This is a genomic window from Paenibacillus sp. GCM10027628 (assembly GCF_042676385.1).
Lineage (GTDB): Bacteria > Bacillota > Bacilli > Paenibacillales > NBRC-103111 > Paenibacillus_E.
On sequence record NZ_JBHTHA010000085.1, the window covers coordinates 1 to 108,288 of the forward strand.

Genomic DNA, 108,288 nt, shown 5'->3' on the forward strand with positions numbered 1-108,288 from the left:
TGGATAACGCGTCATTCTCTACAATAGGAGCTTTTTCCATGTCTGTCCACGAAAAAACCATTATAATATTCCTAAAATAGGAAATTATGTGATTGAAATTTTCATGTTAGGTTTGATGCATGCTTAGTGTGATATTCAGCGTTAGGGACGTAAAAGTAAATGGATACGAGTGAATAGCAATGTTTTCCATCGTTACAGACGCAAGAAAAAATGGAATCAAGCCCACAATGATGTTTTCCATCGTTACTTAGACTTCCTGTGGTTTTACCCGCTAATACATCAATTGAAGTTTCAGAGATTTTATTGCAGGGGATAATTGATGTACATTATACAGTTACATTCGAAATTGAGTATCCGGAACAAAAGGTAGAAGAAACTGCCTCAGGCAAATTTAAAGGCGTGAATACGTTAACGGTGACAACAGAGTATAAAACGGTTGCATCGGTTTAGCCTGGTCATTCTGCGGAAACGTGCAACCACGTCCATCTGGACGTGGTTGCATTTGTTGATTATGGTTGCGGGCATAATGACCCTAGATAAGGGGAAATATTATGGACGAAGCTTATAATTTTTTGGAATGGTTCCTTATTCGAAGCCGCTTAATTGTGGCTTTTTATATTTTAATGATATAAGCAAGAGCCACTTACTGGTCAAAAAACCGGATTGACAGATAATGAAATGAAGGTTAAGATAAATTTTAGATTCAGTAAATTAGTAAATTACTAATTCAGTAAATGAGTAAATGCAAAAGTAAGCAAATTATTAGATGGAGCGTGTAAAAATAATGAAAATACCAACAACTTTAAAACATAAGCCTGTCGTCGTCTCAGAAAATTATGAGCAGGTTGACGGCCGTTACGCCCGGAACACAGATGCAAAAGGTCTCTCCCTGGGATTAGCCCAGTGGAATGATAGGGGGAAGGTTGATATCTCGGCCAAAGTATGGAGATACACTGGGGAAAAATGGTCAAGACAGTCGGAGGAATTGCCTATGCACCGTGTTCTTGACCTTGCCATTTTGATTTGCAGAAGCAACTTATATTTTCAGGATGCATATCGTTTCCCGAAGATGTATGACCCTGATAACACGACGATTGACCGCATTGGGCTGCAAGGGGACGCTATGAGTGTATCCGTGTGTGCAGAAAATCCCATGATTGATCATGATATTAAGCTGTTCGCTCAGGCGCTTAGTGATGATGGCGAAATGATTGGAGAACGACTTCGTGTATTATCCCGGCTACTAAAAGAAATGGGGTATTAAAATGTTTAAAGAGGTGAAACGTGATGAACATCCAGAAAGAATACGATTTGTCCCCTACAAGGCAACTGACTGATATAGAAAAAGAACTTGTTTGGAAAAAGCCATTATCTCATAAGGTCAGCGAAGAAGAACTGCGAATTTGTAAAGAAATAAAGCGCAACTGGAATCGCGGGGAAATGAAAATCGCCAATATTTTGTTAGAGGGTGACGCCGGTTCTGGGAAAACACAACTTGCAAAAGCATTGTCGGCTAATTTAGGGCTGCCTTATACGAAAGTGACCTGTTTTGCCGATATGGACAAATCAGATATTATTGGCGCCATTTTGCCGGTTATTTCATCTGAACGATTAGAGAAGATGGAGCCCTCGGAACAAATCGTTTTGAAAGCATTATATGAAAGCGACGGATTTCAAAGCACGACTGAAATATTGATGAATGTGCTGGGAGTAACACAGGAACAGGCTGCCTTAAAGCTGAAGCAATTACTGAAAAAGGTTGAACAAAACGCCGAGGACGAAGTGGTTGAGTACAGATTTTACCCCTCGGAAATCGTCAGAGCTTATGAAAAAGGCTACCTTTTGGAAATTCAAGAACCAACCGTTATTCGGGATGCCGCGGTGCTCATGGCACTCAATTCTGCTTTAGAGCTGGATGGCAGCATAAACCTTCCTACAGAAATCATTCGCAGACACCCGGACTTCATAGCGGTCATCACAACAAACCGCAGTTATGCAGGAACGAGACCGCTAAATGAAGCACTGCGTGACAGAGTTCAGCACACGGAAAAGATGGATCTTCCGACCAAAGAAATTATGATTGAACGGGCAATGTCTAAGACCGGTTATAGGGATGAAGCGGTGTTGGATGTTTTAGCGGATATCATTATTATTTTGGACCGAACAGCTCGAGTTCATGCGATCAAAGGCGTTGCAGGTATGCGCTCATTTTTCTACTGGGCGGATGCAGTCTCCGGTGGTGCTTCAGCAAAAGAATCCCTATATCATAAAGTCATTTACAAGATAACAACTGATCCCGAAGAAATCAAACTATTGGAAGAAGCGCTGAAAAACCATGGATTGTTGGCAGAGTTAGGTAAAGTTGATACTGAATTAAAAAAAAAAGAATTTTTGATGAAGTAGAAATAAGAACATGGGGAAAAATTGACGACACTGATTTTGACCATGACCAAAAGGTAGAGGAACAGGGTATCGCATTAAAAAAATCTGCGGATAGTGACGAAAGTAATTCCGATGTTTCTGATGATTCAACCGATACGGAAAGTTCAGATATGGGAGAGGACGGTACTCCCAAATATCATCAGGCAAATCCAGACACAATGCCAGACGAAGCGAAACAAAAAGAGCGGGACTTCCGTAAAAAGCTCAATCACGACGCAAGGGAGATTGTATCCGATTCTATCCATAATAGGGTGAAGCTCATTGTTCACCGTCCGGATTACGATACTGAATCTGAGCAGGAATATAAGAGTCTAAGCAAGGAACTTATGCCTGTCGTACGAGAGATTGCCAGAAAAACACTTCCACTATTGGAACATGAAACTTCTTCTGAATTTGCAAGGAATCAATATTATGGCAGCAAATTTCAAGCGGATAGCGTTGCTTATCGGGATTTTAGATATTTTGCCAAGAAACTTCCCCCAACTGATTCTCCCACACTTGTGGTTGGTCTAAGGGTTGACGAGTCTGCGTCCATGTCAGCTTTTGGGAGATTAGCCGCTGCAAAGCGTGCAGTGACTGCCGTTTATGAATTTTGTCAAATTTGCCATATTCCCATATTGATCTACGGGGATACGGCGGATGCTTCCAAACTGGAGCAAATGTCAATTTATGCTTATTCCGATTTTGATAAACCAGATACCAATGATCGATTCAGACTTATGGGGATTCGTGCCAGAAGTAATAACCGTGATGGGATGGCTCTTAGAATTATGGCAGATCGATTAGCTGGTTCACCGCAACAGACCAAATTATTGATCAGCATCAGTGATGGGCAACCCAAAGCGATGGATGATTATACCGGAAATTATGCTATCAAAGACATGCAACAGACCATAGATGAGTATGAACGGAAAGGAATTACCTTTCTTGCAGCCGCAATAGGCCAGGACAAGGACGTGATTAATCAAATCTATGGGAATGAGAGATTTTTGGATATTACCAATCTGACGGAATTGCCCGCAAAGCTGGTTCGGATTATCGCTCGGTATTTGTGATATCAATGTCATTTACAGGATCAGAGAGGAGAGAGATACATGGACAAGAACAAGCGCAAGGAGCTTCTGGAGGAATACAAGCAGATCAAGACCTACATGGGTGCAATTAAAATTACAAACAAGGCCGACGGCAAAATTTACGTAGATAGCTATCCTAACCTGAAAAATAAATGGATGACCATACAAGCTCAACTGGACATGGGCAGGTTTGCAAATTCTCAATTACAAAAGGACTGGAAGGAACTCGGGGCTGAAACCTTCGCCTATGAGGTGTTAGAGGAGAAGGAAGCTGACGGGGTTGCCGACGTGCGTTGGGAGGTTAAGCAAATGGAAAAACGATGGCTGGAGAAATTGCAGCCTTATGGAGACAGAGGATATAATAGGGCGCCAATGACCAACGAACAATAAACCAAATAGATTTGGCAATGAAGGAAGTCTCATTCGAGCGAATTGGGACTTCTTTTTTTGTGCAGCCGAAGGGGCTAATACGAACGAAGAGAATGTAATTGATGTAAAGTAAATTTGACATGATGTATACTTAATGATATATTGTGTATAGAAAATTTTACTTATTGATAAAATAAACGGAGGAGATGTTCGGTGTCCTATCAAGAGAAGAAGAACATTGTATCGCTAATCAGCGCAATTGTGGTTTTTGGAACTTATTGTTGGAATGTCTATTTACGGTACAATGAGACGAACATGGAAGGAGCAGAGCTTTTCCATTTTTGGGGTGCCGCGTTCTTAATTCTTATTCCGGTAACGATGGTGGCGAGAATGATCATTGAGATCATATTCATTATCATCAACCGGATCGCGACAAAAGAAAAAGCGCCTTCCTTCGCCGACGAGCTCGACAAGATCATTGAATTGAAAGCCATAAGAATTTCCTATTTCGTGTTCATTTTCGGATTTTTGATTGCGATGGGGTCCTTAGTCCTTCATGCGACGCCTTCCTCAATGTTCATCATCCTGTTTCTCTCAGGATTCATAGCCGATGTAGCCGGTATCATCTGGCGGCTCTACCTCTATCGGAAAGGAGTTTAAAATGGTTAAATGTCACATCAGCAACAACATTCGAACCCTTCGATTCAACCATAATGAGATGACTCAACAACAGCTTGCAGACCTAGTAGGTGTGACACGGCAAACCATCGTTGCAATCGAGAAGGGCAAATACTCGCCTTCGCTCGAACTGGCTTTTCGCATTGCGCGCATCTTCAAGCTTCATGTGGAGGACGTATTCACTTACGAGGAAGTGCATGATTAATTACCAATTTGTAGGTCAAAAAAAGGAGGCAAACAAATGAGTGACAAAAAGAGCGCATTCATTGTGGGAGTACTGTTTATCCTTGCAGCGGTTACCGCAATAATAGGTCTTAAGTTATATGATCCGATCCTAATAGGTCCCGATTATCTGATTAAAGGTTCTGAACATGCCAACCAGGTAATACTGGGAGCGCTTATGGAGTTAATTCTTGTCGTTTCTGCGGTTGGTACTGCAACTACCATGTTTCCATTTTTAAGAAAATATAATGAAACTATAGCTCTATGGCATGTATGTTTCAGGTTTCTTGAAGCGATTATCATTACTGTTGGTGTAATCAGTGTGCTGTCCCTGTTAACCTTAAGCAGAGAATTTGTAGCAGCAGGAGCCCCGGTTACTGCAACTTTTCAAGCTTCTGGCACAGTTTTAAAAGCAATTCATGACTGGACGTTTTTGCTTGGTCCCAATTTCATGCTAGGCATCAATACGATGATGTATAGTTATATTTTTTATAAATCCAGGCTTGTACCCAGGTTTATACCCATCTTGGGTATGACAGGAGCAGCACTTATATTTCTTGCAGCTTTATTAGAAATGTTCGGTGTAATTCCACAGATTTCTGTTTGGGGTGGTATTTTGTCGCTGCCAGTAGCCGCTAATGAAATTACCCTTGCAGTGTGGCTCATAATAAAAGGATTCAATGAATCTGCACTTGCTTCCATGACTACTAAAAAGACGGCGAACGAGGTTAAGCTTTCGATCTCATAATGCTTTTCTATAACCGCGATGATATCGTTGGGATGCCCCATGACAACGAACAATAAACCCAATAGATTTGCTTTATCTATTGGGTTTAGCTACGTTGTATTCTATACGCGCCTGCCAATCGGTATAAAACAGTACCGCGGGTTAAATATTATCGGAACGGGGAACCGTGACTCCTCTGTATCCAATTTCCTTAAGTTTGAAGTTAGATTAACGTTCCGCCCGAGACCTCGATGCGTTGGGCATTGACCCAGCGATTCTCGTTCGAAAGCAGGGAGGCGATTGCCTCTCCGACGTCTTCGGGTTCGCCGACACGACCGAGAACTGTCATACCCGCGATAAGCTTCTTTAGTTCGTCATTGCTGCGAAGACCGCTGAAATCAGTAGCGATGGCTCCAGGTGCAATGGTGTTGGCAGTGATCCCGCGCGGACCAAGCTCTTTCGCCAAGTAGCGGGTAAGGACCTCAATCGCACCTTTCATGGATGCGTAGGCACCGCTTTCCGGCACTGTGAAGCGTGTAAGACCTGTGGAGATGTTCACAATCCGGCCTCCGTCATTGATAAGCGGAAGGAGTTTCTGTGTCAGAAAGAACACTCCTTTGACGTGAACTTCGTAAAGCTGATCCAGCTCTTCCTCGGTCGTCTTCTCGAATGCATTGTGATGCGAGATGCCGGCGTTGTTCACGAGGTAATCGAATCGCTCGGCCCCCAGCTCTTTGAGCGTGTCTCCCAGGCTCTGTACAAAGGAGTCAAACGTGCTGACCTTGCCGGCGTCGAGCTGCAATGCAACGGCTCTGCGCCCCGTTTCGCGTACAAGGGAGACGACTTTTTCAGCTTCTTCCCGGTTCGACTTATATGTGAAAATCGAATCAACGCCTTGGTTTGCAAGGCTTAGCACGGTGCTTCTACCAATGCCGCGGCTTCCGCCTGTAACAAGTGCAATCTTTGTATGAGGTTGTGTCATTTTTGAATTCCTTCTTTCATTAGGCTTGCCAGTCACTAACCAACTGGTTAGTTATAATATAGATCTAACTAACCGGTTTGTCAAGGAGATGAATCATGCTATATATTAGAGACAGCTTTGGAGGAAGTCTCCTCCTATGGTGTTACGAGCGCGCGTGTATGTTGGATAAGAAAGCATGAAATGCTTCCTCTTTTCGAGGCATTTTTCTGTCTGGTCATTTATTAAGGATGTACTTCAACATGAAAGAATATGCTCATAATCCAGTAGACTGATTCAGAGGGAACGGATTGAACGATGTTTTTGAAGATGGTAAACTTTTCATAATGCTGTCTCGTTAAATGTTTGCAGAAGTACAAACTACGTGCCGAAAGAACCGCCTTTTTTCTACCATTGAGCGGTTTCCGGGAGTCCTAAACGATATTTTCTTAGTCCATGTTGAAGGGATCGATAATCAGGATGTCAAGTAAACTGAATAGCCCCATCAAAGTATTAATTCCGATTCCAGACCATGATTTTGACACGACAGAGGTCGTTGTTCCTTGGGAACGTTTTAAGAGAGAGGGATATCATGTTACTTTTAGCACGCCATCCGGTCATAGAGGGAACACGGATCCATTGCTGCTTACCGGTGTTTTGTTCGGACAGTTAGGGGCCTCTAAAGAAGTTATCCAATTGTACCGTCAATTAGAGGAAACGGATGAATTCAAGCATCCGATACAATATGAGCATATAGATTGCACCGAATTTGACTGCATCATGTTGCCTGGCGGCCACGCCAAAGGGATGAAGTCGTATTTGGAAAGCGGCATCTTGCAACAGAAGATATTGGATTTCTGGAAAATGGATAAACCCATTGGAGCTATATGTCATGGAACAATCGTTTTGGCCAGAACCCATGATCCTGAAACAGGTCGAAGTGTTATCTATGGGAGAAAACTTACGGCTTTAACGAAAAAGTTGGAGAGGACTGCTTACTATCTGACGGCGTGGAGACACGGCAAATACTACCGTACATATCCGGAGTATGTTCAGGATGAAGTAGTGAGGAACTTGGAAATTCCACAGCATTTTACGGAAGGCGTTAGCATAAGAACCCCGCATGTCGTCAAAGACGGGAAACTGATTACGGCAAGATATCCGTTGGACGCAGTTGAATTTGCAGAACAGCTTGTGAGTACCATAAATATAAGGGGCTGAATGATTGTATAGGGACCGGAGTCGATACATGCTGGGAGGAAGACACTTCTATAACGGAAAAAAAATAATCCGCACAAAAAAATAAAGAGCCGTCTTCCAAATTATGAATTGGAAGGCGGTTCTTTCTATTGCATGAACTCAAAAGAGTATCGTCCAGCCTGGTTTTACTTGATCCTTCGTGTATGAAACTCCGGCGACTTTGAGGCCGCTACGGTCGAGTAGAGTAATAATATCACCCTTGTCTCTAAAGAATGCAGGTTCAGCTACTGAGATGGACATAAACTGTCCGGGTTTGATGAGACCATGAATCTTGTACTTTTGCTTGGCTTTGTTTGCGATGGCCCATCCTGTCAAGTCTATATCCCGATTAGAAGCATTCAGCAGTGTGACCGTTTCATTGCTGCCGTCTTCAGTCAGTACAATGACCCCTGCAATTTGAATGCCACTGCCTTCCTCCTGTACCGGCGTCACGTCAGTATCGGGTCCTGTTTCCTCCTCAGGGCCAGTGATTACATGTCCCGAATGATCGTCGGTGTGCCACGACTGGGACTGAAAAGCGAGGAATACGGCGATCCACCTGTCTTCCGACGGGAAGTGAATCAGCAACCCCCCGTCCTGGTAGACACCGTCGTCTTTCATAAATGTGCCGCTGTTACCTTGATTCATATGTATATCGTGAATGCCGTTACCGGGTTTGAATCCAAAAACTTTGTCCGCCTTACCATGTTCAGGACCCCATCTTTCTCCGAATGCGTACAGAACGGCGTCTTCTGTTTCCATCGCGCGTCTGATGTAGAAATCAAGCTTCTCGTTCAGATCATTGTCTCTTCCCGGTATGTTGAAGGCAAGCGGTAGCATATTGCGGCGATCGAATAGATTGCTGCGAATATAATCAAGTGCCTTTCCGTCAGGCTTGCTTGCCAGCGGCGAAAAACCAAATGGCATATCAGGCAATTCGGCCGTGATGACATGCTGAAAATGTTCAATCGTACAGTACAACAGCTCTGATGGGCTCTGCTGCGACTTGACATTGATCGCTATGCGGAAATGTTCGTTATTTGCGGTTACATGCACCTGGTAATGTGGGTTCTCGTTTGTGCCGAGACGCCGGTCAAGTGCTTTGCATTTGAGCAATCCGTAGGGATGGATGGGCATAAAGTTCCTCCTTAATCCGGACTCGAAAATGTCCGTTGTTCACTCAACAAACATTTCCACATAAGGTGTATAATTCCTCTTGCTATTCATTGTAACTTTTTGTAAACCATGTTTCACATATCAGTATTAACAGCCAGAACGAGTGGCATCATCTCGTAAGGGTTGTGGATGATAAGAATAAGTCGATCAAGCTGATTTAGACAAAGTAGAGAATAGTCTCCCGGCGGAACGTTCTCTATCAACCAAAACTCTTACCGGCGTTATTCCCCGTCTCAAGAGGACCTCGTCGGACAGTTTGTACTATATTTTTCTGTGAGTTTGTCGGCGCAAGAAAACTTGTCAGGAGTCGTATCATCAGGTTTGATAGGAGAGCTCCTACGATTAGCGTTTTCGTGCCTGAAGCAAAATCTTATAGCGATGCGGATGACTTGACACCACAGTTTACGGTTACGGACGACTTATCTGGCATCACCCCTGGCAAGAGAGTTTCAACGCTGGATGGTCAACCTATGACGCAGGAAATTGTTTAATGACTAAACAAGTGCAAGGAAATTGTGTTTTCCTACACACTTGTTTTTATTACGAGCAGTTTTCAGGAAAATAAATGAAAAAACTATTCTACCGATACGGGGGCCAACCCCGCCGCCACAACGACCAGTACGTCTCGCACCATTTCTTCCGAGGTGCGATTCTGAGGACTTCGACTCCACTGCACAGCTGACCCGAATATGCCCCAACTTATGACAAGGGCCGTGGCTCTCACAATATCTTGCGAGACAGGAGGTTTCGACTCTGCACTCAACCAGTTGAACAGGAGCTGATATAGCTCTTTTTGCATCGCGATTTCAAACAGCGGCTCATATTGGCTATTCGCTGGAGTCATTGTCATGTACTGTCGAAAACGGGCAAGAAAATCGAAAACGATTTGGATAAGGTTTCGTAAATTACTGATATTCAACATCGAAGAATCTGGTATATGTTCCTTCAATGTCTTTTGAAATTTTTCCCTCATCCAACACTCGAGCAAAGCAAATTTATCCTCGAAGTGCGCATAAAATGTGGCGCGATTTACAGTTGCTCGCTCTGTAATGTCTTTCACTGAAATGGAATATATATTCTTCTTTTGTTCAACCAGTTCCATAAAGGATTGTATTAACAACTGACGTGTGCGTTTCACGCGTGGATCGTTTGCATTCAGAGACATGATTCACCACACTCCTCAAACCAAATAGTATTGAAAGCTCAAAAGACAACAAATTTGCTTAGATGTTGTGTATGCCACGATAACGACCGTTTGCTGATTGCCCGGATCTCTCAAAAAGCTTAGCATAAGCTTAGCACATTACAGTGTAGTTTACACGAAACTGATGCATAAACAACACTGTTGAATTGCTGTCATGACCATACCGCGAGAAAGGATGATTGGTTTGAAAGCACGATTAGCAGGACCCAAAGTTATTCGCGCTATCTCTAGGAGGTGGTATAAATGATCGTCATCACCACTCCCACCGGTCAAATCGGTCGCCAGATTCTTGACATCGTACTTGACAGTGCAGAAGCAATCCGCGTGATCGCACGTGATCCCTCCCGTCTACCCCTGCACATGCGCGAGCGCGTCGAGGTCGTGCAGGGGTCGCATGATGACATTGATGTCGTCACCCAAGCGTTCGCGGGCGCTGACTCCGTGTTTTGGCTCGTGCCACCCGACCCCCGCGCTGTGAGCATCCAGAGCCACATACTGAACTTTACACTGCCGGTATGCGAGGCGGTCAACAGCCAAGGTGTCAAGCGCGTGATCGGTGTCTCAAGCCTGGGCCGTGGGATTGCCAAGAACGCTGGACAGATTTCAGCGATATTCGCAATGGACGATCTGATCGAGAGCACGGGCGTGAACTACCGCTCTCTGTGCATGCCGGGTTTCATGGAGAACATGCTCTGGCAGGTCGAGCCTATCAAACGGCAAGGCATGTTCTTCTATCCGATGTCAGAGGATCGTAAGGTCCCGACCTGTGCCACCCGCGACATCGCCGTCGTCGCAGCCAAGCTTCTGCTCGATCACACTTGGAGCGGGCAAGATAGAGTTCCTGTACTTGGCCCCGAGAACCTGTCCTTCAACGACATGGCACAGATCATGTCAGAGGTGCTCGAGAGGCAGGTTCGCTTCCAGCAGATCCCCGGCGAAGCTTACAAGGCCACGCTGATTCAACACGGGATGTCCGAGGCGTGGGCGCAGGGGCTAATCAATATGGCGAATGCGGTCGACCAAGGTTTATACAATTCCGAGTCGCGCTCCCCCGAGTCCACCACCCCCACCAGCTTCCGTCAATGGTGCGAAGAAGAGCTCAAGCCAGCCGTCCTAGCTTGAGCATCACTATGGAGGATAGAGCATTCATTCGCAAAGGGAACTAGTTCATACTCAAAACTCAAGTCAGTGTTGACTTGGGTTTTTCTTTTTTTCAAGGCATGCTAAGCTCGATTTAGGTATTGTAATCCAAAAAATAAGGGGGTGGTGCCCCATGACAACGAACAGCAAACCCAATAGATTAGCCAAGGAAAAATCGCCGTAATTGCTGCAGCATGCGTATAACCCTGTTGACTGGTTCCTTGGTCGGATGAGGCTTTTGAGAAAGCGAAAAGCGAAAATAAGCCTATCTTTTTATCTATTTGGTATTCATAGTTATTGGAAAAAATCCACTTGCCATTGGTGAGATGTTCGTGTGAATCATTAAAAGTATGTTTAATGCAGATAGAAGCTTGTTTGATGATAAAAATGATTGGTATAATCAAGGGATGTGAGAAAAATGCTGTGGACCGGAAGTTAGGGAGCTTTTCCCTGAACAATTCGTGCTGTTGGAAGAATTTAAATCACATTACGTAGACAGCAAACTTCATATATTGAAGTGCGATCAAAGCCAATGATCAGGAGACTTCCCATAGATGAATCTTGAATACGTTGATAGTCTATTGTTTTCATCTATGGCCTAATTGGATTAGATATATTGATTCCGAGGAAATTCATAATCGATTTATCCCGATTACAATTGTATTCAACAGATAAAAAGCGAATTACATAAAACAAAACAAGCCGGAGCACGGATCAAGATGCTCGCCGGCTTGTTTTGTTTTTTAAATAATTTACATGGACTGGAAGAATAAAATGAAGTCCATATAAATCTAGTACCTCAAAAAACTTAAAAACTCTGATTTGGTCATGATAACACTTTAAAGGATTCATTGAATGGTTAACATGGACTTAAACACATTGAGTAAAGCTTCTTTTAAACCTCTATTCATCTGTAGAGGTTTTTCCATTTTATCTTGGCTATGCTAAACTCGTTATATAACATGAAATTTCCATCAAATAAGGTGGTGGTGCCACATGAAAACGAACAGCAAACCCAATAGATTAACCAAGGAAAAGTCACCGTATTTGCTTCAGCATGCTTACAATCCAGTTGACTGGTTTCCTTGGTCTGACGAGGCTTTTGAAATCGCAAAACGCGATAATAAGCCCATTTTTTTATCTATTGGGTATTCTACCTGCCATTGGTGTCACGTCATGGCACATGAATCGTTCGAAGACGAGACCGTCGCTGCGATGCTGAACAAAGATTTCATCTCAATTAAAGTAGATCGGGAAGAACGTCCCGATGTTGACCACATCTATATGGCTGTCTGCCAGGCGATGACCGGTCATGGCGGATGGCCGCTAACGGTGTTTCTGACGCCGGAGAAGAAGCCATTTTTCGCCGGGACGTATTTCCCGCGCAGCCGTAAGTACAACCGTGCGGGCATCATTGAAATTATTGCGCAAATTGCCGGGAAGTGGAAGGAAGATGCCGAACGCATCCGCGAAGTCGGCAAGCAGGTGATTCAAGAGACGTCGAGCCGCATGCTTGAGCATCAAGCCGGGGGCGAGGTGTCCGAGCAGACGCTGCATGACGCGTACACGCAGTACGAACGTCAGTTTGATCCCGAATACGGCGGGTTCGGCACGAAGCCGAAATTCCCGGCATCTCATAACCTGTCGTTCCTTCTTCGCTACCATGCGAGAACTGGCAATGCCCGAGCACTTGAGATGGTGGAAAAAACGCTGGATGCCATGCATCGAGGAGGTATGTACGACCACATCGGATTTGGCTTCGCGCGTTATTCCGTTGACGAGAAATGGCTAGTTCCACATTTCGAAAAAATGCTCTACGACAACGCCCTGCTGACGATGACCTACATAGAAGCATATCAAGTGACAGGCAAAGCTAAATACGCGGAAGTCGCGGAGCAGATTATCTCTTACATACTTAGGGATATGACTGATGAGGGCGGCGCGTTCTATTCGGCTGAGGATGCCGACTCGGAAGGCGAGGAAGGCAAATTTTATGTATGGACGCCGGACGAAGTAGCGGACATTCTTGGCGAAGACGATGGCGATTTGTACGCCGAGCTGTTTGATATTACGGAGTCGGGCAATTTTGAGGGGCATAATATCCCGAATTTGATTGAGACGACGTTCGAGTCTTTTGCGAAGCGGAAGCAGATCCCGTTAGATGAGCTGAAGCAGCGCATGGAGGCTGCCCGGGCGAAGCTGTTCGAGCATCGCGAACAGCGCATACATCCGGGCAAGGACGATAAGATTCTGACCGCGTGGAACGGTCTGATGATCGTTGCCCTCTCCAAGGCCGCTCGAGCCTTGGATAAACCAGCTTACGCGGAAGCAGCCGCGAAAGCAGCGGATTTCCTCCTGCGGCATCTGCGTAGGGAGGATGGCCGTTTGCTCGCCCGCTATCGCGACGGAGAGGCGGCTTTTCTAGGTTACGTGGACGACTACGCGTTCCTCGTTTGGGGCTTGATCGAGCTGTACCAAGTTACTTTCGAGCTGCGCTATCTTCGGGAAGCCGTCCAGCTGAACGCAGAGATGCTGCGGCTGTTCTGGGATGACGAGAAGGGCGGGCTGTTCTTCTACGGCAGCGACGCCGAGCAGCTCCTTACCCGCCCGAAGGAGATCTACGACGGCGCGATGCCGTCGGGGAATGCAGCAGCCGCGATGAACTTGTTGCGGCTGTCCAGGCTTACCTACGACGCGAAGCTGTCGCAGGCAGCCGATGAACAGCTCCAGGCTTTCGCCGGAGCTGTCAGCGGGTACCCGCCGGGCCATGCGCTCATGCTGGCCGCGCTCGATTTCGCTTATGGCGAAGCAAGCGAAATTGTGATCGCCGGCGACCCGGCTTCAGCCCAGACGCAGCACATGCTTCGCACGGTGCAGCGGCAATACTTGCCGAATGCGCTGCTCATTCTTCACCCGCCTGGAGCGGCCGGAGAAGAAGTGCGGCAGCTCATCCCGCTGGCAGCCGACAAGCTTGCGCTTGGCGGGAGGGCGACGGCATATGTCTGCCAGAACTTCTCCTGCCAAGCGCCGACCCAAGATCTGGAGGAACTCGAAAATCTTCTCTCCGAACACTGATAATAATTATCATTATTGGTTACAATAGTATCAGAGGCAACAAAGAAGAGGCCCCAGGGCCTCTTCTTTGCCAATCATGAAGTGGATTGACCGCTAAATTTTCGGTTCAAATGTTTTACAGTCGGTTTCTTCGGAATTACGGGCTTGATTGCTGCCGTGGTGGCTCACGACATAAATCGAGGTAGCATTGCATTTGTTGCCGGCAGCCCAATATTTGCAGGAATTCACTTCACAAAGGACATCCTTAGCCATGTCTCATTTCACCTCCTTATCTTCAATAGGGTGGGCGAAGGAGGCATGGTTTTATACATAGTCTGGAAGGAAATGTTTTTGAATCCTGAACAGCACCTTGAAGCGGGGCATTGACATATACTTGAAGTAACGGATAGAAGCTTCAAGGAGTGTTTGCCGATGGCCGATGATGAATTGCAAACCTGCTTCCGATGCAAATATGTCGCAGATAAAGATGATAAATATTGCATTCTTTGCGGAGCGCCACTCAAAAACCGGTGTACGAAGAAAAAAACGCCGCTGCACAAAGGCTGCTCCAAAATCAATAAACCCGATGCCAAGTATTGTGCGGACTGTGGTACGGAAACGTTGTTTAACGAATGGGGACTGCTCTAATCTAGAGCAGTCCCCATATTTGCACTTCTTATTTATTCTGCAAAATCATTTGCCATAAATCCGGCTGATCATAGCCGAGTTTCCATGCCGCAACACCGGCAAGATCGTACTTTTTGGCCAGGTCCAGACGCGATTTCACGGTCGCCTCATTTTCCAGCCAGAATACATATGTAAACCCGTTTTCTTGATATTCCACACGGTACTGTTCAAACGTTTTGTCCCAGGTTTGGGTCGTTTTTTTCGATGCGATCAAGGCTGGAATATCTTTGAGCAGAACGGTCCGGTTTCCTTGCAGGTTACCGCTCGCATCAAGCTTCCATTCCCTTACATAATAAGGGATGCCGAGAATGATTTTATCCCGCGGTATGCCGTAGGAGAGAAACTCCTGCACGCCGCCGTCTGCCCAAGGAAGACCGGAAACGGAACCTGGCGAGGTGCTGCCTTTGTAAAACTGATCGTAAGCCATAATGACAATGTAATCGACTAAACCACCAAGCTTTTCATGGTCGAATGCGGTAAGATGGTTCCATTTGACGCTCCCGCGTTGAAGGTCTAAGGAAATCTTTAAATTCTTCTCTTGTGCGTAAGTCGCCAGCTTCGCCATGAAAGCCGTGAACGCATTGCGGTCTGAGCCAGAAAGGTTTTCAAAATCGACATTAATGCCAGGAACGCCCAGTTGAACGGCACGGTTCACCAGAGCTTGAACGAATTTATCTTGAGCGCCGGAATTCGACAGGAACTGTGTCGTCAAACTGGCATTAAATTGATTGCTCACCAGCGGATAGACGGTACAACCCTGCTTTTGCAGCCAGGCAACGGTGTCCGGATTGGAGCTGTCTTTGAGCGTGCCATCTGCATCCGCCAATTCAAAATAACTTGGAGAATCGACATCCAGCCCGATCGTGCCGTTCACTTGCGCTTTGATCGTATCCGCTCCAGATACCCCGTTCCAGCCCCAAACTTGCAGCTTCTTGAAATTATCCCAAAGCGTTCGATGCTCCAGTGTTTGAATGGATGCATTGCTGTACTGCACACTGTAGTTCAAAGCGTCCGGAATCGATTGAAATTCGCCGATCAACGCACTATTTTGATACACCTGATAGGAGGCATAATTGTTCCATATTTTACGGCCATCCATAAAAATGGAGCTATGTCCCCAAAGCTTAGCATAATCGGCGGCATCATCCAGTGAGACGAAATCTTGTAAAAAGGCGTCGTTCTGATATACCTTATAAGGTTTATTATTGCTGTAAACGGTGGTTTTACTGTTTTTATTGACGATTGTCGAGCCGTTCCATTTCAGCGCTTCGTTCACGGCATCTTCCAAATAGGCGAATTCCCAGTTATCGGCGGAGAAAGTGCCTTGATACACCTTATAGGTAATCGCGCCGTCGCGCAGAGTTTTCTTGTCAGCGTCCGGGATATTGTCCCATACCCAATGATTGCTGTTTAGGTCGATGATATGGGCGCCGCCCCATTTTTTGGCTTCGGCAATCGCATCATTTAATGTCGTGAATTTCCATGAATCCAGCGTGATTTCATTTTGGTAAACCTGATAGCGCGGATAATTGTTCCAAACCCAGCCTGTTGACCCCAGATCGCGAACGCTCGCGTAGCTCCATTTTTTCGCTTCGGCAATCGCTTCATCCAAGGTAGCGAACTGCCATTCCGGCAGTGTTGTATCTAATTGAAACAATTGATAGCGGGGAAAATTGTTCCAAAGCCATTTACGTGAGCCGATTTCTTCAACATGGCTGTTGGTGAAACCTTTGGCATAAGACTCGGCTTGCTTATAATTGGCAAACTCCATGAGCACTTGATTATACTGATAGACTCTGTATTTCGTCGTTCTATCCGTTCCTGCATTTGTTACTCCTGCTGCGCTGGCTGCATCTACCGTGTAGGGTATCGCCATTGAGACTAATAGCGTGCTTGTCAGCATCCACTTCCCAATTTTCATGTATCACGCCTCTTTCTATTAAACTACTTAATTGGACGCGTCAATTGGTAGATTGGTTGCGATGGAAAATGATTGCATACACAGATGTTGAATGGCGTGACACATTTCGAGTAACATGGTAGAAAGGAAGTATGATGGTGATTTACATCAAGTGAGAGGAAAGAACGAATTATGAAGCCATATCCGGAAGCGTATACGGACTATTTACTTTATTTTCATGCGGAGCGGGACTATTTTGAATGTCACGAAGTGATGGAGGCATTCTGGAAAGAGCATCCCGGCGATAAGCGAAGCAAATCTTATGTCGCCTTGATTCAAATCGCCGTCGGTTTATATCATGATCGGAGGGGCAATCGTGCCGGAGCTGTCAAAATGCTGCAAAGTGCAGCAAGAAATGCGGAGCCGGAACATCTCGCCTCATTAGGACTGGATGCGGAGAAGCTTCAGCAGCTTCTTACCCATCGATGGGCCAGTATTCAGCAAGACAATCATGTCTATGAAGATCTGAACTTGCCGATTGCAGATTCAGAATTGGAACAGTGGTGCGTGAACGAATGCAAGCGACGCGGATTGATTTGGCAAGAGCCGAGTCGGATGGACGATGATAATCTGATTCAAAAGCATACGCGTCGCGACCGTTCGGACGTGATTCTCGAAAGAGAGAGGCAACAGCAGATTCGTAAAAGAAAAGGTGGCGTCCAATGAGCTCGGAAGGCAAAGTTCTAGTTGTTGATGATGAACCGAATATTGCAGAAGTCGTCAGATTGTATTTGGAGCATTCCGATTATGAAGCGATTCTGCTGCCGCGAGGTCAAGATGTGCTTCGAACCATCCAAAGCGAGAAGCCGCATTTGGTGCTGCTTGATATCATGCTGCCGGATACTTCCGGCTATGAGTTGTGTGAAAGCATCCGGCGCATGGAACCGCCATTGGATCAAACTCCCATTATTTTCTTGACCGCCAAAGGGGAGTCGATCGATAAACTGAGAGGTTTTAATTTAGGCGTTGACGACTATATCGTCAAGCCGTTTGACCCCAATGAGCTCATCGCCAGAGTGAAGGCTGTATTGCGTCGCAGTTTGCAGGCCCGGCCAGATATGCCCGGTATATCGCAACTTCCGCCAGGCAAATGTCTTGAAGTCGGTAATCTGATTGTTGATATGGAACAGTATCGGGTTACCGTGGGGGACAAGCGGGTCGAGCTTACGCCGAAAGAAATCGAATTGCTGTACTTTCTATGCAGTCATCCGGGACGCGTATTTACCCGTGAAGATTTGCTGGGTTATGTATGGAATTTCGATTTTACCGGAGGCACCCGAACGGTAGATGCGCATGTGAAAAATTTGCGCAAAAAACTCGGACAGCACGATGCGTGGAACATCCAGACGCTATGGGGAATCGGCTATTCTTTTGAGGTAGTCCAGCATGTTTAAGAAGTGGATGGTTCTGAAGTACCGGAGCCTTTATTTGAAAATATTTTTATCCTTTTTGGCCACTTGTGTGCTTTTTTTCGCCGGTTTGTTTGTATTCTGGAACTACTATTTCACCGATCTGTTTTACAAGGATAAAATCGAGCTGCTGAATAAACGTTTTGTGGAAGTAACGCGATTGTTGAATTCAGTTCAAGACGGCTCGATCTCAACGCGAGAACTTAAATATACGATTCGGATATTAGGCCGCAGCTTTAATGGACAAGTCTGGCTTGTCGATGATAAAGGCAACATTATGAATGGCTCGACCGAGAGCGAAGGCAAAGCTTTGCCTAAGCCGATGGATGCGATATTTATCGATGGTCTGCACGGCCGTTCCGGTTACGCCATGGTTAATTTTGTGACTTCCGATCAAAGGACAGTTAATCTTTTTACCTACCACGCGCCTTACCAATTGAACGGGCAACCAATTGTAGTTATTTTACATTTCCCGGCAGATGATATTAGCGAAGCGATTTCTGCCGTCCGTGTCAATCTTTTAGTACCTTTATTGTTCTCGCTGGTGGCGGTGGGTGTCATACTGTTCATTATTTCCCGTAAGCTGGCAGGTCCGCTGCAGCAAATGAACCGGGCCGCGCTGGAACTCGCCGGGGGAGATTTTACGACTCGTGTACCAGTAACGTCTCACGATGAAGTGGGCCAGCTGGCAGCCAGTTTCAACTTTATGGTGGAGCAGCTCGAAGAGTGGGAGGGAACGAGGCAGGAATTTCTGACGAATGTGTCCCATGAGCTTCGATCACCATTAACGACACTCCGTGGATTTATCGTCGCGATGAACGATAAAGTCATTCCCGCAGATAAGTATTCGCATTATCTGCGCATTTGTGATCAAGAGGTGCAGAGGTTGCAAAGACTGGTCAGCGACCTATTAGATTTGGCGAGTATTCAAAATGGCATTGATGTATTTCGGATGAGACCAGTAGCACTTGATGAAAAGCTGGAAGAGACGTTAGATCTGTTGAAACCGCCGATTGCCGAGAAAAACATACATCTGCACGTTATTATGCCGCCTGAGGATCAGTCTGCGAGAGCGTATCTGGATCCTGACCGGTTCGCGCAAATTGTGCAAAATCTAATCTATAACGCTCTCAAGTTTACCCCTGAAGGCGGTACATTGACTGTTGCGCTTGAGGTGTCGGATGCTGAAATTGCCGTCTATGTGCGTGATACCGGAACAGGCATGACGGAGGTAGAGCTAGAGCGGATATGGGATCGGTTTTATAAAGCCGATGAGGCCAGGAGTCCGCGATCCGACGGGATCACGGGCACTGGACTTGGGCTTACGATAGTCAAGCATTTGGTTAACGGGATGCAAGGCAACGTGAAAGTTTGGAGTCGGCTGGGCGAAGGAACTGAATTCTGTGTTTCATTCCCAAGGGTGGAATGAAACGTTTACAATTTTTTTACAACTAAAGCAAAAAATATTCATGATTATCGCGTATCCTGTTGCTATTGGACAGGATTTTTTTGTTGAACGGGGGTTCCCCCAAAAGTAATGTCTAAACTTATATCGAGGTAATACATCGAAGGATGACCGCATTTTAAGGAAAGTTTAGACGCCGATCGAGTTTTGGACTCGATGCGGACGGTGTATGCTTCAAAGGTTAAGGGTCACTATTTGGGGACCTTTTTTGGAGGTGTATGAAAGTTGGGACGTTTATGGATCCTGGTTTTGGCCGTGTGTATGATGGCCATGCTGTTGAGCGGATGCAGCCATGACCTGACAACAAGCCCTCCCTCCGGAGACTCGTCGCCCCACCTTGAAGAGAGTGCGGAGTCGTCTGGGGATGTACAGAACAGCAAAGAGAGGCAGCTTGTAATGTTGTTCTCGGGATTGCTTCGGATGGATCGGCAAGCGGGGCTGAGCCTCACCAAAAAACAGGCGGAGGCAATATTGCCGTTTGTGCGCAAAAGCAAAGATGAGGGAAGCTTAAACGAGCCTGAGCCCAAACAGGTCATGGATGTGTTGTCGGCCGATCAGAGAAAGTTCTTGATGGATCAATCCAAGCAGATCAAGGATCGCAACAAGCAGAGAAACATTCATCCGGAAGACATGACTTCAGAGGAACGGGAAAAGAAAATAGAAGCATTCAAGGAAAGAAGAAGTACGGATCATCCTGAAGCGGCGGCAAGTAACGTCCCGGCAGATGGAGGGAGTCCGGTTTCAGACGGGAAAGCATTGGGGAAAAGTATCGAGCAGCAGTTAATAGAATTGCTGGAATCGAAACGTTAGTCACCGAAACGATGATTCAAAGCGATTATGTTCAAAAAAAGGGAAAGTCCCTGCCGGGTTGTGTGCTGATGAGCAACCTGACAGGGACTTATTTGACTTCCATTTAGTTTTCTGATTTACTTCAGCACTGCCTCATTCCCATCGGTAATCAGGTCGAGACGGCCTGTCTCCGGGTCCATAATGAGACCGTGTACGGGCAGATTTTTCGGCAGCAGGGGATGGTTCCGGATAATGTTAACACTTTTTTCAATACCGTCCCTGACCTGCTCGAAACCGACCAGCCAGCGGGAAAGGTCGATGCCGGAATGTCCTAGCGTTTCAATAACATCATCGGAAATACCGCGACTTTTAGCTTTGGAAATGACGCTTTCCGAGTTTAAGCCTGTCATCCCGCAGTCATAATGGCCAATGACGAACACTTCATCCGCACCCAGCTCATAGACGGCTACAATGATGCTTCGCATCACACTGCCGAACGGATGGGAGACGATCGCACCGGCGTTTTTAATGATCTTGGAGTCACCGTTGTGCAAATTCATCGCTTTCGGCAGCAGTTCGACGAGTCTTGTATCCATGCAAGTAAGAACAACCATCCGTTTATCCGGAAATTTGGTTGTCAGAAACTCTTTGTACTGTTTGGTTTCTACGAATTGCTTGTTGTGATCCAGTATATTAGTGATTAAAGACAAGGTTGTTCCTCCGTTCACGTTGATTTGCGACTTTGAGCGTTATTATCTTTTGTCTATCAGACTCATACTTGCATTATAAATCTGACTATTACTCTTCAGTATATAGGATTTATTATTTTCATGGAAGTCAATTTTCATGACATCCTCGAAATAGATTTCGTCTTTGGCTTTGTAAACCAGCTTGAACGGATCCGCTTCGGCACTTAATTCACCGTTTGAAGGGGCGTCAACGAGCCAAAGCGTCGGGACGCCATTGACGGAGCATCCGCATCCTTCCGTATCGAAAACAAGCTTGAGCAGCGCTTGTCCGTTCCCGATTGCAGGCGTCAGCCGCTGGACCGCTGCTTCTGTAAACGTTATTTTCATAGATGTCAGCTCCTTAGGGTCTAAAGATTCAATTTCTGCATTATATTGTAGCACACTTGCGCATAAATTTGATTCTGATCAGAGGACAAAGTATGATGAAATAAGAAACTTATGGAAGGAGATCTGTAAATGAGTGTGAGTGTGCAAGAGAATCAAACAAAGTTAGATTCATTCAAAGCTTATGTACGCAAAATGAAGCAATATGAGGAAGCGATCGCCCTGATTTATTGGGATATGCGCACCGGAGCTCCGAAAAAAGGGATCGAAACTCGTTCCGAAGTGGTAGGAGAGCTTTCTACAGAAGTGTTCCGTATGTCAACATCGGATGAGATGGGCGCTTATCTGGACTATTTTATTCAACCTGAGCAGCTGAACCAACTGGATGCCATCTCCAGGAAGATGGTACAGGAGTGCAAGAAGGATTACGATCGCAGCAAGAAAATACCGGCAGAGAAATATCAGGCTTATGTCGTATTGACTTCACAAGCGGAATCGATGTGGGAAGAAGCCAAGCATAAATCCGATTGGGCCATGTTCCAGCCTTACCTGGAGAAAATCGTAGCCACTACCAAAGAATTCATTGAGTTATGGGGCTATGAAGGCAATAAATACAACACGCTGCTCGATATGTACGAACCGGGTATGACAGTCGATAAGCTCGATCAAGTATTTGGCGCACTTCGCGACAAAGTTGTCCCTCTTTTGCAGCGTATTCAAGATTCGGAAACTCGGCCGGATCGCTCCTTCTTGAAACAGCAGTTTGAAATCAGCAAGCAAAAGCAATTTTCTCTTTCTATTTTGAAACAAATGCAGTATGACTTTGAAGCGGGTCGTTTAGACGAAACCGTACATCCGTTTGCAACGACGTTGAATCCGGGCGATGTTCGCATCACAACAAACTATAAGCCAAATGACATCACATTTGCTTTATTCGGCACGATTCACGAAGGTGGTCATGCGCTGTATGAACAAAATATTTCCAAAGATTTAGTCGGCACTAATCTTTGCACAGGCACATCGATGGGCATTCATGAATCACAATCCCGCTTCTGGGAAAATGTGATTGGACGCAGCCGAGAGTTCTGGAATCGCTATTATGGCGAGCTGCAAACGACATTTGCAGGTCAGTTGGACAATGTGGATGTCGATACTTTCTACCGGGCGATCAACCACATTCATCCTTCCTTAATCCGGATTGAAGCGGATGAGCTTACTTATAACTTCCACATCATGATTCGTTATGAGCTGGAAAAAGGCTTGATCAACGGCACGATTGAAGTAGCCGATCTGCCCAAAGCTTGGAACACCAAGTACGAAGAGTACTTGGGCATCGTTCCGACGAGCGATGGTGAAGGCGTGTTGCAGGACGTGCATTGGTCCGGCGGAGCGTTCGGTTATTTCCCGTCCTACTCACTGGGCAATATGTACGCTGCACAATTCACGAATACGCTTCGTAAAGAACTCCCGAACTTCGATAAGCTCATTGAAGAAGGCAATCTGGTGCCGATCAAAGAATGGCTTTCGGAAAAGATTTACCAATACGGCAAATTGCTGACGCCTAATGAAATCGTCAAGCAAGTGACCGGCGAAGAGTTGAATCCGGACTACCTGGTTCAGTATTTGGAAGAAAAGTATAAAGCGGTTTACAATATTTAATTCCGATCCGTTCCATAAACATATAGAACAGCACCCTTTGGCGGCAAAGTCGTCGCGGGGTGCTGTTTGTTTTTTGCGGGCGTAACCGTATCCACGATTAACAGTCTTCTGGGCTCCTGCATAGGATACATCACTACTACTTTATGGGAGGGACGTCTATGAATAACAGGAAACGATGGGGGCTGACTTTATCCGTTATTTTATTGCTAAGTTTGCTGGCATCGGCATGCGGCACCAAAACAGCTGAAACGACCAAAGTCCGAATCGGCGAAGTAACGCGCTCGCTATTTTATGCGCCTCAGTATGTGGCGCTTTCGCAAGGATTTTTCAAAGATGAAGGATTGGACGTAGAATTGACAACGACGCCCGGCGGCGACAAAACGATGACAGCACTGTTGTCCGGCGGCATTGATGTTGCCCTTGTCGGCTCGGAAACTTCGATTTATGTATCACAGCAAGGCTCGGATGATCCTGTCATCAACTTCGCTCAGCTCACGCAAACCGATGGCACTTTCCTGGTTTCTCGGAAAAAAGTCGACAACTTCGACTGGAATTCGCTCAAAGGCTCGGTATTCCTCGGCCAAAGAAAAGGCGGCATGCCGCAAATGGCCGGCGAATTCACACTAAAAAAACATAACATCAACCCGCAGAAGGATCTTCAACTCATTCAAAACATCGATTTCGCCAATATCACCTCCGCTTATTCCTCCGGAACCGGCGAATACGTTCAGCTGTTTGAACCTCAGGCTTCCATCATTGAAAAAGAAGGCAAAGGTTACGTGCTGGCTTCCTTCGGCGTGGAGAGCGGGCATCTGCCTTATACCGTCTTTATGACTAAACAAAGTTTTATGGATAAAAACCCGGGTACGGTTCAGAAGTTCACGAACGCCGTTCAACGGGCACAAAATTGGGTTCAAGCGAAAAGTGTAGATGAAATCGCAAACGCGGTGCTGCCTTATTTTAAAGATACCGATATTGAAATTGTGAAAAGCGTAGTCAAACGCTATAAAGATCAAGGTTCTTTTGCCACAGATCCGATTGTCGACGAACAAGAATGGAATAATCTGCTCGATGTCATGACGACCGCAGGGGAACTTAAGGAAAAAGTGGCGTGGAAGAAGCTCGTCAATAACAGCTTTGCTGAGAAAGCCAAAAGTAACGTTAAACCGTAGGCCGACTTCCGGTGGTGAGATCATCGGCAAAAGCCTGCGAAGTTAGTTTTCCTAAAGGTCAACAATAGGGAAGGAGGCACGAACATGAACGAAGCTGTGACAGTGGAAGACGTGACGCAAGTTTATGTCACCGAGCAGCAAGCGACGCTCGCCATCAGGCAGATGAATTTCGCAGTCCGGCGCGGTGAATTCGTCAGCTTAATCGGTCCAAGCGGTTGCGGGAAAACGACCATGTTGTCCATCATTGCCGGATTGATCGCGCCTACCGTTGGAACTGTAAAAGTGGCCGGAGAGCGGGTGTTGGGACCTTCATCGCGCGTTGGTTATATGCTTCAGCAGGACTATTTGTTTCCATGGCGCACGATTATGGATAATGCTTCTATGGGCCTCGAGCTTCAAAGTTCCTTAACGGAAGAGAAGAGGCTGGCCGTGGAGAAGCTTTTAGATGAAATGGGACTGCTGCGGTTTAAGGATTACTATCCTTCGCAGCTTTCGGGCGGCATGCGCCAAAGAGTTGCACTCGTGCGAACCTTGGCTACGGATCCGGAAATTTTGCTGCTGGATGAACCATTCTCCGCGCTCGATTATCAAACGAAATTACAGCTGGAGGATCTGGTTGTAGAAACTCTTCGCGCGAAACAGAAGACCGCGCTGCTTGTCACGCACGATATTTCCGAGGCGATCGCGATGAGTGATCGCGTCATCGTGCTGGCGCCGAATCCGGGACGATTCCGGAAGGAGTTTATCATCCCCGATGAAATTCGGGCTCCACTGCCTTTCGAAGCGCGTGAGAAATCAGGTTTTCACACGTTGTTCCGGGACATATGGCAAGAATTCGGAGGCGACACGGATGAATGAGAGAAAAGGGCCGGTGCCGCACCCAGCCGAACCATTTGCCGCACATGAGCTTTCGCAAAACGTGCACAGGCAGTTTGTTTCAGGCAAAAAGAGGGAGACCGGCTATGTGCGGATTGTACAGCTCGTTATTTTAGTCGTTTTCTTTGCCCTATGGGAGCTTGCCGGCCGTTTGAAATGGATCGATGTGCTGCTCTTCAGTTACCCGACTAAAGTAATCAAGTTGCTGTGGGATAAACTGCTTGACGGTTCGCTGCTTCCTCATGTTGGCGCAACCGTATTGGAGACGATTGTGGGCTTCGCCTTAGGAACGTTATTCGGAACGGCGCTTGCTGTGATCATCTGGTGGTCTCCTTTTCTGGCAAGGGTGCTTGATCCCTATATCGTCGTGCTGAACAGTATGCCCAAAGTGGCTTTAGGACCGCTTTTCATCGTCGGTCTCGGTCCGGGGTTGCTGTCGATCATTGCGACGACGCTGTCAATAACCGTAATTATTACAACACTCGTGGTCTATGGCAGTTTCAAAGAAGTAGACGCCAATTATGTGTTGGTCGTGAAGATCTTTGGCGGAAATAAGCGCAAAGTTTTCCAAAAGGTCATTCTCCCGGCATCGTTTCCCGCGATTGTTGCAACGCTGAAGGTCAACGTCGGCCTTGCGTGGGTTGGCGTTATCGTGGGCGAGTTTCTTGTCTCGCAAATCGGACTTGGGTATTTGATCATTTACGGTTTTCAAGTATTCAATTTCACGCTCGTCATTTCCACCCTGATCGTCATAGCAGTTGTAGCCACTTTCATGTACCAAGCCGTCTCTATCCTGGAGAAAAAAATAACGAAACATCGTTAAGACTTGCCACAAACTGCATATTAATGAAATAATGAGCCCATAGGTTAAACCAGTAAAGAGGTGAAATCGCGATGGGCTTTCGCGTGCTTAAAACCGCCATTGCCGTCATCATCGCCATGGTGCTCTCCCAAATATTAGGAATTAAGTCGCCGGCGTCCGCGGGGCTATTGGCAATACTTGGCGTTGAAGTCACAAAGAAAAAAGGGATTCAAAACTCGATTCACCGAATTGCAGCGTCGACGTTAGCTTTGATCATCGGCTCCGGTCTATTTTGGATGTTCGGGTTCCATGCCTGGGTAGTCGGGCTTTTTGTAATCATCGTTTTTCCGGTATTGCATCGGCTTCGCATCAGCGAGGGGACGGTCACAGGCGCGGTCGTGATGTTCCATCTGTACGCATATGAAACGATTGCACCGCTCGCGATTCTAAATGAAATCAAGCTGCTGCTGGTCGGCTTAGGAACGGCTACGCTGATCAACATTGCCTACATGCCAAAAGCGGATAAAACCATCGTTGCCCATAAACAGAGGGTGGAAGCGTTGTTTTCGGTTATTTTCGTGAAAATCGCCCAGCATCTGCGCGACAATACGCTGGTGTGGGATGGCAAAGAGCTTCTCGAAGCGGGAGAAGAAATCGAGCGCGGTGCAGCGCTTGCCAAAAAATCGATGGAAAATTCGCTTATTTTCGGCGGAGATCCTTATTGGCGGGTCTATTTCTATATGCGAGGCGAGCAACTGGAGTCCATTCAAAGGATGATAGGCCTTGTGGCGCAGGTGTACCAGACACTTCCTCAAGGGGAACTGGTTGCAGCTATTTTTGAAGAGTTAAGCCATTCGGTGAAAGAAGACTATTATACAGGCACCGCAGAGAAAGAGTTGCAAGAGCTGGATCAAAGATACAAAGAGATGCCACTGCCGGAGAGCAGGCAAGAATTTGAGGTCAGATCGGCGATTTTGCAGCTAAATCGGGAGCTGATGCAGTACTTGTCCGTAGCCAAAAAACAGAAAAAACAGCGCCCTGAAACGGGTTGACTCTCAAAATTAAAACATTTTTTAAACACTAAAAATATAATAAAATAGTTGTCACCCTAGACGAATGTCCTGCATACACTTGTAATGAATGATTGTATGGAGGAGGTTGAAAGGATGTCATTAAATAAAGATTTGCAGAGCAGAGAGATCATCACCAAAGCTGTCTGCGGTAAAGGTCGCAAATTTTCGCACGTAAGTCATACCGTGACTCCGCCCTTTTCTCCGACCAGTATATTGGGCGCTTGGATCATCAACAACCAGTTTGAGGCGATCCAATCCGGAGATGGCGTAGAAGTAGTTGGTACTTATGATATCAACATCTGGTATTCTTACGATCGCAACACCAAAACGGACGTAGCAAAAGAAACCGTTTCTTATGTAGAAATCGTACCTCTCAGTTATCTGGACAAAAAACATAAGTCGGCAACAGCCGAAGTATCCGCTGTCGCAACGCAAGAACCGAACTGTGTGGAAGCCAGTATCTCTTCTAGCGGCGACAGCGTGCTCATCCGGGTGGAACGGGAGTTCCAAGTCGAAATGGTGGCAGAAACCAAAGTCTACGTCATTGTTAGTCCTTACGGCCCCAGTGACTTCGACGACAAGCATGTGGACTTCGATGATAGCGGCGATGGAGATTTCGAGGATCTGGACGCCGAGCTTCTCGAAGATGAATTGGATTAAGGAACCTTATACTCCAGTCTATGCTGGAGTTTTTGGTTCGTCAGAGGGCAAACGCCCTCTTTTTTGTTTGTAAGGATAAATTGGGCGTGAAGGAGCCATTCTTATGGAAACTTTCTTGCTGCATGCACAGGAAAAAGAAGCGCTGGAGCTCGCAGATCTTACTCGGATCCCAAGCGGAACAGCGCTTCCGGACGGATGGAAAGGCCGAGTCGTCATCCATTGGGGGGCAGCGCACGACGAATTGCCTGGGGTGCCGGCGCTGCAGCCGCTCAAATCCATTGTAAGAGCAAAGCAACGGACTAGACGTGAAGAGCTGTTGCGTCTTCATGGTATCAAGACAGTGGATTCACACCTCAGCGACCCGAGTGTACGGCCCCAATTCACGCATAAGTTCAAAGTCGTTGTTTTCCATTTACAAACGCTGGCCGTCTATGAAAAAAATGAGCCATTGCTGGTGGCGGAGCCGTCGCTCCAGCATCAAAGACAGCGGCTTCGCGATACGGCCTATCGGGAAGTGGATCCCGAGCTGGCCAGTTTTCACGTGCGTAGAGCCAGCCGCGAAGCCGTCAAAGCGATCTATGCGCTCGGACTGGATTATGGGCTTGTGACAGTCGGCGTGATCCCGTCAGGGCATACGCTAGTACTGGATGTAGATCCCGTTCCGAAACTGAACGGGAAACTGACGCTGCTGTTCGCGCAGGCCATTGACCGCTATGATGCAGCGCTCACGAAGGAGCTCCTCCGCAAGGAGCGCCCAATGCTCGGCAGCGATCCGGAGTTCCTGCTGATCAGCCCGCAGGGCAAAGTCGTCTTCGCCGACCGCTTCCTCACGCGGGACGGCGCCGTCGGCTGCGATGCCGTCGTACTCAGCGGGCATCGCCTCATCCTGCCGCTAGCGGAGCTGCGGCCGGAGCCAAGTGCAGACCCGCGCGAGCTTGCGAGAAATCTGCATCATACGATGCAGCTCGCCGCGCGGGCAATTCCCGACGAGAGCCTCGCGTGGCTCTCGGGCGGCATGCCGGTGGGCGGCTACCCACTCGGCGGACATATCCACTTCAGCCGCTGCTGGCTGAACGGGCATCTTCTGCGCGCGCTCGATAACTACCTCGCGCTGCCTTTGATCTTGATCGAGGGCGAGACGACGCGGAACCGCCGCCCTCGGTACGGCTACCTCGGCGACTTCCGGCGCAAGTCGCACGGCGGTTTCGAATACCGCACGCTGCCGAGCTGGCTGCAGTCGCCGGACATTACACGCGGCGTCTTCGCGCTCGCCGCGCTGATTGCCGATAATTACTGGCTGCTGCCATGGCGCCCCTTGCAGGAGCCGGATATGCAGGCTGCCTATTATCGGGGGGATAAACAGGAGCTGCGGCCGATTGTCGCCAGACTCTGGCACGAGCTTGCGCAGCTGAAAGCATATGGCTTACACGCGTCCGCACTGGAGCGGCTGCGGGCGCGCATCGAGACGATGGAGCCATGGAACGAACGGGAGGATATCCGCAAAGCATGGAAAATTGCACCCTATCATCACGTAGAAGCTATTCAACCGCAAATCATGTTATAATAGAGAGAATTTATATACGCTCAAGGTCATGGGGCTCTAGTAGGTGTTCCAATTAGCGGATAATGCTTTCGGGAAGTTGGATGGGATTAAGCCTGTTTTTCAGCGTTAACCCCGTGGCGATGGCAAAAGTCGTGACGTTAACGCTGAAAAACATCGCTAAACTCCGGAATTCACGACGTCGCCGCCGGAAATAGGTGGTTTAAGCCTGTTTTTCAGCGTTAACCCCGTGGTGATGGCAAAAGTTGTGATGTTAGCGCTGAAAAACAGCATTAACGCTTCCTACATGCACATGCTAGCCCTCGAAGCCTTGACAGTCTTTTTTTACACATATGCAAGAAAGATCCATAGATCGATAGATCGATAGATTCGTAGACGAACATACGTTTTGTTGGAGGAACGAAGAGGATTATGGCCCAATATACGCCGATGATTCAGCAATACTTGGCCGTGAAGGCGCAAGTCCCGGACGCTTTTTTATTTTTTCGTCTGGGTGATTTCTATGAAATGTTTTTCGAGGATGCGATTAACGCGTCGCGAGAGTTGGAGATTACTTTAACCGGCCGTGAGGGCGGCGCGGAAGAGCGAATTCCGATGTGCGGCGTACCTTACCATTCAGCGGACAATTACATGTCGCGGCTGATTGAAAAAGGTTACAAAGTCGCGATTTGCGAGCAGGTAGAGGATCCATCCGAAGCCAAAGGCGTTGTGCGCCGTGAGATCGTCCGCATCGTGACGCCGGGCACGGTCATGGACAGTAAGCTGCTAGGTGAAACTAGCAACAACTATATTGTATCGCTCGTGAATAAGGAAGAGGGCTATGCATTCACAGCATGCGACATCTCTACCGGCGAATTGTATACGACCTTGCTGCCTGATTCCTGGGAGCTTGTCATGGATGAGCTGAATGTATACAGTCCTTCCGAGATTATTACGGACAAGCAGTTACTGGCTACAATCCGCGAGACGAGTTCCGCTTGGAGTCGCAACACGGTCATGACTGAGTGGACGCAAGCGGACGAAAAGCTGCTGGCCGAGCATTTTGCCGAGGATGAAGCGCTGCCTTCATTGTCCGGCTTAAACCGCCAAGGGGTCGCGCTCCTGCTCGCGTATTTGAAAGAAACGCAAAAAAGAGCCTTAACCCATGTCAAACATATCCGGGTGTACCAGCCCGATCAATTTATGACAATGGACCCTTTCACCCGCAGAAATTTGGAGTTGGTGGAAACGGTTCGCGAGCGCGCGAAAAAAGGTTCGCTGCTTTGGTTGCTTGATAAAACCGTAACCGCGATGGGCGCACGCATGCTGCGCCGCTGGATCGAGAAACCGCTGATGAGCGTATCCCGCATTCAAGAGCGGCAGGAAGCAGTGGAACTGCTATATAACCAGTTCATCGTCCGAGAAGATGTGAAACAGGCGCTCAAGGAAGTGTATGACCTCGAGCGGTTGGTTGCCCGCATCTCATATGGGAATGCCAATGCGCGCGATATGGTTGCGCTCAAGCATTCCTTGCAGCAAGTTCCTTTGCTCCAGGAAGTATGCGCCACATCCGGTTCGGAGACGCTCCGCAAGCTTGTTCAGGATATGGACGCCTGCGAAGACGTTATGTCGTGGATTGCAAGCGCCATTGTGGACGAGCCCCCTGTCTCGATCCGGGACGGTGGCATGATTCGTGTTGGTTACCAGCCGTATCTCGATCAGCTTCGCGAAGCGAGTACGAACGGCAAACAATGGATCGCCGAGCTGGAACGGCAGGAACGAGAAGCAACAGGCATCAAGTCGCTGAAAATCGGCTACAACAAAGTGTTCGGCTACTTTATCGAAGTGACTAAAGCGAATATGGCTTCGCTGCCTGAAGGCCGCTACGAGCGCAAACAGACTCTCGCGAACGCGGAGCGGTATGTGACGCCGGAGCTCAAAGAGAAAGAAGCGCTCATTCTCGAAGCGCAGGATAAAATGGTCGATCTGGAATATGAGCTGTTTACCGAGCTTCGCGACCGGATTTCCCAGCATATTTCCAGATTGCAAAAGCTGGCGGAAGTCATTGCCACCGCCGATGTATATCAGTCGCTGGCCGCGGTGAGCGCAGCACAGCACTACCACAAGCCGGAGATCGGCGAAAGCTTCGATCTCCTCATCGAAGAAGGCCGCCATCCGGTCGTCGAGGCGGTCATTCAAGACGGTTCATTCATCGCGAATGAAACGAGTCTGGAAGAGGAGCAAGGCCGCATTTTGCTCATTACCGGTCCGAATATGGCCGGTAAATCCACCTACATGCGGCAGGTGGCTGTGATCTGCCTAATGGCGCAGATCGGTTGTTTCGTGCCTGCCAGATCCGCGCGCATCCCGATCATCGATCGGATTTTTACGCGGATTGGCGCGGCCGACGACCTGATCGGCGGGCAGAGCACATTCATGGTCGAGATGATGGACATTCAAGTGATGACCGAGAAAGCGACAAGCAAGAGTCTCGTCATCATTGATGAATTGGGCCGCGGCACCTCGACCGGCGAAGGCATGGCAATCGCACAGGCGGTCATCGAGTTTCTTCATGACCGGATCGGCTGTAAGACGCTCGTTTCAACGCACTTTCACGAGCTTGCGCATCTGGAAGAGAGCCTCATGCATCTGCGCAACCATTGCATGGCGGTCAAAGAAAGCGGCAGGCAGGTCACTTTCCTGCGCAAGCTGATCCGCGGGGCAGCGAGTACGAGCTACGGCATCTATTGTGCCGAGATCGCCGGGCTGCCGGATTCGATCATTCAGCGCTCTTATGAGCTGCTGAATGGGTTTGAAGAGCGGGCGGCGGGCGCTGCGCAGACCGCCGCCGCCATCGAGCGGCCTGCCCTTGAACCGCGGCAGGCCGAAGCCACTGCAGTCGCCACCCCTGCGTCGGCGGCAGCGATCCAGCAGCTGTCCCTCTTCGAGGAGGACAGCGCGAACAGCCCCGCCGTCAAGAAGAAGCTGGACGGCAAATCCCAGCTGGTACTCGACCAGCTGAAGGGCATTGATTTGATCAACATGACGCCGCTTCAGGCGCTTAATCTGGTGTATGAATGGAAACAGAAGCTGCAATAAACGGCGGCTCTATAAGAAAATGCTAAGGGGAGAGACAAGCATGAAACGACCGACGAAATTGAGATCTATGAAAGTAACATTGGCACTTGCCTCCGCCCTCATGATAGTGCTGCCGGCCAGCGCGATGGCCCAGGAAGATTTGCAAACTCAACAAGTCAGAGAAATTATCGGTAAGCTTCATGTCAGCGGTGTAACCGAGGAAGCGCTCGCGAACCAATCCATCAAACAGATGGTGGAGGGACTCAAAGACCCATACACCGTCTTTTTCAGCAAAGATGAATACGGCCAATTTACTAATTCTTTGGAAAATAATTATGTTGGAATGGGCGCTCGCATAGGCCTCGACGATAAAGGAATCTATATAAGCGAAGTGTTCGCAGGTTCTGCGGCTGAAAGCGCCGGCTTACAGCGTGACGATTACATTATTGCCGTAGACGGAGCAGCAGTTGACCCTAAATCGACAGACTCAGCCAGAAACAAAATTATTGGCGAAGCCGGTTCCAAGACGAAAATTACCGTACTGCGCGGCGGCAAAGAATTGACATTTGAAATCACTCGTAAAGCCGTGAAAGTGCCTGCAGTGTATAACAAATCCTTTGTAAATGGCGTTGGTTACATCCAAATAACAGACTTTTCCAGCGATGCGGACGAAGATTTCGATAAGCAGCTTGCGGATTTGAAAGCTAAAGGACTTAAAGCGTTGATACTGGATGTGCGCAACAATCCGGGCGGTCTCGTTGACACCGCGCAAAATATTGCGAAACACTTTGTTAAAGAGGGCGTTCTGATTCATACGAAAGACCGGAACGGCATCGATGAGCCTGTTCCGATTACCGGAGGAGCGGAGCTGTCTGTTCCCGTGTATATTTTAGCCAATGAAAACAGCGCCAGCGCTTCGGAAGTATTGTCCGGGGCTCTGCAGGATTACAACGTGGCCAAAGTGATAGGCGTGCAAACTTTTGGCAAAGGCAGCGTGCAGCAGATTTATCAGCTGGACGGGGGCTCCGCGCTGAAAGTAACCATTGAAGAGTATTTGACGCCGAAGATGCGCAAAGTGAATAAAGTCGGCATTACGCCGGATGTGAAAGTTGACGGAGCAGCAGCGCAGCTGATTACAGCACTTCATTTATCCGGGATCTCCGATATCGATGTGGAAATTACAAAGCACAATATTACGTATAATGGCGTCGAGATGGGTAGTGTGCTCGGAACGTTCCATGAGAATGGACAATTGTACGCGAACACTCGCGCGTTAGCAGCGCTGGTTGGCGCTACGATTACTTGGAATGACGCTAATCATACGGTCGATATTTCCGATGCAAAAGGCACTCACGCTATTCCTGCTGAAGAGGGCAAGCTGATCATCGATAACGGAACGAGCTATGTGAATGTCAGTCTGTTCGATGACTACTTCCCACAGTTGAAAGTCAATGACCAAGGAGAGAATGTTTCCATTCGTGCTGTAAAGGGGAACTAAGCGTATGGGTAAAATTCAGCTCTTAAGCGAGCATATCGCCAACCAAATCGCAGCCGGGGAAGTGGTGGAACGCCCTTCCTCCGTTGTGAAAGAGCTTGTCGAGAACTCTGTAGATGCGGGAAGCACCCGGATTGACGTGACGATTGAAGAGGGCGGTTTACAGCTCATACGCGTGTCCGATAATGGGTCCGGGATGGAGCCTGCAGATTGCGAACTCGCTTTTCAGCGGCATGCGACGAGCAAAATATCGACAAGCAAAGATTTATTCTCGATTCGCACTTTAGGTTTTCGTGGCGAGGCACTGCCGAGTATTGCTTCCGTTTCACGTCTGGAGTGTGTGACCAGCTCGACTAGCGATGGTCTCGGCCGCAAGATTGCCATCGAAGGCGGGACCATCCGTACGGTGGAAGAAACCGCTGCTTCTCGCGGAACGGAAGTAACGGTGAGGGAGCTATTTTTCAATACACCGGCACGTCTCAAATATATGAAAACGATCCAGACGGAACTCGGTCACATTTCCGACTATTTGTACAGGCTGGCGCTTGCCCATCCGGGAATCGCGTTCTCGCTCAAACACAATGGCAACCTGCTCCTGCAGACGCTTGGCAACGGAGATTTGCTGCAAGTCATCGCCGGCATCTATGGGACAGCAGTTGGCAAGCAAATGCTGCCGATCCAGGCGGAAAGCCTGGATTATACAATTTCGGGCTTCATCGCGAAGCCGGAGATGACCCGAGCGAACCGGAGTGCGGTTTCGACCATAGTGAATGGCCGCTATGTGCGCAATTTTGCGCTCAATCAGGCGCTTCTGCAAGGGTATCATACGCTGCTGCCGATCAACCGCTTCCCGGTGGCCGTGCTGCAAATTGCAATGGACCCTTCACTGGTTGATGTGAATGTGCACCCTGCCAAGCTCGAAGTTCGCTTCAGTAAAGAGACTGAGCTAACGGCGTTGATCGAATCGGAAGTAAAGCGTATCTTGGGTAAACAGGTATTAATTCCTCAAGGAAATAAGCCTTCGACTCCAAAGGGAGCTTACATACAGGAGCAGCTGGAACTCACGCGTGCTGTGGATCCTGTCCCTACGCGAGAAGAACGGGTTTCAACTTTATCCCAGACGGCATCGTCGAAGCAAACAGGGTCCGTTGAGCTGCCACCTGCGCCATTCACAGCTCCTGCCGCCCAAGGCTCGCCAAATTCGGAACGCTTTCAGGGTTTGCAAGTTAAAGAGGCATTACCAGTTTATCCAGTAAGAGAAGATGAGCAAGCTCGTCCACGCAGCTTCGAATCTGCTTCGTATACATCAACGCGTCCAACTTCTGCGCCGCAATCGAATACTTATGCATCCGGCAACAACCGGAGCGCATCTATCCAACAACAGCGCAAAGCGAACGAAGCCTTCATGGAGCTGCTGCCTACAGGGGAGGAAAGCGATGCGCCAAAGCTTCCTTCTTTTCCAAGGTTAGATCCTATTGGTCAAATGCATGGCACCTACTTGGTCGCGCAAAATGAGACGGGATTGTATCTCATCGATCAGCATGCCGCCCACGAGCGGATCAACTATGAATATTATTATGAGCGATTTGGCAATCCTGCTGAGGCGAGCCAAGAATTGCTCGTTCCGATCACGCTGGAGTTTACACCGTCCGAAGCCGGTATTATCGAGGATAAGCTGTCTCTGTTCGAGCAAGCGGGCGTTTACCTGGAAGCATTTGGCGGCAATACCTTCATCGTCCGTGCCCATCCGCATTGGTTCCCGGGCGGGGAAGAGAAAGGGATTGTCGAAGAAATGTGCGAGTGGGTGCTCGGCGAGAAAAAGACGGTAGATATTGCCAAGCTAAGAGAGAAAGCGGCCATTATGTGTTCTTGCAAAGCTTCAATTAAAGCCAATCAGAGCCTCAGCATCCTGGAAATGGAAACGCTGATCGATCGGCTTGCAGGCTGCCGCAATCCTTACACATGTCCGCACGGGCGGCCTATTGTCGTCAGTTTTACCACCTATGAGCTTGAAAAAATGTTTAAGCGAGTGATGTAATCCCGTGTTAGTCACAACTTCTTATAACCCGTCTGCTGAATTGGTGGACAAAGCAAGTCGACTTGCTGCCCGTTACGGCGGCCGATTGGTGCCCCGGCGAAGAGATTCCTTGCAGCATGTCAGGAAAAATTATGCAGACCATTCGCTTCTGCTTGTGACGAAGGAAGAGATCAGGTACTATGAAGGAGATACCCCTGCACATTTTTTTCATCCGAGCATGGCGCTTGTGCGCATCAAACGGCTGCTAAGAGGCGAATCGGATCTGCTTCTCGAAGCATCAGGGGCAGCCAGGGGAGACGCTGTCGTCGATTGTACGGCAGGACTCGCGTCGGATGCGATCGTTTTCTCGTTTGCAGTAGGCACAGCAGGGAGTGTCACTGCGCTCGAAAGCGAGAAAATTCCCGCGATGCTGATTCAGGAAGGTTTGTCCGTCTATGAATCGGAGATCCCTGAACTGAATGAGGCCATGAGGCGAATTGTGGTCAGGCAGATCCGGCATTACGATTATTTGCAGCAGTTGGAAGCGAAAAGCGTGGACATCGTTTACTTCGATCCGATGTTCCGGAATCCGATCGAGGAATCCAGCTCGATTTCACCGCTCAGGCAAAATGCGAATGCTGAAGCCGTTAGTTTGGAGGCCATCGCTGAAGCAAGGCGTGTTGCACGCAAAAGTATTGTGCTCAAGGAGCATAGAGACAGCAAGGAGTTCGCCCGTCTAGGGTTCGAACATGTCCTTCGCGGGGCAACGAAAACAACTTATGGAGTGATTCGACTGTGTTAGAAACGCCGGCCAAGCCGAAATTACTCGTACTTCTTGGGCCTACAGCCGTTGGCAAAACAAAGCTGAGTCTGGACATCGCCCGGCATTTTCAATGTGAAATTATTTCCGGCGATTCCATGCAAGTTTATCGCGGTATGGACATTGGCACGGCCAAAGCGAGCAAGGCGGAGCAAGCGCTCGTTCCGCATCATTTGATCGATATTCACGATCCGTCTTATCCCTTCTCCGCCGCTGAGTTTCAGGAGCGCGTGCGCGATCTTATTTCAGATATTCACGCAAGGGGAAAGCTGCCTTTTATCGTTGGAGGAACAGGGCTTTACATCGAGTCGGTCTGTTACAATTACCAATTTACAGACGTCGGTATGGACGAAGCGTTCCGCAATGAACAGGAGGCTTATGCAGTTCAGCATGGGGATGAAGCGCTGCATCAGAAACTGCGTGATATCGATCGGGAAAGCGCGGACCGGCTTCATGCCAATGATCGTCGCCGCGTGATTCGGGCGCTGGAAGTGCATCATGTCTCCGGTCAAACCTTTTCAGCGCATTTGGCTGCCCAGAAAAAAGAATCGCCTTACGAACTATGTATCATCGGTTTGACGATGGACCGCGCATTGCTCTATAAGCGCATTGAAGAGCGGATCGACATCATGATGGATGAAGGGCTGATCGAAGAAGTTCAGTCGATCCTCGCTTCGGGATGCCCCAAACAGGCGATTTCCATGCAAGCCTTGGGCTACAAAGAGATCGTACGTTATTTGGATGGCGAGCTCTCTCTTCAGGAAGCTGTTACGCTTCTTAAACGCGATACACGCCGGTTTGCCAAGCGGCAGCTTTCCTGGTTCAGGCATATGAAAGACATTCATTGGGTGGATGTGACGGATTCAGCAAATTTTTCTGCGCATTTCCAAATTATTAGTGATATAATAGCAGGAAAGTTTGTACAAAAAATTGAATATAATCAACAACAATGACCATTGAAAATAGCGCCGAAGGGCGAACGTTTCATTCCATTAAGGGGGACCAACTGATGAACAAATCCATTAATATCCAAGACAATTTTCTCAATCAGCTCCGCAAAGAAAGCATTCCCGTAACGGTTTACTTGACTAATGGGTTTCAAATCAGAGGACTTATTCGCGCCTTCGATAACTTCACGATCATTATTGACAGTGAAGGCCGTCAGCAAATGGTGTATAAACACGCCATTTCCACGTTTACACCGCAAAGATCCGTGTCGCTGATGGCAGCGGCAGAAACGTCGGAATAATCCGTTTCCAGGATGTTTTTGCAACTTTTTATTTTGTAAGACCGTCTAACCGAATAGAAACGATTGGAGCAACCTTGATTATAAGGTTGTTCTTTTGTTGGTAAGACCTAGAGAATGAACAACAAGGGAGTCGGTGGATTTGGCGAAACCAACGAATACGAAGCCGCAAGGCAACAACAAAGGTTCAAAGAAGAAACGATTCAATGCTCGCAAACTTATTTTCGGATCCATTATTGCAGCGATATTAGCCGTTATTTGTGCGATGGGCGTTTACATTATCGTCATTATGAGTGGTTATAAGATACTGAATGAAAATATTGATAAAATTAATACGACGGCTGAATCAACGCTTATTTATGCTCAAGAGGATGGCAAAGATAAGAATGGCAAGGATCTTCCGCCAACCGAGATCGCCAAAGTATATAAAGGCGGCGAAAACCGCGAAAGCGTAAAAATCAAGGACGTCCCCGAACGTCTGCAACAAGCGTTTATTGCCACCGAGGATCGACGGTTCGAACAGCATTCTGGCGTAGACTTCTGGGCCATCGGACGCGCCCTTGTGAAGGATGTCATGCATATGAGCGCAGTCGAGGGCGGAAGTACGATTACGCAGCAGTTAGCCAAGAACGTATTTCTGAGCTCGGAGAAAACGGCATTCCGGAAAGGTACGGAAATGTCGATCGCGTTTGCCTTGGATCAAAAGTTTAGCAAAGATGAAATTATGGAAAAATATTTAAACCGCATTTTCTTCGGAAACAATGCTTATGGCATTAAAGCGGCCGCCAAAGTCTATTTCGGCAAATCGGATCTCAATGACTTGAAACTTTGGGAGATGGCTACCTTAGCTGCCTTGCCTAAAGCGCCTTCCAAATATTCACCGTTAAAAAATCCGGATTTGTCTAAGGAACGTAGAGGTGTAGTCCTTCGATTGATGACGGATCAGGGATATATTACGGAAGCTGAACGCGCTGAAGCGGCTGCAGTCGATTATGTTCCGCCGGCTTCGGCAGCTCAAGGAAGCAAAGATTACGCAACCTTCGTTGATTATGTGACTAATGAAGCTGAAGATATAGCTGGCATCGACGAAGACGAATTGCTCACTAAAGGCTATCGAATCTACACGACGATGAATCCGAAAGCTCAGAAGGTTATGGAGACGACCTATACGAATGCAAGCCTGTTTCAGAAGGACGCATCGGATGGTCAAAAGATCCAGAGTTCCATGGTCATTGTTGATAACAAAACCGGCGGTTTAGTGGCCATGATCGGGGGAAGGGATTATCAACCTAAAGGCTTTAGCCGCGTTTATTCCAAAAGGCAGCCGGGTTCTTCGTTTAAACCTATCGCCGCATATGGACCGGCACTCGAGAGCGGGAAGTACACGCCATATTCGATGATGGACGATACGCAGACTTCTTTCGCCAACGGGACGTATACACCCCGCAACTATGATAGAACGACACATGGTCAAGTGACAATGTTCGAAGCAGTGAAGAAATCTTACAACTTGGCTCCTGTGTGGTTGCTGGATCAAATGGGTGCGAAGACGGGCATGGATTTTGCCAAGAAGCTGGGTATCAATTTGAACCCTGACAAGGATCGCAACCTTGCTATCGCATTAGGCGGTCTTACGGATGGGGTTTCTCCGTTGGAAATGGCTACAGCTTATACAGCGTTCGCTAACCAAGGCGTGCAAAATAAAACGCACTCCATTCTGCGAATTGAAGATGCGCAAGGCAAGGAAGTTTACACCTACAAACCGGAGAAGAAGCAAGTCATTCAACCGAAAACCGCATATTATATGACATTACTGCTTCAAGGAGTCGTGGAACCTGGCGGTACGGGGACAAAAGCGAAGTTCAACCGTCCTGTAGCCGGTAAAACAGGAACGACAGGACTCGATATTAAAGGGATTGAAAAATACGACCGCGACGTCTGGTTTGTCGGTTATACGCCGGAATGGACGGCTGCCGTATGGGAAGGCTTCGATAAAGTCGATGCCAAGCATTATGTAACGATCGGTAGCGGCAGTCCATCCGCGATCTTCAAAGAAGTTATGTCCAAAGCGCTTGAAGGCAAACCGGTAACGGATTTTGTGAAGCCGGATAGTGTGCCGGATTTGACGGAACCGCCAAGCGGCATTGCGGATTTGGCTGCAACGTACTTGCCTGAAACGAAATCAGTGAAATTGACTTGGACCTCTCAAGGCGATAAAGTTGCCTATAAGCTGTTCCGCAAAAGCTCGAAGGAGACTGATGCCAAGCTGCTGATTCAAGCACCGAACGCAGAAGTTAACGATACAACCGTAAGCAGCGGTGAAGCTTACCAGTATTATGTCACCCCAATAAACCTGGAGACAAATACAGATGGTGCGCAATCGAATGTTGTGAATGTCGAGATCCCTAAGGATCAGGCGCAGATTTCTCCTTCTCCTTCGCCTTCCGGATCGCCATCACCGTCACCGGGGAATGGTAAGGACCATAATTCTCCTAAGCCATCGCAGTCACCGGGTTCGAAACCGACGACTACGCCTGCGGATGGCGGTAAAGGAAATGCGGGGACGGGGATAGGGGCGAGCCCAAGCCCTAACCCAAATTCGTCTCCGGCAAGCAACTCGGCTCAAGGCAACGCTGATAAGTCAAATCCAAACAATACGCAAGACAACAATCAAGACGGCGTAATCGTATCAATTCCGAAAACCCCATAAAGACTGTCACGCCGCCATTAGGCGGTGTGGCTTACATACCATCACACGTTTTACGGAGGATGAAAATAATAATGAACTGGAAAAATTCGAAGCTGCTCCCCATCACCCTACTTGCACTGACTTTACTTGCTTCAGCTTGCGGCAATAAGCCTTCCGAGACAGCCGGCGGAACGGCGTCTCCGAAAAGCGGAGCTGCAACTCCCGCAGCTACTGCAACTCCATCAGCTGCGGCATCGCCGAGTACGTCCAAACAATGGAGTAAGGCTCCTGACATGACGATTGACCCGAACAAATCGTATCAGGCCGAAGTAACGACATCTAAGGGAACCTTTACCATCGACCTCTTTGCGAAAGAAGCTCCAAAGACGGTGAACAACTTTGTATTCTTGTCCAAAGAAGGCTTTTACAATAATGTCACGTTTCACCGGATCATCAAAACATTCATGATTCAAACCGGGGACCCGACCGGAACGGGTATGGGCGGTCCAGGCTACAAATTTGCCGACGAGCTTAAAACGTCGCACAAATATGAACCGGGTATCGTTGCGATGGCGAATTCCGGCCCGAATACGAATGGAAGCCAATTCTTCATTTGTTCGGGTGCAGATAGCGCTTCACTAAACAAAATTCCGAACTATACGATTTTCGGCAAAGTCACGGACGAAGGCATGGCAACGATCGCGAAAATTGCGGATACACCTGTACAGATGAATCCGCAAGGCGGCGATTCGTCACCAAGCATGCCGAAAGAAAAAGTAACCATCAACTCGATTGCGATCAAAGAAAAATAGATGCGCCAATTCCACTTTGGGAGGGATGCCTGTATGAAGCAGCCTTGTTTATTGTTCCACGGTTTCACCGGCGGCCCCTTTGAGGTGGAGCCATTGGCGCAGTATTTACTGGAGCGTGGACAGCCCTGCGATCTGCCTAAACTCCCGTGGAACGGTGAAGACGTTCAAGAACTGAAGACTTCCCGCTGGGAAGATTGGGTAGTAGCTGCAGAGCAGCATGCAGAACGAATGACTAGGCAATACGGTTCGTTTGATTTAGTCGGGTTTTCCATGGGCGGTCTGCTCGCCGCCTATTTGGCCGTTCGATATCCTGTACGCAAACTGGTGCTTTTGAACACAGCTGTCATTTATATTAGTCCTGCGCGTTTGCTGAATGTCATACGGGAGGACTGGAAGCATCAAGATCAGGATTATTTGCACAAGGCCAAAACGACTCCGCTGCGAGCCACATGGCAGTTCACACAGCTGGTGCGGCATTTGAAACCGGAAATAGGGAAAGTAACCGTTCCTACACTTGTCGCGCAAGCGGAGAAAGATCAAGTTATCCATCCGCAAAGCGCAAGGTATATTTATCGGAAATTAGGAGGCCATAGAGAGTTGTATTGGTATCCAAAGTCCAAACATCTCATCTGCCATAGTGAAGATGCCGACGCTTTATTTGAACAGGTCAGTACGTTTCTGAAAGAGGAGTAAGGGAGAAGGGCAATGAAAACGCAACAACATTCGATTCAACGTCATATCTCTCGTAAACCGAAAAGCCGTACCCGTTCGGGTCGGCCAAAACGGATGTTAAGCTTTTTTAGACGGTTTTTCCAAGTGCTGCTCGTGGTTTTCCTGCTATTTGTTGGATGGATTGTGTTTATCCAGTGGAAAGTTCAGCGAGCTCCCGTCCAAGCTCTTCCTGATCGCGTAGATGTGGGCATCGTGCTGGGTGCGTCGCTGCGCAAAGACATTCCAAGTCCAGGGCTGCAGGAACGTCTCGATCTGGCAGTTAAACTATACGGGCAGGGGAAATTCCAGCATCTCATCGTTTCCGGCGGACTGGACCATAATGGTTCGAAACTGACGGAAGCCGAAGGAATGCGTAATTATTTGATTCAAAAAGGAGTTCCGCAAAACCGCATTTTGCTCGAACCCCGGGCCACGAGTACTTATGAGAATTTGCTGTATAGCAAGCAAATTATGGACGAGCAGGGGCTGGTCAGCTCGATTATCATGACGCATCAATTTCATGGCTCACGTTCCCTGGACATCGCCCAAACGATCGGTTTGAAGCAGCCGGTCGTATCTTTAACGAAGTCGGAAGTGCTCTTCTTGCCTTATCACGAAGCGCGTGAAACGCTGGCGTTTACGAAGTGGGAATGGACGAAGCTGCTGCTAAAAGCAGGCTTATAAGAGAAAAAGGCTGTACCTGAAGCGGATCAAAGAATCCCTTGCAGGTACAGCCTCTTTTTTTGTTCATATGGTTTCCCTTCGCTAACCGTTCACGATAGTGCCGCCATTTACATGCAAGATTTGGCCTGCCATGTATGACGAGTCCTCGCAAGCGAGGAAGACATAACTAGGGGCCAGTTCCTTGGGCTGTCCCGCACGTTTCATTGGCGTATCCGAGCCGAATACGGCGACCTCTTCGGCTGCGAACGTTGAAGGGATTAGCGGTGTCCAGATCGGCCCTGGAGCCACACCGTTTACGCGAATGCCCCGCGGATTCAGTTGAAGCGACAGGGAGCGAGTGAACGCAACGATAGCTCCTTTGGTTGAGGCGTAGTCTATTAACTGTTCATGACCGTGATATGCGGTGATGGAGGCCGTGTTAATAATGGCGCTCCCCTGTTTCAGATGGGGTAGCGCGGCTTTCGTTAAATAAAACAAAGAGAACAGATTCGTGCGGAACGTTCGCTCCAACTGTTGCGAAGTAATGTACTCGATGCTTGCCTGTGGATGCTGTTCAGCCGCATTGTTGACCAAAATATCCAGTTTACCGAACTGTTTAACGGCTTGATCAATGATTTGCTTGCAGAAGCTCTCATCTCCGATGTCGCCTGCCACATGGAGGCATTTACGTCCTTCGGCTTCGACCTGGCGGTGCGTTTCTTCGGCATCGCCGTGTTCGTTCAAGTACACGAGAACGACATCCGCGCCTTCTTTGGCATAAGCAATCGCAATCGCCCGACCGATGCCGCTGTCACCTCCGGTGATGAGCGCAACTTTGTCTTTCAGTTTGCCGGCGGGCTTATATTGGGCATCCTCAAAGACCGGCCGCGGATTCATTTGCGACTCAATGCCCGGCTGTTGATTCTGGTGCTGGGCCGGAAATACCGGCTTTGTTGGTGTAGCTGTTGCCATGGTGTAAAGCTCCTTTCATCCTAACCGGTTTCCTTGTTAGGATGATGCAAGGGGCTACAAATCATACTTAATCCGGTAATGGTAGCCATAAAGCGACTGGTAACCCAATTTTTCATATAAATTCACAGCGGGCTTATTGCCGGCGATAACTTGCAGATATTGCTTGGTAGCTCCTTGTTCCAAGCTCCAAGCGGTGAGCGCATGCATCAACGAATAACCAATTCCTTGTCCGCGGCTTGCTTCACTCACGACAACATTCACAAAGCCAGCCCAGCCCTCCTCAAGTATCATCGTCCCCACAGCAACCGATTCTCCGTTCTGCAGTAATCGCACAAATCCTTTGGTTGCGGGCATACGTTCAAACAATCCGGTGTAGAACGCTGCCCGATCCTGAGGGTATTGTTCCAGCTTAATAAATGCCTCGAACCAAGCTTCATCGGCTTGATGCGACCACTTGGCCTCAACGGGAATTGATGCTTTTTTAAGTAAAGCTTCCTGTGCTTTCTTACGAACTTCCTGACTGTCAGCAGTCATAAAGAGACATGGAGTATCTGCTTCATATCCGTTATCAGCAAGCTGTTTATCCAAACCCTCAGGCGATGCGCCACTAACATGAAACAAGGACGGTAAGCCGCGTTCCTTATAAAATTGTTCTGCTTTCTGCAGCCAAGCAGGATCATTCGGGTAGTCCCCGATGGCCAATATACTGTTTGCACGCTTCGTCACGCCTTGCGATTCTCGCAGCAGCCAGTTATCAATTATAGAAGTTGATTCAGCAGGCCATGTACGTGCGGCGATCTCATCCATCTCAATAAATGGCGTTCTATTTTGGTTCATGCTACGGTCCCCCCAATGATCATAAAATAATATAAATAAATATACAAAAATATGAATAATAATACAATCAATCATTTGAAGAAAGTGGCAAAAAATTGCTCTTTATTGTAAGCTATGGGTACCATAGATGCAAGTGTTGGCTGGAGGGATAAGAGCTTGGAAATTACGATACGCAAAGCAAAGGCTGAGGATTATGATGCCGTGAATGCCATCATTCGGTTCGGTCAGGAAGAGCATGCCGAAGCGCTCCCTCATCTGTTCGCACGCTTGGATCGCGTTGTCGCGATGAGCTGGTACCGCAGTTTTTCGGATCAACTTAACAAAGTCATTCTTGTTGCCGAAATCGCCGCACAACTTGTCGGGGTCGCTATGCTGGAATTGAAAAAAAGTCCGCCGTACGATGCGCTCGTCCCGCGCACTTATGCTTATATGAACGAATTGGCTGTAGCTCCCGCCTATCAAAGGCAAGGCATTGGTACGAAACTGTATGAAGCATCCTTACAATGGGCACAAGAGCACGGTGCATCATCTTTGGAATTGAACGTTTGGGAATTTTAATTCGCGCGCAATCGCTTTTTACCATTCCCTGGGCATGTCCACTTTGAACCGAACAATGACATTCCCTTTATCCTAACAATGAACGAATAAGGAGCTAATAACGATGTTATTTATAAATAATGAAAATATTACGGATCCTAGAGTGAATCTGGCCCTTGAAGAGTATGCGCTTAGACATTTGCCGGCGGATGAGAACTATCTGCTTTTCTATATCAACGAACCGTCCATCATTATCGGTAAAAACCAAAATACGATCGAGGAAATCAACCCTGAGTATGTCAAAGAGCAAGGACTGCACGTCGTTCGCCGCCTTTCCGGCGGGGGTGCGGTTTATCATGATCTAGGCAACCTGAACTTCAGTTTTATTACCAAGGATGACGGCAATTCTTTTCACAATTTTCAAAAGTTCACAGAACCCGTCGTTGCAGCACTTCGCAATTTAGGCGTTGAAGCGGCCTTATCGGGACGCAATGATATTCAGGTTGGCGAACGCAAAATATCCGGCAATGCGCAGTTCGCGACGAAAGGAAGAATGTTTAGCCATGGGACGCTGCTGTTTAATTCCGAAATTGAGAATGTTGTAAGGGCATTAAAGGTTAACCCTGATAAAATTCAGTCCAAAGGCATTAAATCCATTCGCAGCAGAGTCGCTAACATCACTGAGTTTCTTCAACATCCAATCACGATTGAACAATTCCGCAAAAAGCTGCTGGAATCCATATTTGGCACCGAAGAAGCTCGGGTTCCGCATTACAAGCTAACCGCCGAGGACTGGGGCCGTATTCATGAACTATCAACGGAACGGTACCAGAATTGGGATTGGAACTATGGTAAATCGCCTAAGAGCACCATTCAAAGCTCCAAACGTTTTGAAGGCGTTGGGACGCTGGATATACGCATGGATATTGAAGGCGGCCATATCAATAATATGAAAATTTACGGTGACTTTTTCGGAGCTTACGATGTAGCGGAAATAGAGGACTTGCTTCGCGGCGCGCGTTATGAGGAGTCTGCAATTCGTGAACGATTAGCCGGTGTTGAGCTTCGCCGCTACTTCGGGGCATCGGATCCGGAGGCATTCGTGGATTTGTTGCTGTTCACTTGAGTTACTTTTGATATGATTTGCTCCAGCAGCAGCTCCCGATTTCCCGGGAAAGCGCAGGAACTGACAAGAAATGCGGTCTATAGGAGGCATAAGAAGATGCAAAATTATCATGGAAAAGTTGCTGTTATTACGGGAGCTGCGAGCGGCATTGGTCGAACGCTTGCCATAACCTATGCGCAGCATGGTGCTGTTGTTGTGCTTATCGATAAGGATGAGGCTGGGCTACGGCAACTGCAGAAACATCTTGATGAAACCGGATCCCAATCGAAGATTTACACACTTGATCTTAGTGAATCCAGCGGCATTGAAACCGTGATGCGCGATATTCAGACTAAACTAGGAAGGATCGATCTGCTCATCAATAATGCCGGCCTCGGAATTTGGAAATCTCCTTATGAGCTCACTATCGAGGATTGGGATTATGTGCTGGGTACAAATCTGAGAGGTACGTTCCTGTGTTCGAGAGAAGCGGCCAAAATTATGAAGACGCATGGTGGAGGGTCGATCGTTAACATCTCATCCACGCGCGCTTTGATGTCCGAGCCTCATTCAGAGGCTTATGCGGCTTCCAAAGGCGGTATTTTATCGTTAACGCATGCACTGGCTGTTTCTCTGGGTCCTGATCACATTACCGTGAATGCGATATGTCCAGGCTGGATCGAAAATGGGGATTACAGCCAGCTGCGTCCGGAGGATCATAAGCAGCATCCAGCACAACGGGTCGGAAAACCAGAGGACATTGCCCGCGCCTGTTTGTACTTGACGGATCCTGCAAATGATTTTGTGACGGGTACAGAGATCACGATTGACGGCGGCATGACGAAGAAAATGATGTATATCTAATAGCGCATAGGGGGAAGGCCATGAACGCCATTAATAAAAGAATTAACGAACTTAACCTTTATGCGCCTAACATACAAAAACCCGCAGATTTATCTGATTTTTGGGAGCAAACCTTGTCGGTCGAAGATAAAGAGCCTCTCCGAATGGAGCTTTTGCCTGTAACTACAGCGATGAATCAGGTACGCGCGTTCAAATTAATCTATGAAGGGTATGCGAACACACCTATTCACAGCTGGTATCTGGTGCCGGAACTGGGGGGAAGCAAACCGCTACCCTGCATCGTAATGTTTCACGGCTATACGGGTTCCAAAGGAGAACCTGAAGATTATGCCGCTTGGCTGCTGATGGGGTACGCCGTACTTGCTATCGATATCCGTGGCCAGAGCGGAGAGACGGGTAACAAGCTCGCGCAGTCCTATGGCATGACTAAAGGTTGGGTCACTCAAGGCATTCTTGACCCGTATTCCTGCTATTACAAAGCATTGGCCATCGATGCCATCCGGGCCGTCCGTTGTGTGAAGCGGCAGCCGGAGGTCGACGCCGGCCGTATCATTGCCATGGGCGTCTCCCAAGGCGGAGGCTTGGCACTGCTCACATCTGCATTGGAGCCGAGTGTCTGTATGGTTGTAGCGGCCATTCCGAACATGTGCCATATGGACTACGGCTTGTTTCACTCAACCGGCTCATTAACTGAAATCGCACAGTTCGTCAGCCACGCTCCCGAGCGCCTGGAAAAGGTGCTGTCGACGCTGAGTTACTTTGATATCGTGAATCTGGCTGACCGCATCGAACAGCCCGTCTGGATGTCGGTAGGTCTCAAAGATACCGTTTGTTTGCCAGAGACCGTTTTTGCTGCCTACAACGAGATAGCCTCCTCAAACAAAGAGCTGCAGATCAATGCTTTTCTGGGACATGAGACCGTGCGGGGGCATAAGGCATTAGTGGATGCCTTTATGAAGAAACATTTGGGATAAGTGGAAACCCGCGTTCGGTTCATCCTAGAAATCATAAAGAGTTGCGTCTAAGCGTAAGATGGATTAATGGGTACTTCGCTGAATGATGTGTCCACCAACAAGTAAACGAGGTGATCCTCATGAGTGGTCGAAGCCTGCCATCGAGACAAATCAACATCGTGTTGCGGCAACCGGAACCTCACGCCTCGCAAACGGCGGAAGCCGAGCCACAACTGATCGGAAAGCGAACTCCGCAAGAAGGCCCGTTATCTGACATTTTCAAAGAGTTGAATCAAATGATAGGTCTCGATAATGTTAAAGAATTGGTTCATGAAATCTACGCGCTGCTGCAAATCTCACATTTTCGCGCAGAGGCGGGTTTGACCAGTAACTCTCACGTCTATCATATGATTTTCAAAGGAAGTCCGGGTACGGGGAAAACGACCGTGGCACGGCTGATGGGGCGCATGTTTCACGCAATGGGCGTGCTCAGCAAAGGGCATTTTATTGAAGTGGAGCGCGCGGATCTGGTCGGCGAGTATATTGGTCATACCGCGCTCAAGACGCGTGAGCTCATCAAGAAGGCGATGGGTGGTATTTTGTTTATTGATGAAGCCTACAGCTTGGCGCGAGGCGGTGACAAAGACTTCGGCAAGGAATCGATCGATGCGCTTGTCAAAGGGATGGAGGATAAGAAGAACGACTTTATATTAATTTTAGCCGGTTATAGTGAAGAAATGGAACAATTTTTGGCCACGAATCCCGGATTGCCTTCCCGCTTTCCGATTCAGGTTGATTTCGAAGATTATCATATTGATCAACTTATCCAGATTACGGAGCTTATGGCGAAGGAGAGGGAATATGTGCTGCTTCCGCAAACCATCGTGAAGTTAAAGCAGCATTTAACGGAAGAAAAGGCGGTGACCTGGAGAGCGTTCAGCAACGCGAGGTACGTTCGCAATATTTTGGAAAAATCGATGCGGCATCAGGCAGTCCGTTTGCTTAGTCAATACGTTAACACGCCGTCTAAGGCAGAACTGATGTCCATCCGTCCTGAAGATTTAAAAATTAAATAATCGTGTGAAGAAGCTGTTCAACCATGGGGTTGGACAGCTTTTTTTGAATATTGTTGATCAAAGGATTAGGGGAGACGATTGTTTTTAAGAAAACCAATTGACAGATCGGCGCAAATGAGTAAAATAAACAGAGTGGTCATTGATAATGATTATCAATATTAAATTAGTTCGTATTACTTGATATAGGGAACGGTGATTTATGCGAAAAGTTATGATAATCAGTTGGATAGCAATGCTCATGCTTCTCTCTTTCCCGCTTGCCGCAGGGGCACAAGCTGAGGATGATTTAAAGAAAGCCGACCAAGGCATTCAACAAGCCATTCAATTGGCGGAGGGCGGTAAGTTGGATGATGCCGCCAAGTTGTTTGACACGTTCCAAACCACATGGTTGTCATATGAGTCCGGCATTAAGTCCAAATCTTTGGCGGCTTACCAAAAGATCGAGGCCGCGATGGGCGAAGTATCTTTCGCAACCTTGAAGCAGCCGATCGACCAGGCCAAAATGGTTGCAAGCTTGAAGCAGCTTCACGATTTAAATCAAAGCTTCATCTCAGGTAAACTCGATGTGTTCGGTGAGGTCAGCAAGAGCTCCGAACCAGTCACGATTGCTACGCTTGTCACATTGCTCGAGAAAGCATCGGATCAATTAAAGCACCAAGATGTTGAAGGCGCTAGAGCTAATATTCAAACACTGCGCAGCTCTTGGCTTCAAATTGAAAGCATCGTACTTACGCAGTCTTCTGCCGTTTATACATCTATGGAAAGAGACATGGTTACCGCGTATGCGCAATTGACGGCTAGCCCCGTACAATCCGCGGAAGCTGCAGCAACGATCCAACGTATGCATGCTGAGCTTGGACCTTTAGCAGGCAAAACTAGTTATACGATGTTGGATGCGACAACCATTTTATTGAGAGAAGGCCTTGAAGCGCTGTTAGTCGTCATTGCGCTGCTCGGATTTCTGAATAAATCGGGACATGGCGATAAAAAGCGATGGATTTGGGTTGGCGTTGGCAGTGGTCTTCTGGTCAGCATCCTGCTTGGAATCGTCGTTCAACAGTTATTCTCCACCAGCGCTTTTGGCAACAACAATTTCTTAATCGCAGGTTGTACGGGTATTTTTGCTGCGGTCATGCTGCTTTACATGAGTTATTGGTTGCACAGTAAATCCAATGTCTCGAATTGGCAACAGTACATACGCGATCAGAGCGTGAAGGCGCTGGCCACAGGCAGTCTGGTTTCGCTAAGCGTGCTGGCTTTTCTAGCTGTATTTAGAGAAGGAACAGAAACGGTATTATTTATGATCGGCATGGCCTCTTCCATATCGATCGGCTCTTTGCTTGGCGGAATTGCTATCGGTGCAGGCATACTCATCATCGTTGCCTTCCTGATTTTGAAAATTGGCTTGCGCATTCCTATGCGCCCATTTTTCCTCATTTCTAGCTTATTTGTCTTCTATCTCTGCTTCAAATTCGCCGGCATGGGCATTCATGGCTTACAATTAGCCGGTTATATGCCCGCGACAACAGCTACTTGGCTGCCAAGTTGGGATGCTATCGCTTTGTACCCGACGCTCGAGAGTGCAATTCCTCAATTTGCACTTCTGGCATCCGCATTGTTCGCCGTATTATGGGAACGACGCAAAACGATTCAATTTAAAAAAACGGCGCTATCCATTAAAGAAAATTAAACCAAGTGAGGGAAACCATACCATGAACAAACGTAATCAACTCATCGTACTAACTGCTGCAATCACGCTCGTACTTGCCGGTTGCGGCAAAGCGGCCACTCCGGCGCCCGCATCCACAGCGACGCCAGTCGAGAGTCCATCTTCAAGCGCAACCACAGTTTCGGCAAAAGAAGGAGCAGCGGCGTTTCTCAAAACGATCGATGGTTTGAAAGGGCAATTAGACCAGAAGAAAGTAAATGATCCGAAGAAGCAATCGGAAACGCTGGAAGATGAATGGGCAAGCTTCGAGGATGAAATTAAAGCGAAATATCCGGAGTCTTATGTGAAAGTCGAGAAATATTTAACGCCGCTTGAAGCGGGATTGAAACAAGATCAGGTTGATATTAGCCTTTTAACGACACTGAATGATGGCTTGAAAGCTGCAGTAACAGAAGTGAGCAATCTCCTGAATGAAAATAAAGGAGCAGTTGACCACGCGACTATTTCCGGGTCCAAAGAGCTGCAAGACGCTGCGAAAGCTTATAATCAATACGTTCAAGACCAAGGCAAGCAATTGGTTACTTCATTGGAACAATTGAACGCAGCTGTGAAAAGCGGCGATCTGAAAAAGGCACAAGAATCCTATGTACAAGCACGCATGCCTTATGAGAGAATTGAACCTATTATTGAGAGATTCAAAGAATTAGATGGCGTGATGGATGCTCGTGTGGATGATTTTAAAAATGAGAGTGATCCGGAATTTACAGGCTATCACCGTATTGAGCATCTTCTTTTTGTCAAACAAGCAGTTAAAGACGCTGAACCTTTCGCAGATCGTCTCCTGGAAGACGGCAAAAAAATGCAGCAAGAAATTGCAGGAACGAACATTGAAGCGTCCGATTTTATTACAGGTGTGGGCGAGCTGATGGAAGAAGCGCAAACCAAGAAAATTACGGGTGAAGAGGAACGTTGGAGCGGTGCATCGGTTCCGGTCATTCGAGCCAACGTCGAGGGCGCTCAAGAAATATATACGCTCGTTAAAGACGAGCTGAAGAAGAAAGATGCCGCTCTTGATGAGAAAATTAGCAAAAGCTTAAATGCTGTTATTGAAGCGATGAACTCCATGTCACCTGCGGGAAACACATGGAACGATTTTAGCAAAATTGAAAAGTCCAAGCAGATTGATTTGAAAAATAAACTGGAAGCTCTGGCCGAACCATTGGTAAAAATGCCAGGGACCTTAGGTCAATAAACGATTAGAAGGGGAAGAAAGAAATGGCAGATAAAATGAATCGTCGTGCATTTCTAGGGATGACGGCAGCAGGGGCAGCTGGCATGATGCTGGGTGATTTCATAGGAAAAGCACAGCGGAACGATCCCGTCGATACCAAAGCACAGCCAGGTTCGGAAGCGGCGTCTGCGAACGAGACGATTTCCTTTTATGGCTCCCATCAATCCGGAGTTATTACTCCTCAACAGAACTTTGCCAATGTTGCAGCCTTTGACGTAACAACGGATGATGTAAAGGAATTGAAACAGCTTCTCCAAAAATGGACCGAGATGGCAGCCGCATTAATGGAAGGAAAGCCGCTCGCCGAGGAACCGCAGCCGGAGAAATTCCCGCCTGTAGACACTGGAGAGCAAATGGGTTTAAACACCGGGAAGCTGACACTCACCTTCGCGGTTGGAGCGAGCTTGTTTGAGAAAGATGGCAAAGACCGATTCGGTCTTCGCTCCCGTAAACCGGCTGGCCTTACGCAGATGCCGATCTTTCATTCCGACTCCTTGCAGGAACAACTTACACACGGGGATCTTATTATTCAAGCCTGCGCGAATGACCCCATGATCTGTTTTCATGCAATCCGGAATTTTGCGAAAGAAGCACGGGGAATCGCGCACCTTCGCTGGCAGCAAACGGGTCAGCTCGGGATCAAATCGGAAGGAACGAAGCGCAATCTGTTCGGATTCAAGGACGGAACGAATAATCCGGCTTTAAATGATGATCAGTTCATGAAAAATAACGTATGGATTCAATCCGGCGACGGTGCGCCATGGCTGGAGGGCGGAAGCTATATGGTCGTGCGGCGCATAAATATGCGAATTGAAACCTGGGATCAGCAGCCTTTTGGCGATCAGGAAAACATCATCGGCCGGCAAAAGGTGTCAGGAGCCCCGATAGACGGTTCGAAAGAGTTCGATCAACCGAATTTCGCGAATGATCCGAAAGGTGAAAAAACGGCCTTAGATTCACACATCCGCCTATCGAACCCGCGTACTGGAGAGAATTCAGAACGTGAACGTATTTTGCGCCGCGGGTACAATTTTATGGAAAATCTTGATGCTGTGGGCCGAATGAATGCCGGGCTATTATTCGTTTGTTATAATAGAAATTTACAGACACAATTCGAGTCTATTCAGAAGAGATTGACGAATCCAAAGATGCCGGATAAAATGCTTTCTTACACGCAAACGACAGGCGGAGGTTATTTTGCCGTACTGCCGGGTGTTGCCGCGAAAGGCTCCTATTTGGGTCAAAGCTTGTTTGGGTAAATGCTGGTTATGAAACCGAAAGGCCTCCGGTCTTTCGGTTTTTTATATCTTATAGAAAGGATAAGCTTCAGGGAGGACGTTGAGCTCAGCGTTCTAAGCGAGTTCGACCCTATGTGACGTTGATCGATGCGTTAACGATGTTATTCAGCGTTCCAGAAGTAAAAGTAAATGGAAATGAGTGAATAGCGATGTTTTCCATCGTTACAGAGTAGAAATAGGCAGTATGGTGAGCCAGATCGAAGCAATAGCGATGTTTTTCATCGCTACAGACGTAAGAGAAAAATGGAATCGAGTCCGTAATGATGTTTTCCATCGTTAGAGGGATCAACGAGCAGAGCTCAAAGTCTCTCATTTTTCGGTGACAAACGGCACTGCTGTTCCTGTTTGGGGTAACCGGAAATGCGCGCGAATCCTGCCGCGCGTTGTAGCGCCGCCGCACGGCGGTGGTCAATCCCAACCGCGATAATGCTGAGGATAACTCGTGCCTACGCGGATTTTCCGCATCATGAGCTAAACATTGGGAGTAGACATGGACCTGTGGCGCAGCTTCGGGTTTTTTCTTAGTGACCTATAGATTAAACTTCGCTGTAAATGAATTTTCCCGCCGGTCAAATTGACTTTCCTTTCCTTTTCCTACACAATGATGGTGGGTTATGCAATACAGGATGGTGCCGCCAAAGGAGAAAATTGATGAAAACTACTTCACATAGGGTTGAAAGTGAAATTCAGGATCGGGCCGTACTCGTGAGCCTGATCACACAGAAACAGAAGAAGAATGAAAAACTGGCTGAGTATTCGCTTGAGGAGCTGGTCAAGCTTGCTGAAACGGCCGGCGTACTCGTACTGGAAACGATGACGCAGAATAAGGAAACCGCCGATACCCGCTGGTTTATCGGGAAAGGTAAGGTTGAGGAATTGAAGGCGCGAATCGAGGAGTTAGGTGCCAACACTGCGATCTTCGACCAGGAGCTCTCCGGTGCCCAAGTTCGCAATCTGGAGACGGCGCTCGACGTCAAAATCATCGATCGTACGCAGTTGATCCTGGATATTTTCGCGCAGCGCGCCAAAACACGCGAAGGGATTATTCAGGTGGAGTTGGCGCAGCTTAGTTATTTGCTGCCGCGGCTTTCAGGACAAGGGAAGAACCTGTCGCGGCTTGGCGGCGGAATCGGTACGAGAGGGCCCGGCGAATCGAAGCTGGAGACCGATCGCAGACACATTCGCGGACGAATCGACGAGTTGAAGGCACAACTGGGGGAAGTGGTGCGCCATCGCAATCTGCACCGTGAACGCCGCAAGAAAACGGGTGTTTTCCAGGTTGCGCTAGTTGGCTATACGAATGCTGGAAAGTCAACGCTGCTCAAACAATTGACACAAGCGGACGTCTATGTGGAAAATCAACTGTTTGCCACACTCGATCCGACATCCCGGACCATGGAATTGCCAAGCGGCAAAGAGATCGTATTGACGGACACCGTAGGTTTCATTCAGAACTTGCCGCATGATTTGGTCGCTTCATTCCGCGCAACATTGGAAGAGGCGAACGAAGCCGATCTGATCTTGCATGTTGTCGATAGTTCGACAGAGATGCGAAATGAACAGATGCGCGTCGTTGCTGAAGTACTGGAAGAGCTTGGAGCTCACCAGAAGGAGCAGCTAACGGTCTTTAACAAAATTGATCTTTGTACGCAGCAAGAGCAGGAAATGCTCTCAACTGAAGGTGACTTCCTAAAAATCAGTGCTTACACGCAAGAGGATCTTGAACGGCTGAGGCTGGCCATACAAGAGAAACTGATGGGGGAGAACAAGCTGTTCCGTATTCCGGCTGAGAAGGGCGATATGATATCGCTCGTCTATCGCATTGGCGATGTGCTGGCAAATGAAGTGGATGGCGAGGATATGCTTTTTCAAGTGCGGGTCAATAAAGACGATTATGAGAAGATGGGTTACATGCTTGCTGCATATGATCAGCAGCGTGTTCAACAAGAAGGACTGGATGGCAGGGGAGAGGTTTACTAATTATGCAATTCGGGGAAAAAGTGATGGCGTTGATGGAAAGCGCCGAACGTAAAGCAGAAAGCGCTTTTCGGCAAATCGAAAAGACAATCGATATCAATCAGTGGAAAGTGATTGGGGCTTTCCAAAAGCATAAAGTGAGCGATTACCATTTCGCCTCCTCGACAGGGTACGGGTACAATGACCGCGGCAGAGAGGTGCTCGATCTCGTATACGCCGATGCTATGGGAGCGGAAGCCGCGCTGGTACGTCCCCACTTTGTCTCGGGGACTCATACAATCGGCACCGCGCTATTTGGCGTGCTGCGCCCAGGCGAACATCTTCTTTACATAACGGGTAAGCCTTATGATACCCTACATAAAGTCATTGGCAAGCCGGGCGACGGTACCGGCTCGCTGCAGGATTGGGGCATCGGCTACAGCGAAGTTGCCCTGACTGAGGACGGCACGCCGGATTGGCAGGCTATCGTGGCGGCGATTCAGCCGAACACGAAGGTGATCGGCATTCAGCGTTCGCGCGGTTACTCATGGCGGCCGTCTTTTACGATCGAACAAATCGGCGAGATGGTCCGGTTTGTCAAGGAAGTGAACCCCGGCGTTATCGTTTTCGTCGATAACTGCTACGGGGAGTTCACCGAGCCGCAGGAGCCGACACAAGTCGGCGTCGATTTGATGGCCGGCTCGCTCATCAAGAACCCCGGCGGTGGCATCGCCCCGTCCGGGGGCTATATTGCAGGGCGGCGCGACCTCGTGGAGCTCGCCGCCTACAGATTGACCGCCCCCGGTATTGGGGGCGAGGTCGGAGCCATGCTCGGCGCGACGCGGAGCATGTATCAAGGGCTTTTCCTTGCCCCGCATTTGGTGGGGCAAGCGGTCAAGGGCTCGGTCTTCGCAGCAGCGGTGTTCGAAGACCTCGGCTTCGAGAGCCATCCGCGCTGGCAAGACTCGCGGACGGACCTGATCCAGGCGATCCACTTCACGTCCGCGGAGCACCTGATCACGTTCGTACAGGGCATCCAGAAGGCTGCCGCTGTGGACTCACACGTCGTGCCGGAGCCTTGGGATATGCCCGGTTATGAGCATCCGGTCATTATGGCCGCCGGCACGTTCATTCAGGGCGGCAGCCTCGAGTTGTCTGCCGACGCTCCGATCCGCGAGCCGTACATCGCGTATATGCAGGGCGGATTAACTTATTCCCACTGCAAGTTAGGCGTGCTGACAGCTATCCAACATATGGTGGACAAGGGATTAATCTAAAAAAAAGGAACTGTGAACAAACCTAACACTCCTTGACACGTTTTTGTTACGAAGGTACAATAAAGGTGAGGTACTTACTGACCAGGAGTGATTAGCATGAGTGATGAAATACGTAGAAATATGGCGTTATTCCCGATTGGTATTGTCATGAAGCTGACGGATTTAACAGCGAGACAGATTCGCTATTATGAACAACACGAACTCATTATACCGGCGAGAACGTCAGGGAATCAGAGACTTTACTCGTTCAATGACGTAGAAAGATTGTTGGAAATCAAAGATTTGATTGAAAAAGGCGTGAATATCGCAGGCATTAAGCAGGTGCTCTTGCCGGTTGACAAAGACTCGGAAGATGCGACGATCATTAATGAGCATACTGAGGTTAAACGTAAAGAGCTCTCCGATTCACAACTGCACAAGATGCTCAAGCAGCAGTTGATCGGCGGCGGCAAGCGTCCGGGTCAAGTTTCCTTGATTCAAGGCGAGCTATCCCGATTTTTCCGTAAGTAAGCGTTTATTTTAGAGAGGAGAATGTTCGTGGGTTACAATAATTATAGCAAAGAAGACATCCTGCGCATTGCCAAAGAAGAGAACGTTCGTTTTATCCGACTTCAGTTTACGGATTTGATGGGCAGCGTAAAAAACGTTGAAATCCCTTTCAGTCAATTGGAGAAAGCGCTTGATAACAAGATGATGTTTGACGGCTCCTCGATCGAAGGCTACGTTCGTATTGAAGAATCCGATATGTACCTGTACCCTGATCTAAGCACTTGGGTCATTTTCCCTTGGGTTACAGAAGGTAAAGTGGCTCGTTTGATCTGCGACATCTACCTGCCTGACGGCAGACCATTCCCTGGAGATCCGCGCGGTATATTGAAAAACGCGCTGAAACAAGCGGAGGAGATGGGCTACACAGCAATGAATGTAGGCCCTGAACCGGAATTCTTTTTGTTTAAGACCGATGAGAAAGGTAATCCGACTACGGAGCTTAACGACCAAGGCGGCTATTTCGATTTGGCGCCGATGGATCTTGGGGAGAACTGTCGCCGAGATATCGTTCTGACATTGGAAGAGATGGGATTTGAAATCGAAGCATCTCATCATGAGGTAGCACCCGGACAGCACGAAATTGATTTCAAATATGCAGACGCTCTCAAGGCAGCTGACCAGATCCAAACATTTAAATTAGTTGTTAAAACGGTAGCCAGACAGCACGGCCTGCATGCGACCTTTATGCCGAAGCCGCTGTTCGGTGTGAACGGTTCAGGTATGCACTGCCACCAATCGCTATTCAAAGGCGAAGTGAACGCATTTTATGACGAAAACGATAAGTTAGGTCTAAGTCAAGCGGCCAGACATTATATGGCAGGTGTGCTGCGTCATGCGCGCTCTTTTGCGGCGATTACGAACCCGACGGTTAACTCTTACAAACGTCTCGTGCCTGGTTACGAAGCGCCTTGCTATGTAGCATGGTCAGCGAGCAACCGCAGTCCAATGATCCGTATTCCGGCTTCCCGGGGCTTAAGCACACGTGTTGAAGTGCGCAACCCGGATCCGGCTGCGAATCCTTATTTGGCGCTTGCCGTGATGCTTGCAGCAGGTCTGGATGGCATTAAGAACAAAATGCAGCTTCCTCCGCCGACTGACCGCAACATCTATGTGATGAGCGAAGAGGAAAGAGAAGAGCAAGGCATTCCGAGCTTGCCTCTGAACTTGAAACAAGCACTCGATGAGCTGATTCGCAACGACGTGATCTGCGACGCTCTTGGCGAGCATGCGCTTGCGCATTTCTACGAGCTCAAAGAGATCGAGTACGACATGTACCGTACGCAAGTACACCAATGGGAAAGAGACCAATATCTGTCGCTTTATTAATCCGGCAAACCAACTAGATAATGGAAGCCCGTTAGCTGTTCAGGATCATGCATCCTGCGCTGATGGGCTTTTTCATGCGAGGAGATCGAATTTATGGACAATTTTTATGGCAATTTAGAAAAATACGCAGAACTTGTCATTCGGATTGGAGTCAATCTTCAAAAAGGGCAAGATTTGTTGATTGAATCGCCGATGGAATCATTGGAATTAACGCGTCTTATTGTGAAGAAAGCATATGAAGCGGGAGCCAAGTTCGTACAAGTGCATTGGCAGGATGACATCATCACTCGAAGTCGGTTCGAAATCGCAAGCGATGAGGCGATCGACTATTATCCAGAGTGGTATTCGAGCATGCTGGAACGTTTCGTTGAGAACGGCGGAGCTTTACTGCACATTAAAGTGCCGGATCCGGATCTGTATAAAGGCATTGATGCCGAACTGGTGGCTAGAGCTTCCAAAGCGGCGTCAACGGCGCGGGCAACTTATCAGCAGTATGTTCGTACCAGTAAGTTCAGTTGGTGTTTGATTAAGGCTCCGACACAAGCTTGGGCGGCGAAGGTGTTTGCCGATCTTCCCGAAGAGCGGCGTATAGAGGCCATGTGGGATGCGATTTTTCGGATGAATCGGGTCTATGAGGAAAATCCGGTTGACGCCTGGCGTGAGCATCTCAAACAACTCCGGAAGATGCGTCAAGTGCTCAATGATAAAAAGTATGCCGCCCTCCAGTACCGTGCTCCTGGAACCAATCTTCGCGTCGAGCTGCCGGAAGGCCACATCTGGCTCGGCGGAGACAAGGGGAATGAGAAGGAAGTTCACTTCGTAGCGAATATGCCGACCGAAGAAGTGTATACGATGCCAAAAAGAACAGGCGTGAACGGAACAGTTACGAGTACGAAGCCGCTCAATGTAAACGGAGCGATCGTTGATAAGTTTTCGTTCAGGTTTGAAAATGGACAAGTCGTTGAATATACGGCAGAAGTTGGCTATGAGCATCTGGATAGTTTGATGAAGATGGATGAAGGAAGCCGTTATTTGGGTGAAGTTGCGCTCGTGCCGTTTGAATCGCCTATTTCTAATATGAATCGTATTTTTTATAATACAGGGATTGATGAGAATGCTTCTTGCCATCTTGCTCTTGGCAGCTGTTACCCGATTAATCTTACGAACGGAGCAAAGCTTTCCAAAGAAGAGTTGAGCGAACGCGGAGGAAATACCTCGCTGATCCATGTTGATTTCATGATGGGTTCGGCTGATCTGGATATTGACGGTGTTCTTCATGACGGAACGGTTGAAGCAGTATTCCGGAAAGGGAACTGGGCTCTGCAATTTTAACAAAGAAATACAAAAGACCGTAGGCTCTGGCCTACGGTCTTTTGTTGCACATATACAATTACTTGTAGGGAAAAGTGCTGACTACATATCGCGGAACAAACCGATAACACGTCCAAGAATGGTAACATGTTTAAGCAGGATAGGCTGCAATGCAGAGTTCTCCGGCTGAAGACGAATGTGATCGCGTTCCTTGTAAAAACGCTTCACGGTCGCTTCATCATCTTCAGTCATCGCGACGACGATGTCGCCGTTATTCGCCGTTTGTTGCTGCTTCACGATAACATAATCGCCGTTATGGATGCCTGCTTCAATCATACTATCGCCCATGACGCTAAGCATAAATACGTTGTTATCTCCAACGAGATGAGATGGAAGAGGGAAATAGTCTTCGATATTCTCCGTTGCCGTAATAGGAACACCTGCGGTTACTTTTCCGACTAATGGAACTCGTGCAACCGAATGAGCAAAATTGCTTTCGCTGCCATCCAGGCCCAATATTTCAATCGCACGGGGCTTGGTTGGATCGCGACGGATTAATCCTTTTTTCTCCAGACGTTCCAAATGTCCGTGCACCGTTGAACTGGAAGCGAGTCCGACAGCCTCTCCGATTTCTCTAACGGAAGGCGGATAGCCCTTATCTTTCACTTCATTCTTAATGAATTCCAATATAGCCTGTTGTCGTTGCGAGATTTTACTCAATAGTTATCACTCCAATTATGGGAATCATTACCCAAAGTATAACATAGAACCGGAGTTCGTACAAACATAAGTTCGAGAAAAGTATTGACTCAAACATGTGTTCGTGTTATTCTGATACCAGAACAAATGTTTGGGGGATGATTTTTCATGTACATTGCATATTCTCATACGAACAATACACAACCACTTCATAGATCGCTTCATACATCCAAGCGGATTCAGTCTAAATTAGCGAAGAAGCTGTTAAACTTCATTCTATTAGTTGTAATTCTAGGCACTGTGTTCTCCTTTGGCGCTATCGTTCAAGCTTATGCGGGCGATGGGGAGTCATCTGCTCCTTTGAAAGCTGGTGCTTCTGTGAAGGTAATTACTCATGAGAAGGTTGTTGTTCAACGCGGGGATACGCTTTGGAAGATTGCTTCCTCTCATATGAACAAGGGGGAGAACATTCGTTCTTACATTGATCGTATGTATACTCTTAATCATCTTGGAACGGCTTCTCTCCAAGAGGGTCAAATTCTATTGTTGCCTTAATTAGGAATAGCCTCTGGTTGTTATATTCATACACTTCTTCTTGAGACTCGGGATAGCTCCCGTGTCTCTTTGTTTTGCCTCCTTGACAATCCTTAATCCGGATGGCAAAGTAGTAGTCATACTGAATTTTGCCAGGGAGGACGATCATGAGCGACAACATGGATCAGAATATAGAACGGATCAATGAGCTTGCCCGTAAAGCGAAAGCCGTTGGCTTAACGGACGAGGAAATTGAGGAGCGCAACGAGTTGAGAAAAAAGTATATCCAAGCATTCCGAAGCTCTCTTAAAGTTCAACTTGATTCCATCAAGTTCACCGATGAAGAGCAATAGGGAGTTACAATAGAAACAGCAATCAAAGGGGAAGAGAATGATGACATTGAAAGCCGTACTATTTGATTTGGACGATACGCTCTTATGGGACGACCGCAGTGTGAAGGAAGCGTTCGAGGCTACTTGCTCGGAAGCTGCCAAGCATGTGAATGTGCACCCGGAAGCCTTGGAGGCGGCTGTCCGTCAAGAAGCCCGCGCTTTGTACGAGTCGTACGAAACGTTTCCATTTACGAAGATGATTGGTATCAACCCGTTTGAAGGACTATGGGCGAATTTCACACAGGGAGAGAATGTGAACTTTCGCAAACTGGAAAAGCTCGCGCCTGGATATCGTACAGCGTCATGGACGCGGGGACTTCAAGCGCTAGGCATTGAAGATCGCGAACTTGGCAACAAACTTGGAGAGTTGTTTCCGGCTGAACGTCGTCGACGCCCTCTCGTCTATGAAGAGACGTTTCGAGTACTGGACACGCTGAAAAGCAACTATAAGCTTTTGCTCTTAACGAATGGATCCCCGGATCTGCAGAAGGAAAAGTTAGCCGGTGTACCTGAGATTCAGACGTACTTTGATCACATTGTTATTTCCGGTGAATTTGGTGAGGGGAAACCGGCGACATCGATATTTCAACATGCGATGGGGTTACTAGGTATTGAAGCTCACGAAGGCATCATGATTGGAGACAAACTGACAACGGATATTCTTGGTTCCGGTCGCGTCGGTATGCGTAATATATGGATTAATCATCACGGCTTTCCTCAAGGTGACGAAATCGCACCTTCTTATGAAGTTTCCCGGCTTCAAGAAATTCTGCCCATCATTGCGAGTCTTTAAATAAACACAGCAAAAAGCCCAACGGACCAGGAGCTATCCTGAGATCCGTTGGGCTTTCCATTTAGGTAGAAAAATTAGGCCTTAATAAAAGAAGGGTCTTCGACATTATAAGCGATCCAACCGTCTTTTTCGATAAAGAGGCGAACAGCAACAATTTGACGGTTATCCATCAGTGTGAAGAAATGGTTGGTGTTCTCAGGAACTGAGATCACATCGCCGGGTTCAAGCTCAACGTCATAGTATCCGAGTTCTTCGGATTTGATAATGAAGATTCCTTTGCCCGCAACAATCGCGCGAATCTCATCTTCGGTATGTGTGTGAACCTGTTCGAATTTTTTCAGCAGTTCTTCAATGTTGGGCGTCGCATCAGAAAGGGAGATAACGTCCCAGATCTCATAACCGCGTCTAGCAGCGAGATCGCGAATTTCTGCGTCGTAAGTGCTCAAAATTTGCGCTTTTTCTTCATCGCTCAGCGTGAATTTCTCGCGAAGAGCTTCAGGAAGCTTGTTTGGATCCCAGTGTTCATATACCACTTCTTGACTATCCAAAAAGGCTTTAACTTGTTCTTCGCCTTCAATGCGCTCATTCGTGTTGCGGATTCGTATTTGAGCCATGTACATCCCTCTTTCTTAACAAATATAATTGTATTATAGAGGAAATAGGGCAGTCTGTCGATGGATTCGGATAAGATAATCCGAGATAACCCATAGGAAATATTGATAATTCAAATTCTTTTCATAGTAGCGGTATTCTGTTACACTAAAGCTTAACAAAAAATTGTCGATTCTTTTTATAAGATGAATGTTTCACGCCAAGTTGAAAGGGAGTCTGGCTATGAGTAAACCACCAATTCAAGAGCAGCTAAAGAAAAAAATTATGATCCTCGACGGCGCGATGGGAACGATGATTCAACAGGAGAATCTTACCGCTGCTGATTTCGGGGGGGATGACCTCGACGGATGTAACGAGATTCTTTGCGTGACCAGACCGGATGTCATTCAGAAAATCCATGAAGCTTATTTCGCGGCTGGCGCCGATATGATAGAAACGAATACGTTCGGATCAACGAGTGTAGTATTAGCGGAATACGATTTGCAGGATCGTCATCGTGAGCTGAATATGGCGGCGGCCAAGCTTGCAATCGCAGCGGCGAATAAATATTCCACGCCGGAATGGCCGCGTTATGTAATTGGCGCCATGGGTCCAACGACCAAAACGTTGTCTGTCACAGGTGGGGTAACCTTTGAGCAGCTAGAGGACAGCTATTACGAACAAGCGTTAGCTCTCATTGAGGCCGGTGTGGATGCGTTGTTGCTGGAGACATCACAAGATACGCTGAACGTGAAAGCCGGCAGTATCGGTATTCGCAGAGCGTTTGAAACGCTGGGTGTGAAGCTGCCGATTATGATTTCAGGTACCATTGAGCCTATGGGCACGACGTTAGCAGGTCAAAATATTGAATCATTTTATATTTCATTGGAGCATCTGCAACCGATCTCAATTGGTCTTAACTGTGCTACAGGTCCGGAGTTCATGCGTGATCATATCCGAACGCTTTCCGACATTGCAACGACAGCGATCAGCTGTTATCCGAATGCAGGTTTGCCGGATGAAAATGGACATTACCATGAGTCGCCTGAATCGCTTGCCAAGAAGATGGCGGGATTTGCCGAGCAAGGCTGGCTCAACATCGCAGGCGGTTGCTGCGGAACGACGCCGGACCATATTCGTGCGATGGCAGAAACGCTAGGAACATACAAACCTAGAGCTGAATATGGAACGCATCCGCCTGCAGTATCAGGTATTGAAACTGTATACATCGAACAGGAAAACCGTCCGATTATGGTTGGGGAACGAACGAACATCTCCGGATCAAGGAAATTCAAACGCCTTATTAAGGAAGGCAAATTTGAAGAAGGCTCGGAAATTGCGCGCAACCAAGTGAAAAACGGCGCACACGTTGTTGATATCAACCTGCAGGATACGGATATCGATGAAGCTTATGCAATGGAAGAGTTTTTGAAGCAGGTTGTAAAAAAAGTCAAAGTTCCACTCATGATTGACTCCACCTACGATCATATCATTGAGCTCGGTTTGAAATATTCGCAGGGTAAAGCCATCATTAACTCCATTAACTTGGAAGATGGAGAGACGAAGTTCGAAAGCATTCTTCCCCTGATTCACAAGTATGGCGCGGCTGTAGTTTGTATCCTCATCGATGAGCGCGGTCAAGCCGTTTCACGGGAAGCGAAGATGGAAGTGGCTACGCGTTCCTATGAGCTTTTAACAGGGAAGTACGGAATGAATCCGGAAGATATTATTTTTGACCCGAATATGTTCCCAGTCGGTTCCGGCGATCCTCAGTATATCGGTTCAGCGGTTGAAACGATCGAGGGGATTCGCATGATCAAAGAGAAATATCCTGCTGCGAAGACGATTCTCGGTTTAAGTAATATTTCGTTCGGACTGCCGGATGCAGGGCGAGAAGTATTGAACTCTGTGTATTTGTACCACTGTACGAAAGCGGGTCTCGATTACGCGATTGTCAATACCGAGAAATTGGAGCGGTATGCGTCGATTCCGGAGGCGGAGCGCCAGCTTGCAGAAGAACTGATTTACAACACGAATGACGAAACCTTGGCGCAGTTCGTCGCCCATTTCCGCGAGAAGAAGGTAGAGAAGAAAGAGAAAATTTCGAATCTTACCTTGGAGGAAAGATTGGGTTCTTATGTAGTTGAGGGTACGAAAGAAGGATTAATTCCCGACTTGGAAATTGCTTTGCAAACCTATTCGCCGCTTGAAGTCATCAACGGACCGCTTATGAAAGGCATGGAAGAGGTGGGACGGCTTTTCAATAACAATGAGCTTATCGTGGCGGAGGTTCTGCAGAGCGCCGAGGTAATGAAGGCGTCGGTTTCCTATCTGGAGCCTTTTATGGAGAAGACGGAGTCTGCCGTCAAAGGGAAGATCATCCTCGCAACGGTGAAGGGCGACGTCCATGATATCGGTAAAAATCTGGTGGAGATCATCCTCTCCAATAATGGTTATCATATCGTCAACCTCGGTATTAAAGTACCGCCGGAGCAGCTTATTGAGGCGTATCGCAAAGAGAAGCCTGACGCGATTGGTTTATCGGGATTGCTTGTAAAATCTGCGCAGCAGATGGTAGTTACGGCGCAGGATCTGCGCAATGCAGGCGTTGATGTGCCGATTCTCGTCGGAGGCGCCGCGTTAACGCGTAAATTCACGAAAACGCGGATTCAGCCGGAATACGAAGGCGTCGTGCTGTATGCGAAGGATGCGATGGACGGCCTGGATATCGCCAACAGGTTGAGCGATCCTGAACAGCGCAAGCGTTTGATTCAGGAGCTAAGAGAGAGCAAAGAGTCCGATGTGATGGACGCAGGCAAGAAGGAAGAGCAGATGCCGAAGCTGACGCGTGTCAAGTCCTCTGCGGTGTCCAAAAACGTACCGGTCCATGTGCCGCAAGACTTGGAACGCCATGTGATGCGGGATTATCCGATTAGCCATCTGATGCCTTATGTAAACATGCAAATGCTGCTCGGGCACCATCTGGGTTTGAAAGGTAAAGTTGAGCAGCTGCTTGGTGATAAAGATACGAAGGCGATTCAGCTGAAAGATACTGTGGACTCCATTCTTTATTCAGCACAAAAAGAGCATATCATCAAGGCTCATGGAATGTACCGCTTCTTCCCTGCTCAATCGAACGGGGATGATGTCATTGTGTATGACCCGCAAGATCACAGCAAAGTACTCGAGACCTTCACTTTCCCGCGCCAGGATAAAGAGCCATATCTCTGCTTGGCAGACTATCTGAAATCGGTGGAAAGCGGGCAAATGGACTATGTAGGTTTCTTACTGGTGACAGCCGGGCATGGCATCAATGAATTAGCCAAAGAGTGGCGCGATCGAGGCGAGTATCTCAAATCTCACGCCCTGCAGGCTACAGCGCTTGAAGTGGCTGAAGGGTTTGCGGAACGCGTCCATCACATTATGCGTGATGTGTGGGGTATCCCTGACCATGCCGAAATGACGATGCAGGAGCGCTTCGGTGCCAAATATACCGGACAGCGGTTCTCCTTTGGATATCCGGCGTGCCCGAGTCTCGATGATCAGGCGAAGCTGTTCGCTCTGTTGAAACCGGAGGATATTGGCGTAGAGCTGACGGAATCCTTCATGATGGAGCCTGAGGCTTCCGTTTCAGCCATCGTGTTCGCACATCCGGAAGCGCGTTATTTCAACGTCGGTTAATCTCGCAGGCGATTTACTTTATAGCGTTATCCAAAAGAAAAGCGAGGCGGCGTTTCCAGACTTTAAAAGGTTTGGCATGCGATCGCCTCGCTTTTTATTTGTTCGTTATTTCTTGCTGATTCTACTCTCGTTTGACTTCTGAACGGAATTGGATTAGCATTTTGTGAAAAGACGATTCGTGAAAGTGGAGTCATATAGTAAGGGGTTCTGGCAGTGGAATTATTTTTCTTAGGCACGGGGGCGGGAATGCCCTCCAAACAACGAAATGTCACCTCCATAGCATTAAATTTGTTGGACGAGCGAGGCACCTATTGGTTATTCGATTGCGGCGAAGGCACACAGCATCAAATACTGCATTCACCGGTCAAGTTAGGGCGAACGGAAAAGCTGTTTATAACTCATCTGCACGGCGATCATTTATACGGAATTCCAGGACTGTTGACTAGCCGGTCTTATTTAGGAGGCGACTCGCCTCTTACCGTATACGGGCCAACAGGTGTTAAAAGCTTTATCGATACTGCATTGGCTGTCAGCGGTGCGCATTTGAGCTATACACTCCATGTTATCGAAATCCATGAAGAGGGATTGTTGTTTGAAGATGAAACCTTTCGTGTGGAAACGGCACGCCTCGAGCATCGGGTCGAAAGCTTTGGCTTCCGGATTATTGAGAAAGATCAAGCAGGCAAATTGATGCTGGACAAATTGTCCGAGCTCGGTATACCTGCCGGTCCGATCTATGGAAAGCTGAAACAAGGGCAAACCGTGCAGTTGGAGGACGGCCGTGTGCTTCAAGGGGCTGACTTTGTCGGTGCGCCGATTCCGGGACGCAAGGTCGTCATTCTTGGCGACACACGTTATTGCAGCGGGGCGCTGCACTTGGCTCAAGGCGCCGATGTGCTTGTGCATGAGGCGACATTCGCGATGGATAAGCAGGAACTGGCATATGCGTTCGACCATGCGACATCCGTCGATGCAGCGCGAACTGCGGAGGAAGCTGGCGCTGACGCGCTGATCATGACGCATATAAGTTCGCGCTATCAGGGTGAAGAAATCAATTTGCTGCTGCAGGAAGCGCAAAGCATTCATCCGAACAGCCATATCGCCAAAGATTTTTGGAGCTTTGACATTCCTCGCAAAGCTTGAAAATTCTTAAAATTGAAGCTCGAGGGATGATGAACCTCGGGCTTCTTATCATTTGACGAAGATAGACGTTTTTCTCATAATGGAGAAAGTAGAAAATGGAGTGATCAGAAAGGATGTACGCCGATGTGCGGTCGATATACGATTACCGTGATGCTGGAAGAGCTTCTTCTTCGGTATGATGTCTATTACAACTATCCATCAAAGTATAGTCCGAAATATAATATCGCGCCTGGACAGATGGTGATGGCTATCATCCATGATGGAGAAAAGAACAGGCTTGGAGAGCTGAAATGGGGGCTTATCCCAGAGTGGGCAAATGATGAGAAGATCGCGTATCAAACGTTGAACGCGCGAGCCGAAACACTCTCTGAAAAGCCGGCTTTCCGCTCATCGTTTCAACGCAAACGCTGCTTAATTCCAGCCGACTCATTCTACGAATGGAAAGGTACTGGCAAGCAAAAACAGCCGATGCGTATTATGCTCAAAAGCAAGGAAATCTTCAGCATGGCGGGACTGTATGACACGTGGACATCTCCGGATGGTGAGAAAATTTCAACCTGCACGGTCGTGACGACGACACCCAATGAACTGGTAGCCGATATTCATGACCGAATGCCTGTCATTTTACCGCGCGAGGCAGAAGCGGCTTGGTTGGACCGGCGAACCACGAACACAGAAGCGTTGAGGTCGCTTTTGAGACCATATCCGGCGAACGAAATGCTCGCGTATCCCGTTGCAAGCCGGGTTGGCAATGTACGCAATGATGACGAATCGTGCATTGAGGAGTTAAGATTGCTGTTATAAAGCTGGATGAAGCGAAGAAGAAATGGGTGAGTCACTTAGGATGAGGTCACGTATGTCGGCAAGAATTGCAACCTTTATGATCATTGTGTTAGGCGTTAACGGCTATATTGGGTGGCATCTTCAAGTATTTCTTACTCATTTGCTGGGGCCTTGGTTTAACGGAATTATTTATTGGATTTGCTTATGGTTAGTGGCATTTTCGTATTTACTATCATGGTTCGGATCGAAAATATGGCATGCCAATGTGTCACGAATTTTTAAAATTATCGGTTCGTACTGGTTCTCTGTGATGCAATATGGCATCTTATTGCTGCCGCTTACGGATTTGGCGGCCGTCATTCTTTATTACACCTCCGTGCCTGCAAATACGTTCATCCCACTTTTGGGGTGGCTTGACTTACTTGTTTTTGGCCTTATTATGGTTCTTGGTATCTACAACGCAAAGAGTCCTGTCATTCGCAAGTATGAAGTTACGCTTCCCAAAAAGGCCGGGGATTGGAAACAGCTTCGCATCGCGGTAGCTTCCGATATCCACCTGGGCAACATCGTTGGCAATCGTCATTTGCGCAAGCTTGTCGATCAAGTTAACCGTTTGCAGCCGGATCTGATTCTTTTGCCTGGAGATATCATTGACGATGATATTGCACCTTTTATCCGTTATGATATGGGACGTTTAATGGGGCAGTTGCAAGCACCGCTCGGCATTTATGCCGTGCTGGGTAACCACGAGTATATCGGCGGGCATATACCCGCGTTCGTGGAGCAGATGAAAGGAATTGGTATTCGTGTGCTTATGGATGAGGTCGTGCATATTGCGGATCGATTATACATTGTCGGCAGAAAAGACAAGACAGTCGAAAGAACGGCCGACGGGCGCAAACCCTTGATTGCTCTGCTGGAAGAAGTGAAGGCCCAACAACCGATTATCGTCATGGATCATCAGCCCTATCATCTCGATAAGGCGGCTGAGGCTGGCGTGGATGTTATGTTATCGGGTCATACCCATAGAGGTCAGATGGCGCCGAACCATCTCATCACAAGGCGGCTGTTTGAGCTGGACTGGGGTTATTTGCGTAAGGGGAACCTTCATGCGATCGTATCCTCGGGATTTGGTACGTGGGGTCCGCCGGTCCGCCTCGGCAGCCGTTCGGAAATCATTGAATTAACGATTCATTTTACACAATAAAGATTTTCTTACGATTTAAGAGAGAAGAGGATTAACTTCATGCAAAATCAAGAGAAGAAGCAAATCACACCTGTAGAAGCAGCTGCTGCCATGATGCAGTTTACGATGAAGAGCATTGAAAACAATTGGGAAACGATAAAGCCTGTCATAGCCGCTTTTTTAACGGAGCCTACACTATCGGAAGCCAAAGAGGATGAGCTGCTTCGGGAGATCTATATGGCCGCGTTAGCGCTTGAAATCTATTGCATTCCTCATGCGTTTGATACTGAGATCGCCGGTCATGTTCAGTCGGGAATGAACGAGGTCATGACCTCTGAGAATTTGGCCGCGCATCAGTTGTCGGCGCCAATCAATGAGCTGTATTTGCCGAGATTTGAATCCATTAGCGAAGCAGTTCCTGATGATCTAGCGTTGGCGCTCGTGGAAGAAGCGTCAAATCTGTTGTACCAACGATTGGATCTGCCTCTGAAGCCTGCGGATCCGGAAAAAGGCATGTTAGGTGGAAGACTTCTTCCATTTCTAGCTCAACATGTGGGGAAATGGCCAATCCTCCTAGCCAAATTTACGATACAAAAAGTGTGATAAAGCTCTTGACTAAAATGTAAAATTTACGAATAATGAAAAATAGGAAATGTAACAAAGCTTTTCGCTTATTTTTTGGTGCAGGATGGGAGGAAGATGGTTGTGGTAGTGCAAAAACGAATTACCGTTTACGTTTTGTCGGGTTTTCTTGGAAGCGGCAAAACGACTTTATTAACCAAAGCGATAGATCATTATACGGAAGCGGGACGTAAGCCGGCTGTAATTATGAATGAGATCGGCGAAGTCAATCTGGACGGTCAGTTAATCGCCAGCGAAATACCGATGTCAGAGTTACTTGGCGGCTGCATTTGTTGCTCCAGCAGAGGTGATCTGGCACTGGCGCTGAAAGAGCTCGTGCTGAATGAACAGCCAGATCTTATCTTTATTGAGTCGACGGGTATTGCGAACCCGATGGAAATTATTGATGAGGTGACGGATGCCTCGCTCGTTCTTCCCGTTGAGCTCAAGGCTATCATTACGGTTGTCGATGCGCCGCAGCTTCTGGAGTTAAGCCGGACAAGCCGAGGGAAAACATACCGTCTTATGCAGGAGCAGATTCGCTGCGCGAACTTACTGCTTTTAAATAAGACAGACCTGCTGCCGCAAAAGGATTTAGCGGAGGTAGACGCTCTTGTTCATGAATGGAATCCATACGCTTCATGCCATTACACTGTATTCAGTCAAATCGATATGCGGTTGATCGATGACTTGGAGGAAGGGGAGCCTAGCCGGAATGGCCAAATGGCTGAGCAGCATGACCATGGGCACGAAGGACATGATCATGAACATAACCACGTTCAAGAACATGGCGATGCGCACCATCATCACACTCATAGTCACGTCATGGCGTATACGCATTTTTTTGAGCGGCCGGTAGATAGCAATGCGTTCGAAGAATTTGTCAGCAAGCTGCCTCAAGAAGTATACCGCGCCAAAGGGATCCTCAGTTTTTCAGATACGGCAAGCCGCTTTTTGTTCCAATTCGCGTACCGTGAGATGGATTTCGTGAAAATTACGCCGCAGGGCGATGTGCCTGATGTAGCCGTATTTATCGGTGAAAATTTTTCCAAAGATGCGGTACGAGGCGCGCTCCGCAAACTGGAATTAGCAGAGGAATAAGGTAATCACAAATACTTGCATGAAAAAACCGCCGTTGGACCAGGTTGAATGATTCCTTGGCGGTTTTTGTTGTTTGATTAATCTAATTCCTTAAGTGGTTCAAAGTTAGGATAAATGTACGGAGAATCCGGTGCAGTGATTTTTTCTATTTGCGTAGCTTTAATCATGAAAATATCATTTCCGTTATATGTGCCGTTTTGGATCGTACCTGTGACTTTCACCCAAGTGTCTTTGGTGTAGTTTTGGGCTGTTGGAAAATCGATCATCACCCCGTATGGCGTAGCGTCTGCGGAGCAGCAGCTGACTGCGAAGCGGCCAACAACAAATTGGTTGTTCTTCATATTGTCTTCGCGGTAAACGAACCCGCTGAGTTCAATTTTTTTACCGATAAAATTGTTTTTGAACAAGTCGATCGACGACAGGATTTCCATGAAAATGGATGGTTTGACGACGATGACATCTTTTTTATAAAGCCGCATCCCGAGCTTGGAAAAGTCCTCATCCCACTCATTATCGGCATGGAACATTTGCTGCAGTTCCGCATCAGTTTTATCTTTTCCTGAACTAGCCGGAACAGGAGAGGCGGCTTCTGCTTTCGGACTTGAGCTTGCAGCAGGGCTTGGGGAAGCCGTGACGGCAGCTTTAGTATCAGACGATAAGCCGGCAGGAGTTACGTTATTTGTCCCGACTTCAGCGCTTTGTTTGCTGGCCGTCGATTTCGCTGCAGAAAGATTCATCCCTTTGGCTGAAGCCATAGCGCTGCCCAGCGCGGTATCGGGCAACAGGAAGCCGATTAATAAAGGCAGAACGAGAAGTCCATAGGAAACCGTACTGCGGAAGGTTGAGCGGGAAACAGGCTGTTCGCAGTCGCATGCGATTTGCTTGCCCCAATAAGCGCGAAGTGCAGCATAGCCTTGAAAACAGGCGATGACATACAACGCAACTGCCGCACATTTGACATAGATCATCATACGCGGGGCTATGTAAAATTGGAGCGAATCCGACTTGGCTAAATACACGATATAAGTCGAGAAGCCAAGTAAAATCAAAGTGCGGAACAGATAGTGAAAGCTTACCGCCCGGTTTTCAGTCACATTCATGAAAAGACCCCCCAAAGCAACGATCCAGCCAGTACGGTTATCGCCACCAGCACCGACAAGACGAGCACAAATTTAGCTTTAAATACGGATAACATCATCAACGTACTTTTGAAATCCAACATCGGACCTAATACAAGAAACGTCAGCAGGGAACCGGAGGTAAATGTCGTTTGAAATGATGAGGCTACGAAGGCGTCTGACGTCGAACATAAGGACAGCACATACGCAAAGCCCATCATAAACAAATGCGAGCTTACCGGTCCTTGTCCGATGGCAACCAGGCTTTCCCGTTGCATAAAGGTCTGAATGATAGCCGTTAGCAGAGATCCAAATACGAGATACTTCCCCATTTCAAAAAACTCATCCGACGCATGCACGAAAAAAGAAGTGAACTTGTTGCCCTGATGCTGATGTCCCTCCAATGACTCTTGATTGGAAAAGTGGGCTCGGCTTAGGCGCAACGGATTGCTTTTTACGAACCGGTAAAGCAGCACACCAATGACGGCGGCAACCGCAAAGGCTAGTCCCATTCGGGAGTAGGCCATAGAAGGATGATTGCGAAAAGCCATGAAAGTGGCGGCGAACACAATCGGATTGATAATCGGTCCCGTGAGGATGAAAACAACCGCAATATACACGGGCATTCCTTTCAGAATGAGCCTTCTAACGACAGGAATCATTCCGCACTCGCACATAGGAAAAAGAATGCCTAGCAAGCAGGCAAACAAAATGCCCAAGAATGGGTTCGATGGAATCCATCGTCGGATCGTTTGTTCGGATACTAGTGTTTGAAGCAGTGCAGAGAGCAGTACACCTAACAAAACAAAGGGGATAGCTTCCAATAGGATGCTGATGAACACGGTTTTGAAAGACTGAATTTGATCCGCAGTAAGGATAGAAAGCTGTGGAATATCCCGATTCAACACAATCAATACAATAAGGAGGAAGCAAATTGCAGTGATGGCATGCAGGCTTACCCTGAAAATAGTAGATGGCATGGTGATAAACTCCTTAATGATAATAATTACTATTATAACGTATGAAGCTCGATCGCGATATAGGACATATTTTCAAGTTCCATACCGGATCGCCCATGGTAGATGAACCTTAAGAACCATGAGTAGCAAAGATTGGGGAACTATGTAGTGTGGTAAAAAATGTAAATTTTCTTAATTGAAAATTTGTTAAAATTTGATGAAATTTGAATATTAATTTTGTAAGGTATAGTTTACAATTTGGGGAAATCATTCGCACATAGGAGATTTGCGCCAAATGAAGAGCTTTTTAGGGAGAAGACTTAAACAGGACGTTGTTAATTCAGTCGGGCTCGTTCTTCTTCCAGCCCGGTCTATACTAGGCAGCGAAGAGCTCGAGCTTCTGCGGATGCATCGGATTGATCCGTTTTCAATCATGATTGAAGAGGAAGCGGAAATCGCCGCGGTTTCAAGTGAAACCCGTATGAAGCAAGTCGTACAGCACGCGAAGGAGTTATTTAACACGATACAGATAACTAAAAAAATTCCTCTGCTCGAAATTCGCGAAGAAATAGTCCCCGCTGTACAGCAAATGACCGAAAATGCGAACATTTTTCAGCTTTTTGAAGCGGTTCGTGCCAAGGACGATTATACCCACCAGCACAATATCGGTGTAGGCGTACTGGCAACTTTAATCGGAAAATGGATGAATCTCAGTGCTAATGAACTAACGACGCTCAGCCTCGCAGCAACTCTCCATGATGTAGGAAAAGTCAGAATTCCGCTAGAAATTCTAAACAAGCCGGGAAAACTGACGCGGGAAGAATATGAAATTATAAAACGACATAGCCTTTATGGCTATGAAATGCTTAAAGACACAGTCGGCGTAGGTCCCCGTGTTGCCGCTGTCGCTTTGCAGCATCACGAAAGAGAGGATGGCAGAGGCTATCCGAACGGGTTAAAAAAAGATAAGATCGATCTGTTCAGCAAGATTGTGGCGGTTGCCGATATTTTTCATGCGATGACTTCCAAACGTCCCTACCATGAACCGATGCCCTTTCACGAAGTGATTACAGAAATGCGCGGCGGAACGTTCGGTGAATTTGAGCCGGAAATTGTATCCGTTTTTTTGGAGCATATTACTCGTCATTTGGTCGGCAATCAGGTAATTCTCACTGACGGCCGCCGAGGTGAAGTGGTTTATATCAACCCGCACGACACGGGAAGTCCTTTAGTCAAAATACATAATGAATTTGTTGATCTAAGTAAGGAACGGCTTATTCAAATCCTGACGATCCTTGCATAAAAGAAGCAAGCTTGCTTGAGCTATCACAAGCAGGCTTGCTCTATTTTTATGCGACGAAAGCTATAAGGCCGAATCCGTGATATGTTTTTGCCATTCGTGCTCCAGTGTCTCCATATCTAGGTCCATGCCGATAAGCACAAGATAAGGCTTTGCTGTAAAGGATGACGGCTGCCAGTTGGTGCGTTTGCCGGAAAACTGCATCAAAAAGGTTTCGCTTCCCGAACCGAACGAGAAGTAGCCTTTGGCGCGCAGAAGCAAATCCCCTCGTTTCGTTAAGAAACGTTCCACACTGCGCTTTGTTAGGAGATGCGGAAAATCCGCAGAAAGCGTAATCGTTTGAATGCGGGAATAAGACATATTATGTTCGGCTGCTTGGTTATTTGCCCGCACACTTCTTACAACTTGAAATTTACGCTTTAAGGATGGTGCGGCGGGGGCAGTAATCACTTGATCTTGCAGCGGGCCGAAAATAAGCTTCAAATCGAATTGACTGTGAGTGGTTGGCAGTAACAAAGAGCGCTCATTCCATTTGCGAATGGTTTTCTCAATCGTTTGACGCTGTTTCTCGGAAACAAGGTCGATTTTGTTTAAAAGCAGCAGGTCGGCGACTTCCATCTGCCTGCGAAGCGTATGTACCAGCTCGCGATCGGAAGCGAAGATACTGTTGTACTCGAGCACGTGTTCGGCATCCAGGACAGTGATAACCGTTTGCAGCTTTACATAGGGGAGCAGCGCAGGTTCCGTCAACGCATCGATGATTTCCTCCGGATTGGCTACCCCGGTCAGCTCAATGAGGATGACGTCGGGCTTGCGGCCGAGCAACTGCTTGACAGAGTCGCTGATTTCACTTTTTTTGCTGCAGCACATACAACCATCCAACAGCTTTTCAACATTGAGCTCAGGCGAGGAAGCTTGCAGCAAATGACCGTCGACATCCTGTTTGCCAAGTTCATTCATGAGGACGGCAGGTGTGATTCCGAATGAAACGGATTCCTGAAGCATACGCAAGAGAAGCGTTGTTTTGCCGCTGCCTAGAAAACCGCTCAATACAATAACGGGAACTTTGGACACGGAAAAACTCCTTTCCATCCAAATATTAAATTAGTAATTATTACGAATTAAAGTGTACAGCAAACATCTCCGTTCTGCAAGATTTGCATGTAAGTGTAGAACATCATACGCTCTAGATGTTTTGAAATAATGACTATAACGATTCTTTCCATTGAGAGCCGTCATGAATATGATAAAATGAGACTATCTTTAAGAACCCGGAGGTACTTTAGACCGATGAAGTATGTAGCCTAACTCATTTCTGCTAAACGAATTTATCGTGATAAGCAGACTCTACGTTTTTCAGGTAGAGCGAGTAGGATACTTATGTCTAAAGTGACTGACTCCTTCAGGAGCCTTATTTTGGTGCATATGTAACTTCCTTATATTTCGTTCTTCCTGACCGTAGGCTCTGGCTTGCGGTTTTTTGCATTAGAATTCTAGGAGGACACGAGCCTATGACTTTACTTTTAAAAGCGATGAATATGACGAAGGAATTTGCAGGGAAACCGCTATTTGAACGGGTGGAGATCGAGGTAAACGCAGGTGATCGAATGGTCATTTATGGCCGCAACGGCTTCGGCAAGACGACGCTGCTCCGTCTATTAGCAGGCACGCTGCAGCCTGATCGGGGTACTGTTGAACGCAGACTGTCATTGGAGGCTTGGGGCTGGATGGGGCAGCTGACAGAGGCAGATGAGCAGTTGACCACACATGCTTATGTGGAATTTGGCAGCCCGGAGCATAGTGCCGCGAAGCAGCGTTTGAAGCTGCTTGAGGCGCGGATGCAGGATGCATCGGCTCCTGACATGGAGAGCTTGCTTGCCGACTATCAGGAGGCGGCAGAGCGTTACCTAGGGCTTGACGGCTATCACTGGGAAAACCAAGTGGAGCGCAAGCTGCTTCAACTCGGGCTCGGCCGCGAGCTGTGGGAACAGCCGCTCGGCCAGCTGAGCGGCGGACAGAAGACGCGCGCCCAACTGGCGCGTCTCATGGTGCGCGAGCCGCAGCTGCTGCTGCTCGACGAGCCGACCAACCACCTCGACGCGGCGTCGCTCGATTGGCTCGAAGCCTGGCTTCGCACCTATCCGGGCACCGTCGTGTTCGTCTCTCACGATCGCCATTTCATGGATCGTGTGGCGACTTGCCTGGTCGAGCTGATGCCCACAGGCAGCCGGCGCTACAAAGGCGGGTATAGCGACTATACCCGCCAGAAAGAACTTGAGCTGCTTTCGCAGGAGCAGCTCTACCGCAAGCAGCAGCAGCTCCGCGAGCAGCTGGAGGAGAGCATACGCACGTATCGGCAATGGTTTCATCAGGGCGAGAAAAGCGCCCGGATGGCCGAAGTGCCGATACAGCGAGGCTACTTCCAGGCGCGTGCAGGGACGCATGTCTCGCGGATGAACGCGAAGATGAAAGAGCTGGAGCGCCTGGAGGCGAACAGTGTAGAGAAGCCGCGGGAAACGGCACATCTCAGAGTCAAGCTTCGCGCGAGCGACTTTGCTTCGCATACGCTCGTGCGGGTGGAGCGCGCCGCTTTCCGCTATGCCGGCGGCCGTGAGCTGTTCGCTGAGCTGAGCCTCAGCGTTGATCGCGGCGAACGTTTGGCTGTGCTCGGCCCCAACGGTTCCGGCAAAACGACGCTGCTGAAGCTGCTCGTCGGCGAACTAGAGCCTACTGCCGGCATTGTGCGGCAGCATCCCCAGACGTCGATCGGCTATTTCTCGCAGGAGCTCGATCATCTTGACGACGAAGCGACGCTGCTGGACAGTCTGCTGGCTCTGCCTGCCATGACGCTGACGCAGGCTCGCACGATTCTTGGCTGCTTCCTCTTCTCAGGTGAAGACGTGCGCAAGCGCATCGGCGAACTGAGTATGGGCGAGAGATGCAGAGTAGCCTTCTTGAAGCTTTATTTCAGCGGAGCAAATCTGCTGGTGCTCGATGAGCCTACGAATTATTTGGACATCGATACGAGAGAACGCATTGAGCAGGCGCTAATGAATTATCCGGGTGCGATGGTGATCGTATCGCATGACCGCTTTTTTGTTCGTAAACTGGCGCGGAAACTGCTCTGGCTTGGAGACGATCAGGGTCCGATCGCATTCGCGGGAACTTACGACGAGTATGAGGAAATGAAGCGGGTGAGGGAGCAAGAGGGCTCTCCGGAACTTCTAGCGAAAGCGAATGAGAAGCGTCGGCTCGAGTTAACACTGGCACAGCTGATGGGTGAGGGGGCGTGGAGTCCCGAGACTGCCCAGCAGCAGTTGCAGCAAATCCGAGACATCAAGTTGAGGATTTCTAAGCTGGAATGAGAATAAGCCGGAGGTGTATCCGTTAGGATACGCATCCGGCTTATTTGCTTTTGCTTATGTGCAGCAGCTCCGGAACGGTGACGAACGTGTAGCCTGCCGCTTTCAATTTACTTACTAGCGGCCCTATGGCCTGTACGGTCCCAGACAAATCCTGGCTGTCTCCTCCGCCAGAATGCTGAAGAATGATGGAGCCTGGTTTGGTTTGTTTGATGATATTTTGCAGCACTTGCTCCGATTTCAACGACTTCCAGTCAAGCGAATCAACGTTCCAATTTACAATCATATAATGGTGATCCGCCACCCATTTGACTTGTTCCTCACTGATTGCTCCGTAGGGCGGACGAATGAGTTTCGGCGCATAACCGGTCAGGCTTTGCAATACGTTTTCGGTACTTTCGATTTGATTTTGAAACTTTTCAACTGTAAGTTTGGGCATATTGGCATGGCTGTAGGAGTGATTGCCGATGACATGCCCTTCTCGAACAATCCGTTTGACCATGTCGGGATGGGCGCTTGCTTTGGCACCAAGCAAAAAAAACGTTGCCTTGACCTCATTAGCCTTCAGCGCATCCAGCACTTTCGGCGTAAAGCGGGAATCAGGACCATCATCGAAGGTTAGCGCCACTTTTTTTTCACGGGAAGACCCTCGCAGTTTAAATGTATCCGGGTACTTCACTGCCAGTTGAGACAGGGTTAATCTTCTTCCTGAACTGTGTGTTTGCCCTTGAATTTGCTGAACAGGAACAGCAGGTTTTTTGGATGCTTCCGGTTGAGGCATAGCTTTTTTTGCATTCCCTTTTCGGGCAGGGCTCGGTACTGGCGTTGCAGAGTTCGGCGTCGGTTCCGGCTGAGTAACTTTTGGCACCGATGGCGTTGGCAAGGCCGATTTGGAGCCAATATTCGGTACGGGTGAAGATGTTGTTTCAGGTCCTTGGTTGTTTTCTAAACGTAACGCTGATTCATGTTTATCCTCTGGCAAGAGTAGTTGTTCCCCGGAATCTTGAGCGAACTGGTGCTCGCGATCAGGCTTGCTTTTGAAAACTCCGCATCCCGCGAGTAAAAGGCAGACTATAGCGAAGGACCATACCAATCTCATCATATCCATCCCCCCGAGCGCTAGATTCTTTCTAGGGTTTGCTGAGCCGGGGTATCTTATCCAGTGGAAATATTTCACTTTCCCCTGCTTGAACCATTTTCTAGATCGTGCCGTCATTACTTATACTATAACCAACTATGACGAGGAGAGTGAACCATATGGCTACATTGGACAAAAAGTTGCTGTTCCTCTTCCTCTTCCTCTTTTTTCTATTATGCGCGGGCTGTATGCATCATGAACGATCCTCTTCTGTTCCTAGGGAGACGGCACTTTCTAAGCCTAAGTTTGCGTCAGCAATCTCAATTACTTCAGGGGCAGCCATCACCGTAGATGAACAATCAGGAGTATCCGGAAATGGAGAGCAGGGGCTGGGATTATTTCCAGCGCTAAAAACAAAAAATTCTGTTGAATTTGTGGATGAGCTTCATGGGTTTGGGGTTGAATCGCTTTTAGAGGATCTTTCTGTTTTAGAGACGGATAATGGTGGGAAATCTTGGCGTAAAGTAAGCAGTCTTGCTCCTTCGACCGGCATGCATGCGATTTCATTTCTCGATGACCAGACGGGCTGGCTGCTTACCGGAGAGTCGCTTAATCGAAAGTCGGAGCTTCGTCTTACCTCTGATGGTGGACTTACTTGGGAAGTCATTGCCCGGAGCATACCGGGATTCAGCGGTTTAACGGGAAATCTTTTTTTTCGATTTTTTGATCGTCAGAACGGATTGATTGCTTTGCAAACCACAAGCGACATGGTATTGCTGCAAACGCTGGACGGGGGACTGACTTGGTCCGTATCTAGCCGAATACCACTTCCTGGTGCAGCCGCTGGTGTACTTACATTCATATCGCCAAACGAAGGCTGGTTTGTAGCTTCCCCTAATAAGGGGGGAGCAACTGCTGTCCTCTACCGAATGTCTGACGGAGAACGGTGGCAGGAGGTCGGGAAACTACCCGACAAATTAGCCCCCCAAGCCGTTTCGTTTTCAAGTTCCCTTAACGGCTGGTTGCTCCTGCAAAATAAGGAGATATCACCAGAGTCAGAATGGGTGCTTCTGCGGACAAGTGATGGAGGGAATTCATGGACCCTGCACACATTTCCACGAACGCTGCACCCAATGGATACGAGCTTGCAAATGAACTTTATTTCTTCCGTGAATGGCTGGATACAGAGCGCGAACGGTCTATGGCAAACGACAAATGGGGGCATGAAATGGACCCTGTTCATGTCCTGAAAGGCTCTAAATGATTTTTTGGTAAGTTACTATATCAAGATATCTACCCCACTTATAGCCAACTTCGCGAAAGTGCGCGCACTGGAAATAGCCGTTTTTCGTGAATGATTGAATGCTGGGGATGTTTTCCGAGCATATCGTAGAGACCAGCACGTGATAGCCGTTTTGCTTGGCGAAGGTCTCGATATACCGTAGTGCGGCTGTACCCATGCCTTTTCCGACGCATTTCGGATCCAAATAGATCGTAACTTCGCCTGAAGTTTCATAAGCTTGCTTTTTCTTGTGAGGCATCACTTGGACATAACCTTGCAGGCTGCCGTTTAGCGTAATTACAAAGGTTTTATAGCGCGGGTTCGGATGAATTACACTTTCAGTGAACTCGGCCAACGTCACGGGTTCCGTATGAAAAGAAACCGTTGTGTGCATCACAAAATGATTGTAGATGTCCATTAGCTGCGGAATATCGGCTTCTTCTATGTCTCTAAAAAGAATTTCCTCTGTCATAAAATTACACCTCATTGGATGATATTGGGACGTGCAATTCAAAATTATTCAACATTGGATGACGGAACTCCTTTTTCCTATTAGACATATGACTGCAATGCATGTATCTTAGATATTAATATGAAACAAACATAGGAAAATGGGGGATTCGCATGTCGGGTAATTCGGGTTACATTCTTGTTATCATCATCGGTGTTGTTGTACTTGGTGGACTTACCTTCATGAATCTCCGCAAAATAAGCAAATCTACAGCCGATCTGACACAGCTCAAAAAAAGAACATTGCTCTGGACCGAAATTTCACTTGCGCTTTTTGTGGTCCAGTTGTTTTTCCGTGATCGCCAGGGCGGGTTCCTGTTGTTTTTCGGAATTCTCACCTTGTTCACTGGTGCGCACTATTTGGGTGTTCTGTACTACACAAGAAAACGTGGGAAGTAAATCCAAAGAGGCTATCTCCAGAGTAGTAGAAACTACGAATTGGAGTAGCCTTTTTTCTATTTATCAAAAAGACGTATTTTGTTATATAACTGTAATGTGAATTTCAGCCTAGATTAATATTAGGGGTGTATATTAATTACCAGACCCCCCTTTTCATATATATACTTGGAAGAGGCTGTCCCATAAGTCATAGAATGACTGGGGATAGCCTCTCATTTTTTTGTAAACAAAAGAAACCGTTCTTTGGTAAAATGGAAGTGCGACCAACCATTACAAAAGGAGCGGTTTCTTTGTACATTCAATATACCATGAATCAACTTTGCCTGCCAATGGATTTGGAGGAAGACATTCCTCAAAATCATCTCATTCGCGTCGTCAATGCAGCAGTGGACCGTCTGGACGACGTCATCTTTGACGCTGCTTATCCCGGAGGCGGACGTGACAGCTATCACCCTAAGATGCTTACCAAAGTGATCATCTACGCCTACACCCAGCGTATTTACTCCTCCCGCCAGATCGCCAAGGCTGTCCGTGAAAACGTCATGTTCATGTGGGTCGCTGGCAGACAGCAGCCCGACTTCCGCACCATCAATCGTTTTCGCTCCGAACGGATGAAAGCCGTGCTGGAGACCGTGTTTACCGCGGTTCTTCAATTTCTGGCCGACGAGAACTACGTGAAACTTGAACACTACTTTGTCGACGGGACCAAGATTGAAGCAAATGCCAATCGGTATACGTTTGTCTGGGGTAAAGCTGTTGTTAAGCAAAAGGCAAAGCTCCAGGAAAAAGTGCAAACACTGTTTGCCACCATCGAAGAAGCCGAGAAACAAGAAGAACGTGTTAATGATGGACGAGACCTCTGTGAGCTTGGCGAATCCTCGAAGATTACAAGTGAAAAGCTCGAGAACGCAGTCAAGCAACTGGAGGAAAAGCTGAAAGAAAAGCCGAAGGACAAGCCACTGAAAAAGGCCGTGCGCATACTACGAAAAGACTTGCTCCCTCGCCTCCAAAAATATGAATCTCATGGAGAAATTTTAGGAAATCGAAATAGCTATAGTAAAACGGATAAAGACGCCACGTTCATGCGTATGAAAGAAGACCATATGCGAAACGGTCAGCTCAAGCCGGGTTACAATGTGCAAATTGGTACCGAAAACCAATTCATCCTCGGTTACAGTGTACACCAGCGGCCTACAGATACGCGTTGTCTAATCCCTCATCTTGAAAAAGTAAAAGCTGCACTCGGCAAACTGCCAAGCACCATCATCGCTGACGCGGGATACGGTGGCGAAGAGAACTACGACTATTTAGAGCAAAACGAATTTGAAGCTGTCGTCAAATACAGCACATACCACCGTGAGAAAAGCAAGGCATGGCAAAAGGATATCAGCAAAATTGACAACTGGACGTATAATACCGAACAGGATACGTGGACATGCGCGGCGGGACAAACCCTCCATTTCCGCAAAGTGAGTAAGGAAAAAACGGTAAGTGGATACGAAATCGAGCACCGTCATTACCGGAGTACAAGTTGTGAAGGATGCCCGTTGAAACCGAAGTGTACGAAAGCCGAAGGTAATCGCGAAGTCAAAGTGAGCATGAACTATTTGCGATTAAAGAACCAAGCGCGCGAAAAACTTCGTAGTGAAGAAGGTTACGCGCTAGCGATTCGACGAATGATCGAGCCGGAGCCTGTGTTTGGTGATATCAAGAACAACCGTGGATTCAAAAGGTTCCTGCTTCGAGGCTTACCCAAAGTAAGTCTGGAGGTCGGGTGGCTTTCGCTTGCCCACAACCTACTGAAGAAAGCCGCAATAGACGAAAAAAACAAAGGAGTTAAGCACATGCAAGCCGCTTAACTCCTTTGTTCATTTAAAAATGCATTTTTTTGATTAATAGACGTGTCCCAATTCTACTTAATTTTTACTTATGGGACAGCCTCATTTTTTTGGAGAAATTATTATACTTCGAGACAACTGATCGAATGGTCGTTAGCGGGCCTTTCTTTTGCGCCGGTGATAAATAAACCATCCCATTCCAATGATGACCACTACGAACGGAACTGTTAGAACAAGTATGTAACCCAGGTGAAATAGATTCAAGTGAATTCCTCCAATAATGATAATTCATCTATAGATTGTATCAAAAGCGTTATTTTATGTAAGTTCGCATAAAGTAGGGTAAAATCTGCTCATTTGTACCTTTATTGCATATAAGAATAGCCGATTTGAAATTTAATTTTATCCGCACCTGATAGTTTTCCTAGCATAGTATGTACAAAGGTGGTGATGATAAATGACATTTTCACTTTCAAGTTGGATGATCTATACGTTATGGGCCATATTCGGCCTGATGATCATCGATTTTCTAATCGCCTTTTTCCGATCCTTCTGGGCTGGCTCTTTTGACCCGACATTTGTATTAGGCTATTTGAAAGATGTCCTATACTATGTGCTCCCATTGACAATTATTGTATCTATGAGTGCAATTGATCCTACTGGTTGGATTCTTATGATTTTATATTTCATTTTCGGTCTCGCTGTCATTCTCAAATATTTATTGGACATTAAAAGAAAATTCCAATAAATAATTTTGTGGCCTTCCTTCTAGGAAGGCCATGGGTTTTCATAGAATAGTCCTAACACTCCATAAAGGAAGTGAGGCCATGAGGAGATATCAGTGGATAAAGTGGCGTATATTCATCCTCTGGCTCGCAGCCCTCGTCTTCATCGGCGTGATGTTGTGGGCAGGAGGGCCGACATCCTGGGGAATCGCCTTGAGCATTGTTAGCGTATTGATGCAGTTGCTCTTCGCCGTATTGTTCATGATCATCCAGTTCGTAGCCCTCTTCTGGTTTCTTGCTCGGGGCCGAACGTACTGGATTCTACCCGGGGAGACTGGCGCCACATGGAACGATTATCGGGGTAATCCCGAAATCGTTGAAAATGCAAAGCGGATCGTCACTCTGCTTAAAGGAGTCAAGGAATTTAAGGAAATGGGCGGCGAGGCAATCAGGGGTTTCCTGCTATGCGGGCCGCCAGGGACAGGTAAGTCTTATTTGGCGCAGGTGATCGCCAACGAAGCACAGGTACCCTTTGCTTATGCCTCGGCCCCCAGTTTTCAGAACATGTTCTTCGGCGTCGGCAATCTGAAGGTGATGGGCCTCTATAAGAAGGCTCGAAAGCTTGCGAAAGTATACGGCGCTTGCATCATCTTCATCGATGAGATCGACGCGATCGGCATGAGGCGGCAAGCTGGCGGTGGAGGAATGCTGCTAGGCATGGGTGGCGGATCCGGCTTGCTCAATGAACTGCTTCTTCAGATGGATCCGCCGAACATCGACAACTCCTGGTTTGCCAAGTTGCTCCGTTCGCTCGGGTTACGACGCAAAAAGGCAGAACGGCCTGCAGTGCTAACGGTTGCAGCGACTAACTTGCCCGATGTACTTGATCCCGCACTGCTGCGGCCTGGCCGGTTTGACCGGCAGCTCTGGGTGGATGCACCTGACTATGATGGTAGGGTGGATGTCTTCCAATACTACTTAAAGAAGGTAAAACTGGATACTACTCTAACTGCTGAGAAGGCGGCGCTCGATACGATCGGATATAGCCCGGCGCAGATCAAGCACATCGTCAACGAATCGGTTGTGATTGCCCACCAGCGAGGCGCCCAGGCTGCCGGTTACGAGGATTTTCGGGCAGCTATGGAGACTTACGAGTGGGGGCTTAAGCAGCCGCTCCGCTCTATGAGTGAGGACGAGAAGCGGAATGTAGCTTACCATGAGGCTGGTCATGCTGTGGCCCAGTACCTACTGAAGCCCCACGAAAGGGTTTGGAAGGTTACCATCATTCGTCGCGGCAGCGCACTTGGTCTCGCTGCCACCAAGCCGACACAAGAGCGGTATAACCGTAGTGATAAAGAAATTTTGGCCGAAATCCAAGTTTGCTTGGCAGCCAGGGCCGTAGAAGAGGAATTTTTAGGGAAGAAATTGAACGGCGTCACCTCTGATCTGCAACAGGCAACTGAACTGGCAGGCGCCTACCTTGGGATGGTAGGTATGGGCGATGAACTATTCAGTTGGCTTGCACTAGGCTCTCGAGCCGATGCCCTCAAGTCGCTCCGACCAAAGATCAACGAGCTGCTGAAAGAACAGATGTTCAACGTTAAGATTCTAGTCCGAGAATACGCTGACTTCGTTCATACTATTGCGGATGAGCTGCTAAAACAGGGAGATTTGACCGGTGAGGAGATCGAACAGATCTATGTAAGGTTGTATGGCCATAGTCGACCAGATGTGTCTGGGATCAAACATGAGACGTCGATCGATTCGATTGTTGAGACGTCTTTGGAGCCGTTACCGGATGAAGACGACGATGAAACGAAGGATTCGGATTAAGCAGGGCGGATATTGAAGGGTAACAATAGATTATGAATAGAAGCGGCGTCTAGAGCATTAAGTTCATGTTCTAGACGCCGCTATTTTTGGTTTTATTTTTAATAGCCTTCGACTTATTCAGTGTTAAATCGATTATTCAGCCAATGGATACCCGTAGGCAGTTTGCCGCTCTTATCTTCAATTTCAATAACATCGACAAAAGTCTCTTTACTCAATTTCTTTAAATCCTCCACATGAGCCGTACCTTCCATTTCGGTCATGCTGAAATCGGAAAATCCTATGTTTGCTGGAAATATGTACATAGCACCATAGTCCGATGCAAACCAGCTAAACGTGTACTCTTCATTGTTCTTCGTAGTAATTCCAGCAGCATAAACCTGATAGGGGGTTAAATGATATTCTTCAGCCAAGCTATTGGGATTAGCGTAATATTTGTTAAAAGTAATTGCAAAATGAACAATTTCGTCATTCGATGCTTTTTTCAAAGTCTCAGCACATTGAATTTTAAACTGGTCCAGCTTCTCTTTAGAATCTATCTGCGCATAACTTTTAACCTTTTTATTCTCGACGGCCTCAGTATATTGACGAAAAGGACTATCCAAAGACTCAGAAGGAGTGTAAGGTATATTTAATAGCTCTGCATCGTTGAAGGGAATTTGCAAAAGGGAATCCTGTGTCTTGGGCAGGTCACTTAGACTGCCATTCGGTTGAGCATATCGTTGTGTAGAAAGTAATGAGACTGTTGGATTTCCATCTAAAACTTCATATTTATGAAGCCATCCCGTGAAAAAATAATAGGGCTCATTTTCCATGAGAGCTGAGGTCTGGAGAATTGAAAGCTTAATTTCTTCTCCCTCTCCATTCGTCGCATCTTTTCTTGTGAATTTGGCACCCGGCAAATTTGTGTACATCACTTTTGCTCTCAGTTCGTCACCAGAAGACACTTTGTAAATAATCGCAGGGAAAAATTGCTTTAAAAAATGATCACTTTGAAATTGTTTTATTTGTTCCGAAGTCCATTCTATGGTTGCCTTGGTATACAGGAGCCTATTTTCAACTCTTTGGGCTTCCAGGGTTCCTTTAGCGGGTTTATCCCAATTTTTGGCATCTGAATTATTAAAATTGTTTGAGGCGGCGAACACGTTCGTACACAATAACAGATTTGCTAAAATAAAAGCGGCAGATGTTTTCCATTTATTCATCCATTCTTCACTCCTTCCATAAACAATAATACCATTATTTACCTTTTTGATAAAGTATTGAAATTAGCTGATGTTGATTTCGTACATGCATCGAAGCTTGAATCTCTTAAATGAAAAAGAGGCTGCCGCGGCAGTCTCTTTTTTGTTGAAATACAGGCCAGTTTACCTGATAACGGAAACCGTTGTACCGTTTGTGTTAACTACGTAGGTACGGTGAGTCACGGGATTGACCTTTATGTCCAGTGGAAGGCTGCCTACTTTGATGGTGGCAATCACAATGCTCGATGAGCCCTGGATGACAGAAACCGTGCCGCTGGGACTTTTTGTGCTGGAGTTGGCAACGTAAATCCGATTCAATACGTCGTCGATCGCAAGTGAAGCGGGTTGCTCGCCGACCTTGACGGTCGTAAGCACCTTATGGTTGATCCCGTTGATTACTGTTACCGTATTGCTGTTCAAATTAGCCGTATATATTCGGTTGGTCACGGGATTTACCAGAATATCGGAAGGGAACAGTCCAACGCGGACAGTAGCGATGACCTTATGAGTCCGGCCATTGATGACGGATACCGAGTTACTGTTGGTGTTCGCCACGTAAACGAGACCGGATTGTTTGTTGATGGCTATACTGTCCGGACCGCTCCCAACCTTGACGACGGCAACGACTCTGTTCGTCGCCCCGTTGATAACCGATACGGTACCCGCTGAGAAGTTACTTACGTAGACCAAATTGGTCAGCGGGTTCACCGCAACTTCGAAGGGAGTGCCGCCGACTTTGATCGTGGCGATCCGTTTATTGGCTATGCCATCGATGACTGTTAGCGAGTTGTCACCTGCATTGGTCACATAAACACGTCCGGTGGCCGGATTGACTGCGATTCCGGAGGAATCCGTACCAGCCGGGATCGTGGCCAGACTTTTATTCGTACGTCCGCTAACGACGCTGACGGAGCCCTTAAAACCACGGCGGGTGCCTGTAGTCGCAGTATTTAACGTATAGATCCGATTTAGCCGCTGGTTGATGGCGACAAAATTAGGTGCATTTGTGAGCTGGATGGTAGTAGCGACTTTGTTGCTTGCTCCGTTGATGACGGCGAGCCGATCCTGCAATCTCGTCACATAAATGCGATTGGTCATCGAATTCACGGCAAGGTGGAGGGGCGACGGGACAGGAATGGTGGCGATTAATTTCGGTATGGGAGGCTTGCGCTTTATTGCTGTGGTTAGGGTCATTAAACTGATCACCCTTTCGTACGCATATAGAATAATGTATTCGGCCATGCCCCGGCTGCCTGTTCGAATGACCTGCTCAAAACGACCATAAGCCCGCTTCGTATAGAAGCGGGCTTATAAGCGTGTTATAAAACGATTCCTATTTAACGCGGCGACTGCTTGCGCATCGGCCTTATGGGCGAGTTTTTTGTGCGACTTTTAGTGAGTGGTTTCATACTCTATCCCAATCTGGGTATAGAAACCGAATAAATCACCATTTTGAGGTATGATATTATTAAATTGTGCGTGCTATTTTCTGAAAGAAGTGATTAGTATATATAGATTCCTTCTTATCGATAGTACTAAGGAGTGCGGCCTTTTTTTTCATCATGATCTGATCAGTCCCTTTAGTCATCTATTTTATAAAAAAACTTTAATTATTATCATTTACCAGATATAAGAATGAAAATAGAATCCGTTTATATTTTATATTAAGCGGAGAGAATACGAGAGGCGTTTTGACTGGCGTAAATGACGGGAAGGGGGGGGATTAAGATGAATAAATTCATTAACGAAAAAGCTTTAATTCCTAGAGATTCATTAGCAATCCAGGCCTTCTCTTGTATTCATTATTCAGATTCCTATGAAGCGATGCTGCCTGCTGCATCAACTCATGATGTAGAGTCATTAACCCGATTGTTTTTATCGTCGGTTCCTTCTTGGGTTTCCCGATTAATGAAGCTGCGTGACCGAATGGTCAGTCTGATCGGATTAAAAACATCTAACCAATCCGATATGCGGCATATTTCGTTGGAACAGGGAAGCAAGATAGGCATTTTTAAAATCATGAGTCGCGCTCCCCGCGAGTTATTGCTGGGTGAAGACGATCAACATTTGGACTTTCGTGTGTCTATTGCAGTGGACGAGCGGAACGGATTCCAATATGTAAGGGTCTCAACGGTCGTATATTTTCATAACCGGTTAGGAAAAATCTACTTTTTTATAGTAGGCAAAATTCACAAAGCGATCGTGCCTGCGATGTTGGAAAATATGGTTCGAAATATGTAAAGAAACATAATTCAATAAATTTCTTACCTTTATGTGGTACGATATGAATGGATATTATATTAAATCAGAGATTAAACATTTTCAGAATTTCCTTAAAGGGACTAAAATTAATGACTATAGATGCCATAATTTTTGATTTAGATAACACTTTAATCAACCGTAAATTAGCCTTTCAAGCTTACACGGAACGATTCATTGAGCGTTTCATCAATTTAACTGATGAGGGCAATAGAAAAGAAATTACTGAATACATAATCACGGCTGATCGAGACGGCTATCGTAAGAAGCGAGAACTATATGAAGAATTAAGGACAAATTTAAAGTTGAAAGATAATAACACAGATGTAGAAGAAATGTTGGAACATTGGTTTTCAGAGTTTTTTAAATGCTCAATCTTAATGGAAGGTACAATCGAAATCTTAGATAATTTAAAAGCCAAAAATATCAGGCTTGGAATTATTACAAATGGGTCAGTTCATTCTCAGAATGCAAAGATAAATGAAGTTGGTATAAGACATTATTTTGATGCGATTATTATATCGGATGAGGTAGAAGTAAAGAAGCCAGATGCGCGTATATTTAATCTTGCGCTAGAACGTCTTAATGCATCTGCGGAGAATACGCTGTTTATAGGAGATCATCCTGTAAATGATATAAAGGGAGCTACTGATGCAGGTTTACATGGGATTTGGCTAAAAGGATTTATGGATTGGGATATGACTATAGGAGAACCAAGATATACAATTAACAAATTGAATGAATTATTAGTATTGATCGAAAGTATTTCATAGAATCCAAGGAACTTCTTATAGCACGTTTTGCCTTTGTGGGACTCATGTCCCTTGGTCTAATTATTAAACAATTTAGAATTCAAACTACTATATAGGCATTTTTGAATGAGCATTCAAAGAAGCCCAAGACATCAGATAATACTGTGTTCCCGCTTCGGGGCTATGCCTTTGGTCTGCCAGAAGCATTTCGGAGAAGTGAATTCAGGTAGATAACTCTGCAACACCTATCCGCATCGCTTTTATTCGCTATGCTCCTATAAGTCAGTAGTGAGGATTCGGGTTTAAACAACGAGTATATTCAAATGGAGGTTCAAAAGGCAACAAATGCGTTTTCTCAATCGGAGATTGTGAAGGCAGCGAACTTTTTCACTGATGTTCAGTAAAACAGTCTTACTTCAAGAGCGAAAATGTAGTTCGAGAAAAGCAACCCACCGCGGAATTCTGAATACTGGGGGTTGCTTTTATTTCTTATTAAACTTGGCTAAGCAAGTTGATTAATTAATTGCCCACCGGAAGTGTTATTTGATAATAGTTGACTAGCCTGGGAATATGCCGTTTGCATCAAGTTTGTAGTATATAAAACATTTTGTCCTGATGGTGATGTAGGGTTGTTGTTCATATACGTAAATTCGTTGCTTGTCATACTTGATAATTGGTCGAATGAATTCATCCAGGATGTGTCTAAAGTGCCTGATGTTAGGGATGAATTGCTACCCGACATCATACTGCTCACGATACCACTATTAATTTGAGAATCGAATTGATCTGAGTTTGGAGTAGCACTAGAATCGCTATTTGTCTGCTGACTAAATGGGCTGTTTGCATAAGGATTTGAATACACATAAGGATTAATAATATTTCCCGAAACCGTTTGATTTTGATTAGTAGTACTGATTATTGAAGTCACCGTATTTGTTGTATCGCTATTTGCACTATTATTACTACTGTATGAACTGCTGCTGATAAAGGGGCTACTATACGTGTAAGGAGTGTAAGTGGAGGAACTGCTAATATTCATAGTTTTTTCACCCCCTCTCTTCGGTCGTACATAAGCTATTTAACTAATAGTTATATAATGAATATCGTCCAAGTTATATTAAAAGTTTAGACGAAAACCGTGAACAAGCGATCGTGATCCTAATCTCTAATTTGAGAAAGAAATCGGTATTTTACAGCAGCTTGATAAGAATAGGTTGGTGGGGGAATGTATACGCATAGCATACCAAGAACGCCTCTTATCTTTGTTCCCGGACTGTTCGGATCTATGAGCAATGTCATTATTCCCGGAACCGGAGGGTGGAGCTTCGGCGTTGCTGGGATTTACTACGAGCCGTTCGTTCGCTCATTGGAAAGCATGGGTTACGTGCTGAATCAGACGCTGTTTATCGCATTTTACGATTGGAGGCAGCGGATCCCCGTTTCCGCACGTATGTATCTTACTCAGACCATTAAGAAGGCGAAACAAAAAACAGGTGCAAGCAAAGTTAATTTGATTTGCCATAGTATGGGCGGGCTTGAGGCCAGAGCATATGTGCAGAGCGCGTATTATCAGGACGATGTGGACCAGCTCATTCAGTTATGTACGCCGAATGCCGGATCGCCGGTCTACTATGGCTACTGGACAGGGGAAACCGTTGAACATCAAACAGATAACCATGTAAATGTTGTTTACCTGTATATGAAATGGTACTTAGATTACTTGGGGCAACTTTACCCTACGAATCGGTTGTGGGCGGTTCATACTTTTTTTCCAAGTTTGTTGGACGTTGTCCCTTGCGAAGCATTTGGTGACTACTTGTTAGTAGCCGGCTTGGGTCCGATGCGTTTTATCACGTACGAGATGATGCAGGTGAAAAATTCATTTCTCGATGAGTTAGATGCGCATAGGCATGTGATCACGAGTAGAAATATCGACGTCACGATAATTGCCGGGATCGAACAAAAAACCATTCAATACCTTCGCACTATTCAGGGTGTTGAAGTGAATTACTTGACGAGCGGGGCGGTGTGGAGTCCAGTAAGCAGCTATACGGGAGACGGCAATGTCATCGTTGACAGCGCTTTTGCGCTGGACGGAGACAAATACTTGATAGATGGAGACCATATGCAAGTTCTATTTAAAAGCTACGAGCTGCTTAGAAAGAAGCTTACTTGAAACGAATTCATATAAAATAAGCGGAGGTACGTATGCTGTCATGCGATTTGTAAGAAAGGTTATGATGCCTTTCGGATTATTTATTATTTTAAAGATAGCGTCAAACAGCGCACACCTTGTTGTCAAGATGAGGGTTGTTGTTAACATGAGGGGGAAATGGAACTGGTTTAGCTAAAATATCTAATATTGATTTAGATTCATTTGGAGTATCTAACTAAAATTGTAAAGCCCTCATGCCTTACTTGGCTATTGAGGGCTTTTTTCGTTTCTGAAGACTGATGATTAGATTTTAAAGCATATAATGTCTTATCTTAATCGTGAACACAAAGGTGGGAATTACAATGTGGGTAAGTTTCTTTTACAGCGGCATCATCTTTTTGATTTTCGTAGGAATTATCATGCTTATTGGATTGTTGAAGGGAAATAATAAATAAGTTTCCGGGTTCAGCATTAAATCCCTACTGGCTGCTGCCAGTAGGGATTTTTATTTATTGTTTAAAAGACAGAATGTTGGTTCAGACTGATTATTGAATAACATCAAATGAGGTGATTTTATGAAAAAAACAATATTAATTTTTGCATGCTTAGGCACGATATTATTGACTATTACTGCTTTTGCGAAATCTGACGATCAAAGTGGGTTTAAGACTCAAACGTCAGTTGCGGATGCAGTCTATGGTAAAGGCGAAATATTAAAATAAGACTAACTTTCAAAAATCCCCGCTAGCCTTGGCTAGTGGGGATTTGATGTTTAAGGGAATAGGACAATCTTTGGCAGCCATATCATATACCATTCTCGGAGACAAGGGTGGGAACCTGAGATGGACAAAAATATGCTTTTCTATGGTGATAATTTACATGTGCTCCGAACCTACATCAAAGATGATTCGGTTGACCTAATTTACCTTGACCCGCCGTTCAATAGTAACCGGAATTATAATCAAATTTTTTCTTCCGGAGGTAAGAAATCAGAAGCTCGAATATTGGCGTTTGAAGATACATGGTATCCATTATTTTCATCATGGATTTGGAAAGCTCAAGAAATGCATTGTTCAGGTGAAGAACGGAAAAGTAAGCGTCCGGGACGTACGTGAGCTCCAGGGAGTTCTGCAGAGGGAGAACGGAGCGATGGGACTATTGGTACCTTACAGCCACTATACCCTATAATTCAAATTGTTGAGGTCGCGGAGTTGCTTAGTCATTCGAAATTTTTACATACATTTCTTCCGGATTAGAGGTTCGTAAAGTTTCCTATGTTTTTTGAATATCATTAACCTGATCGGACATAATACTTTTCGACGGTGAAACAGAGAGGTGTTGTGTCGCATTTCATCAATACTAGGGAAGTTGTAGTTGGATCTTTATTGAAGCGAGGGGATGTGCCGCACGTCATTAATGTAGTGTTGTGCTACTATAATGTGAAGAGGTAAGCCGAGCTGACGAAGGTTCAATGCAAAAGTTCCGAAAATCTATTCACCGTCGAAGAGGGCCCTGGAAAGGGTCCTTTTAGTTGAATTTTGAAATGATTTTTTGTTTGAATTCACCGCCTGCGGACATGCATATAACAGTGTAATACTATGGCTATATACCCAAAGGAGATGAGTTAATGCGCAACGCTAACGCTAGTATCGCTAACAATTGTCGTGGCTTTGTCCGGTTGCACAAAAGCAGCTCCTTTAACATCGAATGAGACTGCAGCAAGTATACAGCCGGCTCCTCTTGTAGCTACCCAAACAACTACTCCTAAGCCCCTTGATTCCTCATCTACTACTGATCAGTCAACACTATCGAATGATACTAAATACTATTTTACTCAAGCAGGACAGCATCCTGAGAAAGCATTGATCGATGTAATCAACTCGGCAACCCAAACGCTTGATATTGCCATCTACAGCCTTACTCACCCAGATATCGTAGCTGCGATCAAAGAAGCAAAGAAGCGCGGAGTGACCGTCGGATAAGAGAGTTGTTACTACCGGCTCGTACAATTATTCTAAAGCAGCCAGCACGACAATGACGAAGTGTTAATGGTCATACATAACGAGGATACAGCAAAGTCGTTTACTGAACAATTTGACCGTATGTGGAATGATACGAAGGGCTTTGAAAAAGTTGACAAAAGCATAGCGAAATAAAAATCCCCCTACTGGCCGTTAATGAATGGCTGGCGGGGGATTTTTTTAACTTTAAAGTATAAGATTTCAGTGGGGTACTTATAAAAAATGGCGCAGCTTTCATTTAAGGTCAGCGTTTTGTTGGCGGCCGGTTAGTAGTACAGATTCCTGGGTTGGAACATCTGCCACCATGGAGTTGTAACCATTTGCGGCGGGGTTTGATAATATGGAGGATAATTCGGCAATTGCTGTAGCTGTAGAGGGAAGGGTTGACCATATACTGTCATTTGGGGATTTGTTCCGTATGTTGCCATTGGAACGTTAGGTATCCAGTATTTGATACCGGGTATCATTACAGCAGTACTTGGCAACGGTGCCGGTGGTATGAATAGTGGCGATGGCGGCATATAACCCCCGTTTGCTACTTCGGGATATAGTTGGTGTGCCATTAATCGTCCTCCTCTTAGTGTTAGTCTTGTATTGAAATATATTATGTGAAATGTAGGCTGTTGACATAAGGTATTAGCCTATTTTGGTTTGCTTACGTGGACAATTAGGAGGAGGGACAAGGGGATTACCCCAAAAATTAATGAGGAAAAGTTATGACTTTTATTTTACGATTTGTCAGCCCGATTTTTAAACATTTCCGCCTCGGAAGTCGATTTGATTTCCGTGGAACAAAAAGAAAAAATGGTTTGGGGTCCAACTTTTTATTTTCTCCCAAGATTGAATGTTCGCATTTCGTTCGCATATAATGTCCATGAGGTGATATTATGCTCCGTGACATAGAACGAATGATATAGCTTATGATGCTGCTAACCACAGATAGTCGTTTTTGATACGAATATGGAACCTTACTTTCTGATAGTGGAAGATTATTAAGAAAAAAAGCCCCAGGAGAAGTCCCATGGGCTCTATGTATTGAATTATTGCGGAGAAATCCAAGTGAATCCAGCCCATGCATTGTTTATGACGATTCCTCTACCTTTCTCATTACAACCAATCATAGCATCGATGTAGAAGCCTTGGAGAAGTATAGCTACAAGTCCTACAAGCAAACCAAGAATAGTCCCAACGCCTGGAAACAAGTTTAATAAAAGTGCTACTATATCGGCAATTGTTGATCCCGTTTTTAATGCGTTAATAAGTGTATTCGTATTATCGTAGTCTAAGTAAATACAGTAACCCCACCAAGCGAATTCAAGTTTATTTTCATTTCCCGGACCGTTTAACTGAAAATTTTGTGTTTTTATTACCTCCGCAACTATTTCGGCAATCTCTTTTTCAGATAATTTTGGAGCTAATGAATGACTCATGAACAAACACTCCTTATAAATGGAATAAATTACCTCTCAATTATATCAAAATGGAAAATAAATGGAAGAAATAAAAAGCCCTTGGGGATGTTCCCTCGTGCTTTCTTCTTACAATGGCCTTATAACGTAAAGTCCGTATTCATTTTTTTACTACAGTAACCTGCGAGTGAAAAAATACGTAGCAAGAGGCGGATTTGAAAAGAAGCTTTATTTATTACATACGGATTGAATACCTCAAGGTCTTGTTTACATGCAGGATCTTTTTAGTACAGATAAATAGACTTATTAAATATGATCTTTTTGGTACAAAAACTGTACCATTCAATAAATTCATATATATCAATGGTTAGCGAGAACTGTTATACAAACTTAAACGGCGACTGCTTGCGCAGCCGCCTCATGGGAGAGGAGAAACCGGACGAAGAGCTTATGGGGAAACGTAAGTCTTCTCCGCGGTTGTCTACGACATTCTCTGATGTCGATAGTTCAAGGATGACCGTTTTAAAGGAAAATTATACATGCCATAGACAAAATTTTTGTGTACAATTAGAGCTTGTGGTACGATAGCAACGTAAATGAGCCAGCTAGAAAGGGAATACGTAAGCATGAGAGTAATTTCAGGCAGCGCTAAAGGCAGGTCGTTAAAAGCCGTACCCGGTATGGGCACACGGCCGACAACGGATAAAGTGAAGGAAGCGATTTTCAGTATAATCGGCCCTTATTTTGAAGGGGGGCAGGTGCTGGATCTTTTTGCAGGCACGGGCGGTCTTGGGATCGAGGCGCTAAGCCGCGGCATGCAAAAGGCCGTGTTCATTGACATCGAGAAAAAAAGTATCGATACGGTCCAGCATAATTTGCGGGCAGCGGGACTCGAGGAACAAGCTGAGGTTTATCGTAACGATGCGGCGAGGGCGCTCAAAGTTCTGGGGAAGCGGGGAGAAAAGTTTGAATTGGTTTTCCTGGATCCTCCTTATAAAATGAAGGTGATCGCCGAACTCATCATTAGTATGGAAGAACAAGGGCTGCTTGATGATCAGGTCGTCATCGTCGTTGAACATGATGCTCAGGACGTGCTTACAGAAGCTATCGGCAGCTTGGAGCAGCAGCGTAGAGCTGAGTATGGCGATACCGCTGTTACGATTTATAGACGTTCTAGCAGCTAAACTGAGCCAATGGTTCAAATGTTACAAAAAACGAGAAGGAGTGGATCGACATGATGAGGCAAGAGCATGGTATTACGATTGCCGTTTATCCCGGCAGTTTTGATCCGGTGACACACGGTCATTTAGATATTATACATAGAGCAGCAAAGGTATTCGACAAACTGATTGTAGCCGTTCTAAACAATACCTCTAAAAATCCTTTATTTACGCTGGAAGAGCGTATGGATCTCATCCAAAAGGTGACCCGAGATCTGCCGAACGTAGAGGTGGACGGCTTCCGCGATTTGATGGTCAATTATATGAAAGCTAAAAATGTGCGATTAATCGTTCGCGGACTTCGCGCCGTTTCGGATTTCGAGTATGAGCTGCAGATGGCTTCGACGAATCATAAATTGAATTCGGATGTGGAAACTTTTTTCATGACATCGAAGCCTAAGTATTCCTATTTAAGCTCGAGCATTGTGAAGGAAATCGCTAAGTTTCATGGCCCTGTAGGTGATCTCGTACCTCCCGAGGTAGAAGAGGCGCTTAAGAAAAAGTTCCCGATTTAACGGGATTTAGGGTTCTTAAGATTGCGCATTAAGACAGATATCAAGAGCATCACTCCTAACAGCAGAAACAGCTGTGTCAGCATTGGTCCCCATAGGATCCATGCCGATTCGCCGTTCAACGGGAATGCGGCTTTCGATTTCCCGCCCGCAACGGAATCTAGCCAGAGGAAGCTGGGCTGCGCGTCTTTGAGCAGCAGTTCCAGCGGTTTCCAGAATAGAATGGTGAGTGTAAAAGCAAGCCCGGCATGCATGATTCGTGCGATCAAGAACGATACATAGCGTGCGTCTGTTTTCTGATGAAACCCTGCTACCTGGGCATGTGCGGATAAGCCGCCCCAACCGAGGAATGCGCCAAGAAGCGCCATTTGCGGAAGAAGCGGGATGTTCTCTGTAGAGCTGAATGCGTAGGCACCGAGATGAATTTCAAGTAATCCTTTAATCCATTGAGGCGCGACATCCGCCCCCATATTCATAACACCAGGCAACGATTCTGTGATGAAATGGAGCCCCTCGGTCAAGTTCGTCACATTAACTACATTAATGATCACGGAGAAAATCATCATATAGCCGCCAATCAGCATCAGGGCTTGGACAGAAGACGACACGGCGTCGCCCAGCAATTTGCCAAACGCCCTGCCATCATGCAAATAAGCGTCTCGCATCGTAAACAGGGCGCGCTTCCATAGAGAAGCTGATTCATATCTTCTCATTGCAATTAAATCCAGTTGCTTATTTTGCGGTGGTTCGATCGCTATGTCATTTTCCTTCTTATTTCTGGTCAGGATTCCAGTAAGAAAACCGGATAAATAGTGGATTATGGCGATTACAACGCCAAGACGGGCACTATGTAAAAAACCGACACCCACGACCATAATGAGGAATAGCGGGCTGCAGAGATGGGATAGCGCCGTTAAACGCTCGGTTTCTACTCGAGTAATCAAACCTTTTTCGCGCAAGCTAGCGGTAATTTTGGCCCCAGTAGGAAATCCTATTATCAGACCGGACGCAAGCGCCCAACCGCCGACCCCGGGAAGTCGAAATAGAATGCGCATTAGCGGCTCTAATAAAACGCCGGCACCCTGGATGACGCCAAAACCGATCAACAGCTCAGTCAGTATGAAAAAGGGCATCAGCGCCGGAAAGACCAGCTTCCACCAAATCGTAAGCCCCTCAAGCGACGATTGAAAGGCCTTGTCCGGAAATAAAATGACCGTCACAACAACAAGGGCAGCCAAAGACCCCAGCAGCAGCGTGGTAAGTTTACTGCCAGGTTTAAAATGCATACGCTGCATGGAATCCACCTCATCTATTAAATATGCTACATTTGTACGCATGTCGGAGCTGGTTTAGACCAAGCTTTCATAAGCCAAGGGTCACGATGGCCCAATTGATACAGCATCAGGAGGGGGAACCTGTATGGACGAGAATGAAGACAGCACGATCCGCACGTGGTCAAGCGACTCATACCGACACCCGAAAAGTACGTCAACGCGGCGTTATTTAATCTCATTTTTAGTCGGAATTGTTATTGTTTATTTACTTTTTTTTGTGCCGCTTCCTTATTTTATTTTTATGCCAGGAACAGCTGAAGTTATTAAGCCGATGGTCACCATTCCCAAAGGTTCCGACACGGAAAAAGGCGCTCTAATGCTTACCACGGTTAGGGTGGCCGATGCGAACGTTGTTAATTATTTGATCGGTCTCGTTCATCCTTACGAAGAAATTCAGCCTAAAACGAGCGTGTTTCGAAAAGGGGAGTCCGAACAGGAGTATTCGCAGCGTCAAGAATATGTTATGCTTACTTCCCAGGCTAGCGCGATTCAAGCGGCTTATTCGAAGGCGAAAATTCCTTTTCATATCAATCATGAGGGAGTCATGGTGCTTCAAACCTTACCCGGGCTTGCCGGTGAAAAGGCATTAAAGCCAGGCGATGTGCTGCTTAAGGTTGGCGATAAGGAAATTAAAGTCGCACAGGATTTATTAGATTCGCTTAAAGGAAAAAAAGCCGGTGATTCCGTTGAGATTGCATTCACCAGAAATAAAACTGAACAAAAGGCTGCATTGACCTTAGGTCTACTGCCTTCGCAGGAAGGCGATAAGAGCGGTCAGCGGGCTGGGATCGGCGTAGTTCCCGCAGACATGCAATCAGTGAAAGCTGATCAGCCGGATGAACAAGTTTCAATCAAAGCCGGTGAAATCGGAGGACCTTCGGCTGGTCTGATGTTTTCTCTGGAAATCTATAACCAACTGGTTCCTGAGGATATTACAAAAGGCTATCGTATCGCCGGTACCGGGACCATTGAAACGGATGGCACTGTCGGGCCGATCGGCGGTATTCAGCATAAGATTATCGCGGCGGATAAGGAAGGGGCGGAGTACTTTTTCGCACCCAAAGATATCACGTATAAAGATGGAACGAAGATTCAAAACTATTCGGATGCCCTTGCCAGAGCCAAGCAAATTAAGTCGAAGATGAAAATCGTCGAGATCGGCACCATGGATGACGCCCTTAAGTTTTTGGAAGCTTTGCCGCCCAAATAATCCGTGTCGATTCTAAGAATATGTGTACCGATCGGTTGACAAAAGGCGAATGAACTAGATATAATAATCTTTGTTTGTTTGGGGTGATTATCATGCAGATTCACTTGAAAGATCTTGCTCTTAAAGGACAACCGGTACATATAACCGAGGATCTTAACTTGACCGCTCCTTTTGTAGGACGTCAAGACATTCTAGGTTACAGTCCCATTCATGTCGATCTTCATGCAAGGCATGAAGGAGGAGCAGCAAAAGTTAACGGCACGTTAACGCTAGATTTGGAGTTAAGCTGTTCACGATGCTTATCGCACGTCAAGCAAACAATCGAGCTTCCTTTTGAGGAAGTCTTCACACAGAAGCTGGACGAGGAATCCGAGGATAACGAGGACATTCATCTGGTGACTGAAGATAAAGTCGATTTGGAGCCGTACGTATCGGAAAATGTGGTGGTGGGTTTGCCTTATATACCACTATGTGACGAAGCGTGCAAAGGTCTCTGTCCCGTGTGCGGAGAGAACCGTAATCTTCGCGATTGCGGCTGCAAGCAAGAGAAGATTGACCCTAGGCTTGCAGGTCTCGCGGACTTTTTTAACAAAGAATAAGTAGCGCCCGAAATTCGATGAAGGAGGTGTTTTGAATATGGCAGTACCTCAGAGAAGAACGTCCAAAACCCGTCGCGACAAGCGCCGTACTCACTTTAAATTGGAAGTTCCAGGCATGGTGAAATGTGAGCAATGTGGAGAGCTGAAGTTAGCGCACCACGTGTGCAAAACTTGCGGATCTTACAAAGGTAGAGAGATCGTAAAAGCATAAGATTAAACATAGTACTTCATCCTAGTGTGAGGTGCTATTTTTTTTGCTTTCTTTTTGGTCGCAAATTTTATATACTACAGTTTAGTATCTGGTAATAAGATGAGATCGTATCTCATAAGATAAGGTGGTGCTTGCCATCGAACGCCTTCCTAAACGACAGCGGCAGCAGCAGTTGCTTCAAGCGATTGAAGCGAATCCTTTCATGACCGACGAAGAGCTGATGCGGACGTTTCAGGTTAGTATACAGACCGTGCGATTGGATCGGCTGGAGCTTGGGATTCCCGAGCTTCGGGAGCGGATGAAACATATGGCAGTCAAAACGTACGATCAGGTGCGGTCACTGCCGATTGACGAAGTGATTGGAGAAGTCATCGATTTACAGCTGGACCAGAGCGGTATTTCGATATTTGAAATTAAAGAGGAACATGTTTTCTCACGAACGAAAATTGCTAGAGGACATCATATTTTCTCGCAGGCGAACTCCTTGGCTGTTGCCGTGATTGACGATCCCATTGCCCTGACGGCTTCCGCAGATATCCGGTTTGTCCGATCTGTGAAGCATGGTGAGAAGTGCATCGCCAAGGCTTATGTACGTTCCGTATCCAAGGGGAAAGCAAGGGTCGAAGTTTTTTCGTATGTCGGCGATGAGGTCGTATTTCGAGGCAACTTTGTAATCTTTCATTCCAAGAAAGAGCAACATCAAGATAGGGAGGACAAGCTGCATGCGGATCGCGATTGACGCCATGGGCGGTGACCATGCGCCTAAAGTAGTAGTAGAAGGTGCGTTGGCAGCTGCCAAAGAGTGGACCGACGTAGAAATCGTACTTGTCGGGAATCAAGCTGCCATTGAAGCACATCTTGTAGAAAGACCGGCCAATCTTACCATCCGCCACACGGAGGAAGTGATTGAAGCCGATGATGAACCTGTGAAAGCGGTGCGCCGCAAAAAAGATTCTTCTATGGTCGTTGCCGGGCGACTTGTAAGGGAAAAAGAAGCGGAAGCGATGATTTCCGCCGGTAATACTGGCGCGTTAATGACGACCGGGCTGCTAGTTGTGGGGCGGATTCCAGGCATTGAGCGCCCTGCGCTGGCACCGATGCTGCCGACGATCGATGGGAATGGCGTGCTCGCCCTCGATTTAGGAGCCAACATGGATGCTACGGCCGAGCATTTGACGCAGTATGCGATTATGGGCAGTATTTACCGCAATAAAGTGCACGGTGTCGCGAATCCCCGGGTAGGGCTTCTAAATGTCGGGACGGAAGCGATGAAAGGTAATGAATTAACGAAAGCCGCGTATCCTTTATTGGAACAAGCCCCGGTTCATTTTATCGGCAATGTTGAATCGCGCGATGTGCTTCGAGCTGGCTGCGATGTGATCGTATGCGACGGATTCGCAGGCAATATTATGCTGAAGTCGCTTGAAGGCGCAGCTTCGGTATTTTTCTCGGTATTGAGGACGGAATTTACGAAAACGTGGTATTCCAAACTGGCTGCGGCTATACTAAAACCGGGCATTATGAAATTTCGCAAACAATTCGACTATAAAGAGCACGGCGCAGGCCCACTCTTAGGCATTCAGGGCTTGGTCTTGAAATGTCACGGCTCGTCCGACGCCAACGCTATCAAAAATGCAGTTCGCCAAGCGAGAATCGCCTTACAGAACGATTTGGTCGGCGCGATATCTGCGGAAATCAACCACGGGAAGTGAGAGAAAACAACATGAACCTTATACCGGTTGGGGTACTCGGAACAGGCAAGTATGTGCCTGATCGCATTTTGACGAATCAAGAGCTGGAAACAATGGTTGAAACAAACGATGAATGGATCGTTACCAGAACGGGCATTCGAGAGCGAAGAATCGTAGCGGAAGGACAAGCTACTTCCGATCTTTGCTATGAAGCCGCTCAAATCGCATTGGCCAATGCCGGCATTTCGGCCGAGCAATTGGATCTGATCATCGTGGCAACCATTACTCCTGATATGGCGTTCCCATCGACGGCTTGCGTACTTCAAGAAAAGCTGGGCGCTAAAAAAGCGGCAGCCTTTGACTTGTCTGCGGCATGTTCAGGATTCGTATACGGACTCGCTAATGCAACGAACTTTATTGCAACTGGAACTTATAAATATGCGCTTGTTATCGGAGCAGACTGCTTGTCCAAGATTACGGATTACACGGATCGTAACACCTGTATTCTTTTTGGTGACGGTGCAGGTGCTGTCGTTATCGGCGAGGTTCCCGAAGGAAGAGGCTTCAAATCGTTCGAACTGGGTGCTGACGGTTCAGGCGGACCGCTCTTGAAAATCGAAGGCGGCGGATCCCGCAATCCGGCATCGCAGGCATCCGTTGATCAACGACTTCATTACATCTACATGGCTGGCGCAGAAGTTTTCAAATTTGCGGTTCGCATCATGGGCAATGCCGCGGATGAAGCACTGCGCAAAGCAGGATGGGATAAAGGCGACATCGATCTGCTTGTTCCGCATCAAGCGAACATGAGAATCATTCAAGCGTCGCTCAATCGTCTCGAAATGACTGAAGACAAATGTATGATCAATTTAGACAAGTATGGCAATATGTCAGCCGCGTCTATTCCTGTAGCTTTAGCGGAAGCTGTTGAGCAGGGCAGACTGAATGAAGGCGATCGACTGATCCTTGTCGGCTTCGGCGGCGGTCTGACTTGGGGTGCTTCTGCACTTGTTTGGTAATCTAAATTGTACGGCATAGAAGCGAAGTTTGACGCGGTTATTCCGACTTAATTCCCACAGTCAATGCATTTTTGCTTGGTTAAGACGGTTTTTCCGCGTTAACAATTAAGGCTTCCGTATGAGGCTAGTGTTAAACATTTGCTTAAATTTTGATTTCCATTATTATACATAGGAATAAAATTAGTAAATTTGCATTGAAAGGGGAACCTTTTCTCTTATGGGTAAAATTGCTTTCGTTTTCCCGGGACAAGGCTCGCAAACGGTCGGGATGGGACAAGATTTGTACCAAAATCATCCTGCTGCCAAAGCATACTATGACCGTGCTGACCAAGCTCTCGGTTTTTCGCTCTCGGATTTGATTTTCAGCGGACCCGAGGAAAAGTTGAAAATCACGTACCACACGCAGCCTGCGCTGCTGACGACAAGTGTTGCCTGCCTCGAAGCGTTCAAGGCTGCGGGCATCACCCCAGACTATGTCGCCGGACATAGTCTCGGCGAATACAGCGCGCTCGTCGCCGCCGGCGTGCTCGCGTTCGAAGACGCGGTCCGCACCGTGCGGGCCCGCGGCGAGTTCATGGAACAGGCCGTCCCTGGCGGCCTGGGCGCCATGGCAGCCGTGCTTGGAGCCGAGCGCGAAGCGCTGGCGGAGCTTTGCACGGCTATCACAAGCGACGGCTCCGTCGTGGAGCTCGCCAATGTGAACTGCCCGGGACAGATCGTCGTCTCGGGCAGTAAGGAAGGCGTTGCAGCGGTCGTGGAGCGCTGCAAGGAAGCTGGCGCGAAGCGTGCCATTCCGCTCGAAGTGAGCGGGCCCTTCCACTCTTCGCTGATGAAACCGGCCTCGCAGCGCCTCGCCGAGGTGCTCGCGTCCGTGTCCATGAGCGAGGCGTCCGTTCCTGTTGTAGCCAACGTAACGGCACAGCCGGTGACGCAGCCCGAAGCGATTCGCGGGCTGCTGGTCGAGCAAGTGTACTCCCCGGTTCTATGGGAGGACACGGTTGCTTACTTGATCAGCCAGGGCGTCGATACGTTCATCGAGCTGGGCTCGGGAACCGTACTCGCCGGACTGATCAAAAAGGTGGACAAAACCGTGAAGACGGTATCCATTGGAAGTCTGGAAGCGTTGGAGAAGTATTTGCAGGAGGTGCAGCAACATGCTAACGGGTAAAGTAGCGCTTGTAACCGGAGCATCACGAGGCATTGGCCGTGCGATCGCTTTGCATTTGGCAGAGTCCGGCGCTGATGTCGCTGTCAACTATGCTGGCAGCGAGGCCGCTGCTCAAGAGGTTGTTGAGCAGATTGAAGCAATGGGGCGTAGAGCCGTCAAGCTTCGCGCAGATGTAAGCAGCTATCAGGAATCGGAAGATTTAGTGAAGCAAACGCTTGAAATTTTTGGTAAAATTGATATTCTGGTGAATAATGCGGGCATAACTAGAGACAATTTAATCATGCGAATGAAGGAAGAAGAGTTCGATCAGGTGATCGCGACGAATCTGAAGGGCGTATTTAATTGTGTGAAAGCCGTTACCCGCCCCATGATGAAGCAGCGTTCCGGTCGAATCATTAATATATCTTCCGTAGTCGGCGTGCTCGGAAATCCGGGACAAGCTAACTATGTAGCAGCAAAAGCGGGCGTAATTGGTCTGACCAAAGCGACTGCGCGAGAACTTTCTTCAAGAGGCATTACCGTGAATGCGGTAGCGCCGGGATTCATTGAAACGGACATGACCGACAAACTGTCGGCCGAAATGCGTGAGCACATGCTGAAACAAATTCCGCTGGAGCGCCTCGGACAGCCTGAGGAAATCGCAAAGGTTGTTCGCTTCCTGGCTTCAGACGACGCTGCTTACATGACAGGGCAAACCCTTCATGTAGACGGCGGCATGTACATGTAAGATTCCCAGAATGTGGGTTATGAAATTGCCTACTGGCAATCTGTCCAAGATTCTCGTATAATACCAAATGAGGAGGTGAACCGGATGTCCGACGTATTGGATCGTGTGAAACGAATTGTTGTCGATCGTCTAGGGGTTGATGAAGCTGAAGTCTCCCTCGAAGCATCTTTCAAAGAAGATTTAGGTGCTGATTCTCTCGATGTAGTAGAATTAGTAATGGAATTAGAAGATGAATTCGATTTAGAAATTTCCGACGAAGATGCCGAGAAGATTACTACTGTGGGAGAAGTTGTGAATTACATAAAATCTCATACGTAACAGTCTACCAAGTCCCGTTTTGTTTCAAGACGGGACTTCTCTCCATTTTTGATTCATGAAAAAACGCTTTCCTAACATAGAGGTGGTACAAAATGAACAGAGTCGTAATTACAGGTATGGGCGTAGTTACTGCCCTTGGTCAAGATTTAGAAACGTTTTGGGGTAATCTGACCTCAGGTAAATCCGGAGTCAGCCTGATCGAGAACTTTGATGTTAGCGAATACCCGACTCGGATTGCAGCTGAAATCAAAGATTTCGACGTTGAGAAATATGTGGATCGTAAAGAAGCGCGCCGGATGGATCGTTTCGTGCAGTTTGCCGTAGCAGGCTCGCTGAACGCGCTTAAGGATGCGAATTTGAATGTAAAAGAAGATACGGATCCTGAACGCGTTGGTGTTTCAGTCGGTTCCGGTATCGGCGGCTTAAGCACTTGGGAGGAGCAGCACCGTACCTTACTCGAAAAAGGGCCGAAGCGTGTCTCCCCGTTCTTCATTCCGATGATGATCGCGAATATGGCATCCGGCCAAATCTCGATGATTACCGGAGCGAAGGGACCAAACAGTACTGCCGTAACCGCTTGCGCGACAGGTACGCATTCGATCGGCGATTCGTTTAAAATGATTCAACGCGGCGATGCTGACGTGATGATTTGCGGTGGGGCTGAAGCAACGATTACGCCAATTGGCGTAGCCGGCTTCTGTGCGCTCCGCGCCATGTCCACGCGTAACGATGAGCCGCATAAAGCGAGCCGCCCGTTCGATGTGGATCGTGACGGCTTCGTCATGGGCGAAGGCGCAGGCGTACTCATTCTTGAGTCTTTAGAACATGCTCAAAAGCGTGGCGCACGCATTTATGCGGAAGTCATCGGTTACGGCATGAGCGGAGACGCTTATCATATGACAGATCCGGATCCGGACGGCGCTGCCCGCTGTATGGCGAAAGCGATTAAAGATGCGGGGATCGAGCCAGAAGCTATTGCTTACATCAATGCGCATGGTACTTCAACGCCTGTAGGCGATAAATCGGAAACTACAGCGATTAAAAAAGCACTTGGCGAGCATGCCTACAAGGTGGCGGTGAGCTCTACAAAGTCAATGACCGGACATTTGCTCGGCGCAGCCGGAGGCGTAGAAGCTGTCATTTGCGGTTTAACGATTTCCAATAATATCATTGCTCCTACGATCAACATTGACAATCAAGACCCGGAATGTGATCTGGATTATGTTCCGAACACTGCGCGTGAAGCGAAAGTTGATGTTGCGATGTCGAATTCCTTCGGTTTTGGCGGTCATAATGCAACGATCATCTTGAAGCGGTTCCAAGCATAATTTGCCTTCCTACGAAGAAAGATAACGAAATATCATTCTCTCTGGGTGGTGAGTCAGGCAATGAACCGTGATCTCAAAGAACTGCAGCAGCGCATCGGCATCGCTTTTCGAAAAGCCGAGCTGCTGAGGCAGGCATTTACACATTCTTCTTATGTCAACGAGCATCGTATCGCAGGTCATAAGGATAACGAGCGATTGGAATTTCTGGGTGACGCCGTTCTTGAGTTGACGGTTTCGGAATTTTTATATGATACATATCCAGGACGTACGGAAGGCGAGCTAACCAAGCTTAGGGCTTCAATCGTTTGTGAACCGTCGCTCGTTACGTTTGCTGAGAATCTGGAATTTGGCGCGTTTGTGCTATTAGGCAAGGGTGAGGAATTGACTGGAGGACGAACACGGCCGGCGTTGCTCGCTGACGTTTTCGAATCCTTCATCGGAGCGCTTTACCTGGATCAAGGACTAGAGAGCGTGAAGACGTTCTTGAAAAAGCACGTATTCCCCAAAATTTCCAGCGAAGGTAGATTGCTCGTTATTGACTATAAAACACAACTGCAGGAACATACCCAGCACCACAACATGGGTTCTCTGGAATACCGGATCGTTAATGAACGCGGTCCTGCCCATGAACGTGAATTCGTGGCGGAAGTATATATGGACGCCTCGCTTCTCGGGACAGGCGCTGGCCGTTCCAAAAAGGAAGCGGAGCAGCAGGCTGCTGCGCAGGCGCTGTCCAAACTGAACGTTGCCGTTGAGCGGTAGTTGAGTAATCCCCTCGGGGAAGCCCTCGGTAAACACAAAAAAGGCGGCTAAAGCTGCCTTTTTTGTTGTTTTGTAAATGATGCAAGATGCAGAGTGTGGGTTAAATGAGAAGTTATTTTGGAACTAGACATTCGTGTGTAATGAATTCGCCGTGGTTTGCCCAATTAACAGCTAGTGCACAGCAGTAGAGATGTTTTTCATCGTTACGGGTGGCGAGGGGAAATGAAGTCGTGTCTCTAACGATGTTTTGAATGCTTACAGACGAGAAAAAAGCAGTTTGTATGCTGAATCAAGCTCTGAAAAGATGTTTATCATCGTAACAGACGTGAGGGGATGTTGGAATCGTGTCTCTAACGATATTTTTCACACTAAGCATGCACGAAAGCTGACATGAAAGAGATTTAAAGAGGCTGTCTTCAGTTATC

At 47.2% G+C, this 108,288-nt stretch carries 102 protein-coding genes and 2 pseudogenes; 82 read left to right on the forward strand and 22 right to left on the reverse strand.

What is annotated here, in order from left to right; all coding sequences use genetic code 11:
* Positions 1–784 precede the first annotated feature (784 nt).
* The 7 genes from ACFQZT_RS33465 (at position 785) to ACFQZT_RS33495 (ending at position 5,532) form a co-directional block, all read left to right on the forward strand.
* Positions 785–1,264 (forward strand): DUF6530 family protein, encoded by a 480-nt coding sequence (locus ACFQZT_RS33465; protein ID WP_379307510.1) that lies wholly within the window; start codon positions 785–787, stop codon positions 1,262–1,264.
* Between the two features lie 23 nt (positions 1,265–1,287).
* Entirely contained in the window at positions 1,288–2,403 is a 1,116-nt protein-coding gene (locus tag ACFQZT_RS33470; RefSeq protein ID WP_379307512.1) for an AAA family ATPase, read from the forward strand.
* A 149-nt stretch (positions 2,404–2,552) separates the two neighbouring features.
* Positions 2,553–3,497 (forward strand): vWA domain-containing protein, encoded by a 945-nt coding sequence (locus ACFQZT_RS33475; RefSeq protein ID WP_379307514.1) that lies wholly within the window; start codon positions 2,553–2,555, stop codon positions 3,495–3,497.
* A 39-nt stretch (positions 3,498–3,536) separates the two neighbouring features.
* Positions 3,537–3,905, forward strand: coding sequence for a GIY-YIG nuclease family protein (locus ACFQZT_RS33480; RefSeq protein ID WP_379307516.1), 369 nt, complete (start codon positions 3,537–3,539; stop codon positions 3,903–3,905).
* A gap of 192 nt (positions 3,906–4,097) precedes the next feature.
* On the forward strand, positions 4,098–4,544 hold the full coding sequence (locus tag ACFQZT_RS33485) for a hypothetical protein (protein ID WP_379307518.1): 447 nt from the start codon (positions 4,098–4,100) through the stop codon (positions 4,542–4,544).
* A gap of 1 nt (position 4,545) precedes the next feature.
* The gene (locus ACFQZT_RS33490) at positions 4,546–4,767 is read left to right on the forward strand and encodes a helix-turn-helix transcriptional regulator (protein ID WP_379307520.1); all 222 of its coding nucleotides are present in this window, start codon (positions 4,546–4,548) and stop codon (positions 4,765–4,767) included.
* Between the two features lie 36 nt (positions 4,768–4,803).
* The gene (locus tag ACFQZT_RS33495) at positions 4,804–5,532 is read left to right on the forward strand and encodes a DUF4386 domain-containing protein (protein ID WP_379307522.1); all 729 of its coding nucleotides are present in this window, start codon (positions 4,804–4,806) and stop codon (positions 5,530–5,532) included.
* Between the two features lie 202 nt (positions 5,533–5,734).
* On the opposite strand, the gene ACFQZT_RS33500 is transcribed toward ACFQZT_RS33495, so the two are convergent.
* Entirely contained in the window at positions 5,735–6,493 is a 759-nt protein-coding gene (locus ACFQZT_RS33500; RefSeq protein ID WP_379307524.1) for an SDR family NAD(P)-dependent oxidoreductase, read from the reverse strand.
* A 456-nt stretch (positions 6,494–6,949) separates the two neighbouring features.
* Between ACFQZT_RS33500 and ACFQZT_RS33505 the strand changes: the two genes are divergently transcribed.
* Positions 6,950–7,690: a type 1 glutamine amidotransferase domain-containing protein gene (locus ACFQZT_RS33505; protein WP_379307526.1), complete on the forward strand. Its 741-nt coding sequence runs from the start codon at positions 6,950–6,952 to the stop codon at positions 7,688–7,690.
* Between the two features lie 138 nt (positions 7,691–7,828).
* Here the strand turns inward: ACFQZT_RS33505 and ACFQZT_RS33510 are convergent, their stop codons facing one another.
* The 3 genes and pseudogenes from ACFQZT_RS33510 to ACFQZT_RS33520 form a co-directional block, all read right to left on the reverse strand.
* A complete protein-coding gene (locus ACFQZT_RS33510; protein WP_379307701.1) occupies positions 7,829–8,161 on the reverse strand; it encodes a lamin tail domain-containing protein in 333 nt (110 codons plus the stop codon).
* 42 nt (positions 8,162–8,203) lie between these two features.
* Positions 8,204–8,845, reverse strand: a pseudogene (locus tag ACFQZT_RS33515) (DUF2278 family protein); the annotation flags it as partial.
* A 613-nt stretch (positions 8,846–9,458) separates the two neighbouring features.
* Positions 9,459–10,049: a TetR/AcrR family transcriptional regulator gene (locus tag ACFQZT_RS33520; protein WP_379307528.1), complete on the reverse strand. Its 591-nt coding sequence runs from the start codon at positions 10,047–10,049 to the stop codon at positions 9,459–9,461.
* A 282-nt stretch (positions 10,050–10,331) separates the two neighbouring features.
* Between ACFQZT_RS33520 and ACFQZT_RS33525 the strand changes: the two genes are divergently transcribed.
* From ACFQZT_RS33525 to ACFQZT_RS33535, 3 genes and pseudogenes are all read left to right on the forward strand, one after another.
* Entirely contained in the window at positions 10,332–11,210 is an 879-nt protein-coding gene (locus ACFQZT_RS33525; protein ID WP_379307530.1) for an NmrA family NAD(P)-binding protein, read from the forward strand.
* A 202-nt stretch (positions 11,211–11,412) separates the two neighbouring features.
* Positions 11,413–11,519, forward strand: a pseudogene (locus tag ACFQZT_RS33530) (DUF255 domain-containing protein); the annotation flags it as partial.
* A gap of 705 nt (positions 11,520–12,224) precedes the next feature.
* Positions 12,225–14,303 carry a thioredoxin domain-containing protein gene (locus tag ACFQZT_RS33535; RefSeq protein ID WP_379307532.1) on the forward strand — a complete coding sequence of 693 codons (2,079 nt, stop codon included), beginning with the start codon at positions 12,225–12,227 and terminating at the stop codon, positions 14,301–14,303.
* A 93-nt stretch (positions 14,304–14,396) separates the two neighbouring features.
* Here the strand turns inward: ACFQZT_RS33535 and ACFQZT_RS33540 are convergent, their stop codons facing one another.
* Entirely contained in the window at positions 14,397–14,555 is a 159-nt protein-coding gene (locus tag ACFQZT_RS33540) for a DUF1540 domain-containing protein (protein WP_379307534.1), read from the reverse strand.
* A gap of 159 nt (positions 14,556–14,714) precedes the next feature.
* On the opposite strand from ACFQZT_RS33540, the gene ACFQZT_RS33545 reads away from it, so the two are divergent.
* Entirely contained in the window at positions 14,715–14,930 is a 216-nt protein-coding gene (locus ACFQZT_RS33545) for a hypothetical protein (RefSeq protein ID WP_379307536.1), read from the forward strand.
* A gap of 28 nt (positions 14,931–14,958) precedes the next feature.
* Here ACFQZT_RS33545 and ACFQZT_RS33550 read toward each other — a convergent pair whose 3' ends face one another.
* The gene (locus ACFQZT_RS33550) at positions 14,959–16,890 is read right to left on the reverse strand and encodes a glycosyl hydrolase family 18 protein (protein ID WP_379307538.1); all 1,932 of its coding nucleotides are present in this window, start codon (positions 16,888–16,890) and stop codon (positions 14,959–14,961) included.
* 171 nt (positions 16,891–17,061) lie between these two features.
* Between ACFQZT_RS33550 and ACFQZT_RS33555 the strand changes: the two genes are divergently transcribed.
* The 4 genes from ACFQZT_RS33555 to ACFQZT_RS33570 all read left to right on the forward strand — a co-directional run bounded on the left by ACFQZT_RS33555 (position 17,062) and on the right by ACFQZT_RS33570 (position 20,613).
* Entirely contained in the window at positions 17,062–17,595 is a 534-nt protein-coding gene (locus tag ACFQZT_RS33555) for a DUF309 domain-containing protein (RefSeq protein ID WP_379307540.1), read from the forward strand.
* A complete protein-coding gene (locus ACFQZT_RS33560; RefSeq protein WP_379307543.1) occupies positions 17,592–18,323 on the forward strand; it encodes a response regulator transcription factor in 732 nt (243 codons plus the stop codon). Before ACFQZT_RS33555 ends, ACFQZT_RS33560 begins: the two co-directional genes overlap by 4 nt.
* On the forward strand, positions 18,316–19,767 hold the full coding sequence (locus ACFQZT_RS33565) for a sensor histidine kinase (protein WP_379307545.1): 1,452 nt from the start codon (positions 18,316–18,318) through the stop codon (positions 19,765–19,767). Before ACFQZT_RS33560 ends, ACFQZT_RS33565 begins: the two co-directional genes overlap by 8 nt.
* A 261-nt stretch (positions 19,768–20,028) precedes the next feature.
* Entirely contained in the window at positions 20,029–20,613 is a 585-nt protein-coding gene (locus tag ACFQZT_RS33570) for a hypothetical protein (protein WP_379307547.1), read from the forward strand.
* A 116-nt stretch (positions 20,614–20,729) separates the two neighbouring features.
* Here the strand turns inward: ACFQZT_RS33570 and ACFQZT_RS33575 are convergent, their stop codons facing one another.
* Together ACFQZT_RS33575 and ACFQZT_RS33580 are read right to left on the reverse strand one after the other, a co-directional pair.
* On the reverse strand, positions 20,730–21,302 hold the full coding sequence (locus ACFQZT_RS33575) for a beta-class carbonic anhydrase (RefSeq protein WP_379307549.1): 573 nt from the start codon (positions 21,300–21,302) through the stop codon (positions 20,730–20,732).
* Between the two features lie 42 nt (positions 21,303–21,344).
* Positions 21,345–21,668, reverse strand: coding sequence for an iron-sulfur cluster biosynthesis family protein (locus tag ACFQZT_RS33580; protein WP_379307551.1), 324 nt, complete (start codon positions 21,666–21,668; stop codon positions 21,345–21,347).
* A 129-nt stretch (positions 21,669–21,797) separates the two neighbouring features.
* Here ACFQZT_RS33580 and ACFQZT_RS33585 point away from each other — a divergent pair, with 129 nt between their 5' ends.
* The 17 genes from ACFQZT_RS33585 (at position 21,798) to ACFQZT_RS33665 (ending at position 42,999) form a co-directional block, all read left to right on the forward strand.
* Positions 21,798–23,324, forward strand: coding sequence for a carboxypeptidase M32 (locus ACFQZT_RS33585; protein WP_379307553.1), 1,527 nt, complete (start codon positions 21,798–21,800; stop codon positions 23,322–23,324).
* A gap of 158 nt (positions 23,325–23,482) precedes the next feature.
* Positions 23,483–24,496 (forward strand): ABC transporter substrate-binding protein, encoded by a 1,014-nt coding sequence (locus tag ACFQZT_RS33590; RefSeq protein WP_379307555.1) that lies wholly within the window; start codon positions 23,483–23,485, stop codon positions 24,494–24,496.
* An 84-nt stretch (positions 24,497–24,580) separates the two neighbouring features.
* Positions 24,581–25,354 (forward strand): ABC transporter ATP-binding protein, encoded by a 774-nt coding sequence (locus tag ACFQZT_RS33595; protein WP_379307558.1) that lies wholly within the window; start codon positions 24,581–24,583, stop codon positions 25,352–25,354.
* On the forward strand, positions 25,347–26,195 hold the full coding sequence (locus ACFQZT_RS33600; protein WP_379307560.1) for an ABC transporter permease: 849 nt from the start codon (positions 25,347–25,349) through the stop codon (positions 26,193–26,195). The genes ACFQZT_RS33595 and ACFQZT_RS33600 overlap by 8 nt, the downstream gene beginning before the upstream one ends.
* 71 nt (positions 26,196–26,266) lie before the next feature.
* On the forward strand, positions 26,267–27,226 hold the full coding sequence (locus tag ACFQZT_RS33605; RefSeq protein WP_379307562.1) for an aromatic acid exporter family protein: 960 nt from the start codon (positions 26,267–26,269) through the stop codon (positions 27,224–27,226).
* A gap of 114 nt (positions 27,227–27,340) precedes the next feature.
* The gene (locus ACFQZT_RS33610) at positions 27,341–27,907 is read left to right on the forward strand and encodes an outer spore coat protein CotE (RefSeq protein ID WP_379307564.1); all 567 of its coding nucleotides are present in this window, start codon (positions 27,341–27,343) and stop codon (positions 27,905–27,907) included.
* Between the two features lie 103 nt (positions 27,908–28,010).
* Positions 28,011–29,471: a putative amidoligase domain-containing protein gene (locus ACFQZT_RS33615; RefSeq protein WP_379307566.1), complete on the forward strand. Its 1,461-nt coding sequence runs from the start codon at positions 28,011–28,013 to the stop codon at positions 29,469–29,471.
* A gap of 408 nt (positions 29,472–29,879) precedes the next feature.
* Positions 29,880–32,546 carry a DNA mismatch repair protein MutS gene (mutS, locus tag ACFQZT_RS33620; RefSeq protein WP_379307568.1) on the forward strand — a complete coding sequence of 889 codons (2,667 nt, stop codon included), beginning with the start codon at positions 29,880–29,882 and terminating at the stop codon, positions 32,544–32,546.
* Between the two features lie 40 nt (positions 32,547–32,586).
* Positions 32,587–34,023: a S41 family peptidase gene (locus ACFQZT_RS33625; RefSeq protein WP_379307570.1), complete on the forward strand. Its 1,437-nt coding sequence runs from the start codon at positions 32,587–32,589 to the stop codon at positions 34,021–34,023.
* A gap of 4 nt (positions 34,024–34,027) precedes the next feature.
* On the forward strand, positions 34,028–36,058 hold the full coding sequence (gene mutL / locus ACFQZT_RS33630; protein ID WP_379307572.1) for a DNA mismatch repair endonuclease MutL: 2,031 nt from the start codon (positions 34,028–34,030) through the stop codon (positions 36,056–36,058).
* 4 nt (positions 36,059–36,062) lie between these two features.
* Entirely contained in the window at positions 36,063–36,839 is a 777-nt protein-coding gene (locus tag ACFQZT_RS33635) for a class I SAM-dependent methyltransferase (RefSeq protein WP_379307574.1), read from the forward strand.
* Positions 36,833–37,810: a tRNA (adenosine(37)-N6)-dimethylallyltransferase MiaA gene (gene miaA, locus ACFQZT_RS33640; RefSeq protein ID WP_379307576.1), complete on the forward strand. Its 978-nt coding sequence runs from the start codon at positions 36,833–36,835 to the stop codon at positions 37,808–37,810. The genes ACFQZT_RS33635 and miaA overlap by 7 nt, the downstream gene beginning before the upstream one ends.
* Before the next feature lie 56 nt (positions 37,811–37,866).
* Positions 37,867–38,106: an RNA chaperone Hfq gene (hfq, locus tag ACFQZT_RS33645; RefSeq protein ID WP_379307578.1), complete on the forward strand. Its 240-nt coding sequence runs from the start codon at positions 37,867–37,869 to the stop codon at positions 38,104–38,106.
* Between the two features lie 139 nt (positions 38,107–38,245).
* Positions 38,246–40,813 (forward strand): transglycosylase domain-containing protein, encoded by a 2,568-nt coding sequence (locus ACFQZT_RS33650; RefSeq protein WP_379307580.1) that lies wholly within the window; start codon positions 38,246–38,248, stop codon positions 40,811–40,813.
* 71 nt (positions 40,814–40,884) lie between these two features.
* On the forward strand, positions 40,885–41,604 hold the full coding sequence (locus ACFQZT_RS33655) for a peptidylprolyl isomerase (RefSeq protein WP_379307582.1): 720 nt from the start codon (positions 40,885–40,887) through the stop codon (positions 41,602–41,604).
* 33 nt (positions 41,605–41,637) lie between these two features.
* Positions 41,638–42,297: an alpha/beta hydrolase gene (locus tag ACFQZT_RS33660; RefSeq protein WP_379307584.1), complete on the forward strand. Its 660-nt coding sequence runs from the start codon at positions 41,638–41,640 to the stop codon at positions 42,295–42,297.
* Positions 42,298–42,309: 12 nt separating this feature from the next.
* Positions 42,310–42,999, forward strand: coding sequence for a YdcF family protein (locus tag ACFQZT_RS33665; protein WP_379307586.1), 690 nt, complete (start codon positions 42,310–42,312; stop codon positions 42,997–42,999).
* Between the two features lie 81 nt (positions 43,000–43,080).
* On the opposite strand, the gene ACFQZT_RS33670 is transcribed toward ACFQZT_RS33665, so the two are convergent.
* Positions 43,081–43,950, reverse strand: a complete 870-nt coding sequence (locus ACFQZT_RS33670; protein ID WP_379307588.1) for an SDR family oxidoreductase — start codon at positions 43,948–43,950, stop codon at positions 43,081–43,083.
* 54 nt (positions 43,951–44,004) lie between these two features.
* Entirely contained in the window at positions 44,005–44,787 is a 783-nt protein-coding gene (locus ACFQZT_RS33675; RefSeq protein WP_379307590.1) for a GNAT family N-acetyltransferase, read from the reverse strand.
* A gap of 156 nt (positions 44,788–44,943) precedes the next feature.
* Here ACFQZT_RS33675 and ACFQZT_RS33680 point away from each other — a divergent pair, with 156 nt between their 5' ends.
* The 13 genes from ACFQZT_RS33680 (at position 44,944) to ACFQZT_RS33740 (ending at position 60,020) form a co-directional block, all read left to right on the forward strand.
* Positions 44,944–45,345: a GNAT family N-acetyltransferase gene (locus ACFQZT_RS33680; RefSeq protein WP_379307592.1), complete on the forward strand. Its 402-nt coding sequence runs from the start codon at positions 44,944–44,946 to the stop codon at positions 45,343–45,345.
* 103 nt (positions 45,346–45,448) lie between these two features.
* Positions 45,449–46,450, forward strand: coding sequence for a lipoate--protein ligase (gene lplA / locus ACFQZT_RS33685; protein ID WP_379307594.1), 1,002 nt, complete (start codon positions 45,449–45,451; stop codon positions 46,448–46,450).
* Between the two features lie 96 nt (positions 46,451–46,546).
* Positions 46,547–47,293: an SDR family NAD(P)-dependent oxidoreductase gene (locus tag ACFQZT_RS33690; RefSeq protein ID WP_379307596.1), complete on the forward strand. Its 747-nt coding sequence runs from the start codon at positions 46,547–46,549 to the stop codon at positions 47,291–47,293.
* 20 nt (positions 47,294–47,313) lie between these two features.
* The gene (locus ACFQZT_RS33695) at positions 47,314–48,267 is read left to right on the forward strand and encodes an acetylxylan esterase (protein WP_379307598.1); all 954 of its coding nucleotides are present in this window, start codon (positions 47,314–47,316) and stop codon (positions 48,265–48,267) included.
* Positions 48,268–48,386: 119 nt separating this feature from the next.
* Positions 48,387–49,322: an AAA family ATPase gene (locus ACFQZT_RS33700; RefSeq protein ID WP_379307600.1), complete on the forward strand. Its 936-nt coding sequence runs from the start codon at positions 48,387–48,389 to the stop codon at positions 49,320–49,322.
* 199 nt (positions 49,323–49,521) lie between these two features.
* Positions 49,522–51,012: an FTR1 family iron permease gene (locus tag ACFQZT_RS33705; protein ID WP_379307602.1), complete on the forward strand. Its 1,491-nt coding sequence runs from the start codon at positions 49,522–49,524 to the stop codon at positions 51,010–51,012.
* A gap of 22 nt (positions 51,013–51,034) precedes the next feature.
* A complete protein-coding gene (locus tag ACFQZT_RS33710) occupies positions 51,035–52,243 on the forward strand; it encodes an EfeM/EfeO family lipoprotein (protein ID WP_379307604.1) in 1,209 nt (402 codons plus the stop codon).
* Positions 52,244–52,266: 23 nt separating this feature from the next.
* Positions 52,267–53,541 carry an iron uptake transporter deferrochelatase/peroxidase subunit gene (efeB, locus tag ACFQZT_RS33715; RefSeq protein ID WP_379307606.1) on the forward strand — a complete coding sequence of 425 codons (1,275 nt, stop codon included), beginning with the start codon at positions 52,267–52,269 and terminating at the stop codon, positions 53,539–53,541.
* Positions 53,542–54,231: 690 nt separating this feature from the next.
* Positions 54,232–55,560 carry a GTPase HflX gene (gene hflX, locus ACFQZT_RS33720; RefSeq protein WP_379307608.1) on the forward strand — a complete coding sequence of 443 codons (1,329 nt, stop codon included), beginning with the start codon at positions 54,232–54,234 and terminating at the stop codon, positions 55,558–55,560.
* Between the two features lie 2 nt (positions 55,561–55,562).
* Positions 55,563–56,813, forward strand: a complete 1,251-nt coding sequence (locus ACFQZT_RS33725; protein ID WP_379307610.1) for a methionine gamma-lyase family protein — start codon at positions 55,563–55,565, stop codon at positions 56,811–56,813.
* A 96-nt stretch (positions 56,814–56,909) separates the two neighbouring features.
* Positions 56,910–57,323, forward strand: coding sequence for a MerR family transcriptional regulator (locus tag ACFQZT_RS33730; RefSeq protein WP_188174229.1), 414 nt, complete (start codon positions 56,910–56,912; stop codon positions 57,321–57,323).
* A gap of 27 nt (positions 57,324–57,350) precedes the next feature.
* Positions 57,351–58,688 (forward strand): type I glutamate--ammonia ligase, encoded by a 1,338-nt coding sequence (gene glnA, locus ACFQZT_RS33735; RefSeq protein ID WP_379307612.1) that lies wholly within the window; start codon positions 57,351–57,353, stop codon positions 58,686–58,688.
* Positions 58,689–58,781: 93 nt separating this feature from the next.
* On the forward strand, positions 58,782–60,020 hold the full coding sequence (locus ACFQZT_RS33740) for an aminopeptidase (protein ID WP_379307614.1): 1,239 nt from the start codon (positions 58,782–58,784) through the stop codon (positions 60,018–60,020).
* An 81-nt stretch (positions 60,021–60,101) separates the two neighbouring features.
* Here ACFQZT_RS33740 and lexA read toward each other — a convergent pair whose 3' ends face one another.
* Positions 60,102–60,719, reverse strand: a complete 618-nt coding sequence (gene lexA / locus ACFQZT_RS33745; protein WP_367812216.1) for a transcriptional repressor LexA — start codon at positions 60,717–60,719, stop codon at positions 60,102–60,104.
* 147 nt (positions 60,720–60,866) lie between these two features.
* On the opposite strand from lexA, the gene ACFQZT_RS33750 reads away from it, so the two are divergent.
* From ACFQZT_RS33750 to ACFQZT_RS33760, 3 genes are all read left to right on the forward strand, one after another.
* Positions 60,867–61,253 (forward strand): LysM peptidoglycan-binding domain-containing protein, encoded by a 387-nt coding sequence (locus ACFQZT_RS33750; RefSeq protein ID WP_379307617.1) that lies wholly within the window; start codon positions 60,867–60,869, stop codon positions 61,251–61,253.
* Positions 61,254–61,399: 146 nt separating this feature from the next.
* Entirely contained in the window at positions 61,400–61,585 is a 186-nt protein-coding gene (locus tag ACFQZT_RS33755) for a DUF896 domain-containing protein (RefSeq protein ID WP_379307619.1), read from the forward strand.
* A gap of 40 nt (positions 61,586–61,625) precedes the next feature.
* Entirely contained in the window at positions 61,626–62,417 is a 792-nt protein-coding gene (locus ACFQZT_RS33760; RefSeq protein ID WP_379307703.1) for an HAD family hydrolase, read from the forward strand.
* Positions 62,418–62,491: 74 nt separating this feature from the next.
* Here the strand turns inward: ACFQZT_RS33760 and ACFQZT_RS33765 are convergent, their stop codons facing one another.
* Positions 62,492–63,031 (reverse strand): 1,2-dihydroxy-3-keto-5-methylthiopentene dioxygenase, encoded by a 540-nt coding sequence (locus ACFQZT_RS33765; RefSeq protein WP_379307621.1) that lies wholly within the window; start codon positions 63,029–63,031, stop codon positions 62,492–62,494.
* Between the two features lie 220 nt (positions 63,032–63,251).
* On the opposite strand from ACFQZT_RS33765, the gene metH reads away from it, so the two are divergent.
* The 6 genes from metH to ACFQZT_RS33795 all read left to right on the forward strand — a co-directional run bounded on the left by metH (position 63,252) and on the right by ACFQZT_RS33795 (position 71,523).
* Positions 63,252–66,689: a methionine synthase gene (gene metH, locus ACFQZT_RS33770; RefSeq protein ID WP_379307623.1), complete on the forward strand. Its 3,438-nt coding sequence runs from the start codon at positions 63,252–63,254 to the stop codon at positions 66,687–66,689.
* A 213-nt stretch (positions 66,690–66,902) separates the two neighbouring features.
* Positions 66,903–67,832 carry a ribonuclease Z gene (gene rnz, locus ACFQZT_RS33775; RefSeq protein ID WP_379307625.1) on the forward strand — a complete coding sequence of 310 codons (930 nt, stop codon included), beginning with the start codon at positions 66,903–66,905 and terminating at the stop codon, positions 67,830–67,832.
* 123 nt (positions 67,833–67,955) lie between these two features.
* Positions 67,956–68,636, forward strand: a complete 681-nt coding sequence (locus ACFQZT_RS33780; protein WP_379307627.1) for an SOS response-associated peptidase — start codon at positions 67,956–67,958, stop codon at positions 68,634–68,636.
* A gap of 52 nt (positions 68,637–68,688) precedes the next feature.
* Complete coding sequence (locus ACFQZT_RS33785; protein ID WP_379307629.1) at positions 68,689–69,822, forward strand: metallophosphoesterase; 1,134 nt, start codon at positions 68,689–68,691, stop codon at positions 69,820–69,822.
* A 39-nt stretch (positions 69,823–69,861) separates the two neighbouring features.
* Positions 69,862–70,404, forward strand: coding sequence for a hypothetical protein (locus tag ACFQZT_RS33790; protein ID WP_379307631.1), 543 nt, complete (start codon positions 69,862–69,864; stop codon positions 70,402–70,404).
* Positions 70,405–70,506: 102 nt separating this feature from the next.
* Positions 70,507–71,523, forward strand: coding sequence for a CobW family GTP-binding protein (locus tag ACFQZT_RS33795; RefSeq protein ID WP_379307633.1), 1,017 nt, complete (start codon positions 70,507–70,509; stop codon positions 71,521–71,523).
* A 77-nt stretch (positions 71,524–71,600) separates the two neighbouring features.
* Here ACFQZT_RS33795 and ACFQZT_RS33800 read toward each other — a convergent pair whose 3' ends face one another.
* Together ACFQZT_RS33800 and ACFQZT_RS33805 are read right to left on the reverse strand one after the other, a co-directional pair.
* Positions 71,601–72,623 (reverse strand): TIGR03943 family putative permease subunit, encoded by a 1,023-nt coding sequence (locus ACFQZT_RS33800; protein ID WP_379307635.1) that lies wholly within the window; start codon positions 72,621–72,623, stop codon positions 71,601–71,603.
* Positions 72,620–73,621 carry a permease gene (locus tag ACFQZT_RS33805; protein WP_379307637.1) on the reverse strand — a complete coding sequence of 334 codons (1,002 nt, stop codon included), beginning with the start codon at positions 73,619–73,621 and terminating at the stop codon, positions 72,620–72,622. Before ACFQZT_RS33805 ends, ACFQZT_RS33800 begins: the two co-directional genes overlap by 4 nt.
* A 274-nt stretch (positions 73,622–73,895) precedes the next feature.
* Here ACFQZT_RS33805 and ACFQZT_RS33810 point away from each other — a divergent pair, with 274 nt between their 5' ends.
* Positions 73,896–74,903 (forward strand): HD-GYP domain-containing protein, encoded by a 1,008-nt coding sequence (locus ACFQZT_RS33810; protein ID WP_379307639.1) that lies wholly within the window; start codon positions 73,896–73,898, stop codon positions 74,901–74,903.
* A 60-nt stretch (positions 74,904–74,963) separates the two neighbouring features.
* Here the strand turns inward: ACFQZT_RS33810 and ACFQZT_RS33815 are convergent, their stop codons facing one another.
* Positions 74,964–75,974 carry a CobW family GTP-binding protein gene (locus ACFQZT_RS33815; RefSeq protein WP_379307641.1) on the reverse strand — a complete coding sequence of 337 codons (1,011 nt, stop codon included), beginning with the start codon at positions 75,972–75,974 and terminating at the stop codon, positions 74,964–74,966.
* Positions 75,975–76,411: 437 nt separating this feature from the next.
* On the opposite strand from ACFQZT_RS33815, the gene abc-f reads away from it, so the two are divergent.
* Complete coding sequence (gene abc-f / locus ACFQZT_RS33820) at positions 76,412–78,265, forward strand: ribosomal protection-like ABC-F family protein (RefSeq protein WP_379307643.1); 1,854 nt, start codon at positions 76,412–76,414, stop codon at positions 78,263–78,265.
* Positions 78,266–78,305: 40 nt separating this feature from the next.
* Here the strand turns inward: abc-f and ACFQZT_RS33825 are convergent, their stop codons facing one another.
* Positions 78,306–79,364, reverse strand: a complete 1,059-nt coding sequence (locus tag ACFQZT_RS33825) for a polysaccharide deacetylase family protein (protein ID WP_379307645.1) — start codon at positions 79,362–79,364, stop codon at positions 78,306–78,308.
* 155 nt (positions 79,365–79,519) lie between these two features.
* Here ACFQZT_RS33825 and ACFQZT_RS33830 point away from each other — a divergent pair, with 155 nt between their 5' ends.
* Entirely contained in the window at positions 79,520–80,590 is a 1,071-nt protein-coding gene (locus ACFQZT_RS33830; protein ID WP_379307647.1) for a WD40/YVTN/BNR-like repeat-containing protein, read from the forward strand.
* A 6-nt stretch (positions 80,591–80,596) separates the two neighbouring features.
* Here ACFQZT_RS33830 and ACFQZT_RS33835 read toward each other — a convergent pair whose 3' ends face one another.
* Positions 80,597–81,094 carry a GNAT family N-acetyltransferase gene (locus ACFQZT_RS33835; RefSeq protein ID WP_379307649.1) on the reverse strand — a complete coding sequence of 166 codons (498 nt, stop codon included), beginning with the start codon at positions 81,092–81,094 and terminating at the stop codon, positions 80,597–80,599.
* Between the two features lie 152 nt (positions 81,095–81,246).
* Here ACFQZT_RS33835 and ACFQZT_RS33840 point away from each other — a divergent pair, with 152 nt between their 5' ends.
* The 4 genes from ACFQZT_RS33840 (at position 81,247) to ACFQZT_RS33855 (ending at position 85,927) form a co-directional block, all read left to right on the forward strand.
* Positions 81,247–81,531, forward strand: coding sequence for a hypothetical protein (locus ACFQZT_RS33840; RefSeq protein WP_379307651.1), 285 nt, complete (start codon positions 81,247–81,249; stop codon positions 81,529–81,531).
* Between the two features lie 290 nt (positions 81,532–81,821).
* Positions 81,822–83,390 carry an IS1182 family transposase gene (locus ACFQZT_RS33845; protein WP_379307653.1) on the forward strand — a complete coding sequence of 523 codons (1,569 nt, stop codon included), beginning with the start codon at positions 81,822–81,824 and terminating at the stop codon, positions 83,388–83,390.
* Positions 83,391–83,826: 436 nt separating this feature from the next.
* A complete protein-coding gene (locus ACFQZT_RS33850; protein WP_379307655.1) occupies positions 83,827–84,117 on the forward strand; it encodes a hypothetical protein in 291 nt (96 codons plus the stop codon).
* A 79-nt stretch (positions 84,118–84,196) separates the two neighbouring features.
* Positions 84,197–85,927: an AAA family ATPase gene (locus ACFQZT_RS33855; RefSeq protein ID WP_379307657.1), complete on the forward strand. Its 1,731-nt coding sequence runs from the start codon at positions 84,197–84,199 to the stop codon at positions 85,925–85,927.
* Positions 85,928–86,040: 113 nt separating this feature from the next.
* Here ACFQZT_RS33855 and ACFQZT_RS33860 read toward each other — a convergent pair whose 3' ends face one another.
* On the reverse strand, positions 86,041–87,129 hold the full coding sequence (locus tag ACFQZT_RS33860; protein ID WP_379307658.1) for a hypothetical protein: 1,089 nt from the start codon (positions 87,127–87,129) through the stop codon (positions 86,041–86,043).
* A gap of 162 nt (positions 87,130–87,291) precedes the next feature.
* Positions 87,292–88,362 (reverse strand): YncE family protein, encoded by a 1,071-nt coding sequence (locus ACFQZT_RS33865; protein WP_379307660.1) that lies wholly within the window; start codon positions 88,360–88,362, stop codon positions 87,292–87,294.
* Positions 88,363–88,896: 534 nt separating this feature from the next.
* Between ACFQZT_RS33865 and ACFQZT_RS33870 the strand changes: the two genes are divergently transcribed.
* Together ACFQZT_RS33870 and ACFQZT_RS33875 are read left to right on the forward strand one after the other, a co-directional pair.
* A complete protein-coding gene (locus ACFQZT_RS33870) occupies positions 88,897–89,409 on the forward strand; it encodes a DUF2867 domain-containing protein (RefSeq protein WP_379307662.1) in 513 nt (170 codons plus the stop codon).
* Between the two features lie 47 nt (positions 89,410–89,456).
* Positions 89,457–90,200 carry an HAD family hydrolase gene (locus ACFQZT_RS33875; RefSeq protein ID WP_379307664.1) on the forward strand — a complete coding sequence of 248 codons (744 nt, stop codon included), beginning with the start codon at positions 89,457–89,459 and terminating at the stop codon, positions 90,198–90,200.
* Positions 90,201–90,681: 481 nt separating this feature from the next.
* On the opposite strand, the gene ACFQZT_RS33880 is transcribed toward ACFQZT_RS33875, so the two are convergent.
* Positions 90,682–91,218: a hypothetical protein gene (locus ACFQZT_RS33880; RefSeq protein WP_379307666.1), complete on the reverse strand. Its 537-nt coding sequence runs from the start codon at positions 91,216–91,218 to the stop codon at positions 90,682–90,684.
* A 186-nt stretch (positions 91,219–91,404) separates the two neighbouring features.
* Between ACFQZT_RS33880 and ACFQZT_RS33885 the strand changes: the two genes are divergently transcribed.
* From ACFQZT_RS33885 to ACFQZT_RS33905, 5 genes are all read left to right on the forward strand, one after another.
* Positions 91,405–92,355 (forward strand): esterase/lipase family protein, encoded by a 951-nt coding sequence (locus ACFQZT_RS33885; protein WP_379307668.1) that lies wholly within the window; start codon positions 91,405–91,407, stop codon positions 92,353–92,355.
* Between the two features lie 554 nt (positions 92,356–92,909).
* Positions 92,910–93,056: a hypothetical protein gene (locus ACFQZT_RS33890; protein ID WP_379307670.1), complete on the forward strand. Its 147-nt coding sequence runs from the start codon at positions 92,910–92,912 to the stop codon at positions 93,054–93,056.
* Positions 93,057–93,176: 120 nt separating this feature from the next.
* Entirely contained in the window at positions 93,177–93,449 is a 273-nt protein-coding gene (locus tag ACFQZT_RS33895) for a hypothetical protein (protein WP_379307707.1), read from the forward strand.
* Positions 93,412–93,522, forward strand: coding sequence for a hypothetical protein (locus ACFQZT_RS33900; protein ID WP_379307705.1), 111 nt, complete (start codon positions 93,412–93,414; stop codon positions 93,520–93,522). The genes ACFQZT_RS33895 and ACFQZT_RS33900 overlap by 38 nt, the downstream gene beginning before the upstream one ends.
* A 476-nt stretch (positions 93,523–93,998) precedes the next feature.
* Positions 93,999–94,316, forward strand: coding sequence for a phospholipase D-like domain-containing protein (locus ACFQZT_RS33905; RefSeq protein WP_379307672.1), 318 nt, complete (start codon positions 93,999–94,001; stop codon positions 94,314–94,316).
* Between the two features lie 1,079 nt (positions 94,317–95,395).
* On the opposite strand, the gene ACFQZT_RS33910 is transcribed toward ACFQZT_RS33905, so the two are convergent.
* On the reverse strand, positions 95,396–95,785 hold the full coding sequence (locus ACFQZT_RS33910) for a hypothetical protein (protein WP_379307674.1): 390 nt from the start codon (positions 95,783–95,785) through the stop codon (positions 95,396–95,398).
* A 605-nt stretch (positions 95,786–96,390) separates the two neighbouring features.
* On the opposite strand from ACFQZT_RS33910, the gene rsmD reads away from it, so the two are divergent.
* Both rsmD and coaD read left to right on the forward strand, forming a co-directional pair.
* Complete coding sequence (gene rsmD / locus ACFQZT_RS33915) at positions 96,391–96,948, forward strand: 16S rRNA (guanine(966)-N(2))-methyltransferase RsmD (protein WP_379307676.1); 558 nt, start codon at positions 96,391–96,393, stop codon at positions 96,946–96,948.
* Positions 96,949–96,998: 50 nt separating this feature from the next.
* Positions 96,999–97,499 (forward strand): pantetheine-phosphate adenylyltransferase, encoded by a 501-nt coding sequence (coaD, locus tag ACFQZT_RS33920; protein WP_379307678.1) that lies wholly within the window; start codon positions 96,999–97,001, stop codon positions 97,497–97,499.
* Here the strand turns inward: coaD and ACFQZT_RS33925 are convergent.
* On the reverse strand, positions 97,496–98,791 hold the full coding sequence (locus ACFQZT_RS33925; RefSeq protein WP_379307680.1) for a nucleoside recognition domain-containing protein: 1,296 nt from the start codon (positions 98,789–98,791) through the stop codon (positions 97,496–97,498). The two genes, coaD and ACFQZT_RS33925, sit on opposite strands and share 4 nt — an antisense overlap.
* 124 nt (positions 98,792–98,915) lie before the next feature.
* Here ACFQZT_RS33925 and ACFQZT_RS33930 point away from each other — a divergent pair, with 124 nt between their 5' ends.
* The 11 genes from ACFQZT_RS33930 (at position 98,916) to rnc (ending at position 107,863) form a co-directional block, all read left to right on the forward strand.
* Positions 98,916–100,040 (forward strand): SepM family pheromone-processing serine protease, encoded by a 1,125-nt coding sequence (locus ACFQZT_RS33930; protein WP_379307682.1) that lies wholly within the window; start codon positions 98,916–98,918, stop codon positions 100,038–100,040.
* A gap of 92 nt (positions 100,041–100,132) precedes the next feature.
* Positions 100,133–100,639 carry a YceD family protein gene (locus tag ACFQZT_RS33935; RefSeq protein WP_379307684.1) on the forward strand — a complete coding sequence of 169 codons (507 nt, stop codon included), beginning with the start codon at positions 100,133–100,135 and terminating at the stop codon, positions 100,637–100,639.
* A gap of 37 nt (positions 100,640–100,676) precedes the next feature.
* Positions 100,677–100,850 (forward strand): 50S ribosomal protein L32, encoded by a 174-nt coding sequence (rpmF, locus tag ACFQZT_RS33940; protein ID WP_188174201.1) that lies wholly within the window; start codon positions 100,677–100,679, stop codon positions 100,848–100,850.
* A 124-nt stretch (positions 100,851–100,974) separates the two neighbouring features.
* Entirely contained in the window at positions 100,975–101,589 is a 615-nt protein-coding gene (fapR, locus tag ACFQZT_RS33945; RefSeq protein ID WP_379307687.1) for a transcription factor FapR, read from the forward strand.
* Positions 101,573–102,562, forward strand: coding sequence for a phosphate acyltransferase PlsX (plsX, locus tag ACFQZT_RS33950; protein ID WP_379307689.1), 990 nt, complete (start codon positions 101,573–101,575; stop codon positions 102,560–102,562). Before fapR ends, plsX begins: the two co-directional genes overlap by 17 nt.
* A gap of 11 nt (positions 102,563–102,573) precedes the next feature.
* The gene (locus tag ACFQZT_RS33955) at positions 102,574–103,560 is read left to right on the forward strand and encodes a beta-ketoacyl-ACP synthase III (RefSeq protein ID WP_379307691.1); all 987 of its coding nucleotides are present in this window, start codon (positions 102,574–102,576) and stop codon (positions 103,558–103,560) included.
* Between the two features lie 217 nt (positions 103,561–103,777).
* On the forward strand, positions 103,778–104,728 hold the full coding sequence (gene fabD, locus ACFQZT_RS33960; RefSeq protein WP_379307693.1) for an ACP S-malonyltransferase: 951 nt from the start codon (positions 103,778–103,780) through the stop codon (positions 104,726–104,728).
* Positions 104,715–105,455, forward strand: coding sequence for a 3-oxoacyl-[acyl-carrier-protein] reductase (gene fabG / locus ACFQZT_RS33965; protein WP_379307695.1), 741 nt, complete (start codon positions 104,715–104,717; stop codon positions 105,453–105,455). Before fabD ends, fabG begins: the two co-directional genes overlap by 14 nt.
* A gap of 84 nt (positions 105,456–105,539) precedes the next feature.
* Positions 105,540–105,773 (forward strand): acyl carrier protein, encoded by a 234-nt coding sequence (acpP, locus tag ACFQZT_RS33970; RefSeq protein WP_188174196.1) that lies wholly within the window; start codon positions 105,540–105,542, stop codon positions 105,771–105,773.
* A gap of 92 nt (positions 105,774–105,865) precedes the next feature.
* Positions 105,866–107,101 (forward strand): beta-ketoacyl-ACP synthase II, encoded by a 1,236-nt coding sequence (gene fabF / locus ACFQZT_RS33975; RefSeq protein WP_379307697.1) that lies wholly within the window; start codon positions 105,866–105,868, stop codon positions 107,099–107,101.
* A gap of 60 nt (positions 107,102–107,161) precedes the next feature.
* Complete coding sequence (gene rnc, locus ACFQZT_RS33980; protein ID WP_379307699.1) at positions 107,162–107,863, forward strand: ribonuclease III; 702 nt, start codon at positions 107,162–107,164, stop codon at positions 107,861–107,863.
* The last annotated feature ends 425 nt before the right edge of the window (positions 107,864–108,288 follow it).

Excerpts from the sequence above, each read along its gene's own strand:
- ACFQZT_RS33475 (WP_379307514.1), top strand. The coding sequence starts at position 2,553 with ATGGGAGAGGACGGTACTCCCAAATATCATCAGGCAAATCCAGACACA.
- ACFQZT_RS33505 (WP_379307526.1), top strand. The coding sequence starts at position 6,950 with ATGTCAAGTAAACTGAATAGCCCCATCAAAGTATTAATTCCGATTCCA.
- ACFQZT_RS33925 (WP_379307680.1), bottom strand. The coding sequence starts at position 98,791 with ATGCAGCGTATGCATTTTAAACCTGGCAGTAAACTTACCACGCTGCTG.
- ACFQZT_RS33545 (WP_379307536.1), top strand. The coding sequence starts at position 14,715 with ATGGCCGATGATGAATTGCAAACCTGCTTCCGATGCAAATATGTCGCA.
- ACFQZT_RS33875 (WP_379307664.1), top strand. The coding sequence starts at position 89,457 with ATGGATATTATATTAAATCAGAGATTAAACATTTTCAGAATTTCCTTA.
- ACFQZT_RS33850 (WP_379307655.1), top strand. The coding sequence starts at position 83,827 with ATGACATTTTCACTTTCAAGTTGGATGATCTATACGTTATGGGCCATA.
- ACFQZT_RS33550 (WP_379307538.1), bottom strand. The coding sequence starts at position 16,890 with ATGAAAATTGGGAAGTGGATGCTGACAAGCACGCTATTAGTCTCAATG.
- ACFQZT_RS33675 (WP_379307590.1), bottom strand. The coding sequence starts at position 44,787 with ATGAACCAAAATAGAACGCCATTTATTGAGATGGATGAGATCGCCGCA.
- ACFQZT_RS33890 (WP_379307670.1), top strand. The coding sequence starts at position 92,910 with ATGAAAAAAACAATATTAATTTTTGCATGCTTAGGCACGATATTATTG.
- ACFQZT_RS33585 (WP_379307553.1), top strand. The coding sequence starts at position 21,798 with ATGAGTGTGAGTGTGCAAGAGAATCAAACAAAGTTAGATTCATTCAAA.
- ACFQZT_RS33760 (WP_379307703.1), top strand. The coding sequence starts at position 61,626 with ATGACATTGAAAGCCGTACTATTTGATTTGGACGATACGCTCTTATGG.
- ACFQZT_RS33790 (WP_379307631.1), top strand. The coding sequence starts at position 69,862 with ATGCAAAATCAAGAGAAGAAGCAAATCACACCTGTAGAAGCAGCTGCT.
- coaD (WP_379307678.1), top strand. The coding sequence starts at position 96,999 with ATGATGAGGCAAGAGCATGGTATTACGATTGCCGTTTATCCCGGCAGT.
- ACFQZT_RS33810 (WP_379307639.1), top strand. The coding sequence starts at position 73,896 with ATGAAGAGCTTTTTAGGGAGAAGACTTAAACAGGACGTTGTTAATTCA.
- ACFQZT_RS33610 (WP_379307564.1), top strand. The coding sequence starts at position 27,341 with ATGTCATTAAATAAAGATTTGCAGAGCAGAGAGATCATCACCAAAGCT.
- ACFQZT_RS33535 (WP_379307532.1), top strand. The coding sequence starts at position 12,225 with ATGAAAACGAACAGCAAACCCAATAGATTAACCAAGGAAAAGTCACCG.
- ACFQZT_RS33860 (WP_379307658.1), bottom strand. The coding sequence starts at position 87,129 with ATGAATAAATGGAAAACATCTGCCGCTTTTATTTTAGCAAATCTGTTA.
- ACFQZT_RS33955 (WP_379307691.1), top strand. The coding sequence starts at position 102,574 with ATGAACCTTATACCGGTTGGGGTACTCGGAACAGGCAAGTATGTGCCT.
- fabG (WP_379307695.1), top strand. The coding sequence starts at position 104,715 with ATGCTAACGGGTAAAGTAGCGCTTGTAACCGGAGCATCACGAGGCATT.
- efeB (WP_379307606.1), top strand. The coding sequence starts at position 52,267 with ATGGCAGATAAAATGAATCGTCGTGCATTTCTAGGGATGACGGCAGCA.
- mutS (WP_379307568.1), top strand. The coding sequence starts at position 29,880 with ATGGCCCAATATACGCCGATGATTCAGCAATACTTGGCCGTGAAGGCG.
- ACFQZT_RS33930 (WP_379307682.1), top strand. The coding sequence starts at position 98,916 with ATGGACGAGAATGAAGACAGCACGATCCGCACGTGGTCAAGCGACTCA.
- metH (WP_379307623.1), top strand. The coding sequence starts at position 63,252 with ATGAGTAAACCACCAATTCAAGAGCAGCTAAAGAAAAAAATTATGATC.
- ACFQZT_RS33895 (WP_379307707.1), top strand. The coding sequence starts at position 93,177 with ATGGACAAAAATATGCTTTTCTATGGTGATAATTTACATGTGCTCCGA.
- ACFQZT_RS33465 (WP_379307510.1), top strand. The coding sequence starts at position 785 with ATGAAAATACCAACAACTTTAAAACATAAGCCTGTCGTCGTCTCAGAA.
- ACFQZT_RS33660 (WP_379307584.1), top strand. The coding sequence starts at position 41,638 with ATGAAGCAGCCTTGTTTATTGTTCCACGGTTTCACCGGCGGCCCCTTT.
- ACFQZT_RS33690 (WP_379307596.1), top strand. The coding sequence starts at position 46,547 with ATGCAAAATTATCATGGAAAAGTTGCTGTTATTACGGGAGCTGCGAGC.
- ACFQZT_RS33470 (WP_379307512.1), top strand. The coding sequence starts at position 1,288 with ATGAACATCCAGAAAGAATACGATTTGTCCCCTACAAGGCAACTGACT.
- ACFQZT_RS33740 (WP_379307614.1), top strand. The coding sequence starts at position 58,782 with ATGGACAATTTTTATGGCAATTTAGAAAAATACGCAGAACTTGTCATT.
- ACFQZT_RS33835 (WP_379307649.1), bottom strand. The coding sequence starts at position 81,094 with ATGACAGAGGAAATTCTTTTTAGAGACATAGAAGAAGCCGATATTCCG.
- ACFQZT_RS33885 (WP_379307668.1), top strand. The coding sequence starts at position 91,405 with ATGTATACGCATAGCATACCAAGAACGCCTCTTATCTTTGTTCCCGGA.
- ACFQZT_RS33540 (WP_379307534.1), bottom strand. The coding sequence starts at position 14,555 with ATGGCTAAGGATGTCCTTTGTGAAGTGAATTCCTGCAAATATTGGGCT.
- mutL (WP_379307572.1), top strand. The coding sequence starts at position 34,028 with ATGGGTAAAATTCAGCTCTTAAGCGAGCATATCGCCAACCAAATCGCA.
- plsX (WP_379307689.1), top strand. The coding sequence starts at position 101,573 with ATGCGGATCGCGATTGACGCCATGGGCGGTGACCATGCGCCTAAAGTA.
- ACFQZT_RS33655 (WP_379307582.1), top strand. The coding sequence starts at position 40,885 with ATGAACTGGAAAAATTCGAAGCTGCTCCCCATCACCCTACTTGCACTG.
- ACFQZT_RS33710 (WP_379307604.1), top strand. The coding sequence starts at position 51,035 with ATGAACAAACGTAATCAACTCATCGTACTAACTGCTGCAATCACGCTC.
- ACFQZT_RS33565 (WP_379307545.1), top strand. The coding sequence starts at position 18,316 with ATGTTTAAGAAGTGGATGGTTCTGAAGTACCGGAGCCTTTATTTGAAA.
- ACFQZT_RS33670 (WP_379307588.1), bottom strand. The coding sequence starts at position 43,950 with ATGGCAACAGCTACACCAACAAAGCCGGTATTTCCGGCCCAGCACCAG.
- ACFQZT_RS33805 (WP_379307637.1), bottom strand. The coding sequence starts at position 73,621 with ATGCCATCTACTATTTTCAGGGTAAGCCTGCATGCCATCACTGCAATT.
- ACFQZT_RS33780 (WP_379307627.1), top strand. The coding sequence starts at position 67,956 with ATGTGCGGTCGATATACGATTACCGTGATGCTGGAAGAGCTTCTTCTT.
- ACFQZT_RS33765 (WP_379307621.1), bottom strand. The coding sequence starts at position 63,031 with ATGGCTCAAATACGAATCCGCAACACGAATGAGCGCATTGAAGGCGAA.
- ACFQZT_RS33785 (WP_379307629.1), top strand. The coding sequence starts at position 68,689 with ATGTCGGCAAGAATTGCAACCTTTATGATCATTGTGTTAGGCGTTAAC.
- ACFQZT_RS33825 (WP_379307645.1), bottom strand. The coding sequence starts at position 79,364 with ATGATGAGATTGGTATGGTCCTTCGCTATAGTCTGCCTTTTACTCGCG.
- ACFQZT_RS33495 (WP_379307522.1), top strand. The coding sequence starts at position 4,804 with ATGAGTGACAAAAAGAGCGCATTCATTGTGGGAGTACTGTTTATCCTT.
- fabD (WP_379307693.1), top strand. The coding sequence starts at position 103,778 with ATGGGTAAAATTGCTTTCGTTTTCCCGGGACAAGGCTCGCAAACGGTC.
- ACFQZT_RS33730 (WP_188174229.1), top strand. The coding sequence starts at position 56,910 with ATGAGTGATGAAATACGTAGAAATATGGCGTTATTCCCGATTGGTATT.
- ACFQZT_RS33555 (WP_379307540.1), top strand. The coding sequence starts at position 17,062 with ATGAAGCCATATCCGGAAGCGTATACGGACTATTTACTTTATTTTCAT.
- ACFQZT_RS33910 (WP_379307674.1), bottom strand. The coding sequence starts at position 95,785 with ATGAGTCATTCATTAGCTCCAAAATTATCTGAAAAAGAGATTGCCGAA.
- ACFQZT_RS33490 (WP_379307520.1), top strand. The coding sequence starts at position 4,546 with ATGGTTAAATGTCACATCAGCAACAACATTCGAACCCTTCGATTCAAC.
- ACFQZT_RS33725 (WP_379307610.1), top strand. The coding sequence starts at position 55,563 with ATGCAATTCGGGGAAAAAGTGATGGCGTTGATGGAAAGCGCCGAACGT.
- ACFQZT_RS33935 (WP_379307684.1), top strand. The coding sequence starts at position 100,133 with ATGCAGATTCACTTGAAAGATCTTGCTCTTAAAGGACAACCGGTACAT.
- ACFQZT_RS33665 (WP_379307586.1), top strand. The coding sequence starts at position 42,310 with ATGAAAACGCAACAACATTCGATTCAACGTCATATCTCTCGTAAACCG.
- ACFQZT_RS33500 (WP_379307524.1), bottom strand. The coding sequence starts at position 6,493 with ATGACACAACCTCATACAAAGATTGCACTTGTTACAGGCGGAAGCCGC.
- ACFQZT_RS33840 (WP_379307651.1), top strand. The coding sequence starts at position 81,247 with ATGTCGGGTAATTCGGGTTACATTCTTGTTATCATCATCGGTGTTGTT.
- ACFQZT_RS33700 (WP_379307600.1), top strand. The coding sequence starts at position 48,387 with ATGAGTGGTCGAAGCCTGCCATCGAGACAAATCAACATCGTGTTGCGG.
- ACFQZT_RS33480 (WP_379307516.1), top strand. The coding sequence starts at position 3,537 with ATGGACAAGAACAAGCGCAAGGAGCTTCTGGAGGAATACAAGCAGATC.
- ACFQZT_RS33580 (WP_379307551.1), bottom strand. The coding sequence starts at position 21,668 with ATGAAAATAACGTTTACAGAAGCAGCGGTCCAGCGGCTGACGCCTGCA.
- ACFQZT_RS33870 (WP_379307662.1), top strand. The coding sequence starts at position 88,897 with ATGAATAAATTCATTAACGAAAAAGCTTTAATTCCTAGAGATTCATTA.
- ACFQZT_RS33605 (WP_379307562.1), top strand. The coding sequence starts at position 26,267 with ATGGGCTTTCGCGTGCTTAAAACCGCCATTGCCGTCATCATCGCCATG.
- ACFQZT_RS33590 (WP_379307555.1), top strand. The coding sequence starts at position 23,483 with ATGAATAACAGGAAACGATGGGGGCTGACTTTATCCGTTATTTTATTG.
- ACFQZT_RS33525 (WP_379307530.1), top strand. The coding sequence starts at position 10,332 with ATGATCGTCATCACCACTCCCACCGGTCAAATCGGTCGCCAGATTCTT.
- ACFQZT_RS33880 (WP_379307666.1), bottom strand. The coding sequence starts at position 91,218 with ATGAATATTAGCAGTTCCTCCACTTACACTCCTTACACGTATAGTAGC.
- rpmF (WP_188174201.1), top strand. The coding sequence starts at position 100,677 with ATGGCAGTACCTCAGAGAAGAACGTCCAAAACCCGTCGCGACAAGCGC.
- fabF (WP_379307697.1), top strand. The coding sequence starts at position 105,866 with ATGAACAGAGTCGTAATTACAGGTATGGGCGTAGTTACTGCCCTTGGT.
- ACFQZT_RS33520 (WP_379307528.1), bottom strand. The coding sequence starts at position 10,049 with ATGTCTCTGAATGCAAACGATCCACGCGTGAAACGCACACGTCAGTTG.
- rsmD (WP_379307676.1), top strand. The coding sequence starts at position 96,391 with ATGAGAGTAATTTCAGGCAGCGCTAAAGGCAGGTCGTTAAAAGCCGTA.
- hfq (WP_379307578.1), top strand. The coding sequence starts at position 37,867 with ATGAACAAATCCATTAATATCCAAGACAATTTTCTCAATCAGCTCCGC.
- ACFQZT_RS33595 (WP_379307558.1), top strand. The coding sequence starts at position 24,581 with ATGAACGAAGCTGTGACAGTGGAAGACGTGACGCAAGTTTATGTCACC.
- ACFQZT_RS33705 (WP_379307602.1), top strand. The coding sequence starts at position 49,522 with ATGCGAAAAGTTATGATAATCAGTTGGATAGCAATGCTCATGCTTCTC.
- ACFQZT_RS33600 (WP_379307560.1), top strand. The coding sequence starts at position 25,347 with ATGAATGAGAGAAAAGGGCCGGTGCCGCACCCAGCCGAACCATTTGCC.
- ACFQZT_RS33695 (WP_379307598.1), top strand. The coding sequence starts at position 47,314 with ATGAACGCCATTAATAAAAGAATTAACGAACTTAACCTTTATGCGCCT.
- ACFQZT_RS33560 (WP_379307543.1), top strand. The coding sequence starts at position 17,592 with ATGAGCTCGGAAGGCAAAGTTCTAGTTGTTGATGATGAACCGAATATT.
- rnc (WP_379307699.1), top strand. The coding sequence starts at position 107,162 with ATGAACCGTGATCTCAAAGAACTGCAGCAGCGCATCGGCATCGCTTTT.
- ACFQZT_RS33625 (WP_379307570.1), top strand. The coding sequence starts at position 32,587 with ATGAAACGACCGACGAAATTGAGATCTATGAAAGTAACATTGGCACTT.
- ACFQZT_RS33830 (WP_379307647.1), top strand. The coding sequence starts at position 79,520 with ATGGCTACATTGGACAAAAAGTTGCTGTTCCTCTTCCTCTTCCTCTTT.
- ACFQZT_RS33865 (WP_379307660.1), bottom strand. The coding sequence starts at position 88,362 with ATGACCCTAACCACAGCAATAAAGCGCAAGCCTCCCATACCGAAATTA.
- lplA (WP_379307594.1), top strand. The coding sequence starts at position 45,449 with ATGTTATTTATAAATAATGAAAATATTACGGATCCTAGAGTGAATCTG.
- abc-f (WP_379307643.1), top strand. The coding sequence starts at position 76,412 with ATGACTTTACTTTTAAAAGCGATGAATATGACGAAGGAATTTGCAGGG.
- ACFQZT_RS33855 (WP_379307657.1), top strand. The coding sequence starts at position 84,197 with ATGAGGAGATATCAGTGGATAAAGTGGCGTATATTCATCCTCTGGCTC.
- ACFQZT_RS33750 (WP_379307617.1), top strand. The coding sequence starts at position 60,867 with ATGTACATTGCATATTCTCATACGAACAATACACAACCACTTCATAGA.
- ACFQZT_RS33755 (WP_379307619.1), top strand. The coding sequence starts at position 61,400 with ATGAGCGACAACATGGATCAGAATATAGAACGGATCAATGAGCTTGCC.
- ACFQZT_RS33800 (WP_379307635.1), bottom strand. The coding sequence starts at position 72,623 with ATGAATGTGACTGAAAACCGGGCGGTAAGCTTTCACTATCTGTTCCGC.
- acpP (WP_188174196.1), top strand. The coding sequence starts at position 105,540 with ATGTCCGACGTATTGGATCGTGTGAAACGAATTGTTGTCGATCGTCTA.
- ACFQZT_RS33615 (WP_379307566.1), top strand. The coding sequence starts at position 28,011 with ATGGAAACTTTCTTGCTGCATGCACAGGAAAAAGAAGCGCTGGAGCTC.
- hflX (WP_379307608.1), top strand. The coding sequence starts at position 54,232 with ATGAAAACTACTTCACATAGGGTTGAAAGTGAAATTCAGGATCGGGCC.